This window comes from Telluria sp. AZSoR62, assembly GCF_058111565.1.
Genome location: NZ_JBYTST010000013.1, coordinates 1 through 112,232 on the forward strand (window position 1 = coordinate 1; position 112,232 = coordinate 112,232).

A 112,232-nucleotide genomic window follows, 5' to 3' on the forward strand; every position below is an offset into this window, starting at 1 on the left:
CGCTTGCCGCTCATACCTTCTCCTTGAACCTACAATTATAGGCTCAGGAGTGTCTACTGAACTCGTGGCGATTCAGTTTTGTTCGTACAGGATGCGCATTCATTAGCCTAAGGATAGTTTGTGCAGGGTTCAGTTTCCAAGAAGCCAACCATATCTTTGCAGCACAACATTATTAACAGCACCCCTCATCTCGTCCATTCATCCATTTTTACATCAACTGCGACGTCCGTTTCTGGCAGACGGCGGCCGTTGAGCTCAGCATAGCAGCTCGCCAAGGGCGAAAAATCGAAGACTGTCACGGACGACTGGATCCGACCCAAAGCAGCCATCGACAACCCGTCGATTCCGTAGCTGGGAGGGCCAGGGCGCTCAGTCTGAAGTCCATTCCGCTAACTGTGCAGCACGTTGTTGCGCGTGCTCTCGGCGACATGCCATCGGATACCACGAACGCAAGGTAGCATCGGGACGCAATTCATATTTCGCGTTGCAGTCGAGGTCTCGGAACTTTATCCATACACGCTGCGCGTGGACCAATCCGGCCCGAGCCTTTGAGTCTCTAAGCTCAGCAAGCAATCGCGTGTATGCAGAATTCAAATTCCGCTCAGCGGCATTCAACTTAGCTTCCTCGCACCTGAGCGAGTCGTGAGATGTGCCGTCATTCAGACAAGTAGGTGTTTGAGCAAGCGTGCTAGCCGACAGCACGGTAAATGTGATTCCGAAGAGCCAAACTAAGCGCGGCATACATCCCTTAAAAAATTGTTCACCGACAGCTTTTGGCCGACTGTGACCGCTCAGCATATGACAGCTGTCGACCTATTGCGGACCTTGGACGATGCGTGGTTAGTCGGACGCGAAGGACAGGGTTCGAACAGTTTGATCACTGGACAGTAGTAACTCGATTTGGTTCTCGACCGAAGGCACAAGATCGTATTCTTCTGCTAACCACGATACGGTTGTCGCTGCATCCCACGGGCCCAGAGAAGTTTTGTAGTCATCAAATTCAGCTTGGATTTCTTGCCACGAGGCGTAAGGCTTCTTGGACACCAAGACTTGCTCTTCAGTGAAGATGATGTGCAGTTCTTCCATGAGTCCCTCTCCTAAACGTTAACGTCTGCTTCTGGCCGATAGCGGACAGTCGTTACAAGCAAGTGTATGAGGTCGTATGTGCTTGAGCAAGAACTGGGTTTGTGAACGTGTTTCGCCTACCCCACTACCACAGCCCACTCCTGAACAAAGGCAGGGCCAGCGTCGCCTTGGGGCCGCTCTTCCCCATCAAGCATCTTTTAGAGTCGTTTGCGAAAGCCCCGCTGAGCCAGATCCGGCCGATGCACATCAAGAACTTCCTGGAAGACCATGCAGATAAGCGCACGACGGCAAACCGGTGCAAGCGCGTTTTCTCGACCATGTGGAATCACGCCCGCGGCTGGGGCTATACCGATTTGCCAAACCCCTGTGAAGGCATCCAGGGCTACTCGCTGAAGAAGCGAACCGTGTACATCAGCGACATGGTCTTCAAGGCTGTCTGGGCCGCTGCAAGTGCACCGCTTCGGGACGCTATGGACTTGGCGTACTTGACCGGCCAGCGGCCAGCGGATGCGCTGAAGATGACGGTGCACGACATCGTTGACGGACATCTGATCGTCACCCAGGAGAAGACGAAGCAGCCGCTGCGGATCAAGTTGGTCGGCGAGCTGGCCACGCTGCTCGAGCGCATTGAGGCGAGAAAGGCTGGACACAAGGTTGTGACTGCCGCACTGCTGGTCAACGAGCATGGGAAGCGGCTCACGGCGCCGACGCTGCGATCGCAGTTCGACAAGGCCCGGGCGGCCGCTGCAGCAAAGACTCCGGGGCTGGCGAACGCAATCAAGGAATTCCGCTTCTACGACCTGCGTGCGAAGGCGGCTGACGATACTGCTGATGGACGGGGAGAGGAAGCTGCGCGCGACCTGCTAGGCCATGACAGTGTAAAGACGACACAGCGGCACTATTTACGGCGGGGGAAAATCGTCACGCCGACGAAATAACGAGATCTATTGAGGCTCAGCTCGCGACTCTACTATGCGCGAACCGAATGAATATGCGACACTTACTTATACAACTTCGAGGTTCGCTATGAGTAAAGTAATGCTGATGTTCGGCGCTGGAGCTAGTGCATTTTCAGGGAACTGCTTTCCCAAATGCCCACCGTTGGGAAACATGCTATTCGACGAACTAGTCAAGCGCAACGCAGTCCCCAAAGCTATTTCTAATGATTTTGCGGAGGTATTCGCCACGCAGGGATTTGAAGCTGGAATGGCAGCTGTGGCACATTTGGGAAGTAATGTTGTCTTGCCTATGCAACGCGAAATTGCGTTGCTTCTATCCTCATATATAGTAAAACATGGGAATTATTATCTTGAGCTACTGCAGCAGCTTGGTCCGGATTTGATTAAGAAGGTCACTTTTGCTTCGTTGAATTACGACCTGCTGCTAGAGCAAGCCCTAGGAAGTTTAGGCTATCCAGTAGCGTATGGAACAGAATACACGCTGCCGAACAGGGTTGGCGTCCTAAAGCTACATGGCTCGTCGAATTTTCTGCCAACGCTCCCTCCGGGCATCTTAATGCAGAACAACCAATATTTTGGCAACGATAGATATTTCAACGGCCTCTCATTTAAGGCTGTTAGGAACCATGATGACATCCGAGCGTGGTGTGGCGACCCTGCTAATTCAGACCTCTCGCCAATTCTTTCGGTGTACGGCCCAAGCAAAGTTTCGTCAGTAAATCAAGGCACGATTGAAGGCATACAAGAAATTTGGCGGCAAAAGATTGACGAGGCATCTCTTATTATAATTATCGGCATTGCGTATATTCCGCATGATGAACATATTTGGGGAACCTTGGCTAGTGCGAAGAGCATCATTGGCATAGTTAACCCCTCAATGGAATCGTTTTTGCAATGGTCGGAATCGGATCGAAGCTCAGCAACCTTCCATCTTGCTACCGGATTTTCCGATGTCAAACGAATCGCCGCTGCGATCAGGTCGCAATATTGATTTACATTTCACATGCAGAAGCTGGCCCAGCCGAACATCCTCCGCTGAGCGGCTCGAGAGGTCGCGTGCTGAATCTACCTTCTAGGAGCGAAGGCAAGCCAGCGGTACGGCGGAGGGTGAGGAGAGGAAGCCGCGCGCGACCTGCTAGGTCATAACAGCGTTAAAACGACGCAGCGTCACTATTTAATAGTGACGCTAACCAAGTAGCCTTATGCAGTCTTTTGACCGCCGCTTTCATCGAACAAATTCAATTTTTTTTCTAACTCACGATGTTGCGCGGACTGGTTGACCGCAATGCTTTTTTCGAATGGGTCGTTCAACTCGTAGTCTGCAACCGCCCGAATTTTTTTCATTTCAATCAAAATATACGCGATTGATTTTGCAGGGCGTGACCCTTCAAGCTTGAAACTATCGGTAACCCGTTCGTGACTCGCCATAGCGAAATGCGAATTATCGGGACAGAATTGAGTACTCAATTTCGCACGATGATAGCTCGCGTAATACGATCTGGCCGCCGACATTCGCCAGTCAATTTCCTCATCGGACGACAAAAGCTTTTCAGCAAAACTCGCGAACTCCTGATGAGTAACGCTCATAGCTGCTCCACTGGGATATGGTCCATCGTCGCCAGATCTGACGAAGGGCGGCAGGAGAAGGACACGAGCTCTCCACAAGGGTCTTCAAATTGTTCAACCAATGCATCGGCGATGTCAAAGTTGAGCTCTGCACATATATCCGCACTTGCATTTATATGCATGTACTGCACGAAGGAACCATCGCTAAGAGTCCGTCGTGAGCTACGGAAAACGTCAAACCCTTTCGCCCGAAGGGCTCCAGCAGCGGTATTGACGCGCGCCGCCATATCGTCGTCAGTAAGCCCATACCGATTCATGAGGTTGAGAGCCCGTTCGCAAGAATGCCGACGCAAAGACACCACTTCAGCGTCGTTGATAGAAAGCGCATCCAATCGCTTGAAGAGCTCGCTCACTAAGTTGAACTGCATGAGGTCAGCCCCTTTGATGATCAAGTCTTTCAAGATGTTCTTGTTGTCTAGCTGAGTAGAGGCCAGGGATTTCAGCAGAGGCATGGCTTGGTCTACTTCGACGATTGCAACAAAAATGGTCAACGCGTTGAGTCGGGCGATTGTGTCGCTGGGTGCCAGGCGCACAACGTTGATGGCTGCATCCAACGCATTATTAAGTTGCTGCTTCCCAACCGCAAAAAAGGCCTTCGTTGAATAGTACTCAACAGGGGAAATAGCACTGGCTTCCCACAACCGTTGTACAGCAATCTCCAAACGGCGGAGCTGCAACAGGTCAAAGTCAGGCTTTCGAAGCAGCTGACTTAGCTCCAACATGATCTCGCCGATCTGCCTGGCTGGAGCTGCTGTGGACATGCGTATACCTTTCGCTTTGGACTCGCCCAATTGTACAGGTTGGCGAACCAACAAGTCTGTCGCGTGAGCGCGACAGAAAGAACATTAGGCGTAGTCCATAATTTTTGTGGAGCGGCGCGTATTTTGTGGAGCGGAGAGCTCTCGTTTTTGTGGCGCTTTTCATTGGAGCGGGTGAAGGGAATCGAACCCTCGTCGTAAGCTTGGGAAGCTTCTGCTCTACCATTGAGCTACACCCGCGGTGCCCTCGCATTCTACGCGTGTTCGGGTTTCTTTGACAAATTCCTAATGTAGCCAATGGAAAACAAGACGCCCGGTGAGGTGGGCCGGGCCCTGGCTGGACTACTCCGGCTGCTCGACCTTGTACCCCTTCGCCGCCAGCATGGCCACCACGCCCTTCGGATTGAGCACGTCCTTCATGGCCAGCACGGCGAAGGTCGAGGCGTTCCGGGCCAGTGCGGCTTCCGCATTGGCGACCCACATGGCGCGCAGGCGCGGCTCGGCGTCCTGGAAGGATGGGTTGTCGCGGACGGCGGCGCTGTTCATGATGACGTTGGTGCAGCTTTCCTGCTGGTCCACGAAATTGAGCTTGCGGATGACGTCGATGTCGCCCTTGGCCCAGGCGTTGGCGCGCAGGCGCATCGCTTCGATATCGGTTTCCAGGCGCGTCAGGGTCGCCGAGAAGCAGGCCGCATCGTCGAGCGGCGACTTCTTGAAGTCCTTGATCACGCGGCGGGCGTTTTCCACCGGCAGCGTGAGGACGGTTTTCGTGACCTTGAGCTTGTTGGCGTCGACGATCTTCTCGACCTGCTTGCGCACGTCGGTGCTGGTCGTCAGGCCGGCCTGCTTCAGCGCCGCGCTGAACAACTGGCCGCCCACGAAGATCGGCCGCTCGCGCTCCTTGTTCTTGGGCAGGTATTTTTCCTTGAGCGGCAGCCAGCGCGCATACACGTCGGCCGGGAGCACGTCGCGCAGGGTAGCGCCGTCGGGGTTGTCGTTGATGCCGATGAGCAGGGGCAGCGCCATCAGGCCCTGGAGGTAGCCGATATCGACCTTGCCCATCGGCGGGGCCAGGTATTCCTGCGAGCGCTTGACGACGGCTTCGACCTCGTGCGAGCGCCAGTCCATCTTGATGGGCAGCGGCGAATAGGTGCCGAAGATCCACAGCACGTGGTCGTCCTTCGACACCTTCCACATGCCGGGGCCGGGCTTCTGGCCGACCACCAGGATCTGTTCCGGCGCGGCCTGCGGGTCGACGGCCGGCTCGGCGGATACCGCGGGCGCCGGCGCCGGATCGGCCGACTGGGCACGGACAGGGGCTGCGACGAGGGCCAGGCACAGCGCCGGCAGGAAGGCGAATTTCAGCATGCAGGACATCCTTGTTGTTGGTTGTCCGTCAAGCTTAGCTCTGCAATATGAGCCAATCCTTAAAGCCGGTGGCCTGCCCTCACTTCATGCTGCCTGCATGGCCAGGCGTGCCTGCGCAGGGCGCGCGGCCAGTTGCGGGCGGGCCTCGCTTTCCAGCTTGAACTCGCCGACCAGCGCGACCAGCGTTGCGGCCTGCTGCTGCAGGCTTTCCGCCGCCGCCGCCGCTTCTTCCACCAGCGCCGCGTTCTGCTGGGTCACGCCATCCATCTGCACGATGGCCTGGTTGACCTGGCCGATGCCGGTGCTCTGCTCGGCGCTGGCGGCGCTGATCTCGGCGACGATGTCGCTGACGCGGCGCACGCTGGCCACCACGTCGCCCATGGTCTTGCCGGCTTCGGCCACCAGGTCGGTGCCGACGCTGACCTTCTGCACCGAGTCGCCGATCAGGGTCTTGATTTCCTTGGCGGCGGCGGCGCTGCGCTGCGCCAGGTTGCGCACTTCCGTGGCGACGACCGCGAACCCGCGACCCTGCTCGCCGGCGCGCGCGGCTTCCACCGCCGCGTTCAGCGCCAGGATATTGGTCTGGAAGGCGATGCCGTCGATGACGCCGATGATGTCCACGACTTTTTTGGAGGAGTCGCTGATCGAAGCCATCGTATCCACCACCTGGGACACGACCTCGCCGCCGCGCACGGCGATCGAGCTTGCCGATTCGGCCAGCTGGTTGGCCTGGCGTGCGTTGTCGGCATTCTGCTTGACGGTGCCGTTGAGTTCTTCCATCGAGGCCGCGGTTTCTTCCAGTGCGCCGGCCTGCTGCTCGGTACGCACCGACAGGTCGGCATTGCCCTGGCGGATTTCGCTCGATGCCGTGGCGACCGCCTCCGAGCTGATGCTCACGCGCGCCAGCACGTCCTGGATCTTGGCCACGAAGCCGTTGAAGCCGGCCGCGATCTGCGCCAGTTCATCCTTGCCGCGCGCGTCGAGGCGTGCGCTCAGGTCGGCGTTGCCGCTGGAGAGGTCGGTCATGGTGGCGCTGAGTTTGCGCAGTGGACGCGTCAGGCGGCGCAGCACCGACACCATCACGAAGGCCGCGACGATGGCGCAGACGATCGAGACGATCGCCGCATAGCCGGCCAGTTGGCGCGAAGAAGCCGTCGCCACGCTTTCCGGGAAGGCCAGCGAGATCGACCACGGCGCGATGTCCGCATGCAGGCGCACCGGCTGCAGCATGTGGACCATGCCCCTGGCATCGACGTACTGGTAGGTCGTGCCGTTCTTGACGGCGTCGAGCGCCGCCGCCGGCAGGTCGTCCGCTTTCTTGCCGTTGCGCTCCGCGGTCGGGTGGCTGGCGTACATGCCGCCGTTCGACACCAGCGCCAGCGTGCCGCCTTCCATGACCTTCATGCCGGCCAGGATGGCCGACAGCTTGGTCAGCGGGAAGTCGGCGGTGGTCACGCCGATGACTTTGCCGTCGACCTTGATCGGCGCCGCGAGCGACGCGATCAGGACGTTCTTGCCGTCGATCGGATACTGGTAGGGTTCGGTGAAGTGCATGCGGCCGGTGGCCTTGGGCTCGTCGTACCAGTCGTTGGCCCCTGCCGTGGGCAGGAAGACGATCGGCTCGATCTTCGCATTGCCGTCGGCGCCGCGGGTGAAGTAGGGCATGTGGCGGCCGGTGGCGTCGTAATGCGGGGCCTTGCCGGCATATTCCGCATCCTTGCCATCGAGCGCATCCGGTTCGAACGCGACCGACATGCCGATCATGTCGGCATTGGCGCGCAGTGCATGCCAGACCATGTCGTTGACCTGGTCGCGCTGCAGGGGCAGCGCCGAGCCGCGGCTCGCGGCCATGACACCCGACAGGCTGCCGACCGACGCCAGGTTCAGGCCGATGCGGCCTTCCAGCGCCACGGCCGCTTCGCGCGCCGTAGTGTGGGCCTGCTCGAAGGCGCTCGCCTCCGCGCTGGCGCTGCTTTTGATGCCGATGAAGGTCGAGGTCGCACCGAGGCTGAGCACCACCAGCGCCGTGGCGGTGGCGCAAATCTTGGCGGTCAGGGAAAGGGAAACGCCGGGCGAGCGGCGGGACTGCGTCTGCTTGGTCATGGTGGTCTCTGTTCTTAGAAGGTACGCGCCAGGCTCACGGCAAGCGTGCCCTTGGCAGGATTGGAAATCGCGAGACTGCCGCCGGCGCGCGGCACGCCGGTGGTGTAGCGGTCGTAGGCATCGGTGGCGCCCCAGGCGCGGGTATAGGCGGCGGCCACGCTCCAGCCGCCGTCGAAGGTCTTGGTGGCGCCGACCTTGATGTCGCGCCAGTCCCAGATGTCGTTGCCGCGGCCGGCGACGCGGCCATCGCCCGCGTGCAGGTTCAGGGTATAGCCGCCGCCCAGGTCGTGGTTGGCGCCGATGTCCAGGTAGCCGGTGCCGCGTGCATCGGTGATGCCGAAGAAGCCGCGCGACACGGTGCGGGCATACTTGGCGTAGAAGGCGCCGTAGCTCAGGCCCGGCACCAGTTCGGTGTAGTCGTACTTGACGGCGCCGATGCGGGCGCCCGGATAGCGGTAATGCACGGCCATCAGGCTCACGCCCACCGGTCCCGGCGTGCCGGTATAGCCGCCGTACAGGTCCCACTCGACGCGGCCGCCCTCAATGAAGCGGTCGCTGACGGTCGAGGCCCACGAGCCGGCCGACCAGCCGCTCGCGTGTACCGCATCGACGCCGGCCTGGATGGCCGGGCGGCCCCAGCTCTGGCGGATGCCGCGCGATACGTATTGCGAAGCGAGGGTCACCGTGGACGTCACGGCCAGCGCGGCAGGCGCTGCGGCAGTGACAGCCGTATCGGCCTTGGCGGCCGGCATGGCCAGCAAGAGCAGGGAAACCGGCAGCAGCCGGAAAAGAGTGATCATGGTTGTCTCGTGAAAGTCCGGCGAAGGCAAAGGTAAGCGGCACGGCGCCGTTATCTATCTGCTCAGCAATTAATGCTGTACGGAAATTTTACGAGACAAGTGTGGACATTCACTGAATTGTGACGAGTTCGATAACGAGATTTTTACATCTTGCGTCGTCGGCGCAACAGGCTGCTCCAGTTGCTGGAACAGTTCAGGCCGGATCGGGACCCTCGGTCCGCGCCAGCAGGTCATGCGCCAGTTGCAATCCTCGCACCATGCTCGAAAACGCTTCCTGCTTGGCCGTTTCGTCAGGCACGCGCAGCACATACGAGGGATGGTAGATCGTCACCACCCAGCGCCCCTCGTGCCAGACCGGCTTGCCGAGCGTGTCCTTGAGCGTGACCGTGCCCTTGCCCAGCACCGACTTGAGCGCCGTGGAGCCCATGGCGACGATGACCTTGGGCTTGACCGCGGCCAGCTCCTTCTCGAGCCAGTAATGGCAAGCCTCGACCTCGCGCTGGGCCGGGGTCTTGTGGATGCGGCGCTTGCCCTTGGGCTCCCACTTGAAGTGCTTCACGGCGTTGGTCAGGTAGACCGTCTCGCGGTCGACCTCGGCCTGGGCGAAGACGCGGTCGAGCAGCTTGCCGGCCGGTCCCACGAAAGGCTTGCCGGCCAGGTCTTCCTGGTCGCCCGGCTGCTCGCCCACGATCATGATCGGTGCGCGCTTCGAGCCTTCGCCGGGCACCGCCTGGGTCGCGTACTGCCACAGCTCGCAGCGCCGGCATTCGTCGAGGCTGGAGGGCTGCTCGCGGTCGGGCTGGGCCCGTTCGGCCGAAATCGGAATGGTGGCGCCGCTCTTGCGGCCGACAGTCTCGACCTGGCCGATCTTGCGCGCGCCGAGTTCGGCCTGGCTCACCATCGAGGGCACGATCGCGCCTTCCGGCAGGTTCTTCCAGAAGCGCGATGGGATGTGGCTTTGCATCAGCTGGGCGTTCACGCGCGCCGGGTTGAAGATGCTGCGGTAATAGGTGAGCCACAGCGCTTCGCCGGCGTCATCCAGGTCGGCCGCGCTGCTCATCAATGGGCCGGCATTGTGCAGCGTGGCGCCGTCCCACAACACGCTGGCTTCCGGCGTGGCGATCATCCAGCTGGTCCTGCCCATGCGCGCCACGAAATGCTCGGCCACCTGCGGCAGCACGTCGTGGGCCGGCTCGAACCAGGCCACGAAGCGCGGCGCGCCGGCCTCGATGGGACGCTCGCGGAAGCGGATATACGCATGCATGTCGTGCTCCTCGCGGCGCACTGCCTTGACCATGCCGGCCAGGCGCGACCCGTCCGGGTCGGCCGGCGACTGCACGTCGTGCTCGCCCTGCTGCCAGCGCCACAGCACCCGGTAAAGGAAGGCCCAGCGGTCCGGGGCGCGAAAGCAGGCGGCTTTCTGCAGCATCTCGAGCAATGAGCGCGGCACGACGGCAACGGCCTGTTTCGGCGGCTGCGCCTGTTGTGTTGGAATGGCCGAATGATACGACTCCACCACGACCGCCGGCGCACCCGAGAACAGGTCGCCGCTGCCGGCCGCATCCGGCGTATTCCAGGTGACGGCTTCGGGCGGCACGCCGGCGCGCAGGAGCTCGCGCGCAGTGCTGCGCCACTCGCCGAAGCTGTTCACCTGCAGCGGCTGGCCGCTCGCGGCCATGGCGGCCGGGTCGGTCATGCCGCCTGCAGCTCCGGCCACAGGTTCATCTGCTCGGGCGCATCGGCCAGGTGGCGGCGCAGGATGTGCGAGCTGGCCGCGCCCTGCACCGGCTTGTAGTCGGCCGTGATGATGAAGGGCGCGAGCTTCTTCATGCTGCAGCGCAGGCGCGACAGGTCTTCCCAGCGCACCCGGCGGATGCGGCGCAGGTCGATGATGCGCTTGGCGTTGCGCAGGCCGATGCCGGGCACGCGCGCGATCATGGTCTCGTCGGCGCGGTTCAGGTCCATCGGAAAGTGCTCGCGGTTGGTGAGCGCCCAGGCCAGCTTGGGATCGATATCGAGCGCCAGGTTGCCTGCTTCGGGCATGAGTTCGCCCACCGAGAAGCCGTAGCCGCGCAGCAGGAAGTCGGCCTGGTACAGGCGGTGCTCGCGCAGCAGCGGCGGCGGGGCCAGCGGCACGCTCTTGGGGCTTTGCGGGATCGGGCTGAAGGCCGAGTAGTACACGCGCTTGAGCTTGTAGCTGCCGTAGAGCGTCTCGGCCGTGTTCAGGATGGTCTGGTCGTCGCTGGCGTCGGCGCCGACGATCATCTGCGTGCTCTGGCCGGCCGGGGCAAACGCGGGCGCCTTCGGCTCCTCGGCTTTTTCGTCGAGCTTGCGGCGGATCGAGCCCATGGCCAGCTTGATGGTGTGGACGTTTTTTTCCGGCGCCAGGCGGGTCACGCTGTCGTGGGTCGGCAGCTCGATATTGACCGACAGGCGGTCGGCCCAGCGCCCGGCCTCGGCGATGAGCAGCGGGTCGGCATCGGGAATCGTCTTGAGGTGGATATAGCCGCGGAAGTTGTGCACTTCGCGCAACTGGCGCGCCACGGCAACCAGCTGCTCCATCGTATAGTCGGAGGACTGGATGATGCCCGAACTCAGGAACAGGCCGTCGATGTAGTTGCGGATGTAGAAGTCGTGGGTGAGCTTGACCACCTCGTCGACCGAAAAGCGGGCGCGCGGCACGTTCGAGCTACGGCGGTTGATGCAGTACTGGCAGTCGTAGACGCAGAAATTCGTGAGCAGGATCTTGAGCAGCGAGACGCAGCGGCCGTCGGGCGTATAGCTGTGGCAGATGCCCATGCCGGTGGTGGCGCCCAGGCCATCCTTGCCCTCGGAACCACGTTTCGGCGCGCCACTGCTGGCGCAGGACGCGTCGTATTTCGCGGCGTCCGCCAGGATTTCCAGTTTGTCGTTGAGTTCCATCGTGACCGATCAGACTGTATGGGCATACAGTATACTATCGCCTGCGCGGCATCGGTACGCGACGGGTCAATGGTGCGCCCCTGAACCGGTTCAAATCCGGGACACTAATAAAAAAGCCCGGTCACAGGACCGGGCTTTACGGGACAAGCGCTACTTAACGCACGGGCTTGCCGTCTACATCCACCACCGACACTTCGCCCCAACCCAGCGAGCGCACCCCGGCTTCGATCTTGCGCAGGTCGCCGATCACCATCCACACCACCTCGTCCGGCTTGATGAACCTGGCCGAGGCGCCGCCCAGCTGCGCCGGCGTCAGCGCCCGCACGCCCGGCGCATAGCGGTTCCAGTAATCGTCCCCCAGCCCGAGATTGACGGTGGACAGTCCGGCCGACTCCAGCGCATCGAGCGTGGCAAAGCGTCCCGGCAGGCGCGCCGTCATGTTGCGCATGATGGACTCGTATTCCGTCCCCACCAGCGGCCGCTCGCCGGCTACACCGCGCAACTCCTTCTGCACTTCGCGCATCGCCTCGACCGTCTTGTCGGTCTGCACCGGGGCGACCACGATGAAGGGACGCTGGCCGCGCACTTCCGACAGGCGCGCGCTGGTGCCATAGCTCCAGTGCTTGTCCAGGCGCAGGTTGCGGTTCAGGCGCGAGGTCGCGATGCCGCCGAAGTTCTGCATCACCGGCTCCATCGCCAGGTCTTCCGGTTGGCCGTACGGCAGCGACACGTGGGTGGCGACGATGGTCGATTGCGGCGCGTCCGGCTTGTCCACCAGGATCAGGCGCTTGCCGCGGGTTGCCGGCACGGTGGCCATCTGCTTGGCCGGTGCGCTGCCGCCCTGCCAGCGGCCGAAGCTCGCTTCCAGCGCCGGCAGCAGCTTGGCCATGGTGGTGTCGCCGGCGACGACGATGGTGGCGCTGCCCGGCTTGAACCAGGCGGCATGCCAGGCCGCGAGGTCGTCGCGGCCGAGAGCCTGCACGCTGGCCTCGAAACCGCTGGCAGGCTTGCCGTAGGCATGCTCCTGGCCATACAGCAGGCCAGGGACCAGGCGCAGGGCCAGGCCGCTCGGATTGGCCTTTTCCTGGCCGATGTTCGCCAGGCGACGGCTCTTGGACAGCGCGAACTGGTCTTGCGGGAAGCTCGGCGCCAGCGCGGCGTCGGCCATCAGGCCCAAGGAAGGCGCCAGGTTGGCGCTCGTGCCCTGCAGGCGCACCAGCGACAGGTCTTGCGTGGTGGCGGTCGACAGGCGCGCGCCCAGGTTTTCCAGCGCGTCGTTCAGGGCAAACGCGTCGCGCGTCTTGCTGCCCTTGTCGAGCAGGTCGAGCGCCAGCGAGGCGGCGCCCGCCTTGGCGGTAGTGTCCGATGCGGCGCCGGCGTCGACCGCCAGCGCGACGTTGACGATCGGCGCCGAATGGCGCTCGAGCAGCACGACCTTCAGGCCGTTCTTCAGTTGCGCGCGCTGCAGCGCCGGGAGGCTCACGTCGGGCGCCTCGCCCAGCGCGGGCAGCTGCTTGCGGTCCAGCGTCGACTTGACGGCGGCCAGCTTCGGCGACGGGTTCACCGTCATCGTGTAGTGGTTGGCGCGCAGCCAGCGGTTGCCCGCAGCTTTCACCTCTGCCGGGGTGCTGGTGGCGAACATCTCCAGGCGGTCGAGATAGGCGTCCGGCTTGCCGCCATAGGTCATGCTCTCGGCCAGCACGTCGGAACGTCCGCCGAAGCCGCCCACGCGCTCCAGGCTGCGCGAGAAGTCGGCCAATTCGCGCGTCTTCACGCGCTGCAGTTCTGCGGCAGTTGGCCCCTTGTCCAGCAGCTCGGCCAGCACACGGTCCATCTCGCGTTCCACTTCAAGCGGATCGGCGCCCGGCTTGACGGTGGCGATGAGGTTGAAGGTGCCGCCCAGCTCCGCATCGTTGACGTAGGCCGAAACATTGGTGGCCAGGCCCTTGTCGTACACCAGGCGCTTGTCCAGGCGTGCGCTCTTGGAACCGGCCAGCACGGCCGCCAGCAGGTTCAGGCGCTGGGTGTCGGCGTCGCGCCAGGAAGAGACGTGCCAGCTGCGGTAGATGCGCACCTGCGGCACGTGGTCTTCCATCTCGTCGCGGATGTGGCGGTCCAGCTGCGGGATCCATTTTTCAAGGCGCGGCAGCGGAGGACCGGGCGGGATCGCGCCGAAGTACTTGTTCACCAGTTCATAGGCGCGCTCCGGCGTGATGTCGCCGGCCAGCGAGATCACTGCGTTGTTCGGGCCGTAATAGGTGCGGTACCACTCCTTGATGTCGTCCAGCGAGGCGGCCTGCAGGTCTTCCATGCTGCCGATCGGCGACCACGAGTACGGGTGCGAATACGGATACATCTTGGCCGAGACCTCGAGGCGCACGCGCCCGTAGGGCTGGTTCTCGCCCTGGCGCTTCTCGTTCTGCACCACGCCGCGCTCGCGTTCGAGCATCGCCTGCGAAATGTAGTTGCCGAGGAAGCCCATGCGGTCCGATTCCAGGAACAGGGTGCGTTCCAGCGCCGATACCGGCACGTCCTCGAAGAAGTTGGTGCGGTCGGTATTGGTGGTGCCGTTGCGGTTGTTCGCGCCCAGGTCGTCCATCGCCTCGCGGAAGCCGTGCGGGTAGTTCTCGGAGCCGTTGAAGAAGAAGTGCTCGAATAGGTGGGCGAAGCCGGTCTTGCCGCGTTTTTCGTTGCGCGAACCGACGTGGTACCACATGTTCACGCCGACCACCGGCACGCTCTTGTCGGTATGGACCAGCAGCGTCAGGCCGTTGGGCAGCACGAACTTCTTATGCTCGATGCTGTAGGCCTTGCGGTCGAAGATGAGTGGCTTGGTCGTCGGGGCGGCGGCTTGCGCAGGCAGGGCGGCGCAGGCCGCGAGGCCGAGCATCAGCGGCAGGAGGAGGGTCTTGGTCATGGCTTCCGGTGGTGGTCGTTATATATGTATGCCTTCCGCTTGCGCGCCGATGCACGGCATGCCGGAAGCTTCACCGGCCACCCTACATGAAACCCTGCGCCTGCGCCAGTAGTTGCGGCTCCATGCGCACCGCGATCTTCCTCATGTAGCCGGTGGCCGCGCCCACGCCGGCGCCGCCGGCGCGCTGCAGCCAGCCATAGGCTTCGACCAGGTCGCGCTGCACGCCCTGCCCCGCCGAATACATCACGCCGAGGTTGAACTGGGCGCGGGCATGGCCCTGGCGGGCGGCGCACAGGTACCAGAAATGGGCGGCTTCGTAATCGCGCTCGATGCCCTTGCCGCAGTCATGGCGCAGGCCCAGCTCGAACTGGGCCAGTGCGTGGCCCTGGTCGGCGGCCTTGTGGAACCAGTCGGTGGCTTCCACCGGATTGCCGTGGTCGGAGCGGTCGAGCAGCGCTCCCACCATGTACTGGGCCGGGGCGTAATCCTGGTGCGCGGCGCGGCGGTACCATTCCAGCGCCTGCGCCTCGTCGCGCGCGACGCCGACGCCACCCTCGTAGCGCAGGCCGAGGTCGAATTGCGCGCGCAGGTGGCCCTGCTCGGCAGCCTTGCGGTACCAGGACACTGCCTGTTCCGGATCGTTTGCAACGCCCATGCCGGCATCGAACAGCTGTCCGAGATGGTACTGGGCCGAAGGCATGCCCTGTTCGGCCGCCTGGCGGTACCAGTGCGCGGCTAACGCAGGGTCGCGCTCGACGCCCTGCCCGTGTTCGTAGCGCACGCCCAGGTTGTCCTGGGCGCCGGCGTGGCCCTGTTCGGCCGCGCGGCGGTACCAGCCCAGGGCCAGCGCTTCGTCGCGCGCGACGCCGTGGCCGCTGTCGTAGATCAGGGCCAGGTTGAATTGGGAGCTCGTATGTCCCTGCTCGGCGGCGCGGCCGTACCAGAGCACGGCGCGGCTGCTGTCCTGGTCGACGTCCTGCCCTTTATCGTAGCGCAGGCCGAGGTTGAACTGGGCCGGGGCATAGCCCTGCTCGGCGGCCTTGCGGAACCACTCGACGGCGGCGTCGCCGCTGCTGCGCAGCGCGAGGCTGAACTGCGAGCGTGCATAGCCCTGCTCGGCCGCGCGGCGGTACCACATGGCCGCAAGCTCGAAGTCCTGCGGCACGCCCTTGCCGGTCTCGTACATCATGCCCAGGTTGTGCTGGGCGCCCGGCTCGCCCTGCTCGGCGGCCTGGCTGAACCACTGCAAGGCCTGCTGCACGTCGTTCGGCACGCCCTGGCCTTTTGCGTACAGCCAGCCCAGGTTGTACTGGGCCGGGGCATAGCCTTGCTCGGCGGCGCGGCGGTACCAGTAGGCGGCCTGGCCGTAATCCTGGGCCACGCCCTGGCCCTTCTGGAACATCACGCCGAGGTTGTACTGCGCCAGCTCCAGGCCGGCGCTGGCCGCCATGCGGTACCAGGCCACGGCCAGTTCGAAGTTCTGCGCCACGCCCTGCCCGCTGGCGTACATGAAGCCCAGGCTGTGCTGGGCGGCCGGCAGGCCGCGCTCGGCTTGCCCTTTGACGCGCAAAAATTCGGCTGTGAAGCGGTCGGCCGTGTGACGGCCTTCCTGCTCGCTGGGCTGTCCGGGGATATCGAGCATGGCGGCGGCTTACGCCTGGATGGCGCGCAGGCCGAACAGCGTCGGCTGGGTGCGCAGCGCCTTCATGAACTCGCCCAGCGGGATCGGGCGGTAGTACAGGTAGCCCTGCATCGTCATGCAGCCGTTGGCGCGCAGGTAGCGTGCCTGCTCTTCGGTCTCGACGCCTTCCGCGATCAGGTTCAGCCCCAGGCCGCGCGCGATCGAGATGATCGCCAGGATGACCGGGTAGTGGCCGCCCTCTTCGTGGATCTCTTTCACGAAGGACTGGTCGATCTTGACCGTGTGGATCGGGAAGCGGTGCAGGTAGGACAGCGAGGAGTAACCGGTGCCGAAATCGTCGATCGCCACCGACACGCCGAGCTGGCACAGTTTATGGAGCTGCTCGATCGCATACTGCGGATTGCGGATGCAGATGTTCTCGGTGATCTCGACTTCGATCTGCGACGGCGCGATCGCGTAGCGCACCAGCGCGTTGCGCATCTTCTCGAAAAAGTCGCCGCGGTCGAGATATTGCGGCGACAGGTTCAGCGACAGGCGCACATGGTCGTTGCCCGACGAATTCCATTGCAGCATATCGCGGCACAGGGCGCCGATCATCCAGTCCGAGATCGGCAGCATCAGGCCGTTCTCTTCGGCGAAGGGCAGGAATTCGCCGGCCGAGAGCACGCCGCGGGTCGGGTGGTTCCAGCGCATCAGCGCCTCGGCGCCGACGATGCGGCCGGTGAGCGCATCGATCTGCGGCTGGTAATACATCTCCAGCTCGTCCTGCTCGAGCGCGCGGCGCAGCGCCTGCTCGAGGGCGATCTTCTGGTGCGACACGTCCAGCATCGAGGTGTGATAGAAGCTGTGGCCGTTCTTGCCCAGGGCCTTGACCTGGTACATGGCGATGTCGGCGTGGCGCAGCAGCTCGTCGATCGATTCGCCGTCGGTCGGGTAGATCGCGATGCCGATCGAGGCCGAGATGTGCACTTCGTGGCCATCCAGGTCGAAGGGACGCTGCAGGGTTTCCAGGAACTTGTCGGCCACCATGCGCGCGTCGTCGCGGTCGCGCAGCTCGGGCAGCACGATGGTGAATTCGTCGCCACCCTGGCGCGCCAGCGTGTCGCCCTTGCGCAGGCAATCCTTCAGGCGGGTAGCGGCCTGCTGCAGCAGCTCGTCGCCCTTGACGTGGCCCAGCGTGTCGTTCACCAGCTTGAAGCGGTCCAGGTCGATGAACATCACCGCAAGTTCGGTCTGCTTGCGCTTGGCCTGGATCACGGCCAGCCCGAGGCGGTCCTTGAACAGGATGCGGTTCGGCAGGTCGGTCAGGATGTCGTGGTAGGCCTGGTAGGAGATGACTTCTTCGGCGCGCTTGCGGTCGGTGATGTCGCGCGCCACGCCATAGGTACCGAAGAACTCGAGCTTCTTCACTTCCTGGTCCGGCACGTGCATGCCGATCGCATTGAGCGAAATCGTCATCAGGGTGGTGTTGAAGGTGCGGTCGTTGCTGTTGCCGCCGCGGCACTTCAGGCGCAGCTCGACGTTGCGCGAGGCGCGTTCGTCGACGCGGCGCTCGTTGAACACGTAGCGCGCGCGCTCCAGGTCTTCTTCGTGCACCAGCACCGAATAGTGCTTGCCGAGCAGTTCGTCGCGCGAGTAACCCAGCAGCTGGTAGGCGCGGTCGTTGACGAACGTGAAGCGGCCTTCATGGTTGAGCGTGTAGATGATGTCCGGCGACGAGTCCACCAGGTAGCGGTACATCTTCTCGGAGTTTTCCAGCTGGTTGGCCATGCGCTCGTTCTCGACCGCCAGGCGGCGGCCCTTGAGCGCATTGGCTACCGTGGCCAGCAGTTCTTCGCGCGCATAGGGCTTGCGCAGGTAGTCGTAGGCGCCGCGCTTGAGCGCGCCGATCGCCGCGTCGATGCCGACTTCGCCGCTCATCACGATCACGTCGGCGTCGATGCCCTTCTGGTTGATGAAGTCCATGATCTCGTGGCCGCCGATGTCCGGCAGGCGCAGGTCGAGCAGGACGAGATCGAAACGCAGGCGCGACAGATGGGCCAGCGCTTCGCTGCCCGAGGAGGCGGTGGTCAGCTGGAAGCCGCGGCCCTGCAGCAGTTCGTAGAGCGACGAGAGCAGGCGCGGTTCGTCGTCGACCAGCAGCAGGCGTGGCTGGCTGTCGGTTTCCAGGGTAGCGGAAAACGGAGCGGGTTCGCCGGCGTACATGGCGTTGTGCGCGTTCATCATGATCTTATGCGGAGCCGAGGGCGCGGGCCGGCAGCGCGACCGCGGTGCCGGCGCCGGACCATGCCGGCAGGAGGATTTCAAAAGCGGTGCCGGTGCGGCTGCTGCGGCAGGCGATATGCCCGCCCAGCTTCTTCACCAGGCTGTGCACGATCGACAGGCCCAGGCCATGGTGGGCGCCGTCCTTGGTGCTCTTCACCGGCGAGAACAGGTGGGCCAGCACGTCGCGCGACAGGCCGGGGCCGTTGTCGCTGACGACCAGCTCGAGGTAGAGCTGGCGCTCGCGGTTCACATGGCCGCGGTTGAGGATGTCGATGCGCCCACCGGTGGTGCCGAGCGCCTCGATGGCGTTCTTGACCAGGTTGACGAGGATTTGCTTGAGCACGTCGGCGTCGCCCTCGATGCGGGTGGCCTCGTCGTGCATGGTGACGTCGATCGCGACCGAAGCGGGGACGAAACCGGTGCTGCGGAACAGGCGCTGGACTTCGTCCACCACCTTGGCCACGTCGGTCGGGCGCGGGCCGGTGTCGACCGGCTTGAGGTCGGCCAGGCTCTGGACCAGCTGGCCGACGCGGTCGATCTCTTCGTTCAGGATCGACATCTCGCCGCCCACCGGCTCCTGGCGCGCCAGCTTGCTGTCCAGGACACTCAGGTAGTTCTTGATGATGGCCAGCGGGTTGTTCACCTCGTGCACCACGCGGCGCGAGGCTTCGCGGTATTCCTCGGCGACGTGGGCCAGCTGGCGGCGCGCATGGCCGCGTTCGGACAGCATGGTTTCCAGCGCGGTGGCGGCCTGCACGCCGAAGGATTGCATGAAGCGCTCGCGGCGCTGGCAATGCGGCAGCTGCCAGGCGGCGACGCCGCCGATCAGCACACCGAGGCAGCGCGCGCCGGCCACCAGCGGTACGCAGACCAGGCTGTCGGTACCGAGCATGCGCAGCAGCTGTTCTTCGGCCAGGCCGAGTTCCTCGCCTTCGCGCTGCACGAAGGCCGGACGGCGCTCCAGCGCGCTCTTGGCAATCGCCCCGCCCTTGGCCAGCGGCACGGCGAATTCCGCGATGCGCTGGCTGCCCTGGGTGGGCGCGCCGACCAGGGCGTGGCCGGTCGGGTTCTCCAGCAGCACCACGGCATTGCCGAAGTCGAACAGGATGCGCGCCGAGCGCGTCATCGCTTCCAGCAGGCCGCTTTCGCCCTGCTGGCGCGCGAAGCTCTGGCCGACTTCCGACACCAGCACCAGGTTGCGCACTTCTTCGGACAGGCGCTGCTGCACCGGGTCGAGCGCGGGTGCGGCATAGGCCGGCGGCGCCGGGATGTCGTCGGCGCCGGTCAGGTCGATGCCGAGGTGGGCGGCGGCCTTGTCGATCTGACGCGCGGCGCCGGCCAGCAGCTGGCCTACCTGCTGGGCGTCGACGCCGCACAGGCCGGCGGCGTCGCGCACCGCGACTTCGTCGTCCGGGTGGCTCGACAGCACGTGCGCCAGGCGCACGATGCGGATCAGGGGATGGGCCGACTCCAGGCGGTCGCTCGGCTCGTGGTGGTACAGCACTGCGTCGGCCAGGAAGGAATCGAGCTGCCAGCGTTCGATCAGCCAGGCGCCGGCTTCGGCGTGGGTGATCTGGAGCGTGCGCTGCTCGACGGCGCACAGGTCTTCGTCGTCGCGCGCGTTGAAGTTGAACGCGTATTCCTTCGGCGCGGTGGCCAGCAGGGCCAGGCGGCCGACATTGTGCAGCAGGCCGGCCAGGTAGGCTTCTTCCGCGTGCGGGTACTCGACGATGCGCGCGATGTCGCGCGCGATCACGGCGCCGCTCAAGGAATTCTTCCAGAACGCGCGCAGGTCGGTGCTGCCGGAATGCGGGAAGTTGTTAAAGGTCTGGAACACCGAGTCGCTGATGACCAGGGTCTTGATCATGTCGGTGCCGAGGGCGACCAGCGACTGCTCGAGGTTCACGTTGCGCTGCTGGCGCTGGTAGGCCGAGCTGTTGGCCACGGCCAGCAGCTTGCCGGTCATGCCGGCATCCTTCGAAATCAGGGCCGCCAGTTCCGGCATGCCGAGATCATCGGCCTGCAGGTGTTCGATGAGACGCACGAGGATCTGCGGCATGGCCGGCAGACGGGCAATCAACAGGCGATTGCGGATATCCTGATCCGATTGTTGCATGGTCTCAAACGTGGCCGCTTGTCGAGGGTTGTCAGGGCGTCCCGGACGGGAAGCCACATGGTCTTGCTGGTTCATCTAGCAAACAGAACAATGTTTCGTGGTTTATTCTAGGCACGAAAAACTTGTCTTAGCATATAGACATTTCTGATCGGGAACAATACTTTCTGTAAAAAGTGTTGCCGAGACGCCGCTTCAGGAGTAGGTCAGCAATACACTCTGCCACAAAAGGTGAAATAGTATTTCATATATGCATGCAAGTATGAAATTTTATTTCATACAAGTAAAAAACCCCGCCTCCTCCTGGAAGCGGGGTTGTTTTGTTGCGAATTTGTGCCGGACTACGGAACCTGGCGGCCGTTGCGCACTAAATTACGGCGGTAGCGCCGCGCCGTGGCCCAGAAGGCCAGCGCCACCAACGCAAAGCCGGCCTGGCCCAGCGCCAGCGAGAACACCGAATGCGACAGCGCCGGCGCCACCAGGCCGGCCACGATCGCGCCCATCAGGGTCGTCACGAACGACTGGCAGGAGGCCACGGTGCCGCGGATATGCGGGAACAGGTCGAGCGCCAGCAGCGTTGCGCCGGGTGCGATGATCGAGCTGCCGAAGGTGAAGAAGAACATGTGCACCACGCTCCAGGGCAGCGCCGGCGGCAGGAAGGCGTGGTAGCCCACGTTGAAGGCGATGGCGCCGAGCATGAAGAAGAAGCCCACCCGGATCTGACGCGCAAAGGTGAGCTTGCCCGCCATGCGGTTGGCCGCCAGCGCGCCCAGGAAGATGCCGCTCACGGTCGGCACGAACAGCCAGGCGAACTGCGAGGGCCCCAGGCCGAGGTGCTCGGGCAGCATCACCGGCGCGGCCGCGATGTACAGGAACAGGCCGGCGAAATTCATCGCCACCACGCCAGCCTTCATGTGGAACAGGAAGGAGCCGAAGATCGAGCCGTAGCTCTGCGCCAGGAAGCGCGGGTTGAATGGCTGGCGCTTCTCTAACGGCACGGTCTCGGGCAGGTGGCGCCAGCTGAACCAGCCCAGGATCACCGTGTACACGCACAGCGCCAGGAAGATCGCGCGCCAGTCGAAGAAGGTGACGATCCAGCCGCCCAGCACCGGCGCGATGGCCGGCGCGATCGAGAAGATCATCGTGACCATGGACAGCAGGCGCGCCGCCGCCGCATCGGAATACAAATCGCGGATGATCGCGCGCCCGACCACCACGCCTGCCCCTGCCGAGACGCCCTGCATGATGCGGAACACCCACAGCGAATGCACAGAATGCGCGGACGCGCAGCCGAAGGTGCCGATCGCGAACACGACCAGCGCCACCAGGATCACGTTGCGCCGGCCAAAGGCGTCCGACAGCGCGCCGTGCCAGAGCACCATGCCGGCAAAGGCCAGCATGTAGGCAGTCAAGGTTTGCTGCACCTCGATGGCGGAGGCGCCCAGGTTGGCGCGGATCTGCGGGAAGGCCGGCAGATACGCGTCGATCGAGAACGGCCCGAGCATCGACAGTCCGGCCAGCAAGGTGGCCAGGCCGCCGGCCGACAGCACCGCGACCTTCAGCGGTGGCGGCAGGGGAACCGGGATGACCGGGTCCTTCGGCAAGTCGTCGGGTTCGTTCGGCGGCAGCATGGGCAGGTGTTATTCCGGCTTCGGTTTGGCTTCTTCGCGGCGGTTGAAGCCCGCCACCATGTCGAAGCGGAACAGGCGGCATTCCAGCGCGCCGTTGAAGAACGGGGTCTTGCGCGCTTCCTTCAGGCGCAGCAGCTTGGGCAGGCTCAGGTCGGCGGTAAACAGGAACACGGTCCAGCCGGCGAAGCGCTGCTTGAGCGTGGTGCCCAGGGCCGAATAGAACGACACCGCCATCTCGTCCGGCGCCATCGAGGCGTCGCCACGCACGCCGATCCGCTCGCCGTAGGGCGGGTTGGTCAGCAGGATGCCTGGCGCAGCTAGCGGGGGCGACACATGCTGCGCCTCGATCTGCTTGAGCGGCACCTCGAACAGGATGCCCGCGATTTTCAGGTTGTGGCGCGCCATCTCAACCATGTCGCCCGAGATGTCGGAGCCGAAGATGGTCGGCTCGCTCGGCAACGGGTTCGGCTTGATCTCGGCCTTCATCGCGGCCCAGGCTGCGCGGTCGAAGTCGGCGAACTGCTCGAACGCGAAACGGCGGCGCGCGCCCGGCGGGATGCCCTGCACCATCTGCGCGGCTTCGACCAGGATGGTGCCGGAGCCGCACATCGGATCGAACAGCGGCACGCCCGGCTTCCAGCCCGCCACGCGCAGCATGCCGGCGGCCAGGTTCTCGCGCAGCGGCGCGTCTCCGGTCTCTTCGCGCCAGCCGCGCTTGAACAGCGCTTCGCCCGAGGTATCCAGATAGATGATGAAGTTACGCGCATCTAAAAAGCCGACGATGCGCATGTCCGGCTCGCGGGTATTGACCGAGGGGCGCTTGTTGAACTGGTCGCGGAAGCGGTCGCAGATCGCGTCCTTGATCTTGAGCGTGGTGAATTCGAGGCTGCGCAGCGGCGACTTGACGGCGGTGACGTCGACCCGGATGGTGTGGTCGACGCCGAACCAGTCTTCCCAGGGCTGCTCGAGCACCAGGTCGTAGATGTCGTTTTCGGTGGTGTAGCTGCGCTGGCCCATGCGCATCAGCACGCGCGAGGCAATGCGCGAGTGCAGGTTGACGCGGTAGGCGTCCTGCATCGTGCCCGAGCAGTGCACGCCGCCCGGCACCTGGTTGTGCACCTTCAGCGTAGTGCTTTGCTGGGCGATTTCACCCAGTTCTTCGGCGAGAGCCGCTTCCATGCCGCGCGGGCATGGGCAAAAATATGAGGCCATGAGGGGTACCCTTTGTCCGTTGAAAAAAATAAAAACAGTTGGCGCCGACCCTTGCCGGCGCCCTCACATCAGCAAGCAGTGGCGCCCATCAAAATGGTTTTACCACCACCAGAATCACGATCGCCAGCAACAGCAGCACCGGCACTTCGTTGAAATACCTGAACCACTTGTGCGTGCGCTTGTTCTGCCCTGCCTCGAACTTGCGCAGCAGCGAGCCGCAGGCGTGATGGTAGCCGATCGTCACCAGGACCAGCGCCAGTTTCGCGTGCAGCCAGCCGCCGGTGAAACCGTAGCCCAGCCATAACCAGAGGCCCAGCAGCACCGCCGGCACCGACAGGATGGTGGTGAAGCGGTACAGCCGCCGCGCCATGCCCAGCAGGCGCGCCGATGCCGCCGGCTCGGTTTCCTGCGCCAGGTTCACGAAGATGCGCGGCAGGTAGAACAGTCCCGAGAACCACGAGACGACGAAGAGGATGTGGAAGGCTTTAATCCAGAGCATGAAGTTTTTTTACAGTCCTTGTGAATCAGCTGCGCACTTCGCCGTGCCCGAACACGACGTACTTGAGCGAGGTAAGCCCTTCCAGCCCGACCGGGCCGCGCGCATGCAGCTTGTCGTTCGAGATGCCGATTTCGGCGCCCAGGCCGTATTCGAAGCCGTCGGCAAAGCGCGTCGAGGCGTTCACCATCACCGAGGCCGAATCGACCTCGCGCAGGAAGCGCAGCGCGGCGCTGTAGTCTTCGGTGACGATGGCTTCGGTGTGCTTGGACGACCAGGTGTTGATGTGGTCGATCGCCCCATCGAGCCCATCGACGATGCGGACGGCCAGGATCGGCGCCAGGTATTCGGTGCTCCAGTCCTGCTCCGTCGCATGCGCAAGGTAAGGATAACCGGCCAGGATCGCGTGGGCTTCCATATCGGCGCGCAGCTCGACTCGCTCATCCTTGTAGAGCGCCGCCAGCTGCGGCAGCACGGTCGGTGCAATCGCACGCGACACCAGCAGCGTTTCCATCGTGTTGCAGGTGCCGTAGCGGTGGCACTTGGCGTTGAAGGCCACCGGCAGCGCCTTGGCGAGATCGGCCTTGTCGTCGATGTAGACGTGGCAAATGCCGTCCAGGTGCTTGATCATCGGGACGGTGGCCTCCTCGATCAGGCGCGCGATCAGGCTCTTGCCGCCGCGCGGGACGATCACATCCACGTATTGCGGCATCGTGATCAGGGCGCCGACGGCGGCGCGGTCGGTCGTGTCCACGACCTGCACCGCGTCCAGCGGCAGGCCGGCGCCGTTCAAGCCTTCGCTCACCAGCCTGGCCAGCGCGCGGTTGCAGTGGATCGCTTCCGAACCGCCGCGCAGGATGGCCGCGTTGCCGCTCTTGATGCACAGGCCGGCCGCGTCCACCGTCACGTTCGGGCGCGCTTCGTAGATGATGCCGATCACGCCCAGCGGCACGCGCATCTGGCCAACCTGGATGCCGCTCGGGCGCGATTTCATGTTGGTGATTTCGCCGACCGGGTCGGGCAGGCCGACGATCTGGCGCAGGCCGGCGACCATGGTGGCGATCGCGGCATCGGACAAGGCCAGGCGGTCGAGCAGCGCCGGCTCCAGGCCGCCGGCCCGGGCAGCGTCCATGTCCTGCGCGTTGGCGGCGCGCAGCAGGTCCGCGTCGCGTTCGATGGCGTCGGCGATCAAGAGCAGTGCGCGGTTGCGCGTGGCGCCGTCGGCCCGGGCCATGGCACGCGATGCGGCGCGGGCATTGCGGCCCAGGGAATGCATGTGTTCGGTGATGTCCATCATTCAGCCCGTGTAGCGATTTTCGTAGGGTGGGCAGATTCTGCCCACGTGTTCAAACAGTGTTTGCATAACGCGACGGCTGGTTGAACGCGTGGGCAAGAGACTTGCCCACCCTACGGGTCAGCGAGTACTTGACTACCGCGCCACCCTCAGCGCCAGCTGCAGCATCGCATCCCACGCATCCCCCGCGAACGCCTTGGCCCGCAAGCCCTTGACCATGCGGTCCACCTGCGCCGCCTCCTGCAGGGCCGCTTCCAGCGTGGCGATCGAGACGCGCCGCACGGCCGGCTCCATCATGCGTTCGCGCGGGCCCCAGATGCGGTGTTCCTTGAGCAGCGCGCCCAAGGGGCGGCCCTGCTGCATCCCGGATTTCAATTTTAGCAGCGTGCGGATTTCTTCACTGACGGCCCATAACACCAGCGGCAGCGCCTCGCCCTCGCCCTTCAGTCCGTCGAGCATGCGCGCCAGCCGCGCCGGGTCGCCCAGCAGCATCGCCTCGGACAGCTTGAACACGTCGTAGCGCGCCACGTTCAGCACCGCGTCATGCACCTGCTCGAAACTGAGCTTGCCCGGTTCGTGCAGCAGGCCGAGCTTCTGGATTTCCTGGTGCGCCGCCAGCAAATTGCCTTCCACGCGGTCGGCGATGAAGTCCAGGCTCTGGCGGTCGGCGCTCTGGCCCTGGGCGCTCAAGCGCACGCCGATCCAGTTGGGCAGTGCGGCGCGTTCGACGGTCGGGATCTCGATATACACCGCGGCCTGCTGCAGCGCCGTCACCCAGGCCGCCTTGGCGGTCTGCCAGTCCAGCTTGGGCAGGGTGATCAGGGTGAGGTTGTCGGGACTGAGGTCTTTCGCATAGCTTTGCAGCGCGGCGCTGCCATCCTTTCCGGGCTTGCCGGTCGGGATGCGCAGCTCGATCAGCTTCTTGTCGCCGAACAGCGACATGGCTTGGTTGGCGGCCAGCAGCTCGCCCCATTTGAAGGTGCGCTCGACCGTGAGCACGTCGCGCTCGGTATAGCCCTGGGCGCGCGCGGTGCGGCGGATACGGTCGGCCGCTTCCAGCGCCAGCAGGTGCTCGTCGCTGGTAATCACGTACAAGGGCGCCAGGCCCTTGGCCAGGTGGCCCTCGAGGGCCTCAGGCCGCAGCTGCATGGTTCACCTTCACACCGGCTTGATCGCGGCCAGGCGGCGCAGGATCTGCTGCACCAGGTCGGCCTGCATGTCGCGGTAGAGCAGCGCTTCTTCCGATTCCTTGGCCAGCACCTGCGATTCATCGAAGGCGATGTTGCGGCGCAGGGTGATCTCGGTCGGGGCCAGCAGCACCTTGTTGTTGGCGTCGCGCACGCGGAACACCAGCGTATAGCTCAGCGAGTATTCGCGCACCCGGCCCAGGCTGTTCAGCGACAGGATGGCCTTGCCGCGCGATTCGCCCAGCACGTCGAACAGCGCCTCGGCCTTCGAGGCGTCGCTCTCGATGCGCACGGAATCGCCCGCGCGCAGGTTGCGCTTGAGCTCCGTGCCCAGCGGCGAGGTTTCGGCAAAGGCCAGGTAGATGCTCTGGAAGGGCATGTTGTACTGGCCGTTCGAGCCGCGCAGCTGGAAGCCGCAACCGGCCAGGGTTGCAGCGGCCAGCAGCGCCAGGAGAGTCCGTACCACGATCGTCTTCATCGCTTACACCACGATGTTGACGAGTTTGCCCGGCACGACGATGACCTTCTTCGGCGGACCTTCGAGGAACTTCTGCACCGCTTCTTCCGCCAGCGCAGCCGCTTCGATGCTGGCCTTGTCGGCATCCTTGGCCACCTTGACGGAGCCGCGCAGCTTGCCGTTCACCTGGATCATCATCTCGATTTCCGACTGCTCCAGCGCAGCAGGATCGACTTCCGGCCACTGCACGTTGAGGATATCGCCGTAGACGGCGGCATAGCCCAGCTCCTGCCACAGCGCGTGGGTGATGTGCGGCGCGACCGGGTTCAGCAAACGCAGGAAGATCGAGAAACCTTCGGCAATCACCGCGTCCGACGCCGCGCCCTCGGCCAGCTTGGCGGATTCGAGCGTGTTGAGCATCTTCATGCAAGCCGAGACGACCGTGTTGTACTGGATGCGTTTCAGGTCGTAGTCGGCCTGTTGCAGTACCTTGTGCACTTCGCGGCGCAGGGTCTTCTGGGCGTCGTCGAGCGAGCCTTGCTTCTGGCCGGCCAGGGCTGCGGCGATACGCTCGCGCTGGGCGTAACCGAAGGCCCACACGCGGCGCAGGAAGCGGCTGGCGCCTTCGACGCCGCTGTTCGACCATTCCAGGGTCTGCTCCGGCGGCGAGGCGAACATCGTGAACAGGCGCGCGGTGTCGGCGCCGTACTGCTCGATCTGGGCTTGCGGGTCGATGCCGTTGTTCTTCGACTTCGACATCTTCTCGGTGCCGCCGATGTTCACGGGCTGGCCGTCCGCGCGAAGGACCGCGTTCTGCGGGCGGCCCTTGTCGTCGAAGGTCAGCTCGACGTCGGCCGGATTGAACCAGGTCTTCTTGCCGGCAGCGTCTTCGCGGTAGTAGGTTTCGTTGAGCACCATGCCCTGGGTGAGCAGGTTGACGAACGGCTCGTCGAACTTCACCAGGCCGAAGTCGCGCATGACCTTGGTCCAGAAACGCGCATACAGCAGGTGCATGACGGCGTGCTCGATGCCGCCGATGTACTGGTCCATCGGCATCCAGTAATCGTTGCGCGCGTCGACCATGGCCTCGTTCGAGCCCGGCGAGGTATAGCGCATGTAGTACCAGGACGAATCGATGAAGGTATCCATCGTGTCGGTCTCGCGGCGCGCCGGCTTGCCGCACTTCGGGCAGTCGCACTTGAGGAAGGCTTCATCCTTGTTCAGCGGGTTGCCGGTGCCGTCCGGGACCAGGTGTTCCGGCAGCACGACCGGCAGGTCCTTTTCCGGAACCGGCACCACGCCGCACTCGCCGCAGTGGATCATCGGGATCGGGGTGCCCCAGTAGCGCTGGCGCGAGATGCCCCAGTCGCGCAGGCGGAAGGTGACCTTCTTGTCGCCCAGGTTCTGCCCCGCCAGGTCGCCCGCCACGGCATTGACCGCGGAGATGTAATCGAGGCCGTCGTACTTGCCCGAATTGATGGTGCGGCCGGCTTCCTTGTCGCCATACCACTCCTGCCAACCATCGAGCGAGAATTCCTGGCCTTCGACGGCGACGACCTGCTTGATCGGCAGATTGTATTTTTGCGCGAAACCGAAGTCGCGCTCGTCGTGGGCCGGCACGCCCATCACGGCGCCGTCGCCGTAGGTCATCAGGACGTAGTTGCCGATCCAGACCGGAACCTGTTCGCCCGTGACTGGGTGCGTAACGGACAGGCCGGTCGGCATGCCCTTCTTTTCCATCGTCGCCATGTCGGCTTCGATCACGGAGCCGAGCTTGCACTCGGCGATGAAGGCTTGCAGCTCCGGGTTGTTTTTTGCTGCGTGCTGGGCCAGCGGATGCTCAGCGGCCACGGCGCAGAAAGTCACGCCCATGATGGTGTCGGCGCGGGTGGTGAAGACGTACAGCTTGCCCTCGTTGATGGGCTCACCCGTTTCATCCTTGATCTGGTGCGGGAAGGCGAAGCGCACGCCGGTCGATTTGCCGATCCAGTTGGCCTGCATGGTGCGCACGCGCTCCGGCCAGCCCGGCAGCTTGCTGTCGACGTGCTCCAGCAATTCGTCGGCGTAGTCGGTGATGCGCACGTAGTACATCGGGATCTCGCGCTTTTCGATCGGCGCGCCCGAACGCCAGCCGCGGCCATCGACCACCTGCTCGTTGGCCAGCACGGTCTGGTCGACCGGGTCCCAGTTCACGGTGCCGGTCTTCTGGTAGATGATCCCTTTTTCCAGCATCTTCAGGAACATCCACTGGTTCCACTTGTAGTACTCCGGCTTGCAGGCGGTCATCTCGCGCGACCAGTCGATGGCCAGGCCCATCGATTCCATCTGCCCGCGCATGTGCGCGATGTTCGAATAGGTCCACTCGGCGGGCGGCACGTTGTTGGCCATCGCCGCATTCTCGGCCGGCATGCCGAAGGCGTCCCAGCCCATCGGCATGAGCACGTTGTAGCCGTTCATCCGCAGGTAGCGGTACATCACGTCGTTGATCGTATAGTTGCGCACGTGGCCCATGTGCAGCTTGCCCGATGGGTAAGGCAGCATCGAGCAGGCGTAATACTTGCCTTTTGGGAAACGTGGGTCGTGTTCGACGGCTTTGTAGGCCTCGATCGACTTCCAGTAGGCCTGGGCGGCCTGTTCGACTTCGGCTGGACTATATTTTTCTTGCATGGTGATCTGCGGACGGAAAAAGGGAGTGGAGCAGAACATTATACTGGTTCATTTTGCACTGCGGCGAAAGCTGCAGGCCCGGGGCGCGGCGGGCCCCCAATGAAAAACCGCCACCGCCGCGCGAGCGGGGATGGCGGTTCGGCGGGGCGAGCCGGATCTAGCGCAGCACCAGCTCCAGTGCCGGCTCGTCGCCGTAATCCTCGTAGCGCTCGTTGATGCCGCCGACGCAGAAGGCGATTTCCTCGAACAGGTCGGGCACCGTGGCCTTCATCTTGTCGGCATCGGTGATGACGATTTCCAGCACCTCGTTAGGCCTGAGGGTGAACTTGGTCATGTTCTCGTCGTCGCGCAGGTAGCTCAGGCAGTCGACCCAGGCGTCGATGCTGTCGCCGTAGGATTCGGGAAAGCCGAAGGCGCGGCGCGATTCGCGGTGGAAGGAGGCTTCGTCGACGATCGCCGCGCCGTTCAGTTCTGCGGTCGCCATCTTAAGCTTTCAGGCCGAGCACGTCGTCCATGCCGAACAGGCCGTTCGGTTTGCCGGCCAGGTAACGCGCCGCGCGCAGGGCGCCGTGGGCGTAGGTGACGCGGCTGCTGGACTTGTGGCTGATCTCGATGCGCTCGCCCGTCCCCAGGAACATCACGGTATGGTCGCCCACGACGTCGCCGCCGCGCACGGTGGCAAAGCCGATGGTCGATGGATCGCGTTCGCCGGTCACGCCTTCGCGCCCGTAGACGGCGCAGTCCTTCAGGTCGCGCCCGATGGCGCCGGCGATGACTTCGCCCATCTTAAGTGCGGTGCCGGAAGGCGCATCGACCTTGTGGCGGTGGTGCGCTTCGACGATCTCGATGTCGTAGCCTTCGTTGAAGCTCTTCGCCGCCATCTCGAGCAGCTTGAGGGTGACGTTCACGCCCACGCTCATGTTCGGGGCGAACACCACGCCGACCTTCTCGCCGGCGGTGCGGATCGCGGCCTTGCCGGCATCGTCGAAACCGGTGGTGCCGATCACCATCTGCACATTGTTGGCGGCGCAGTATTCTAGGTGGCGCAGCGTGCCTTCGGGACGGGTGAAGTCGATCAGCACATCGGCATCCTGCAAGGCCGCCGCCAGGTCGGACTGGATCGTCACGCCGGTGACCTGGCCGGCAAAGGCGCCGGCGTCCGTGCCGATCGCGGGCGAACCGGCGACGTCCAGCGCGCCGGCCAGCACTGCATCCGGCGCGGCCCCGATGGCCTCGACCAGCATGCGGCCCATGCGGCCGCTGGCGCCGGCAACGGCGATTCTCAATTGCGTCATGCCGCGGTTTCCTTACTGGATGACCGGGGCGCCGCCGACCTTGACCGGCTCGACCGGACGGCTTTCCGGCTTGGTCTTGGTGCTGACCTTGGCCGGGCCGGCGATGCGGTCGATGTATTCGCGTTCGGTCGGCAGGTTGCCGCCTTCGAAGCGCTCCACCTTGTCGTCCTTGAAGAAGATGGTGACGCGGCTGGTGGTCAGCTCGCCGTTGCCGCGCGCGAGGTAGAACGGGAAGTCCCAGCGGTCGGCATGGAAGATGTCGGTCAGCAGCGGCGAGCCGAGGATGAAGCGCACCTGCTCCTTGGTCTGGCCTTCTTTCAGCTGGGTCAGCATCTCCTGCGAGACGAAGTTACCCTGCTGGATGTCGGGACGGTAAGGCGAGAAGATCCACATGAATTTCTGCAGCTTGCTGGCCTGGACCGTCTGGGCGCCGGCGTTGGCGGCGGCAGCCGATTTCTGCGCGTCGGCGGCTACGGCAGCCGGGTCCGTGCTCACCGGCGGCGCAGGACGCGTCTGGTTGCGCCAGGCGGCGCAGCCCGAGAGCATCAGCGTGCACGCCAGGCCGGCCGCAAGGGCTGCCCGGGCTGGAAATCGACGGAGAACGGCTGGTTTGACGCGCATAGGTAACCTCAAAACGTTTGAGCGGGAGCTCCAAAACGCTATATCATAAAGCACTCCGCCAATATACGAGCAACAAACATGAGTAACAATCCCACCGACCTGAAGGCCAGCGGCCTGAAGGCAACCCTGCCGCGCCTGAAAATCCTGGAAATCTTCCAGAACAGCTCCGTTCGGCACTTGACGGCGGAAGATGTCTACAAGATCCTGCTAGCGGAGAACATGGACGTCGGCCTGGCCACTGTCTACCGCGTGCTGACCCAGTTTGAGCAGGCCGGCCTGCTGAACCGCAACCATTTCGAGACCGGCAAGGCCATCTACGAGCTCAACGCCGGCTCGCACCACGATCACCTGGTGTGCCTGGATTGCGGTCACGTGGAAGAGTTCTACGACGAAGAGATCGAGTCGCGCCAGCACGCGATCGCGGCCGAACGCGGGTACAAGATTGCCGAGCATTCGCTGGCGATTTACGGGAACTGCATCAAGGTGGCTTGCCCGCGCAAGGGGTGAGCGCCTGCCTCGCGGCCGAGCTCACGAATTGCTCAGGGCATTCGACAGCAGCTTGGCCGTGATATCCACGATCGGAATCACGCGCTCGTAGGCCATGCGGGTCGGCCCGATCACGCCCAGGGTGCCGACGATGCGCCCGTTCACTTCGTAGGGCGCCGTCACCACGCTCATTTCATCCATCGGCACGAGTTTCGATTCGCCGCCGATGAAGATCTGCACGCCGCCTGCCTTGCTGGACACGTCGAGCAGCTGCATCAGGCCGGTCTTTTGCTCGAACATGTCGAACATCTGGCGCAGGGAGCTCATGTTCGACGACAGGTCGGATACCGACAGCAGATTGCGCTCGCCGGAGATCACCATGTCGTCGCCCTCGGCCATCGCCGCGCTGCCGGTTTCCACGGCCATCGCCATCAGGCGTCCCATGTCGTCGCGCAGCTCGCGCAGTTCGCCGCTCAGGCGCTGGCGCACCTGGTCGAAACTCAGGCCGGCGAAATTCTGGTTCAGGTAATTGGCCGACTGGATGAGTTGCGTCGGCGTGTAGTCGACGTCGGTGAGCAGCAGCCGGTTCTGCACGTCGCCGCGCGGATCGACGATGACCAGCAGGATGCGCTTTTCGGACAGGCGCAGGAATTCGATCTGCTGGAACACCGATTCGCGCCGCGGGCTTTGCACCACGCCGGCGAACTGCGACAGCGAGGACAGCATCTGGGCCGCATTGGCGATGAGCTTTTGCGGCTGCTGCAGGGGCAGGCGCATCTGGTGCGATTCCATCGCGTGCTCGTCGAGGTGCTGCACCGTGAGCAGGGTGTCGACGAACAGGCGGTAGCCGCGCGGGGTCGGGATGCGGCCGGCCGAGGTGTGGGGGCTGGAGACATAGCCCATTTCTTCAAGGTCGGCCATGATGTTGCGGATCGTGGCGGGCGACACGTCGAGACCGGAAATCTTCGACAGCGCGCGCGATCCGACCGGCTGGCCGTCGGCGATGTAACGCTCGACGAGGGCTTTGAGCAGGGTCTGGGCGCGGGGTTCGAGTTGCATATTCCAGGTAGGCGGGAGGGTCCGTACCTATTATGCACGCTCCGGCGCGCCCCGCGCCAGTTATCCGTGCGCGCGCTTGAGCCAGTCGACCAGGCCGTCCAGGCTGTTGACTTCGCCGTCCGGCGCGATCTCGCCGGCGAAGATGTTTTCCTTGGCGGTGCGGTTCATCCAGACCGCGCGCAGGCCGGCGCGCTGGGCGCCCTGCACGTCCAGGTGCAGGTCGTCGCCGACGTAGACCGCCTCGTGGGGGGCGATGCCCAGCTGGCGGCAGGCTTCCAGGAAGATCGCCGGTTCCGGCTTGGCCACGCCGAAGCTGGGCGCCGCGACCGACACCTCGAAATGGCGCGCCAGGCCGATGGTCTGCAGGTCGGCATTGCCGTTGGTGACCGAAGCGATGCGCACCCTGCCCTTCAGGCGCAGCAGGCCGGGCAGCACGTCGTCGTAGGGAATCACGGCGTTGCGGGCCGCAAAGAATTCGGTCATCGCCAGCTCCACCTTGGCCGCATCTTCGCCGGCCTGCTCGAACGCCGCGATCAGGCCGGCGCGGCGCAGGGCGCCCAGGTCGAGCTGGAATTCCGGCTTGCGTGCAAGTAATTCGAGGCGCGCGTGGCGCAAGGTGTCGATCGTGAACTGCTGCGCGACCAGCGGCGCGTGCTCGCGCAGCCAGGCAAACAACTTCTGCTCGGCCTCGATGATGACGGGCGCGATCGGCCACAGGGTGTCGTCCAGGTCGAACAAGACGGCTTTGGGCCAGGGGCGGCGCTGGGTTGTCATGGTGAGGTCTGCTCTGTCAACGGTCAGGCAAGCATAGCGAGCCCGGGAGCAGAAATCAATGCGGGGCCGTCGGTTACACCCCGATACAAAGGCAAACCGTCCAGCAGCTTGCCAAATGGACTAAAATGTTGGGCGATTATCTATCCGCCGCCACCTTCAGTGCGCGGTTGTGCATTCCACCAGTTGTGATTTTTGGAGAAATTATGAAGAGTTCCTACCTGCGTGCCGGTGCTGCGCTGGCGTGCGCGCTGGCCCTGTCCGCCTGTGGCGGCAGCGATGGCGACCTGGGGCTGGGCGGTTCGTTTTCCGGTGTAACCAAGCCAGGCCTGGTGTTGCAGAACAATGGCGGCTCCGACCTGGCAGTTGCGCCAACGGCCAGCGGTTCCGGCAACTTCTTCTTCAGCCAGCTGCAGGAAACCGATGACGACTATAACGTCACGATCAAGAGCATCCCGAGCAATGCCGAGAAATGCGAAGCCTTCCGCAATGTCGGCCGGGTCGCGTTCACCATCACCACGGTGGGTATCGTCTGCACGGTCAAGAACCATGCGCTGACGGGCACGGTGTCCGGCCTGACGGGCAACAACCTGGTGCTGGTCAACGGCGCCGACCGCGTGCCGGTCGCCGCCGGCGCCACCACCTTCGCCATGGCCCGCGTGAACGAAGACGCGCCGTATGGCGTCGCCGTCCTGACCCAGCCCGACAACCAGACCTGCACGGTTGCCAACGGCAGCGGTGTGATGGGCGCGAACGACGTGAACAACGTCGCCGTCACCTGCGTCAACCGTCCCTAATTCTCCTGGAGCTGACCCAATGAAGTTTTCCCTGATTCGTCCGGCCGGCGCGCTGGCACTGGCACTGAGCCTTGCCTCCTGCGGTGGCGGCGGCGACGACAATGATTTTTCGATCAAGGGCGTGGTCGAAGGCGTGGCCTACCCTGGCCTGGTGCTGACCACGAACGGCCAGGACTTGGCGATCGCACCGCCGGCCAAGGCCGCGGACCCGGTGGAATTCACCTTTTCGAAGCGGCTTGGCTACGGCGACGAGTTCAATATCGCGATCAAGTCCAACCCGGCGCATCAGACCTGCGGCGTCAACCCGCAGTTCCCGCGCAGCGTCTATGGCACGGGCGGCGAGCTGACCCAGATTAATGCGCGCTTCGTCTGCTCGATCAACGCCTACAACATCGGCGGCAAGATTACCGGCCTGACCGCGGCCAATACCGGCCTGCAGCTGACCAACGGCAGCAGCGGCGGCTCGATCGTGCCGACGCCCGATGCCAACGGCGCGCCATTCGAGTACATCATGCCGCTGAAGGTCGAATTCGGCGTGACCTATGGCGTCACCATCGTGACCCAGCCGGTCGGCCGCTTCTGCACCGTGTCGAACGCCACCGGCACCATGGGCGATGCGGCAGTCACCAATATCGACGTCAATTGCGTGCCGCGCTAAGGCATTCACGAAACGCATGTCTCGTATTCGAAAGGAGAATTGGACTAATATGCTGTAACGCAGCATACTAACTCCTGTCTCCTCCAACTCTCCTTAAAAAGAATTGGATTTCAGCCCGCCTCACAGCGGGCTTTTTTTTGCCCGCTCGCCGGGCAGGACAGCTGCCTCAGGCTGCGCGCTTGGCGCTGATCTTCACCACCGCCACCTGCGAGGCGCCGACCGACACCTGGGCGTTGTACGCCTCCGCCGCGCGGGTGGTCGCTGCCGTCGCGTAGCCGCTGACGCCGGCCAGGACCAGAGTGGCGAGGAAAATGGCTTCCATGTGCTTGAGGGTGTTCATTGTCGTGCTCCTTCGGTTGAGTGGCGGGCCGTTTCCGGCTGTCGATGGAAGCACTTTAGCCAATGGGCGACATTGGCTCCAGCGAAGTGCGACGGACTGCAGGAATGCGCGCTTGAAGGGCGAAAATGCGCGATGTTCTGCGATGGTGCGCTGCGGCAGAGCGGTGTAGCAGGACGTAAAAAAACCACGGCGCGTCGTCGTGGCGTGAACGCGTGGCCGGAGAGGCCGGCCACGCTAGGCGTTACAGCAAATTGGCCAGCGCCACATACTGCTCCAGCCCGACGGCTTCCGGACGGGCGCCCGGATCGATGCCGGCCTCGACCAGCTGGGCCTCGGTAAACATGCCCGCCACGCAGTTGCGGATCACCTTGCGGCGCTGCGAGAAGGCCTTGGCCACCACTTTCTCCAGCGTCGCGGCGTCGCAGGGGAGCATCTCGCGTTTCGGGATCATGCGCACGATGGCCGAATCCACGCGCGGCGGCGGATCGAAGGCGGTTGGCGGGACGATGAACATCAGGCTCATGTCGTAGCGCCACTGCAGCATCACCGACAGGCGGCCATAGGCCTTGGTGCCGGGCTCGGCCACCATACGCTCGACCACTTCCTTTTGCAGCATGAAGTGCTGGTCTTCCACCAGCGGCGCGAACTCGGCCAGGTGGAACAGCAGCGGGCTCGAGATGTTGTACGGCAAATTGCCGACGATGCGCAGGCGCTGCCCCTCCGGCACGGGAATCGCGCCGAAATCGAATTTCAGGGCGTCGCCCGAGTGCACGGTGAGTTTTTCGCGCGGGTAAGCCTTTTCCAGGCGCGCCACCAGGTCGCGGTCGAGCTCGACGACATGCATCTGGTCGAGCTGCTTGAGCAGCAGCGCCGTCATGGCGGCCAGGCCCGGGCCGATCTCGACCATGACTTCGCCGCGCTGCGGCGCGATGGTGTCGATGATGTCGCCCAGGACCATTTTGTCGGTCAGGAAGTTCTGGCCGAAGCGCTTGCGTGCTACGTGTTTCATGTGTGCTTTCTTGCTTGTCTATTTATTGTGTGGCCAGGCGGCGCGCGCCGGCCATGGCCATGGCGGCGCGGATCGCCTCGGTCATGCTGCCGCAGTCGGCCAGCCCGAGGCCCTGCGCGGCCAGGTCGAGCGCCGTGCCATGGTCGACCGAGGTGCGCACGATCGGCAGGCCCAGGGTGACGTTGATGCCGCGCCCGAAGGTCGCGTACTTCAGCACCGGCAGGCCCTGGTCGTGGTACATCGCCAGCACGCAGTCCGCGTCCTGCAGGTATTTGGGCTGGAACAGCGTGTCGGCCGGGTAGGGGCCGCGCGCGTCGATGCCGCGCGCGCGCGCTGCTTCCAGCACCGGCCCGATGACCTCGATTTCCTCGCGTCCCAGGTAGCCGTTCTCGCCCGCGTGCGGGTTCAGGCCGGTGACCAGGATGCGCGGCGCGGCGATGCCGAACTTGGTTGTCAGGTCGCGCTCGACGATGTCGATGACCTGCGCCAGGCTCTCGCGCGTCAGCGCGGCGGGGACGTCCTTGAGCGGCAGGTGGGTAGTGGCCAGCGCCACCCGCAAATAAGCCTGGTCGCCGGCCGGCTGCCCGGCCAGCATCATCACGACCTGGGGCGTCTGGGTTTTCTCGGCCAGGTATTCGGTATGGCCCGAGAAGGCCACGCCAGCGTCGTTGATCGTGCTTTTCTGGAGCGGCGCGGTGACGATGCCTTCGAACCAGCCGCACTGGGCGCCTTCGATCGCGAGGTCCAGGGTGGCCAGCACGGCACGCCCGTTTTCCGCGTCCAGGATGCCGGGCACCACGTGGGCGGCCAGCGGCACGTCGATCACGGCCAGGCGCTCCTTGCCGAACTGCGGCAGGCCGCCGTTGCGCAGGGCCTGGATCGACAGCGCGGCCAGGCGGATGCTTGGGTCGATCAGGCTGGCGGTGAGCGCCAGGAAGGCGGCGTCGCCGACCAGCACGCAGTTGGCGACCTCGCGCAGCGCCCAGGCCGCGCGGATCGAGATCTCGGGGCCGATGCCGGCCGGCTCGCCGACCGTGATCGCCAGTGTCGGGCGATGCGTCGGCCGGCTCAGCTCCGGCATGGCCATGGGATTACTGCTCCTCGCGGAACTCGACGTAGGCGCGGTCGCGCACCTGGCGCATCCAGTCTTCCATCGCTTCCTGCATCTTGCGCTCGCGCAGCACCTGGCGCGCCACGTTGCGCTCCTTCTGCAGGCTCACGTCTTCGCTCTTGCGCTCGGCCACGCGGATCAGGTGGTAGCCGAACGGCGATTCGATCACATCCGAGACTTCGCCCGGCTTCAGGCCGCCCAGGGCAACATCGAACTCGGGACCGGCGTCGCCCGGCATCAGCCAGCCCAGGTCGCCGCCCTTCGGCGCGGTTTGGGTGTCCTGGCTGTTCTGGCGCGCCAGCTCTTCGAACGTCGCGCTCTTGTTGACGATCTTTTCCCGGAGCTCGGCCAGCTTGCGCTTGACCTCTGCGACCGTCATGGTCGGCGTCGGCTTGAGCAGGATGTGGCTGGCGCGGGTCTGCTGGACCACTTCTTTTTCGCCGCCGCCGGCGACGCTGCGCTTTTCCGCCATCCGCAGGATGTGGAAGCCGACGTTGGTCTTGATGATCGAGGTGATCTGGCCCGGCTGGAGTTTACGCAGTTCGGTGGCGAAGACCGGCGGCAGGCGGTCCGGGTCGCGCCAGCCGATTTCGCCGCCCTTGAGGGCGTCGGGCGCTTCCGAATAGGTGGCGGCCATCTTGGAGAAATCGGCGCCGGTGCGCAGCTGGCGCGCCACTTCCTCGGCGCGCGCGCGGCGTGCCGCGATCTGCTCGGGCGAGGCGTTTTCGGGCACGGCCACCAGGATCTGCGACAGATTCATCTCGACCTTCTCGGCCGCTGCGGCTTTCGAGGCGGCCAGGTAGGTGTCGATCTCGGCTTCGGAAATCTGGATCTTGGCGTCGACCTCGTGCTCGCGCAGGCGCTGCATCATGATCTCGTTGCGGATGTCGTCGCGGAACTGCGCGTACGGCAGGCCCTCTTTCTCCATCTGGTTGCGCAGTTCCTGCACCGTCATCTTCTGGCCTTCGGCGATACGGCCAATGGTGGCGTCGAGGGTGCGGTCGTCGACGCGCACGCCCATTTCCTTGGCCAGCTGCAGCTGCGCGCGCTCGACGATCATCGCCTCGACCACCTGGCGTTCCAGGGTGGCCTGGTCCGGCAGCTGCACGTTGCGCGCCTTCAGGTTCTGCGCGGTCTGGACGGCGCGGTTACGCACCTCGTTCTTGGTGATCACCTCGTCGTTGACCACGACGTGGATCGAATCGATCACCTTGGTGCTGCTTGACGCCGGCGGCAGGAAGCCGCTGCCCGGCTTGGCGGCGGCAGGCGCCGCGGCAGGGGCGGCCTGGGCCAGGACCTGGCCCGTGGTCAGGGCGCACAGCAGCGCTGCTGCGAGCGTGGAAATGTGCAAACGGGTGGAACGCGTCATCTGGAAAGCACTCATTCAGGTGAATAAATATTCAAGTCATCCGGCAGGCAGTGTAGTACCTGCCGGTTAAGACGTCCTTAAGGACGTCCCACATTGGTGTTCAGCTGCGTATAGCCCGGCACGCTCTTGTTGAACGTTTCGAGCGCATTGCCCAGGCCCAGGCGCGACAGGCCGTTGAGCTCGAGCTGGAAGAACGCCGAGGTCGAGGTGTTCTGGGCCGCGGTCACGAAACGCTGGCCGCCCATCCGGAACACCCAGCAATCGGCCTTGTATTCCAGGCCGACCAGGCTCTCGAGCAGCCTGCCCTTGCCGATCGGCGAGGCGCCGCCCACGCCGTACGAGCGCAGCGCATAGCTGACCCGCCCGACCCCGTACCAGCGCGCCGACAACGGCCACTGCGCCGAAAAGTCGACGTTGCGGAAACCGTCGCGCTGGTAACGGTACTCGGCATTGACGACCTTCATCGCCGCCGGCTGCCATTGCATGCTCAGGTTCGAGCTGTACAAGCTGCTGCCGGCGGCATCATATTGTACGCCGCTATCGAAGCTCCAGGTCTTCGAAATACGGCCCGATGCCGCCAGCAGCACGTCGGAACGGCTCTGGTGCAGCGGTTCGCCGGGCAAGCGCACGCGCGGCTCGTCGAAATAGATGCGCTGGCCGAAAGCCATGCGCAGGCGCTCGGCGCCGTCCGATTCGATGTAGCGCGACACCAGGGCCGCGGTCAGCTGGTTGGCGTCGGACACGCGGTCGGGCCCGACGAAGCGGTTCTCGCTGAACAGCTGCGCGTAGTTGAAGCCGGCGCGGCCGGTGTCGAACAGCGGGAAGGCGTCCTGGTTCTTGTACGGCGTGCGCACGTAGAACAGGCGCGGCTCGAGCGTTTGCGTGACGGCGCGCCCGAACAGCGAGGTGTCGCGCTCGAACACCATGCCGCTGTCGAGCGAGAAGGTGCTGAGGTAGCGCGAGAGCTTGCGCTCGCCCGTGTAGTTGGCGCGGTCCAGGTCGTACTTGCTGGCGTGGGCGATGAATTTCGGGGTGATGAAGTAGCCCGGACGCACCCACGGATAGCTGACCTGGCCCACCACCACGGCGCGGTTGCCGCGCACGAAATCGGGGTGCCAGAAGCTCACCGCCTCGGCATCCACCGCCCAGTCGAAGCCCGCCACGTCGTAGCGGCCGGCATGGAAGTTCACCTGCGGCAGCCGGTCGTAGGGACGCGGCACCGCCAGGCGCGGGTCCTGGGCCGCGGCCGGGTCCTGCAGCACCTGGTAGTTCTGGGCGCGCGCGGTCAGGCTCCAGTACTGGCCGCTGTAGTCGGTGCGCACTTCGCGCAGCAGCTGGCGCTCGGCGCTGACGGCCACCGTGCGCGAGAAGTCGCTCGGGTATTCGTCGTCCGACGCGCCATGCAGGTTCCAGCCGAAGGACCAGCCGGGCGCCAGGCTTTGCGTGTGGATCGAGTCGACGCGCCAGCGGTCTTCGCCGGTCTCGCGGTCCTTGCGCAGCCCCTCGACGTGGGTCTCGCCCTGGTAGCCGCCGCGCTCGGTCACACCGAGGTAGCGGCCGGTGGCGCCGAGCTGCAGGCCGCGGTCGAACATCATGCGCGGATAGACCGTCAGGTCGCGGTTGGGTGCGATGTTGAAATAGTAAGGCACCATGATCTCGGCCTTGCCCTTGGAGCCGAAGCCCACCGTGGGCGCCAGCCAGCCGGAGCGGCGCGCGCCCGACAGCGAGAACGACAGGGCCGGGGTGCCGATGATTGGCACGTCCTTGAAATAGATGACGGTCTTGCCGGCCAGGCCGACGTCGCGCCCGCTGTCCAGGCGCAGGGTGCTCGACTTGAGGTACCAGTCGGGATCCGGGCCTTCGCAGGTGCTGTAGGTGCCGTCGCGCACCAGCGCCACGTTCTCGCCCAGGAAGTCGATGCGCGAGGCATGGCCTTGCGCGTTATTAAACTGCAAACGGTATTCGGGGCGCAGCACATAGCCCTTCCCCGTCTCGAGGTTGAGCTGCAGCTCGTCGCCCTTGTAGCGGTCGCCGAAGCGCCACATGTTGACGTTGCCGCTGGCGGTGACTTCGTCTTCCACGCGCAGGTAGCACGCGGTGTCGGCTGTCAGTCGGGTCTGGCCGCGTGTCAGTTCGACATTGCGTTCGAGGTTCAGCTGGCGGTCGGGCCGCCCGTTGATTTCCTCGGCGCTGATCGTGATGGGCAGGTCCTGTTCGTTGGCGGCCGTAGCGGCGGCCGCCGGCGGGGCGGGCTGTGGTGCGGGCGGTACAGTCTGGGCGTGCACGGGTGCGGAAGCAGCAGCAGCCAGTGCATACAGTGCGAGTACCTGCCTTGGGGGAAATGGGTGGGCCGTAAACCAGCTCATGGAAGATCGTGGTGCGCCATAAAGGGCGGTATTTTTGAGATGAATCCCTTATTATATGGGAATTACCTCAACCAACCGGATTCACCAGGCCGCTTCATGTCTTCTTTGTATCAAAATTCCTCCACTTCCGCCGACAAAGACGCGCGCCTGCAAGGGCTGACCGAATGGCTGGCCTCGACCGGCCTGGTGGAAGTCGGAACCGGCCGCCCGGCGTCTTCGGATGCCAGCTTCCGCCGCTATTTCCGCTACGACGTCGTGCCTGGCATGCAGGACAAGCTGGGCGCGACCCTGGTTGCCATGGATGCACCGCCCGAGCGCGAGAACGTGCCGGCCTTCCTGCACGTGCAGAACCTGTTGATGGAGGCCGGCGTCACGGTGCCGGCCGTCGTCGCCCAGAAGGTCGAGAGCGGCTACCTGCTGCTGTCCGACCTCGGCGTGACCACCTACCTGCAGCGCCTGAACCTCGACAACGCGCCCTTCATGTATTCGGACGCCGTCGACGCGCTGCTGAAATTCCAGCTGGCCAGCCAGCCGGGCAAGCTGCCGGAATTCGACCGCGCCTTCGTGCTGCGCGAAATGAACCTGTTCCCGGAGTGGTACATCGGGCGCCACCTGAACGTGACGCTCGACGACAAGCAGCAGGCGCAGCTCGACAAGGTGTTCGAAGCGATCACCGCCAACGTGCTGGCCCAGCAGCAGGTGTACATGCACCGCGATTTCCATTCGCGTAACCTGATGTGGCTGGAAACGGGCAACCCGGGCGTGCTCGATTTCCAGGACGCCGTGTACGGCCCGGTCACCTACGACCTGGCTTCGCTGCTGCGCGACGCCTACGTCCAGTGGGACGAAGACATGGTGCTGGACTGGGTGGTGCGCTATTGGCAAAGCGCCAAGCAGGTCGGCCTGCCGGTCAATCCGGACATCGACGCCTTCTACCGCGACTTCGAGTTCATGGCCCTGCAGCGCCACCTGAAGATCCTCGGCATCTTCTGCCGCCTGAACTACCGCGACAGCAAGCCGATCTACATGGGCGACCTGCCGACCGTGATGGACTACGTGCGCAAGACCGCCAACCGCTACACCGAACTCAAGCCGCTCATCCGCCTGCTCGACGCGCTCGAGGACAAGGCGCCGCAGGTCGGCTATACCTTCTGACGGAGCGCCCATGAAAGCCATGATTTTCGCCGCCGGCCGCGGCGAGCGCATGCGGCCGCTGACGGACGCGTGCCCCAAGCCCCTGCTGAAAGTACGCGGGCGCCCGATGATCACTTACCACGTGCTGAACCTCGTGCGCGCCGGGATCACCGAGATCGTCATCAACCACTCCCATCTCGGCCACATGATCGAGGAAGAGCTGGGCGACGGCAGCAAGTACGGCGCGCGCATCCAGTATTCGCACGAGCCGACGCCGCTGGAAACCGCGGGCGGCATCGCCAATGCGCTGCACCTGCTGGGCGACGAGCCTTTCCTGGCCGTGTCGGGCGACATCTACGCGCCCTACTTCGACTTCTCGCAGGTACTGGACGTGTTGAAGGACAAGGACATGGTGGGCGTGCCCATCCCGGCCGACCGGCGCGACATCGCCTGGCTGTGGCTGACCCCGAATCCCTGGCACAACCCCCAGGGCGACTTCGCGCTCGACATGTACACCCTGCGCAACGACGGTCCGGAAAAGTGGAATTTCGCCGGCATCGGCGTCTACCGTCCCGAGATGTTCGAGGGGATCACGGCGGGCGACTTCGTCAAGTTCGGCCCCCTGATGCGCAAGTTCATCGACCAGGGCCGCGTCGGCGGCGAGTTGTACAACGGCCTGTGGGTCAATGTCGGCACCGCTGCCCAGCTGGAAGAACTCAATGCGCCGCTGGGGTCGGTGAAAACCGGTTCATGACAGGCAGCGCCCTTCGATACGCGGAGCGTCGCGCGCGGCTACTGGAACGCATGCAGCCGGGCGCGGTCGCGGTGCTGGCCACCGCGCCGGAAGTCGTGCGCAACGGCGACAGCGAGTATCCCTACCGGCACGACAGCTATTTCTATTACCTGACCGGCTTCACCGAACCCGAAAGCGTGCTGGTGCTGGTTGCGGCCAGCGGCGAATTGCCGGCGCGTGCGGTGCTGTTCTGCCGCGAAAAGAACGTGGAGCGCGAGATCTGGGACGGCTACCGCCATGGCCCGGAGGCCGCGCGCACCGAATTCGGTTTCGACGAAGCCTATCCGGTCGACGACCTCGATGCACAGATGGGCAAGCTGCTGGCCAATGCGCCGGCACTCTACTACGCGCTGGGCTACAGCGCCGCGCTCGACGCCCAGGTCAGCAGCTGGCTCAAGGCCGTGCGCGCCCAGGGCCGCACCGGCATCACGGCGCCTGCCACCACCCACTACCTGCTCGGCATGCTCGACGAGATGCGCCTGCTCAAGGACGAAGGCGAAATCGCCCTGATGGCGCGCGCGGCATCGATCGCCGGCGGGGCCCACGCGCGGGCCATGCGCTTTACCCGCGCCGGCCGCTTCGAGTACGAAATCGAGGCCGAGCTGCTGCACGAATTCCGCCGCCATGGGGCGCAGTTCCCGGCCTACACGCCGATCGTCGCCTCCGGCGCGAATGCCTGCGTGCTGCACTACAACCAGAACAATCGCCAGTGCCGCGAGGGCGAACTAATACTGGTCGATGCCGGCTGCGAGTTCGATGGCTATGCCTCGGACATCACCCGCACCTGGCCGGTGGATGGGTGCTTCAGCGCGCCGCAGAAGGCCTTGTACGAGCTGGTGCTGCAGGCGCAGGAAGCGGCGCTCGCGGCCATCGTCCCCGGCCGGCCGTACAGCGACGTGCATGAGGCGGCAGTCAAGGTGCTCACGGCCGGCATGCTGGACCTCGGGCTGCTCGACAAGACCAAGTATGGCTCGGCGGACGATGCGATCGCCGACAAGGCCTACCAGCAGTTCTACATGCACGGCACCGGCCACTGGCTGGGAATGGACGTGCACGACGTCGGCCCCTACCGCGATGTCACGCAGGCGGCGCGGCCGTCGCGCCCCTTGCTGGCAGGGATGGCGCTGACCGTGGAGCCGGGCATCTATGTGCGTCCCGCCGAGGGCGTGCCGGAGCAGTTCTGGCACATCGGCATCCGGATCGAGGACGACGTGGTCGTGACCGAGGGCGGCTGCCGCGTGCTGTCCGGGTCGGCGCCGAAAACGGTGGCCGACATTGAAGCGCTGATGCGGGAGCACGGATGAACGAACGGATCGATGTCGACGTGGCGATTTGCGGCGCCGGTCCGGTGGGCCTGGCGCTGGCCGCTTTCCTGGTGCAGCGCGGCGTGGCGGGCGAACGCATTGCCCTCATCGACGGCAAGGCGCTGGGCCAGGCGATCACGGACCCGCGTTCGATCGCGCTGTCCTGGGGCAGCGTGCAGCTGCTCGACGAGGTGCGCGCCTGGCCGCTGCCGGCCACGCCAATCCACGAGATCCACGTCTCGCGCCGCGGCCAGCTGGGCCGCAGCCTGATGGACCGCGCCGAGCACCAGCTGCCCGCGCTAGGTTATGTGGCGCGCTACGGCGATGTGGTCGATGCGCTGGCGCGCGCCTGCGAGCGCGCGAAGGTGATGACGCTACGCCCGGCGCGGGTGGAGTCGCTCGTTGAAGAAGATAGCGGCGTGCTGCTGCACCTGGACGACGGCCGCTCGGTGGCGGCCCAGGTTGCGGTGCAGGCCGAAGGTGGCGTGTTCGGCCAGCAGGCTGGCCAAGCGCAGCAGCGCGACTACGACCAGACCGCGCTGATCGCGCGCGTGAGCGCGAGCGATCCCATCGCCCACCGCGCCTTCGAGCGCTTCACCGACGAAGGCCCGCTGGCGCTGCTGCCCCAGGACGGCGGCGACGGCCACGGCTACGCGCTGGTATGGTGCATGCGCCCCGAACGCGCGACGGATATCCAGCTGCTCGATGACGCAGGCTTTCTCGCCCAGCTCGGCGAAGCCTTCGGTGGCCGCCTCGGCCGCTTCACCGCGACGTCGCCCCGTGTCGCCTTCCCCCTCGGCCTGAACGCCGACGCCCGCGCCACCGCCCGCACGGTCGCCATCGGCAATGCCGCCCAGACCCTGCATCCGGTAGCCGGCCAGGGCCTGAACCTCGGCCTGCGCGACGCCTCGGTATTGGCTCGCCAGCTCGCCCGCGGCGCCGGACCCGACGCCATCGCCGCCTTCATTGATCAGCGCCACCAGGACCGCCGCCTGACCATCGGCCTGACCGACACCATGGCCCGCGCCTTCACTGCCAGGGGCCCGCTGCAACCCCTGCTCGGCCTCTCCCTCGCCGCTCTCGACACCATCAAACCCGCCCGCCTCCTGCTCGCGGACCTGATGATGTTCGGCCGCCGCTAACCCGCTAATTGGGGTCAGAGTAGAATTATTTGCCAAGATCTTCCGATCATCTGGTCGGTAGCTATTTACCTTAGCTCCTGCCAATTGACTGGAAGACCGAGCTCATTAATTCGACTCTGACCCTCATTATCTTGGCCGACCACGACTGCTCAAACAATGAGGGTCAGAGTCAAATTATTCACCAAGAGCCCATGATCAATTGAGCTGCCGCCCTGTTTATTGGCTGGGCGCTGGATCGATAGATCAATTGGCAAACAATTTGACTCTGACCCTAATTAAAGGGGCAGGCGGATGACGCTTGGGCGGCGGGGACTGGCGTCTTCGTGGAAGAGGTCGGCGAGGTATTCGGCCAGGTCGTCCTCGGCGATGTCGGAGGGAATGACGAAATCGGCCGGGCTGCGCGTGCCGTTTGTTCCAGGGTAAAACGCGTGCCAGGATCCCGGCGTACCGGTGATGGCGACAATTTTGCCAAATACATCGAAACGCAGTTCGCTCATCGTTCAGGCCAGTAATCGGTCGATCAAAATAAATAGGGTCAGAGTCGAATTATTTGCCAAGAATCCTTGATCAGTTGGCTCCGAACCATGTTGAGTGGCTCGGAGACAGATCGAGGAATCAGTTGGTAAATAATTTAACTCTGACCCCAATGAGATGGCAACATCGAGATCGACAACTCGGTCCTCGAGCACGCCCAGCTCGTCTCGGCTTGAACACCCTGCTACTGGCGGTGTGATGCCATCATTGGGCATTTCGCTGTTCGGCTCAAGACGACGCCGCCTTTACACGTACTGTGCGCTATCGGCACTAGGGTCAAATTGTTTCCAGTTATTTGCCCGACGTGAGCGTCATGTAGCTGGTGATCAGATTACGGTAGTCCGGAATATGATTCGAAAACAGTGCTCCCAGACCCTCGACGTCGTTTCGCCAATCCTGGTGCAACTCGCATGCGGCGCCAAACCAGGTCATCAGCTGAGCGCCGGCACTGGAAATCCGCTCCCATGCCGCATTGCGGGTCATGTCATTGAATGTACCCGAAGCATCCGTGATAACGAATACTTCATATCCTTCTGCAAGCGCCGATAGTGCCGGGAATGCGACGCAGACCTCGGTCACAACGCCAGCGATGATGAGTTGCTTCCTCCCCGTCGCCTTGACCGCCTGGACAAATTCCTCGTTGTCCCAAGCATTGATCTGACCGGGGCGCGCGATGTATGGCACGTTGGGAAATTGTGCTTTCAGTTCGGGGACCAGCGGCCCGTTTGGACCGGTTTCGAAACTCGTCGTGAGAATTGTCGGCAGATTGAAGTAATTCGCCATATCGGCAAGTGCCAGGACGTTGTTCTTGAATTTGTCGGGATCGACGTCACGCACTAAAGAAAGTAGCCCGGCCTGGTGATCAACCAGCAATACGGCAGCACGGTTCTTGTCGAGACGCTTGTAGGGGATAGTCATTGCAATTCTCCTTGAGGGTAAGTCGATGCCGTGCTGTAGATACAGTACGAGTAAAAAAGCATCGAACCACCTATCTTTAGCAAGCGCTATGCCAGCCAGAACGGCTGTGCGACAAGCCGACGCATGTCGGGGTTATGCCGCTATACGGCGGGCCTTAGGAGAAGAAGCCTGCGAGAAGCTGCTATGCAATGCCCTGTAACTGCATTCGCTCAAGAATAGCGCTTCACTATTTGATAAAAAATGTCTTCGCTGAGTCTGCGTTCTCACCATATCGTCACGCTTCTTGCCAGTGCCGCGAGCTTCAACACTGGCCGAGGGACTACTAGCCGGGAAGGTAGACGATGAGTTGATGAAAGATGTACAGCCTATAGCATCATGAAATGAGGGTCAGAGTCGAATTTTTTGCCAAGAATCCTTGAACAGTTGGCTCCGCACCATGTTGAGTGGCTCGGAGACAGATCGAGGAATCAGTTGGTAAATAATTTAACTCTGACCCTAATTAATGGTTTCAAAAAAGCCTTACTCGACGGCTTTGACCATGGACTCGATGACCTTCTTGGCGTCGCCGAAGACCATCATCGTGTTGGGCTGGTAGAACAGGTCGTTGTCCAGACCGGCATAGCCGGACGCCATCGAGCGCTTGTTGACGATGATGCTCTTGGCTTTGTAGGCTTCGAGGATCGGCATGCCGGCGATCGGGGATTTCGGGTCCTTGGCGGCCGGGTTCACCACGTCGTTGGCGCCCAGCACCAGCACCACGTCGGTCTGACCGAATTCGCCGTTGATGTCTTCCATCTCGACCACCTGGTCGTAGGGCACCTCGGCTTCGGCCAGCAGCACGTTCATGTGGCCCGGCATGCGGCCGGCCACCGGATGGATCGCGTAGCGCACCTGCACGCCGTGGGCGGTGAGCTTGTCGACCAGTTCCTTGACCGAGTGCTGGGCGCGCGCCACCGCCAGGCCGTAGCCGGGGACGATGATGACCGATTCCGCATTCTGCAGGATGAAGGCGGCGTCGTCGGCCGAGCCGGATTTCACGGGTTTCTGCTCTTTCGCCGCGCCGTCGTCCACCGCCGCCTCGCCGCCGAAGCCGCCCAGGATCACGTTGAAGAAGGAGCGGTTCATCGCCTTGCACATGATGTACGAGAGGATCGCGCCGCTTGAACCCACCAGCGAGCCGGCGATGATCAGCATCGAGTTGTTCAGCGAGAAGCCGATGCCCGCCGCCGCCCAGCCGGAGTAGGAGTTCAGCATCGACACCACCACCGGCATGTCGGCGCCGCCAATCGGGATGATGATCAGCACGCCCAGGATGAAGGCCAGGGCCGCCATGATGATGAACGGGGTCCAGGCCGGCTCGACGCCGTCGGCGAAGCAAAACACCAGGCCCAGCGCGATGAGCGCGATCGCCAGTACCAGGTTGAGGATGTGCTGGCCCGCGAAGCGCACCGGCGCGCCCTGGAACAGGCGGAACTTGTACTTGCCCGACAGTTTGCCGAAGGCGATCACCGAGCCGGAGAAGGTCACCGCGCCGACAAAGGTACCGATGAACAGCTCGAGCCGGTTCCCGAAAGGCAGCGGCGTGGTGCGGGTGGCGATGTTGAAGGCCCAGGGCTCGGACACGGCGGCAATCGCGATGCACACGGCGGCCAGGCCGATCAGCGAGTGCATGGCCGCGACCAGTTCCGGCATCTTGGTCATCTCGACTTTTTTCGCAGCCACCGCGCCGATGGCGCCGCCCACCACCACGCCCAGGATCACCAGCGGGAAGCCCATGCCGTGGCCGGTGGCCAGTTCCGCCTGCAGCTTGAGAATCAGGGCCACCGTGGTGACGACGGCAATGGCCATGCCGGCCATGCCGAAGGTGTTCCCCAGGCGCGCGGTCGATGGCGAGGACAATCCCTTGAGCGCCTGGATGAAGCAGATCGACGCCACCAGGTAGAGCAGCGTCACGACGTTCATGCTGATGAAGTTCATGCCTGCTCTCCCGCGGCAGGCGCCTTGGCTGCCGGATCGCCGGAGCGTTTCGGTTCTTTTTTCTTGAACATCTCGAGCATGCGGCGCGTGACCATGAAGCCGCCGAAGACGTTCACCGCGGCCAGCGCCACGGCCAGGGTGCCGGCCACCTGCCCGGTGAGCCCTTCGGTCAGCCCCGCGGCCAGCATGGCGCCGACGATGATGATCGCGGAGATCGCGTTGGTCACCGCCATCAGCGGCGTGTGCAGCGCGGGGGTGACGTTCCAGACCACGTGGTAGCCGACGTAGATGGCCAGCACGAAGATGATCAGGTTGATGATGGTGTGGCTGATTTCCATGCTTCGCTCCTAGAATCTGTCCTGAACTACGTCCGCAACACCGCGCCGTCGGCGCACACCAGGGTGGCGCGCACGATCTCGTCCTCGCGGTCGATGATGAACCGGTCGTCCTTGTCGATGACCAGCTTGAGGAAGTCCAGCACGTTGCGCGCATACAGGGCCGAAGCGTCGGCCGGCACCAGGCCAGCCAGGTTCGGCTCGCCGATGATGTGCACCCCGTGCTTGACTACCGTGCGGCCCAGTTCCGTGAGCGGGCAGTTGCCGCCCTGCTCGACCGCCATGTCGACGATCACCGAGCCGGGCTTCATGGCCTGCACGGTTTCTTCGGCGATCAGCACCGGCGCCTTGCGGCCCGGGATCAGCGCGGTGGTGATGATGATGTCCGCCAGCTTGGCGCGCTCGTGCACGAGTTCGGCCTGGCGCCGCATCCAGTCCGCCGGCATCGGGCGCGCGTAGCCGCCCGATCCCTTGGCGATCTCGCGTTCTTCGTCGGTCAGGAAGGGCACGTCGATGAATTTGGCGCCGAGCGATTCCACCTGCTCTTTCACGGGCGGGCGCACGTCGGAAGCTTCGATCACGGCGCCCAGGCGCTTGGCGGTGGCGATCGCCTGCAGGCCGGCCACGCCCACGCCCATGATCAGCACGCGTGCGGCTTTCACCGTGCCGGCCGCCGTCATCAGCATCGGCATGAAGCGTCCGTAGGTGTTCGCCGCCAGCATGACGGCCTTGTAGCCGGCGATGTTCGCCTGCGAGGACAGCACGTCCATCGACTGCGCGCGCGAGATGCGCGGCGCGGCTTCCAGCGCGAAAGCGGTCAGTCCGGCGCTGGCCATGGCCGTGAGGTTCTCGGTATCGAAGGGATTGAGCATGCCGACCAGGATGGTCCCTGTCCGCATCTGGGCGCGCTCGGAGGCGTCAGGACTGCGCACCTTGAGCACCATCTCCGCGCCGAGCGCGGTGGCCGCGTCGACGATGGTGGCGCCGGCGGCTTCATAGGCCGCGTCGGGAATCGATGCCTTGATGCCGGCCCCGGCGCCCACCAGGACCTGGTGGCGCCCGGCCAGCTTCTTGACGGTTTCGGGAGTTGCAGCGACGCGGGTCTCGCCCGGCCGACTTTCGGCCGGTATGCCAATTCTCATGAATCCCTCCGTTCAGTGGACCATTCTTTCCTACAATCTAACATGTAATGACAAGAATTGCTTAATAACAAATACCAAAAAGCTAATCCTCAATTGTGTCGAAGAAGATCGCCCGCGGCCAGCCGAAACCGCCGAGTGTTTGCAGAAGATCAAGGCCGTTTAACGACAGGCAAGCGCACTGTAGATTGCATGGATGAGCAGAGGGTGGTTGTGTCAAGGTAAAATGTCGGCTCATTTTTCGAGGACGCGCATGACCGATATCTTCAAACCATCCGTGACCGTCGCTGCCATCATCGAGCGCGATGGCCGTTTTCTCCTGATCGAGGAAGAAACGAGCGAAGGCGTGAAGCTGAACCAGCCGGCGGGCCACCTCGATCCCAACGAGTCGCTCGAGCAGGCAGTCGTGCGCGAATCGCTGGAAGAAACCGCACACGAATTCATCCCGACCGGCCTGGTGGGCATGTACATGTCGCGCTACCATTCCAGGTCGCGCGGCACCGACATCACCTACCTGCGCTTCACCTTCTGCGGAACGGCGGGGCGCCAGTTCGACCAGCCGCTGGACGACGGCATCCTGCGCACCTTGTGGATGACGCGCGACGAAATCGCCGCCACGGTCGAGCAGCACCGCAGCCCGATCGTGCTGCAGTGCGTGGACGACTACCTGGCCGGCCGGCGCATGCCGCTCGACCTGCTATACACCCACCCCTCGGTATTCGAGGGCGGGATCTAATCAAGACGGAAACAAGATGAGCAAGAAAAAAGTCGTCATCGGGATGTCGGGCGGCGTCGACTCCTCGGTCGCGGCGTGGATGCTGAAGGAACAGGGCTACGAAGTCATCGGCCTGTTCATGAAGAACTGGGAAGACGACGACGATTCCGAATACTGCTCGACGCGCCAGGACTGGATCGACGCGGCCAGCGTGGCCGATGTGGTCGGCGTGGACATCGAGGCGGTCAATTTTGCGGCCGAGTACAAGGACCGCGTGTTCGCCGACTTCCTGCGCGAATACCAGGCCGGCCGCACGCCGAACCCGGACGTGCTGTGCAACGCCGAGATCAAGTTCAAGGCTTTCCTCGACCATGCGATGAAGCTGGGCGCCGACCTGATCGCGACCGGCCACTATGCGCGCGTGCGCGAGAACGACGGCCGCTTCGAGCTGCTCAAGGCCTTCGACCACACCAAGGACCAGAGCTACTTCCTGCACCGCCTGAACCAGGCGCAGCTCTCCAAATCCCTGTTCCCGCTGGGCGAAATCCCGAAGACGGAAGTGCGGAAAATCGCCGAACGCCTGCAGCTGCCCAATGCGCAGAAAAAGGATTCGACCGGCATCTGCTTCATCGGCGAGCGCCCGTTCCGCGAATTCCTGAACCGCTACCTGTCGCACAAGCCGGGCCCGATGAAGCTCGACGACGGCACGGTGGTGGGCGAGCATATCGGCCTGTCGTTCTACACGCTGGGCCAGCGCAAGGGCATCGGCATCGGCGGCCTCAAATCCCACAAGAATGCGGACGGCACCGGCGAACCGTGGTTCGTGGCGCGCAAGGACATCGCCACCAATACGCTGTATATCGTGCAGGGGCATGACCATCCCTGGCTGCTCTCCGGCAGGCTGGCGGCCGGCCAGGCCAGCTGGATCGCGGGTGAAGCGCCGCCGCCGCGGGCGCTGTCGGCCAAGACGCGTTATCGGCAGGCGGATGTGGCCTGCACCGTGCAGGCCGACGGACTGGATCGGTTCGCGCTGGATTTCACCGAGCCGCAGTGGGCGGTGACGCCGGGCCAGTCGGCCGTGCTGTACGACGGCGACGTGTGCCTGGGTGGCGGGATCATCGACGCGAACTTCGCCGCGTAATGTGACCGGGGTGGGCGGAAAAGCCGCCTGCCCTATGAAACCTGGCGCTGCTCCAGCCACCGCGTCAACGAGGACGGCGCCATCGGCCGCGCATAGAAATAGCCCTGCGCCTCGTCGCAGCCCGCAGCGCGCAGCAGCTGCGCCACTTCCTCCGTTTCCACCCCTTCCGCCACCACCCGGTGTCCCAGGTCGTGCGACAGCTTGATCATGGTCGTCACCAGCGCGAGCGTGCGCTCGTCGCTTGCCATGCCGCGCACGAAGGACTGGTCGATCTTGACCACGTCGGCCGGCATGTCCTGCAGATACGACAGGCTGCTGTAGCCGGTACCGAAATCGTCGATGGCGATCTTGACGCCGCCCTGGGCCAGCCGCGCCATCGTGTCGTGCGCCGCCTTGGGCTTGCGCATCAGCGCGCTTTCCGTCATTTCCAGCGCCAGGCTTGCCGCCGGCACGCCATGGCGCGCCAGGCCGTCCAGCACGCGCTCGCAGAAATCGGGCTCTTCGAGGTTGACCGCTGAAACGTTCACCGCCACCTGCAGGCGCACGCCGGCCTCGCACCACGCCGCCAGCTGGCGCAGCGCCGCTTCCAGCACCCAGTCGGTGGTCACGCGCGCCAGCGAGGTGCCCTCGATGATCGGCATGAATTCGCCGGGCGCGATCGGGCCGGCCTGCGGATGGTTCCAGCGCAGCAGGGCTTCGACGCCGGCGCAACTGCCGTCCTGCAGCGAAATCTTGGGCTGGAACGCCAGGTGAAGCTCGTCGGGCTGGGCCAGTGCACGCCCGAACTCGCCGATGAGCCAGAAGCGGTGGCGATAGGCTGCATCCTGTTCGGCGGAGTACACGCGCAGCCCGGATTCGGCGTCGCGCGCATCGTGGGCTGCACTGTGCAGGTTGCGCAGCACGTCGAGCGGGGCATCCTCGCCGACGGCAAAGCGCACCACGCCGACCGTGGCGGTAGTCAGGAAGCCCGACTGGGTGCCCAGCACGTGCTCGCCCAGCCAGCTCATGAGGGCGCCGCTGAAACGCACCATGGTCGCGCCCAGCGGCGCGAAGAAAGCGAACTGGGTCGTGCCGACGTGGTAGACCTTGCCCTCGCCGGCCAGGCGGCGCAGGTCCGGCACCGCCAGGCGCACGGTGTCGTCCAGCCATGCGCTGCCCATCACGCTCATGGCGTCGCTCAGCTCCTCGGGACTGGCCAGGCTGACCAGCGCCGCCAGCTGCGGCTCGCCCTGGGCCAGCACGATGTCCAGGTCGCGCAGGTCGCTGGCGAACTGGTTCCGATTGGGCAGGCCGCTGATCGGGTCGATGCGGCCCAGCGCGTGCTGCAGTTCGATCTGCGCCATGACCATCGCCGCCAGGTCGCTCAGGCTGGCACGCTCGGCCTCGGTCACCGCGCGCGGCTCGGTGCCCAGGACGCACATCGCTCCCAGGCAGTGGCCGCTCTTGGTGATGAGCGGCGCGCCGAGGTAGAAGCGGATGCCGCTTTCGGCCAGTACGCTGTCATGGAAGAAGGCGTCGGTGCGCAGGTCCGGCACCGCCAGCATCTGGCCGCTCTCGGCCACGGCAGCGCAAGGGGCCTTCAGGCGCGGAATCTGGCTGTGCTCGACACCGACCCTGGACTTGAACCACTGGCGGTCGACGTCGGTCAGCGATACCGCGGCGATCGGCAGCTGGAACAACTGGGCCGCCATCCGGGTAATGCGATCGAACGCGTCGCTCGGCGCAGTGTCGAGCAGGTCGAGCTGGCGCAGGGCCTCGATACGGCTCGCTTCGCGTAGTGCAGGAGTGTTGAGTGCATGCATGGTCAGGCGAAGCGTGTCGGGAACACGCATATTTGACGGAACTGACGATTATACCGGGTAATGTATGAAAAGGGCATCCTGCTTTTGGCCCGAATTTCCAAGTTAATACGCATTTTCGTCAAATAAGTACAACATTCAGGTAGAATCCATGGCCCGCGCCCAACGTATCCAATGACCAAGCCAAAAGACAACGACCCGATCCTGACCACGCGCGAAGCGGCGCAACTGCTCGGCATTGCCGTGAGCACTGCGCAGCTCTGGATGGAAAGCGGCGCCCTGCCAACCTGGAAGACGCCCGGTGGACACCGCCGCGTGCGCCTGAGCAGTGTGCGCCGCCTGCTCGACCTGCAGAGCAGCGAGGCCGTCGTGCTTGCCGCAGATGCCGACCCGGCGTCGAGCGCCCACACCGGCATTCACACCGGGCCGGTGGAGCTCCCCGGCGAAGCCCGGCGGCTGGCGGCGCTGGCCGAATCGGGATTGATGGACACGCCGGCCGAAGAAGTGTTCGACCGGCTGGTCCGGCTGGCGGCGCAGGTCACGGAGTGCCCGATCGCGCTGGTGAGCTTCCTGGACGAGCGGCGCCAATGGTTCAAGGCGCGGATCGGCATCGACCTGGCCGAAACGCCGCGCGAATGGGCTTTCTGCAGCCATGTGCTGGAGGCCGGCGCGGCCATGATGGTGGCCGACGCCGCCGATGATCCGCGCTTCGTCCACAATCCACTGGTGACGGGCGCACCGCATGCGCGCTTTTATGCCGGCGTGCCGCTGTCGGATGCGCAGGGGCGGCAGCTGGGGACCTTGTGCGTACTCGACCGCGAACCGCGGCGCCTGCGCGAGCGCGAGCTGCGCGCGTTGCACGAACTGGCCGCGATCGCATCCGACGAAATCGCCCGCCGCAACCAGTCCTGAATCTCAGGGCTGGTTGTTGGCGCCCTGCTGTTTCTTGACGACCGCGATGACGGTATTGCGGATGGTCTTGAGCACCGTGTCGGCCTTGAAGGGCTTGACCACGAAGCCATGCACGCCGCGCGCGGCGGCCTGCTGGATGGTAGGCGCATCGAGCGTGCCGGACACCATGAAGATCATCGCCTTGGGCAGGTTGGCCCGCAATTCCTCGACCACCTGGCTTCCGTCTTCGACCTGCTCGCGCGCGATGCAGACGATTTGCGGGCGGTGCTTCATCGCCAGCGTATAGCCCAGCAGTCCGGTGTGCGTCTGCGCCACCACCTCATAACCGCCATCGGTCAGCACGGTGTTGAGCAGCCCGCGCGAAATGGCGCTGCCGTCCACGATCAATGCCTTGAGCATCGGGTCTTTCCTTCCTTGTTTCAGTGTGACTCGTAGGCCAGCATGTTCCAGGTCACGCCCAGGCGCACGTCGCGCTTGAGCTCGACCAGCTGGCGCGAGACCTGGAGTATCTCACGCTCGGCACGCAGCCTTTCGCCCAGCGGCGTCTTGAGGATGCCGGCGCCGGCCACCACGGCTTCCAGGCTGCCGTAGGCATTGAGCAGGCGCGCCGCGGTCTTCATGCCGATCTTGGACACGCCCGGCACGCCGTCGGTCGGGTCGCCCATCAGCGCCAGCAGGTCGTGCAGCAGTTCGGGCGCCACGCCGAAGCGCTGGCGCACCCAGGCGTCGTCATGCCATTCGTTCTTGAAGTGGTCCCACACCAGCGCGCCACGGGCGACCAGCACGTGCAAGTCCTTGTCGGTGGTGGCGACGATGGCTTGGCCGCGTCCTTCCTGCAGCCAGCGCATCACGCCGGTGGCGATCACGTCGTCGGCCTCGACGCCGGGCAGCATCAGGACGTGCAGGCCGGCCTGGCGCAAGCGCTCGTGGAATTCGGGCAGCGCCTCGCGCAGGAAGCCGGGCATCGGCGCGCGGTTCTCGCGGTAGCGCGGGTAGAGCGCATGGCGCCAGGTCTCGCCGCCGTAATCGAAGGCGGCCAGCACGTGGGTCGGCGCGTGCGTCTCGAGCAGGATGCGGAAGGACGAGAAGGCATGGCGCAGCGCGATGCTGGCCTTCAGGTCGGAGTCCGGTTCGGGACTGGCTTCGTAGACGCGGCGGACGATGTTCAGGCCATCGATCGCCAGCAGCTTGCCCTGTGTGCTCATGGTGGAATGGGGACGGTGGATGCGGGGTTATGCGTGCGCCGCCATGATAAACCCCGCGGCCCGCTTGGGAAAGCGGGCCGGCGGCCAGGCTTACTTGACCAGGTCGTATTTGCCGCCGCGTTCGAGCGCCTGGATATAGGCCGGGCGCGCGTGGATCTTCTGCAGGAACGCTTCCAGCTTCGGGTACTGGCTGCCCAGGCCACCGCGCGAGGCGGCCGCCTCCAGCGGGAAACTCATCTGGATGTCGGCGGCGCTGAATTCGCTGCCGGCGAACCACGGCGACTTGCCCAGTTCACTCTCGAGGTAATCGAGCTGGCTGCGGATGTTCGGCATGATGAAGGTGTCCTTGACCTTGCGCGCGATGCCGCGCGCGATCGGCTTGGCAAAGAAGGGCATCGGGCCGCTCTCGATGCGGTCGAACACGAGCTTCATGAGCAGCGGCGACATGGCCGTGCCTTCGGCGAAGTGCAGGAAGTAGGTGTAGCGCAGGCGTTCGGGCGTGCCGACGGCCGGCAGCAGGCGCCCGTTGCCGTAGCGCTCCAGCAGGTATTCGATGATGGCGCCCGATTCCGCCACGGTCGCCTCGCCGTCGGTAATCACGGGCGACTTGCCCAGCGGGTGGACGGCCTTGAGTTCGGCCGGCGCCAGCATGGTCTTGGGGTCGCGCTGGTAGCGCCTGATCTCGTAGTCCAGTCCCAGCTCTTCGAGCAGCCACAGGATGCGCTGCGAGCGCGAATTGTTCAGGTGATGGACGACGATCATGGACGCTTTCGATTAAGGTTCGACAGGCCTGCAGCTTAACATGTTGTGCGCCTGCCAACAGGCGAGCCGGTGTATCGTCGGCGCATGAGCGGATCGGTGTACATCGGCATTTCGGGCTGGCGCTATGTGCCCTGGCGCGGCGTGTTCTATCCATCGGGACTGGCCCAGCACCGCGAGCTCGAATACGCGGCGAGCCAGCTGCCCTCCATCGAGATCAATGGTTCGTTCTATTCGCTGCAGCGGCCCGCAAGCTATGCGCAGTGGTATGCGGCCACGCCGCCCGGCTTCGTGTTCGCGGTCAAGGGCAACCGCTTCCTGACCCACATGCTCAAGCTGAACAACATCGACGACGCCCTGGCCAACGTGCTGGCATCGGGCGGCTTCGAGCTGCGCGAGAAGCTCGGCCCCTTCCTGTGGCAGTTCCCGCCCGTGATGAAATTCGACCCGGAGCGCTTCGAGCATTTCCTGTCCATCCTGCCGCAGGACACCGACGCCGCGCGCGAACGCGCCCTGCTGCACCAGCCGCGCATGGAAGGCAAGGTCTCGCTCGACGCCGGGCCAAAACGCCCGATGCGCCATGCGGTGGAGATCCGCCACGAGAGCTTCATGGATCCCGCCTTCATCGCCCTGCTGCGCAAGTACAAGGTGGCGCTGGTGGTGGCCGATACCGCCGGCAAGTGGCCGCTGTGCGAAGACCTGACTGCGGATTTCGTCTACATCCGCCTGCATGGCGACAAGGAGCTGTATGCGAGCGGCTACGGCGACGCGGCGATCGCGGCCTGGGCCGAACGCATCCACGCCTGGCGCCGGGGCGGGCAGCCGATCGACGCGCGCCTGGTATCGAGCAAGCCGCCGCCACGGCGAAAAACGCGCGACGTCTACTGCTACTTCGATAACGACATCAAGGTGCATGCCCCGTTCGACGCGCGCCGGCTCATCGCGGCGGTCGACGCACTGGACGAGCAGGACTAGAATGGTGGTCCACCCATGCTGTAACCGACCAGGAGGCTATTATGCAATTGCTTCGCGTCAGTACCGCCCTGTCCGCCCTGCTGTTTTCCACTTCCCTGCTTGCCGCCGATGCCCCCGCCGGAGGCCCGCCGCTGAAGGCGTCCAAGGGCGTGCTGGTCAATGCCTCGGGCATGACCGTCTACACCTATGACAAGGACGTTGCCGGCAGCGGCAAGAGCAGTTGCGTCGAGACCTGCGCCAGGAACTGGCCGCCGGTAATGGCCGGCAGCGCCGCCCTGTCCGAACCCTGGTCGACGGTCACGCGCGAGGACGGCAGCAAGCAGCTCGCGCACCGGGGCAAGCCGCTGTACACCTTCATCAAGGACAAGAAAGAGGGCGACAAGACCGGCGACGGGGTCGGCGGCGCCTGGCACGTGGTGGCCGAATCGGCGCGCTAGCGGCGTTCGTGGATCTTGATGACCCGGCCCCTGCCCTGTGCGGCATCGGGGGCCGGTGCTGGCTCGGGCGTGGCGCAGCTGCCGCAGCTGCCGCAGCCGCTGCCGCAGCTGGCCGAGGTGTCGAGCCAGGCCACCAGCTTCGATTCGCGTCCGCCCTTCGACAGGCGGTGCACCAGGGCGCGGCGCCAGGGCTCGGGCAGGTATTTGGCGCCGGCATACAGGGCGGCCAGCGCAACGATGATCCCGACGACGATTTCCTGCCAGGGCATGGCGCTCAGCCTCCCGTGAAATACAGCGTGGTGCGGTAGACGATGAAGGCCGCCACGTAGGCCAGCCCGAACATGTAGCCTGCCATGATCCAGGCGTAGCGGCGGCTGCCGGTTTCGCGCGCCACCGTCGCCAGCGTCGGCAGGCAGTGCGGCGCATACACATACCAGGCCAGCAGCGACAGGCCGGTGGCCAGCGACCACGACTGCGCGATCATCGGCGCCAGCGTGTTGCCCACTTCGTCCCCGCCCGACAGCGCATACACGGTGCCCAGGGCGCCCACCGCGACTTCGCGCGCGGCCATGCCCGGCACCAGGGCGATCGCGATCTCCCAGCCGAAGCCGATCGGGGCCAGCACCACGGCCAGCGCGCGGCCGATCATGCCCGCCACGCTGTAGTAGATGGCCGGATGGGTCGCGCCTTCCGGTGCGCCGGGGAAGCTCGACAGCAGCCAGAGCAGGATCATCATGGTGAGGATCAGGGTGCCGACGCGTTTGAGGAAGATCTTGGCGCGCTCCCACAGGCCCGAGGCCAGCGCGCTCGCCTGCGGCCAGTGGTAGGCCGGCAGTTCGAGCATCAGGGCCTGCTGCTTGTAGCTGCTGCGGCGCTTCATGAACCAGGCCACCGCCATCGCGCTCAGGATGCCGGCCATGTACAGCACGAACAGCACCACGCCCTGCAGGTTGAGCGAGCCGGCCACGGTGCGGTCCGGGATGAAGGCTGCGATCAGCAGCGCATACACCGGCAGGCGCGCCGAGCAGGTCATCAGGGGCGCGATCATGATCGTCACCAGGCGGTCGCGCGGGTTCTGGATGGTGCGCGCGGCCATCACGCCGGGAATCGCGCAGGCGAATGAAGACAGCAGCGGCAGGAAGGCGCGCCCGGACAGGCCCACGCTGCCCATGATGCGATCGAGCAGGAAGGCCGCGCGCGGCAGGTAGCCGACGTCTTCGAGCAGCAGGATGAAGAAGAACAGGATCAGGATCTGCGGCAGGAATACCAGCACGCTGCCGACGCCGGCGATGATGCCGTCCACGATCAGGCTGCGCAGCGGGCCTTCGCCCAGCCAGGAGCCGACCAGTTCGCCCAGGCCGCCGACGCCCGCCTCGATCAGGTCCATCGGCGTGCCGGCCCAGCTGAACACGGCCTGGAAGATCAGGAACATCAGCGCGGCCAGGATCACGGGGCCGAGCAGCGGATGCAGCACCACGTTGTCGATCTTTTCGGTGAGGTTGCCGCGGTCGGCGCTGGTGGAGACGGCCAGGTCGAGGATGCGGCGCACTTCGCGCTGGGTTTCCTCGACCGGCACTTCGTCGATCGCCGACAGCGGCTTGACCTTGGCGGGCGCGCCGAACTCCATGCGGTCGAGTTCAGCCAGCAGGGCCTGCTCGCCGCCGGCATGGATGGCGACGGTTTCCACCACCGGCATGCCCAGCGCCGACGACAGCAGCGCGGTATCGATCCGGATGCCGCGCTTCTTGGCGACATCGACCATGTTCAGGGCCAGCACCATCGGCAGGCCGAGGCGGCGCAGTTCGAGCACCAGGCGCAGGTTCAGGCGCAGGTTGGTGGCGTTGACCACGCACAGGATGGCGTCGAGCGGGGCTTCGCCCGCTCGCAGGCCGGCCACCACATCGCGCGTGATGCCTTCGTCCGGGGTCTGGGCATTGAGGCTGTAGGCGCCCGGCAGGTCGAGCACGCGGAAAGCGCGGCCGGCCGGCGAGGTGAAGCTGCCTTCCTTGCGTTCGATGGTCACGCCGGCGTAGTTCGCGACCTTCTGGCGCGAGCCGGTCAGGCGGTTGAATAGTGCAGTCTTGCCGCAATTCGGATTGCCGAGCAAGGCGACCAGGGGCGTACGCGACGCCACCTGCTGTTCCATGACACCCATGCGTTTATTCCGGCTTGATCGACACGAGGGCGGCTTCGAAACGGCGCAGCGCAAAGGTCGATTCGCCGACCTTGACGGCCAGCGGGCCGCCCATGACGCGCTTGAGCACGCGGATGCGCTCGCCGGGAACGAAACCGAGCTCCATCAGGCGGCGCTGGACGTCGCTGCCGTCCTCCTGCCGGCTGGGCGCCAGGTGGATCACGGTGGCGCTCTGGCCGGGCTGGAGGGCGTCGAGCGTGGTGAGGGAAGAAGCTAGGGTCATGGTCGCGTCCGGGATTGTGAGCCTACATTCGGTCCTGCATGTAGCGCTGATGAGACAACTACCTGCATCATAAACCTAAATGCGAATTATTTCTATTTGCGGTTTGATCACAGCATGCAAATAGCGCGGCAAAGCTGCAAAAATCAGTTGCAAACGCCGCAGAGTTTCGACAAAATAGAACACGAATGAGATTGATTCTCATTTATTTGGCAAATCGCCAAGACCGCAACCCGCCCAGCACCAAGGAACGAAACGATGATCGTCTGTGTCTGCAACAACATCTCCGACCGTGAAATCCGCCAGGCCATCGACCTGGGCATCTCCTCGGTCGCCGAGCTGCACCGTGAACTGGGCGTGGGCACGATGTGCGGCACCTGCGTCAGCTATGCGCGCGAAGTGCTCAACGAACACCTCGGCAGCAAGACCGTCGTCACCGAACTGCGCCGCACCCAGCTGGCCTGAGGCCGGCTTTTCAATTTCCTCCATCCCGGCCACGCCGGGGCCGGCGCTTCCCCCGCGCCGGCTGCGGTTTGCTATGATGTTGACATCCACATCACCGAAAGCATTCCATGAAGGGCGATCCCAACATCATCCGGCTGCTCAATGCGCAGCTGACCAATGAGCTCACCGCGGTCAACCAGTATTTCCTGCATGCGCGCATGTACCGCCACTGGGGCTTCGGCCGCCTGGCGAAAAAGGAATACGAGGAATCGATCGGCGAAATGAAGCATGCCGACAAGCTGATCGACCGCATCCTGATGCTCGACGGCCTGCCGAACCTGCAGGCGCTGCACAAGCTGCTCATCGGTGAATCGACCCAGGAAATGCTCGAATGCGACCTGAAGCTCGAGCGCGCCGCCCAGGTGACGGTCAAGGAAGGCATCGCGGCCTCGGAAGCAGCGGCCGATTACGTCACGCGCGATTTGTTCCTGATGATCCTGGAAGACACCGAAGAGCATATCGAGTGGCTGGAAACGCAGCTCGACCTGATCGTGAAGGTCGGCATCCAGAATTACCTGCAGAGCCAGATCAGCGAATAATCCTGCCCACGCACGGCGGCATCAAAAAAGGGTTCCTCGAGAGGAACCCTTTTTCATGGTGCGCAGAGTGTGCGGATCAGCGCCACTTGCGCATCCAGCCATCGTAAAACCCCAGGTCGCGCGGCACCGCGCCCGGAATTGCGCAGATCGCACCGGCGAACTCGTTGGCCCGCGCCAGCGTCTGGTCGAGCGGCCAGCCGCGCATCCTGCCGAGCAGGAAAATCGCCGAGAACGCATCCCCTGCCCCCACCGTGTCGATGACGAAGGGCGGCGCCGGCGTATCGCGCGTCATGACCGTGCTGCCGTCGGCACCAAAATACACCGAGCCGCGGTGGCCCAGCGTGACGATCAGGGCGTCGAGCGAGAACATCTTGAGCAGCGCGCCGCAGGAGGCATGCACCTCTTCGGCCGACAGCGCCGGCGCGTCCGGCGCCATCTGGAAATACCAGCCGAACAGCGCCTGCAGTTCTTCTTCGTTGACCTTGACGATTTGCGCGGCCTGCAGCGAGCGCGTGACGCTGCGCTCGTCGTACTGGCCGCTGCGCAGGTTCAGGTCGAGGTAGCGCAGCGCGCCGGTGGCCGCGAGCAGTGCATGCAGCGTGTTGCGCGAGCGCTCGCCCCGCTGGGCCAGGGTGCCGAAATAGAAGATGCCCGGCTGCGCCTGGTCCAGCGCCGCCTGCGCCTGCTCGGGGTCGATGAAATCGTAGGCCTGGCAGGGCACGATCGTGAAACGGTGACCGCGCGCGCTGCGCTCGACCATCACGCGGCCGGTTTCCTCGATCGGGTCGACCTGCAGGCCTGCCTCGCTCATCGCGAAGCGTTCGAATTCGGCGCGCACGGCCTGGCCCGGGCCGTCGTTGCCGATGCGGGTGATCATCAGCTGCGGCGCCATGAAGGCGGCGAGATGGCGCGCCACGTTGAAGGGCGCACCGCCGACGACCTGCTCGGTGGTGAAGTCGTCGACCAGGGCTTCGCCGAAGATTGCTGTGACGGCGGGCGCGCTCATGCAACGAAAGGCACGGTGTCGCGGAACGATGCGCGTTCGGACAGCTTATCGAACAGGCGGGCCAGGTTCGGGTAGTCGCCGCGCCAGTCGATCTCGGGGAAGCGGAAGGCCAGCCAGCCCAGCGCGCAGCCGGTGGCGACGTCGGCCAGCGTGTAGTGGGTGCCCATGCAATGGGTGGAGTCGCCCAGCCGGGACGACATCTCGCGCAGGCCGGCATGCACCTTGCCGAGCTGGCGCTCGATCCACCTGGCGCTTTGCTGCTCGGGCGGGCGTTCGCGGCGTTCCAGGAAGACCAGGACGGCGGCATCGAGCACGCCGTCGGCCAGCGCTTCCCACACCTTCACTTCGGTGCGCTCGCGGCCGTTCGGCGGCAGCAGCTTGCACACCGGCGAAACGGTATCGAGGTATTCGGCGATCACGCGCGAATCGTAGAGCGTGCTGCCGTCTTCCATCACCAGGCATGGGATCTTGCCGAGCGGGTTGACCTGCTGGATCGTGGTCTCCGGGACCCAGACGTTTTCCTGTTCGAAGCTGAAATCGAGCTTCTTCTCCGCCAGCACGACGCGGACCTTGCGCACAAAGGGACTGGTGAACGAACCGATGAGTTTCATAAATGCCCGGGGTAGACGAAGAGATGCAAGTATAACATCGGCAGGGGCGCGGCCAGCCGCGCCGGGAAGGCCGCGAACAGGCCGGCGCCGCGGCTTCCAGCAGCCGCCGGTGGTAAAATCCGCGTTTTTGCACGGACCGCCCGCCATGACCTCTACCGTCCCTTCCTTTACCCTGTCGGCCCTGTCCCCGCTGGACGGCCGCTACGCGTCGAAAACCGACAAGCTGCGCCCGATTTTGTCCGAAGCGGGCTTCATGCACCACCGCGTGAAGGTCGAGATCGCATGGCTGCAGGCGCTGTCGCAGGCCGGTTTCGCCGAGATCAAGCCGTTCTCCGTCGATGCGAACGCCCATCTCGAGCGCATGGCCGCGAACTTCGGCGACGCCGAGGCGGCGCGTATCAAGGAGATCGAGGCGGTCACCAACCACGACGTCAAGGCGGTCGAATACTGGCTCAAGGAGCAGGTCAAGGACGTGCCGGAACTGGTGGCGGCGAGCGAATTCATCCACTTCGGCTGCACCTCGGAAGACATCAACAACACCTCGCACGGCATGATGCTCAAAGCCGCGCGCGACGGCGTACTGCTGCCGTCCCTGCAAGCCATCATCGCCAAGCTCACCGAGATCGCGCATACCAACGCCTCGCTGCCGATGCTCTCGCGTACCCATGGCCAGACGGCCAGCCCGACCACGCTCGGCAAGGAATTCGCCAACGTGGTTGCGCGCCTGCAGCGCGCGATCAAGCGTATTGCCGCCGTCGAGATTCTCGGCAAGATGAACGGCGCGGTCGGCAACTACAACGCACACCTGTCGGCCTATCCGGGCTTCGACTGGGCGGCGTTTTCGAAGGAAGTGATCGAGCAGCGCCTGGGCCTGGTGTTCAACCCGTACACCATCCAGATCGAGCCGCACGACTACATGGCCGAGATGTTCGACGCCATCGCGCGCGCCAACACCATCCTGCTCGACCTGAACCGCGACATCTGGACCTATGTTTCGCTGGGCTACTTCAAGCAGAAGCTGCGCGCCGGCGAAATCGGCTCGTCGACCATGCCGCACAAGGTCAACCCGATCGACTTCGAGAACTCCGAAGGCAACCTGGGCCTGGCCAACGCGGTGCTGCGCCACATGGCCGAGAAGCTGCCGGTCTCGCGCATGCAGCGCGACCTGACCGATTCGACCGTGCTGCGCAACATCGGCGTGGGATTCGGCTACACCCTGCTGGCCTACGACAGCTGCCTGCGCGGCCTGAACAAGCTGGAAGTGAACGCGGCGCGACTCGAAGCGGACCTGGACGCGAACTGGGAAGTGCTGGCCGAGCCGGTGCAGACCGTGATGCGCCGCTATGGCATCGAGAACCCGTACGAGCAGCTGAAGGAACTCACGCGCGGCAAGGGTATCACGCGCGACGCGCTGCAGGAGTTCATCGGCAAGCTGGCGATTCCGCAGGAAGCAAAGGACTTGCTGATGCAGATGACGCCGGCGAATTACATCGGCCTGGCTGCGGAACTGGCGAAAGCCATTTAAGGCAGGGCCCGATTAAACGCACACCGTAGGGTGGGCAAGTTTCTTGCCCACGCGTTCAAGCGGCCGGAGAGCAGCCGCGCGGGCAGCATTACCGTGACGTCCACTCTACGGTGCGGCGGCGACTCACCCTATAACGGTTATTGCCGCGTTCAATTTGTCCACACCAGCTTGAGGCCCACCCGGCGCTCGAGCTCGGACCGCGTCGCCACCGGCCCATACTCGCCGTGGCCGCCATTCAGATTCTGCCCCACCAGCGACAGCTCCAGATCAGGGCGCAGGCGCCAGCCGAAGCGCGCGTCGAGCGCCCAGTACCCCGGCACCGCGGGGTTTTCCAGCGCGGCCACCTTGCGCAGCGCTACTTCCAGCTCGCGCCGGTCGTCGAACGCATAGTTCGAGCGCAGCTGCAGCGTATGCTCGGGGTCCTTGCCGGCGGCGCCGGGACCGGCCAGGTCATTGCTGCCCGCTTTCAGGCGCAGCCGCTCGTGCAAGGCGGTATAGCCGCCCGACAGGCGCCAGGCGTCCGTCAACTGGTAGCTGCCCCACATCTCGATCCCGGTTGCCTTGCCTTCCATCAGGCTGCCGAAAGTGATGAAGGTTCCGGTCGGATCGACTTCCTGCGTGCGCAGGTGGTCGTAGCGGTTGTGGAACAGCGTGGCTGAATACGAGAAGCCGGCCAGCGGCTGGCCGCGGTAGCCCACTTCGACCACCTTCGCCACCTCGGATCGCACCTGCGGCCCGCCGCGCAGCAGGTAGGGCGGGCGGCCGGGGACAAAGGCGTCGACGTCGAGCCGGGTCGGCGCGCGCACGGTGCGCGACAGCGCGCTCCAGACCGTGTGGCGCGGCGACATGCGCCAGGCCAGGCGCGCGGTCGGCAGGAATTCGTTGCCGGTGTAGTCGTTGCGCTCGATGCGCGCGCCCAGGGTCAGGCTCAGGTCGGGATGCAGCGCCACCTCGTCTTGCGCATACAGGCTGGCCCAGGTCTGCTGTTTATCGGCCGGCAGGAAGGCGATCACCTCGCTGTTCGTGACGCTGTCCCAGCTGTGGCGCAGGTTTGCGCCCCACATCAGGCTGTGGCGGCCCCAGGCCGGCAAGCTGTGCTCGAGCTGCAGGTCCGCGATCTGGAGCGACTGGGTAAAGGTCGGCGGCACTTCGCGCCGCGTGTAATCGAGATAGGCCTGCGCCGACAGGCGCCCGCCGCCGTCCAGCGCACGTTCCCAGTGCGCGGTGAGGTTGGCGCCTTCGGTATCGACGTCGCCCAGGCGCAGTGCCGTGCCGGTGACGGAAATCTCGCCCGGCTCGGGCTGTCCGTGGCGGCCGCGCACCAGGTTGCCGTTGATGGTGAAGGTATCGCTGCCGCGCGCCCAGTCGGCCCGGAAGCCGAGCAGCGCCTGGCGCCAGTCGTCATCCACGCGCGTGCCTGCGGCGGTCTCGCCGTGGGCGCGCCGCAGCACCTTGCCATAGGCGCGCCAGCTGGCGTTGCCGCTCTGGCCGCCCTGGCGGAAGGCGGCGTCAAGGCCGTCGCTCATGGCGCCCAGCGCGGCCATGCTGCCTTGCGTCGCGCCGGCCCGGCGCGTGATGATATTGATGACGCCGTTCACCGCGTTCACGCCCCACATGGTGCCGCCTGGGCCGCTGATGACTTCGATGCGCTCGACGTCTTCCAGCATCACGTCCTGCATGTCCCAGAACACGCCCGAGAACAGCGGTGCATACACCGAACGGCCGTCGATCATGACCAACAGCTTGTTCGGACCGCTGTTGTTGCTGCCGTTCAGGCCACGCGCGCTGATCGAGGCGCCATAACCCGAGCTCTGCGCCACATGCAGGTTGGGGGCGAGACGCAGCGCCTCGGGAATGCTGCGTGCACCCGAGCGGCGCAGGTCGTCGGCGGTGATCACGAAGACGGAAGCCGGCGCGTCCTGCAGGCGCTCCGGTTTCTTCGAGACCGACGTGACCGCGATATTGGCCAGTTCCTCGATCGACAGGTCGGCCAGGTTATCGCCCTGGGCAGTGACAGCATCCTGTGCAGCAGCGGCCGGCAGCGCCAGCACAGCTGCGGCACTCGCCAGCACGAAGGTATACGCGGCTCGCGGCGGCCACGGCAATGGGTAAATGATCATGAAGCAGCTCCGCGGCGAATTGTTTCTGGCAGCAATATTGATAAACGGCTGTGTTAGGGATTTTACATTCGAGCCCTGCTGCTGTGCGCTCGTTAGAATCCGTGCTAGTGTTTCAAGCAAAAAATAAGCTCCGGCAGCAGCCGCCAGTAAAGACTGGTATAGTTAGTCCTAATGCGTACTGATTTCCACCAAGAAACAATGCACCGCTACACTAACACAGCCATCCTGCTGCACTGGACGATTGCCCTGCTCATCGTCGGCACCTTCACGCTTGGGCTGGTCATGACGGATATCCCCGGTTTGACGCCGACCAAGCTGAAATATTTTTCCTGGCACAAGTGGGCCGGTGTGACCGTGCTCGCCCTGGCCGCCCTGCGCCTGCTGTGGCGTCTGTTCCGCCATCCACCCGCTTATTCCGACGACATGCCGGCCTGGCAGCGCGGCGCCGCCCATGGCCTGCACGGGCTGCTGTACGTGCTGATGTTCGCGCTGCCCCTGTCGGGTTATTTCTACAGCCTGGCGGCGGGCGTGCCGGTCGTGTATTTCGGCGTGGTCGAGCTGCCGGTGCTGATCGCCGCCGATCCCGCGCTCAAGCTGGTGCTGAAAGATGTCCATTACTGGCTCGCCATGCTGCTGGCTGCGCTGGTCGGCGTGCACGTGGCGGCCGCCTTCAAGCACCTGCTGGTCGACCGCGACGGCGTAATGGCGCGCATGCTGCCTTTTTCTACCTCGAAGGAATCCCGATGAAACCATTCACAGGCCTGTTGCTGGCCTCCCTGCTGGCCAGCGCCGTCGCCGGCGCCGCCCCACTGAAAACCGATCCGGCGAAAAGCAGCGTTGCCGCCGTGTTCAAGCAGATGGGCGTGCCGGTTGAAGCGAAGTTCAAGCAATTCACGGCCCAGATCGACTACAACCCGGCCCAGCCGGCGGCGTCGAAGGCCAGCGTCGACATCGCCACGGCCAGCCTTGACCTGGGCGACCCTGAATACAACAAGGAAGTGACCAAGAAGGAATGGTTCAACGCCGCCCAATTCCCGAAGGCGAACTTCGTATCGACCGCGATCGCCCCGGCAGGCGCCGGCAAGTTCAATGTCACCGGCAAGCTGAGCATCAAGGGCCGCAGCGCCAACGTGAGTTTTCCACTGACGATGAAGACCGAAGGCGCGAAACAGGTGTTCGAGGGCCAGTTGCCGATCAAGCGGCTGGCCTTCAACATCGGCGAAGGCGAGTGGAAGGACACGAGCATGGTCGCCGATGAAGTTGTCATCAAGTTCCGCGTCGTCGCGGCGCCGTAATTCAGTTATCTAGCTCATCAATAACCACCCTCATAAGGAAACACGCAACATGAAAATCGCCCACCTGATCGCCGCCGCCGCCGCCCTGAGCGCAGGCGCCGCCTTTGCCGCCGACACCTACAAGATCGACCCGAACCACACCTACCCGAGCTTCGAAGCCGACCACATGGGCATCTCGGTCTGGCGCGGCAAGTTCAACAAGACCGAAGGCACCGTGACCCTGGACCGCGCGGCCAAGACCGGCACCATCGACATCACCGTGGACACCACCAGCATCGACTTCGGCCACGACAAGATGAACGAGCACGCAAAGAAGGAAGACATCTTCAACGTCGCCAAATTCCCGACCTCGACCTTCAAGTCCAAGTCGATCAAGTTCACTGGCGACGTGCCGACCTCGGCCGAAGGCGAGTTCACCCTGAACGGCGTGACCCGTCCGCTGACCATGACCATCAACAAATTCAAGTGCATCGACCACCCGATGCTCAAGCGCGAAGTCTGCGGCGCCGACGTCACGGCCCAGTTCAAGCGCAGCGACTATGGCGTGAACTTCGGCCTGCCGCGCTTCTCGCCGGAAGTGAAGCTGATGATCCAGGTCGAAGCCGTCAAGCAGTAATCACTCTCCAAAGAAAAAGCCCCGCTGCCATCAAGGCAGCGGGGCTTTTTTTCATCGCGTCACCGCCCGAAGGCGGCAGCGGCAATTAACGGCCGTCGCGGTCCAGGTCGCCCGGGATGGCGCGCTCGACCTTGTGCCATGCAGCGCGCGAAGCGTGCTTGGCCTGATCCCAGTTCAGGCGCGAATTGCCCTTGGTGCGCTCCCACTCGCTCGAGAGTTCGTTCTCGTGCGTCTCGTAGCCGCCTGGATAGCGGCCGGCGCCGTTATAACCCAGCGCATAGGCCGGAGCATAATCGTCGTAGGTGTAGCCAGGGGTGTAATACGGCTGGGTCTGATACTGGGTGCGCCAGTGGGCTTCTTCTTCCGCTGGGTTGACCATCTTGGCCACGCCCTTGCCGGCCATGCCGCCGATGGCTGCACCGATACCGGCGCCTGCCACGGCGCCGATCGGGCCGCCGACTGCCGCGCCGATCACGGTGCCGCCCACTGCCGCGCCGCCTGCTGCGCCGACACCGGTGCCCAGGTGATGGTCACGCAGTTCGTCGCCTGGCTTGGCGTTGATGACTTCGCCCGTGCCCTGGCCGGCTGCACCGCCTGCCAGGCCGCCGATGACGGCGCCTGCAGCGGTGCCGATCGGACCGGCCACCGAGCCGACTGCCGCGCCGACTGCCGCGCCGCCGGCGCCGCCGACGCCTTGCGCCAGGTTATGTTCGTTCAGGTCGTCGCCCGCCTTCGGGTTCACGACTTCGCCAGCGCCCTTGCCGGCTGCGCCGCCTGCCAGGCCGCCGACGATCGCACCGGCAGCCATGCCGATCGGGCCGGCTGCAGCGCCAGCCATCGCGCCCACTGCCGCGCCGGTACCGGCGCCGGTGCCCTTGGCCAGGTAGTGTTCCGACAGGTCGTCACCCGATTTCGGGTTCACGACTTCGCCCACGCCCTTGCCGGCCATGCCGCCGGTGACGGCGCCGATGGCGGCGCCGGCGACGGTGCCGATCGGGCCGGCCATCGAGCCGATGCCTGCGCCGACGACGGCGCCGCCGACCGCGCCGATGCCGGCGCCGATCACGTGGCTACCGCCATTGTCGGTGAACGATTGCTCGATATGGCGTGCATCTTCGTCCGAACGGGCATTCACGCCCATCACGATGCCGCCCTTCTTGATGCCTTCTTCGTAGTGGGCAGCGCGGTCTTCAGGAATGCCTGCGCCGATCAGCGCGCCGATCAGGCCGCCGGTCAGGCCGCCGGCGCCGGCGCCGGCCAGGGCTGCGGCCAGCGGGCCGGCCACGACCAGGCCCAGGCCTGGCAGCACGAGGGTGGTGCCGACGGCAGCGATACCGGCCAGCACGGCGCCGATGGTGCCGCCGATACCGGCGCCGATGCCGGCGCCTTCGGCAGCCTTGCTGCCCAGGTCGGTGTCGGTGTCATTGAAATGGGTCTTGCGTGCATCGTCCGACATCATCAGGTTGACGTCGTCCTTGGTGTAGCCGCGGGTCGAGATCGAGCTGTAGGCGCGCTCGGCGCTTGCACGGTCAGGGAACAGGCCGGTAACCATACGGGAATTCTGATTGTTATTCGAATCGTAGTTGCTCATGGCGAATCCTTTCAAAGGTTCAAGTGCGTGGTCGTGCAAACAATGATTGTCTTGCAAGTAGTACAACCATATTCCCCGCACGAGCCCCCTTCTGTTCGCTGACGCACCCTACCCGCTTGTTTTCACATTCCGAAGAACGGCGCCTGCGATTCGCCGTCTAACGTTCGTTGCCGCACCGACCTGAAGGGGACGGGTGCCTAAACTTGTCAACATGGTCACGGCAATTAATGGACCTGGGGGTATGTTTTCTCACTTTGAAGGAGGTAAGCCATGTTATTTATCATTTGGATCGTCGTCGGTGGTATTCTCGGTTGGCTCGCCAGCATGGTCATGAAGACCGATGCAGAGCAGGGCATGATTCTCAATGTCGTGGTTGGTATCGTCGGCGCCTTCCTGGGCGGCTGGCTCCTGTCGCCGCTGTTCGGCTCGGGCACCATCAATTCGGACGACTTCAGCGTGTCGTCGCTGCTGGTCTCGTTCCTGGGTGCCGTCATCCTGCTGGCTATCGTGAACCTGCTGCGTCGTGGCCGCGTTCGTTAATAGAACTAGTGGATAGCCCTTACTAAAAACCAACGCTTCATGCGTTGGTTTTTTTACGTCTCAGATTGCACCATGCGAGCAAAAATCTTCTGGATAGTCCTGATCTCTTGCGCCGCCAGCCTCGTGCTGGGTGTGCTCGCGCTGAATTTCATGCCCGGCGAAAAGCAGATCGAAACCCGCCTCACCCACCAGTACGACACCAACGACGCCCAGTTCCGCCGCTCGCTGGGCGTGCTGCTCGGCCCGCCCATCGTGGAAGGCAACAAGGTCGAGGCGCTGCTCAACGGCGACCAGATCTTCCCGTCCATGCTGGCGGCGATCCGCTCGGCCGAAAAAACCATTACCTTCGAAACCTATATCTACTGGTCGGAATCGATCGGCAAGGAATTCTCCGATGCCCTGGCCGAGCGCGCGCGCGCCGGCGTCAAGGTGCACCTGATGCTCGATTTCATGGGCAGCGTGAAAATGGACCTGGCCCAGATCGATGCGCTCAAGGCCGCCGGCGTCCTGGTGCAGCGCTACCACAAGCCGGTCTGGTGGAAACTGGCCCGCCTGAACAACCGCACCCACCGCAAGCTGCTCATCATCGACGGCAAGATCGGCTTCACGGGCGGCGTCGGCATTGCCGACCAGTGGCGCGGCAATGCCCAGGACGAGAAGCACTGGCGCGACACCCATTTCCGCATCGAAGGCCCGGCTGTCGGCCAGATGCAAGCCGTGTTCAACGACAACTGGCTCAAGGCCACCGGCACCGTGCTCGACGGCGCCGATTATTTCCCTGCCTTGAAGCCGGTCGGGAACATGCCAGCCCAGATGTTCTCCAGCTCGCCCACCGGCGGCAGCGAATCGATGCACCTGATGTACCTGATGTCCATCACGTCCGCGCGCAAGACCATCGACCTGTCGGCCGCCTATTTCGTGCCGGACGACCTGACCATCCGCACCCTGATGGAAGCGGCGAAACGTGGCGTGCGGGTACGCATCATCATGCCGGGCAAGTTCATCGACTCCGACCTGGTCAAGGCGGCGTCGCGCGAGCGCTGGCCCGAACTGCTGGCCGCCGGCGTCAAGCTGGCCGAGTACCAGCCCACCATGTACCACGTCAAAGGACTGATCGTCGATTCGCTGCTGGTGTCGGTCGGCTCGACCAATTTCGACAACCGCTCGTTCAGCATCAACGACGAAGCCAACCTGAACGTGCTGGACGCGGATTTCGCGCGCGAGCAGGAAGCCATTTTCGAGGCCGACTGGCGCCTGGCCAAGCAGGTCACCCAGGAAGCCTTCCGCGAACGCCCCTGGTGGCAGCGCGTGACGACCGGCCTGGCCTCGCTCGTGAAGGCGCAGTTGTAAAGACAAGTGAGGGGTGTTTCCCTCCTGGCGGCAATTGAATTTGCGCGGTCGACATAGTGCTTGACGTTAGGGATATGTATTACGGATACTCTTGGCTGCTCATGGAGTCCCAAGAGTGTTCCCTTCCCTAACAGACTGACGCGAATGAAAAAGACTCTCCTCTCGCTGGCCATCCTGACCAGCTTCGCCGCACAAGCGGACGAAGGCATGTGGATGCCGCAGCAGCTGCCACAAGTAGCCAAGCAACTGAAAGCCGCCGGCCTCAAGCTGGATCCGGCGAACCTGACCAAGCTGACCGAATTCCCGATGGGCGCCATCGTGAGCCTGGGCGGCTGCTCGGCCTCGTTCGTGTCGCCGCAAGGCCTGGTGGTCACCAACCACCACTGCGTCTACAACAGCATCGCGGTCAATTCGACCCCGGAACGCGACCTGCTGGCGAACGGTTTCCTGGCCAAGAGCCTCAACGAGGAGCTGCCGGCCGCCCCGGGCAGCCGCGTCTACGTGACCGAGGAAGTCGCCAACGTCACCACCCAGATCATCACCCCTGAAGTCGCCAAGCTCAGCGGCAAGGCCCGTATCGACGCCATCGAAAAGAACCAGAAGAAACTGGTGGCCGAATGCGAAAAGGATGCAGGCTACCGCTGCACCGTGGCCAGCTACTACGGCGGCCTGGAGTTCTACCGACTCAAGCAGCTCGAGATCCGCGACGTGCGCCTGGTGCACGCGCCACCGGCCGGCGTGGGCAAGTTCGGCGGCGATACCGACAACTGGATGTGGCCGCGCCACACCGGCGACTACGGCTTCTACCGCGCCTACGTGAGCAAGGACGGCAAGGCCGCCGAGTTCTCGAAGGACAACGTTCCCTACCAGCCGAAGCACGTGCTGAAGATCGCCAAGGACGGCGCGAAGGAAGGCGATTTCATCATGGTGCTGGGCTACCCTGGCCGCACCAACCGCCACCGCCTGCCGTCGGAAGTGGCCTCGACCTTCGACTGGAACTATCCGGCATTCGTCGCGGCATCGGGCGAGACCCTGGCCATCATCGAGCGCGAGACCAAGAACGATCCGGCCGCCAAGCTCAAGTACGCCGGCCAGATCGCCAGCGTCAACAACTACTACAAGAACCGCAAGGGCATGCTGACCTCCTACGAGGGTAGCGACTTCCTGCAGCGCAAGACCGCCGAGCACAACGCCCTGAAAGCCTGGGTCAACGGCAACGCAGCACGCAAGGCCCAGTACGGCGCCGACATCGAGCAGGTCGAGCAGCTGATCGCCGAGCGCGACGCCGGCGCGAAGAAGACCTTCTTCCTGGGCTATGCCCAGCCGAAGTTCCTGTCCTCGGCACGTTCGCTGTACCGCCTGGCCAACGAGCGCACCAAGCCGGACACCGAACGCAAGTCGGGCTACCAGGAACGCGACATGCCGCGCTGGAACTCGGTCATTGCCGGCCAGGACCGCACCTACGACGAAAAGGTCGACAAGGCGCTGGTACTGAACTTCCTGACCAAGTACAACGCCCAGCCTGCCGCCGAACACGACGCCGCGTTCGACGCCGCCCTGGGCCTGCGCGCCGGCATGACCGAAGCCGAACTGAAGGCCGCACTGGACCGCATCTATGCCGGTTCCAAGCTGGCCAACAAGGACGAGCGCAGCGCATGGCTGAAGAAGTCGCCGGCCGAATTCCAGGCCTCGAACGACAGCTTCATCAAGGCCGCCGTCGCGATGTACGACGCGGGCATGAAGGAGGAAGCCAAGGAAGAGGAACTGGCAGGCAAGATCCAGCAAGCCTATGGCAACTACATGAAGGCCAAGATCGCCTACATGAACAGCAAGGGCCAGGCCGTCTATCCAGACGCCAACGGCACCCTGCGCGTGACCTTCGGCAAGATCGCCGGCCGCGCACACGGCGCCGACGGCACCGGCGCCTGGACCGCGTTCACCACCACCAAGGGCATCACCGCCAAGCACACCGGCGAAGGCGAATTCAATGCACCGGCGCCACAGCTGGCGGCGATCAAGGCCAAGGACTTCGGCAAGTATGTCGATCCGAAGCTCAAGACCGTGCCGGTCAACTACCTGGCCACGCTGGACATCACCGGCGGCAACTCGGGTTCGGCTGCGCTGAACGCCAAGGGCGAGCTGATCGGCCTGGCCTTCGACGGCACCCTCGATTCGATCATCTCGGACTGGGACTTCAACAACGCCAACACCCGCTCGATCCAGGTCGACAGCCGCTACATGCTGTGGAACATGAAGCACGTGGACAAGGCCGACAACCTGCTCAAGGAAATGAACGCGCAATAAACGTTCGGGTGGCGCCTGCGGGCGCCATGCAAAAAGCCACGCTGCCGCATAGGCCGCGTGGCTTTTTTTTCGCCTCGATGAATTGTCGGGAGGAAGCGCTAGCCCATCATCGCGTCCAGCTCGGCCGCAACCTGCTGCGCCAGCTGGTGGATGTGGAAGCCGTCCACGAAACCGTGGTGAGCCTGCACCGAGAACGGCAGCTCCAGGCGCCCGCCGCCAATGTCGCGGAACTTGCCCCATGCGAAGGAGGGAATGTCCGGATGCGCGAGCGTCATGCTCGGATGCTGGATCGAGGTGAAGGCCAGCCACGGGATGCAGGTGACGAAGACCTGCTCCTTGGCCTCGCGTGGCGACATGCCGCGGTAGGTGGCGTTCAGTTCCGTCATGGCGCCGGCCTCTTCGCGCGCCGCGATGCCGCGGGCGACGAACTCGCGCAGGTCGTCGGTCCAGGCAAACTGGGCGAAGTTCAGGTCGTTATGGTGGTTCACCACCGTGAACGAGGGCCGCAGGCGCTCGATGCAAAACACCTCGCCGTCGAGCAGGCGCCAGCGGAAGTTCTCGATCTTGAGCACCGAGCGCAGCACGGCGCACAGCAGCACGTGGAAGGGGGCCAGGCCCTGCTGCTTGCACCAGGGCCGGAAGTCCGGCAGCTCGAGCGGGAAGCACAGGTTGACCGCCGCGCTGTCCATGCCGTCGAACAGCGCGAAGCGGTCGCGCCTTCGTTCAAAGTTTTCCAGCATCCTGCCCTGCCCTTACTGCGCCTTGTTCAGGCGGCTGTGGCGCACGCTGTACAGGAAGTAGGTGGCCACGGCCACCGCCATCCAGATGAAGAAGATGCGGAAGGTGGTCGCCGACAGATCCTTCATGATGTACAGGCAGGCCAGCACCGACAGGCCCGGGATCAGGTAGGGACCGAAAGGCACGCGGAAGCCGCCCGGTTCGCCGGCGCCCTGCTTGGCGCGGATCACCGGCACCGCGATCGAGACGACGATGAAGGCGGTCAGCGTGCCCATGCTCACCATATCCCACAGGAAGGTCGCGTCGACCAGGCCGGCCACCAGGGCCACCACGACGCAGACGATCACGGTATTGGCGGTCGGGGCCAGGGTGCGCTTGTTCACCTTCTGGAAGGTCTTCGGGATCAGGCCGTCGCGGCTGATCGCGTACAGGATGCGGGTCTGGCCGTAGATCGTCACCAGGGTCACCGAGAACACCGACACCACGGCGCCCGCCGACAGCACCAGCGCCGGCCAGGCCTGGCCGGTCACGTTCTGCAGGATCACCGACAGGCCGGCTTCCTGGCCTTCGAACATGCGGGCCGGCTGGGCGCCCATCGCGGCCAGTGCCACCATCAGGTAGAACACGGTCACGATCACCAGTGCGGCCAGGATGCCGATCGGGACGTTGCGGCGCGGGTTGTTCACTTCTTCGCCGGCGGTGGCGATGGTGTCCAGGCCGATAAAGGAGAAGAACACGGTGCCGGCGGCGGCGGTCACGCCGGCCATGCCTGCATAGCCGTTGGTATCGTCGGTATTGAAGAAAGGCGTGAAGTTGTCGGCGTTGAAGCCGGTGAAGGCGATCACACAGAAGAAGACCAGGATGGCCAGCTTGACCAGCACCATGATGGCGTTGGTGGTGGCCGATTCCTTGGTGCCGCGTACCAGCATGATGCAGCACATGGCGATCAGGAGCACCGGCGGCAGGTTGAAGTTCCCCGGCGTGAAGTGCACGTTATGGTGGTCCGACACGAACATCGGCGAGCGCAGGTGGGCCGGGATCTCCCAGCCGAAGGCATTGGTCAGGAAGTTGTTCAGGTAGTCGGACCAGCCGATCGCCACCGCGCTGCCCGCCAGGCCGTATTCGAGCAGCAGGCAGGCCGCCACGATGAAGGCGGCGAATTCGCCCACGGTGGCATAGGCGAACGAGTAGGACGAGCCGGCCGCCGGCACGCGCCCGGCCAGCTCGGCGTAGCACAAGGCGGTCAGGCCGGCGGTCAGGGCCGCCAGCAAGAAGGAGAGGATCACGGCCGGACCGGCCTTGGGCACCGCCTCGACCATCGTGAAGAAGATGCCGGTGCCGATGGTGGCGCCGACCCCGATCATGGTCAGCGGGAACAGCCCGAGCGACCGCTGCAGGCCGCCGTCGCTCGTGCCGTCGCTGTCGTCATGATGACGGCCAGCGGGTTTCGTGCGGATCAGCTTTTGGCCCAGGGTCAGATTCACGGGTAGTCCTTTGGTGCGGTTGGCAAGGTAGCGGCGCAAGAGCAAGCGCCAATCAAAGCCTGCGATTATAGGGGTTGTTGTGTTATCACCGAAAAATAGTTTGATCAAAGATGTATTGTTCAAACATGTTTTGATAAAATGGCTGGGTTCGCACGAATCCCGCCCTTCGTCCGGACCCTTTTTTTGGCTTTAAACATGCACTTTCAATGCATCTATAAGGAAAATATCATGATCTCGACCGCTTCCCGGCCCTATATCGACGCCTCCGTTCCCGTCTTGCGCGAGCATGGCCTGGCCATCACCACCGAGTTCTACCGCAGCATGTTCGCGGCGCACCCGGAGCTGACCCGCCTGTTCAACATGGGCAACCAGGCAAGGGGCGTGCAGCAGCAGTCGCTGGCCTCGGCGGTATTCGCGTATGCCGCCAACATCGGCAATGCAGGGGCGCTCGGACCGGTCGTGAGCCGCATCGTGCACAAGCACGCCTCGGTCGGCATCCGCGCCGAGCACTACCCGATCGTCGGCCACCACCTGCTCGGCGCGATCAAGTCGATCCTGGGCGATGCCGCCACCGAACCGCTGCTCAAGGCCTGGGAAGAAGCCTATACCTCGCTGGCGACCCTCTTGATCGATGCGGAAGCGAAGATGTATGCCGACGCCGGCGTGCAGCCGGGACAGACGCGCCCGATGCGCGTGCTGGACGTGGTGCGCGAGAGCGACAATGTCGCCTCGATCCGTTTCGCGCCGGTCGACGGCGCCCTGCCGCCCTTCAAGGCCGGCCAGTACGTCAGCGTGGCGGTGGATTTCAAGGATGGCCGCCGCCAGCTGCGCCAGTACAGTTTGTCGGACGCTCCGGGCAAGGACAGCCTGCGCATCTCGGTCAAGCGCGAGGATGGCGCCAGCCCCCTGCCTGCCGGCGAAGTCTCGACCTGGCTGCACGACAACGTCAACATCGGCGATGTCCTGCACCTGACCCATCCCTTTGGCGACTTCCTGCCCGATACCGAATCGGACGAGCCGGTGGTGCTGCTCTCGGCCGGCGTAGGCATCACGCCGATGATCGCTGCGCTGAACCGCATCGCCATGGTCAACCCGCAGCGCCGCGTGATCTTCGCCCATGCCGCGCGCAATGCGGCGCATCATCCGCACCAGGCTGACGTCGCCGCGGCGCAGGCGCGCATGCCGCATTTGCACGTCGTGAGCTTCCATGAAGAGGGCGATGCAGCAGGGGCCTTGAAGGGCAGGATGGACCTGGCGCGCCTGCCGTCCTGGCCGCGCAGCGAGACCAACGTCTATCTATGCGGACCCCTGCCCTTCATGCACGCGCAGTGGAATGCGCTGCTGGCGGCGGGTGCCCCGGCCTCGCGCTTGCACCGCGAGGTGTTCGGGCCGGACTTGCTGGACCACCTGCTGTGATGTAGACGCTAGCTCAGCGCTGCCCCAGCCGCGTCGTCCCGAACAGATTCTTGTGCTCGCGCGGCTGCGAGCGCCAATACTGCGGCGGCGCGAACACCTGCTCCCCCAGTTCCGCCGCCGCATGCCAGGCCCAGCGCGGGTCGTACAGCATCGCGCGCGCCAACCCGATCACATCGGCCTGGCCCTGCTGCAGGATGTTTTCCGCCTGCTGCGCTTCGGTGATCAAGCCCACGCCGATGGTCGGCAAGCCCGTCTCGCGCTTGATCCGCTCGGCAAACGCCACCTGGTAGCCCGGCCCGAGCGGAATCTCCTGCCGCGGCGATACCCCGCCGCTGGACACGTGGATGAAGTCGCAGCCGCGCGCCTGCAGTTCGCTGGCAAAGCGCAGGCTCTGCTCGATCTCCCAGCCGCCGTCGACCCAGTCCGTGGCCGAGATGCGCATGCCCACCGCCATCTCCCTCGGCACCGCCGCGCGCACGGCCTCGAAGACCTCGAGCGGGAAGCGCATGCGGTTCTCCAGCGCGCCACCGTAGGCATCCGTGCGCCGGTTGGCCAGCGGCGACAGGAACTGGTGCAGCAGGTAGCCGTGGGCGCCGTGCAGCTCGATCGCATCGAGGTCCAGCGCATGGGCGCGGTGCGCGGCGGCCACGAAGCCTTCCTTGATGCGCGCCAGCCCCGCTTCATCCAGCGCCAGCGGTACCGTTTCGCCGTCGGCATGCGGCAGGCTTGAGGGCGCGACCGTCTGCCAGCCGCGCGCTTCGGATGGCGGGATATTCGCGCCGCCTTCCCACGGCACTTCGCTCGAAGCCTTGCGCCCGGCGTGGCCCAGCTGGATGGCGATCTTGATCGGCGAATGGCTGCGCATGGCGCGGATCACCGGCGCCAGGGCTTCGGCGTGGGCGTCGGACCACAGGCCCAGGTCGTCGGGGGAGATGCGGCCCTCGGGCGTGACGGCGGTGGCTTCGATGATCAGGAGGGCCGCGCCGGACAGCGCCAGTCCGCCGAGGTGGATCATGTGCCAGTCGGTGGCCAGACCCTTGCTTGCCGAGTATTGGCACATCGGGGCGATGGCGATGCGGTTCGGGAGTTGCAGGGGTCCCAGGGAAACTGGGGAGAAGAGCATGCTCATGAGGCCTCCGCGGTGTGCAAAGGGTTGAGTCTAGCGGTATGGAAGGATTTTTGCTGCGTGGCCTGCGGGACGAGCCTGGATCCCGGCCTTCGCCGGGATGACGTGCTTGATGCGTTGGGCTTGGAAACCGTCGCCCCGGCGCAGGCCGGGGCCCAAGTTGGCTAGATCAGCCGATCCGCGTCACCATGAGGCCAGCGCGCAAACCAACCCGCACATCCGGATTCGGAAACACCACCAGCTCCTCGTCATGCTCCACGGTGTAAACCGTGTCGCCATCGGTGGCGATGACCTCGCCCTTCTTCATCGGGGTGAAATTCCAGGTCTCGCGTCCCACCGACATCGTGAACGCGTCGGACAGCTTGATCACCTGCCGCGCCGTGGCATACACGTGCGGTGCAGCCTTGGCTGGCTCGCCCGCCTGCCCGCGCAGCAGCCGGTCCAGCGCCTGCGACGCATCGGCAAACTGCGACAAATCGTTCTGCCCCAGCGTCCCGACCCGCCCCAGTTCCACGGTGGTCCCCGCGGCGCCATGGTGTTCGCTCGTGTAATAGCTGTAGGTGCCGACCGACTTCGGGTTCATGATGACGGCGCCGATCGCCGCCTGTCCCAGCCAGTCGATCAAGGCCTTGCGTGGTGCATCGGCAATCAGCTCCGGCACGATCGCGAACATCGGGTAGTGCGAAGGACGGATCGCCGTGTGCAGGTCCAGGTGCCAGCGCGCCGGCCCGGCTCCCGCAAAAAACGCTTGCGTGGCCGCGATGATGGTATCGGCGCGCGCCGCCTCGAAGCTGCCTGCCAGCGCGCCGCGTTCGCTGCGGAACATGCGGTTCAGGTCCGCATCGATGAAACGCTTGCCCGCCTTGATCGCGTCGATGCTGCCGACACAGAGCATCAGGTCCACCGCCAGCGCCTGCGGGGTATGCGACAGGGCTTCGATCAGCCAGGCGACCATTTCGATCGGCCCGGTCTCGTCGCCATGCACACCCACCGACACCAGCACGGCAGGGCGCGCCGCATCGGATGCGGCGCCTTTTACCGTGAGGATGCCGGCGGCCGGCAGGCTCACCGCAAAACCAGCCTCGGTGAAGCGCTGCGCCACCGTGCCGAAGTCGCCTCCGGCAAGCAGGCGCACCGCTTCGGGCAGCGCAGAAGATTCCGCTGCGCTCATCGATCAGGCAGCCAGGCGGTCCGGGCTCGAGCCTTCCGACAGCGCCCAGACGTCCAGCATGGCTTGCTCGAGCTCGACCGGCTGGGCAAAGCCCGTCAGGCCGCGCGCCTTAGTGACGTCGCCCACCGCCGCCAGCGCATCGCCGCCCTGGCCGGCACGCTCGATCACCTGCAGCAGCAGGCGCTGCTGGGTGCGGCGCAATGCCTGCATCGCGTAGTTGCGCAGCTGTTCCTGGGCCTTACCCTGGGCCGGCAGCTTGAGGCCGCGTTCCAGGGTGTCGATGCCGGCCTGCTGGCGCAGCGCCATGCCGACCTGCAGGAACTGGGCCAGGCTCATGCCGCTTGGACGCTGCACCGACACGGCCGCGAACAGGAAGGTCGCCAGCGACTCGATGGTCTCGACGGCTTTCCAGGCTGCGGTGAACGATGCCGGCAGGCCGCTGTGGCCATCGGCTTCCGAACGGGCCGGGGTCAGGCTGCGCAGCTGGTCGGCCTGGCCGAACAGCGAGGACAGTTCGGCCATGCCGTCGGTGCCTTCCGGCAGCGAGAGCACGCCTTCGATCACGGCGCGCAGCAGCGCACGGGTGCGGGCGTCGACCGCCATCGACACGTCGCGCGGCACGGTCAATGCGTCGGCGTCGAGCGCATCGAACACCGGCGCCAGGTGCAGGGCCGCCCAGGCACGCGCCCAGGCCTTGACCACTTCGGTTTCATCGACGCGGTGCTCGGCTGCCAGGTCGCGCAGCATCAGCGGGCCGCAGCGGTTGACCGCTTCGTTGGCCAGCACGGTGGCCAGGATGGTATTGGCCAGCGGGTGGTTCAGCGGATCGCGGGTCGCCACCAGCTGCGCCGGGAAGTAAGGGCGCAGCAGCGAATCGGCCCAGGATTCGCCGGTGAGATCCAGCGCCGACAGGGTGCGCTTGAAGCGGTTCTTGACGTTGGCCACGACGACCGCCAGTTCCGGGGCGGAGAGGCCCAGGCCCAGTGCCTTGCGGCGCTGCAGCTCGGCGTCGCTCGGCAGCTGCTCCAGTTCGCGCGAGACCGAACCGTCGGACTCCAGGTTGGTGATCAGGGCGGCATAGCCGTCCACGGTGGAGCCGGTGGCCTGCGCCTGCGCTTCGCGGGTCAGCAGATGGGTCTGCTGGGTGTTGTCGCGCAGGACCAGGCGCTCGACGTCGCCGGTCATCTCGTTCAGGATGCGGTTACGGTCGCCTTCCGGCAGTTCGCCGGCATTGACTTCGGTATCCAGCCAGATCTTGATGTTCACTTCGTGGTCGGAGCAATCCACGCCGGCCGAGTTGTCGATCGCATCGGTGAAGATGCGGCCGCCGGCCAGTGCGAATTCGATACGGCCGGCCTGGGTCGCGCCCAGGTTGCCGCCTTCGGAGACGACCTTGCAGCGCAGTTCGCTGCCATTGACGCGGATGCGGTCGTTGGCGCGGTCTTTTACTTGCGCATGGGTTTCGTTCGAGGCCTTGATATAGGTGCCGATGCCGCCGTTGTAGAACAGGTCGACCGGGGCCAGCAGGATGCGGTGCATCAGTTCTTCAGGCGCCAGCGCCGTTTCCTGGATGTCCAGCGCAGCGCGCACTTCCGGGCTCAGGTCGATCGAACGGGCCGAGCGCGGATACACGCCGCCGCCCTGCGAGATCAGGCTCTTGTCGTAGTCTTCCCACGACGAACGCGGCAGCGCGAACATGCGCTGGCGCTCGTTGAACGAGGCTTCGACTTCCGGATTCGGATCGAGGAAGATGTGGCGGTGGTCGAAGGCGGCCAGCACCTTCAGCTGGCGCGACAGCAGCACGCCGTTGCCGAACACGTCGCCGGACATGTCGCCCACGCCGACCATGGTGATCGGGGTGGTCTTCATGTCGTGGCCCAGTTCATAGAAGTGGCGCTTGACCGCTTCGAACGCGCCCTTGGCGGTGATGCCCATCTTCTTGTGGTCGTAGCCGTTCGAGCCGCCCGAGGCAAAGGCGTCGCCCAGCCAGAAGCCGCGCTGGACGGCGATGCTGTTGGCGATGTCCGAGAAGGTCGCAGTGCCCTTGTCGGCAGCCACCACCAGGTACGGGTCGTCCTGGTCGTAGCGCACGGTGTTTTCCGGCGGGACGATGGCGCCGCGCACGCGGTTGTCGGTCACTTCCAGCAGGCTGGCGATGAACAGGCGGTAGACCGATTCGCCTTCCGCTGCCACCACTTCACGGGCGGCGCCGGTCGGCATCTGCTTGCACACGAAACCGCCCTTCGAGCCGGCCGGCACGATGACGGCGTTCTTCACCATCTGCGCCTTCACCAGGCCCAGCACTTCGGTGCGGTAGTCTTCCATGCGGTCCGACCAGCGCAGGCCGCCGCGGGCGACCGGGCCGCCGCGCAGGTGCACGCCTTCGAAGCGGCGCGAGAACACGTAGATCTCGCGGTAAGGACGCGGCTCGGGGGCCAGCACCAGGTTGCTGGTGTCGATCTTGAAGATCAGCTTCTCGCCGTCGTTCTGGAAGTAGTTGGTGCGCACCGTGGCCAGGGCCAGGTCGACCAGGGCAGCCATGATTTCTTCGGTGTCGGCGTGGTTCACGCTCGACAGGCCGGCCTTGAGCGCGGCCAGCTTGGCGGTGCCGGCGGCATGCTCGGACTCGCCCAGTTTCGGATCGAAGCGCAGCAGGAAGGCGGTGACGAATTCCTTGACCAGGGCCGGCTGGGTGCGCAGGGTCTCGGCCATGTAGCGCACCGAGAACTTCGAGCCGAGCTGGCGCCAGTAGCTGATGTAGGCACGCACCAGCTGCACTTCGCGCATGGCCAGGCCGCCTTCGATGGTCAGGCCGTTCATGCGGCCGTCTTCGGCTTCGCCGTTGAACAGCGCGGTGAACAGCTCTTCGGCCACCGGAATGACGCCTTGCTTGACCAGCTTGGCGCCGCTCTCGTCGTCCACCGCCAGGGCGGTGACGTGGTGGCGCGAGCCATCGGCGGTGGTGAACGACCAGGTCTGCTCGCGATCGACGGCGATGCCGGCGTTCTGCAGGGCCGGCAGGATGCGCGACAGCGAAGGCACGACTTCGCCCGAGTACAGGCGGATCGAGGCATCGATGCCATTGGCGTCGTCGCCCGGTTCGACACGCGCGGTGACGCGGTTCTGCTGGCCGTTCTTGATCAAGGCCTGCAGGTCGCGGAAGGCGGTTTCCGGCGCGGTGTTGGTGACAAAGGAGACCGGCAGGTTGGCGCCGAGCTTGCGCAGGCTGCTGCGCAGGCCGGCGTCTTCGATGGTGTTGGTCACCGCGGCAAAGCGGTCATGCCAGCCGTCCAGCACCGACAGCAGCGGCTGCTGGATGTCGGTTTCCAGGTCGAGCGGGTTGCGCGCGGCATGGGCGATCAGGTAGACGCGGGCCAGCGGGCCGTCGGCCACCAGGGTCTGCACGCGCACGTCGCTGGCGCCCGAGCTTTGCTTGAGGGCCGCGGCCAGGCCGGACGCCACTTGCGCGCTGTAGCGCTCGCGCGGCAGGTAGACCAGCACGTTCAGGTGGCGCGCATAGACGTCGCGGCGGGCGAAGACTTTCGGGCGCGGCTGCTTGTACAGCGACACCACCGAGCTGCAGACCTGGGCCAGCCATTCCGGTTCGGCTTCGAGCGCCTCGGTGCGCGGCAGCGACTCGAGGATCTCGACAAATTTCTCGGCGCGGAAGCCTTCCTGGCGCACGCCGGCGATCGACAGCACCTTGGCGACGCGGCCGCGCGCGAACGGCAGGCGCGCCAGCGGGGTCGAGGTGGCGGCGCGGGTGAACAGGCCCACGAAGCAGTGCTCGCCCAGGATCTTGCCTTGGGCGTCGGTGTTGCGCACGCCGATGAAGTCCAGCGGCTGGTCGCGGTGCAGGGTGCCTTCGACGTCGGCTTTCACGATCGACAGGGTGTCGGCGCGGCGCGACAGGGTTTCGAAGTCGCCCGGGATGTTGGCCAGGCAGGTGCCGTAGACCGGGTGCGCGGTGTCCTGCAGGACGCCGATGCGGCTCGGGACGTCGCGCTCGAGCTCGCGCACGCCTTCCTTGACCATGTAGTAGGCGTAGCCGAAGGGCTCGAAGCCCTCGTTCTTGGCCCATTCGAGGAAGGCTGCGACTTCCTGGCCTTCGGCGGTGCCTGCCTGGGCGGCGGCGGCGGCGACGGCGGTCATGCGGTCGGCCATCTTGACGGCGTCGCGGTGCACCACGGCGGCGTCGCTGGCCACCATGCGGATGCGCGCGGTCAGCGCGTCGAGTTCGGCGAATTCGAGTTCGTCGTTGAGCAGCACCAGCACGATCGATTCGAGCGGGGCGCCGGCTTCACCGACGGAGACGGCGGCGCCGCTGGCGTCGCGCCGCACGGCCAGCACGGCGTTCATCACCCCGGTGGCGATCTGGCGTTCCTTGCGCAGGGCCATCACGAAGGAGTCGACCAGGTAAGGCATGTCGGCGTTCAGGATCAGCAATGCGGTGGCCATGCCGCCACGCCCGTCGGAATACTGCATCTGCGCGATCTGGCAGCCAGGGCCGGTGCGCTGGGCCAGCTGCGAGAAACCTTCCCACAGCACCGGCGCCAGGCTCTCGGGCGCGGTGCCGGCCAGGTCTTCGTCGTCGAGCGATCCGAGCCACGCGCTGATCAGCGCGCCCACTTGCTGCGGAGCGCCGGCGCCGGCGTGGTTTGCATTCACCAGCGCGAGCGTCTGGTTCCGCAGGTCTTGTGGCATGTCTTTCATTTGCTTCTCCAAAGTTTGTGTGCCCGGCGCGCTTGTCAGCTTGTGGCTTTGCGCTGCCCTGGCTCTATATTGGACGGGGGTGTCCCATCCGAATTCCGTATGCGCCGCAGCATTCCCGGTGCGGCAATCCGTTATTAGAACATGCCATGCGCACCGGGTCACGCCCGTTCCGCTTGGCCGCGTGGGGGTTCAGGACAGGTCGTAAAGACCCGGCAGGCCAAGGATGCGTTCCAGTTCCTCGAGGGCGGCCAGGCATTCGATCGCCAGCTGCGGGTCGGCCAGGTCTTTCGGCTCGACGTGGTCACGGTAATGGCGCTCGACCCAGGTCACCAGTTGTGCATACAGCGTCTCGGTCATGATCACCCCCTGGTGCATGGCGCGCGCCTCGTCGTCGGTGAGCGCCACGCGCAGCCGCAGGCAGGCCGGCCCGCCGCCGTTGCGCATGCTCTGGCGCAGGTCGAATTCGAGCAGCTCGTCGATCGGGCCGCCGCCGGCGACCATGCCGTCCAGGTAGCGCGCCACCGCCTCATTCTCGCGGCATTCGTGCGGCACCAGCAGCGCCATGGCGCCATCGGGCTTGGTGAGCAGCTGGCTGTTGAACAGGTAGCTGGCCACCGCATCGGCCACCGGCACCTGCGCGCTGGCCACCCGCACCGGCACCAGGCCGGTATCGACGCTCTCCAGCGTGCGGCGCAGCGCGTCGAGCGTACCGGTTTCGTCGAGGAAGGCCTGCTCGTGATAGAACAGCACGTTGCCGTTGCCGACCGCGATCACGTCGTTGTGGAACACGCCCTGGTCGATCACCTCCGGGTTCTGCGAGGCGAACACGGTGCGCGCCGGGTCCAGCCCGTGCAGGCGCGCCACCGCCTGCGAGGCTTCCAGGGTCTGACGCGCCGGGTATTTCTTCGGGCTTGGGGCGGACGGGTCGAACTCGACGCGGCCGTAGACAAAAAACTCGACGCCGGCAGCGCCGTGCGCACTGGCAAAGCGCGTGTGGTTAGCCGCGCCTTCGTCGCCGAAGGCCGGCACCGGCGGCAGCGCGTCGTGCACCATGAAGTGGTCGGTGTTGCCGAAGATGGCGCGCAGCGTGCGCGTGGCCTGCACGTACTCTTCCGAACGGTGCAGCTTGTTGTTCAGGTTCGCGGCGGTGAAGTGCACGCGCCCGTCGCGGGTGTCGCTCGACGGGCTGACGGTGGCGGCATTCGCGGTCCACATCGGCGCGGCCGAATAAGCACAGGCCAGGATCACCGGCGCCTCGCGCATGGCCTGGGCCAGCACGTCGGCGTCGCTGCCCGAGAAGCCGATGCGGCGCAGCAGCCGGAAATTCGGGCGCGCCTGCGGCGGCATCACGGCCTGGGCGAAGCCGCGCGCCGCCAGCGCGCGCATCTTGGCCAGGCCCTGCAGCGCGGCCTGGCGCGGGTTCGAGGCACTGCGCACATTGCTGAACGAAGCGACGTTGCCGAACGAGAGGCCGGCGTAGTTGTGGGATGGCCCGACCAGGCCATCGAAGTTGAATTCGCGGGCAGTACGCATAATTAGAAGCTCAGTCCCGGCGACAGCTTGGCCGGCAGTTCAAGTTCGGCCGTCTCGATCGAGGCGACCGGGTAGGCGCAGTAATCGGCCGCGTAATAGGCGCTCGGGCGGTGGTTGCCCGACTTGCCGACGCCCCCGAAAGGCGCCGAGCTGGCCGCTCCCGTGGTCGGGCGGTTCCAGTTGACGATGCCGGCGCGGGCGCGCACGGCGAAGCGCTGCCACAGTTCTTCCGACGGCGACAGCAGGGCCGCGGCCAGGCCGAATTCGGTGGCGTTCGCCGCACGCATGGCCGCGTCGAAGTCCTTCACGCGGATCACCTGCAGCAGCGGGCCGAACCACTCTTCGTCCGGGATGCCCTGGGCGTCGGTGGTGTCGACAATGCCGGCGGTGACGAAGCCGGCGTTCGGATCGAGCTGCTTCATCTGCAGCAGCACCTTGCCGCCCTTGGCAGCCATGTCGGCTTGCGCCTGCACCAGGCGCGCCGCGACGGCGCTCGAGACCACCGGGCCCATGAAGGGCTGCGGCTCGGCGTTCGAGGCGCCGACCTGCAGGGTCGAGGCGACCTGCACCAGGCGCTCGAGGAAGGCCTGGCCCGCCGGGCCTTCCTGGATGACCAGGCGGCGCGCGCAGGTGCAGCGCTGGCCGGCCGAGATAAAGGCCGACATCACGGCGTGGTGCACGGCCGCGTCGATGTCCTTGGCGTCGTTCTTGATGTCCCACACGACCAGCGGGTTGTTGCCGCCCATTTCCAGCGCCAGCATCTTGCCCGGCTGGCCGCCGAACTGCTTGTGCAGGGCGGCACCGGTCTGGCTGCTGCCGGTGAACAGGACGCCGTCGATGTCCTCGGCCTGGCCCAGCGCTACGCCCGTGTCGCGCCCGCCGTTGACCAGGTTCAGCACGCCCTTGGGCAGGCCAGCCTGCTCCCACAGCTGCACGGTCTTCACCGCGGTGCGCGGCGCGTATTCGCTCGGCTTGAACACCACGGTGTTGCCGGCGATCAGGGCCGGCACGATGTGGCCGTTGGGCAGATGGCCCGGGAAGTTGTAGGGGCCGAACACGGCGAACACGCCGTGCGGGCGGTGGCGCAGCACGGCATTGCCGTCGGCGACCTTGGCCTGCGTCTCGCCGGTACGTGCGCCATAGGACTGCACCGAGATGTCGATCTTGTTGGCCATGGTGGCCACTTCCGTGCGCGCTTCCCACAGCGGCTTGCCGACTTCCTCGGCGATGATGCCGGCCAGTTCCTCGGCATGCTCCTTGAGCAGGTCGCGGAAACGGGTGGCGATGGCGATACGCGCCTCCAGCGGGCTCAGGGCCCAGGCTTCGAACTGCGCGCGTGCTGCGGCCACTGCCTGCTGCACGTCTTGCGCGGTCGACTGCCGGCTGGTCCAGGTCTGGCGGCCGGTCGACGGATCGATGGTGGCGAGCTCCTCGCCGCTGCCGGCGAGCCACTCGCCGTTGATGTAGTTCGACAGATTAGCCATGGGCATTCTTCCTTGCGTTGAGGGTCAGCGTGCGCACTTCGTCGCCGGCCTGCACATGCAGCTGCGAGAGTTCCTGGGCGCTCAAGGCGACGCGGTTGGCGCCGGGAACGGCGCGGGTGAGGATCATGCGGAAATCGGCCAGCTTGGTGTTCGAGACCAGCACGTGCTCGGTCTCGCCCTCGGCAACGCCCTCCTCGGCGGTTGCCAGCACGCTGTCGCGCACCGCGCGCAGCTCGGACACGCGGCCCTGCAGCACCGGGCCGGCGTCGAAGATGTCGACATAGCCTTCGTAATGCATGCCTTCGTTTTCCAGGAGCTTGCGCGCCGGGAGGGTCGAGGTGTGCACCTGGCCGATGACTTCGCGCGCCGATTCCGGCAGGTAGTCGACGTACAGCGGCTGGCGCGGCATCAGTTCGGCGATGAAGGACTTCTTGCCGATCGCGGTCAGGCCATCCACATGGTTGAAGTCCATCTTGAAGAAATGCCGGCCCAGGCCTTCGTAGAAAGGCGAGACGCCCTGGTCGTCCTGGTAGCCGCGCATCTCGGCGATGAGCTTTTCGGTGAACATGTGCTGGAACTGGGCGATGAACAGGAAACGGCTTTTCGAGAGCCACTTGCCGTTGAAGCCGGCGCGGTATTGCGGCAGCAGGAACAGCGAGCACAATTCGGTCGAGCCGGTCAGGTCGTTCGACAGGTACAGGGTTTCCATGCGCGTGAACACGTTCAGTTCGCGGCTGCAGTGCACCAGGGTGCCGATGCGGTAGTTGTAGAAGGGCTCGGTCAGGCCGACCGCGCCCTTGATGGCGCACACGCCCGCGATGCCGGCAGGCTCGCCGGACTGCGCGGTGTGCTCGAGCACGAACATGTAGTCGCGCTCGTCCGGCGGGATGGTCTCGTTGAACGAGGCCACCGCGGTGGCGATGCGGTCGCCCAGCATCTTGGTGTCGGGCTTGAGGGTGGTCATGCCGCTGCCGGCCTGGCGCGCCATCTCCATCAGGGCGTCCAGGTCGGTCGTTTTGATTGCACGGATTACAAGCATGGAGTCCTCTTTCAGATGCGCACGCAGGTGACGCTGTCGCCTGGCGAGACGCCCAGCGCCTGCTGGGCTTCGCGCGGCAGGCAGATGGCCTGGGCGGTGTCGACCGGCGGGCAGGCGGTGATCACGGCGCGGAAGGCCTGTTCGGTGCTGGCCACGGCGTACGTGACCAGCGAATCGGCCGGCGCGTCGATCCGTGCGTTCTCGACCTGGCGATGGTAGGAGCCGGAGAACGAACGCAGCGAATTGCGGTGCGCCTGCAAAATCGGGCCGCCGTCAAAAATGTCGATGTATTCGTCGGCTTCGAAGCCTTCTTGCGTGAGCAGGTCGAAGGCGAGTTGGCCGCTCGGGTGGATCTGGCCGAGGGCCGCCTGGGCGTCGCCCGGCAGCAGCGGCACATAGACCGGGTAGTGCGGCATCAGCTCGACGATCAGGGTGCGGTTGCGGGCGCCGTCGATGACACGCTCGGCTTCCAGGAAATCCATCTTGAAGAACTTGCGGCCCAGCGCATTCCAGAAGGCCGACTGGCCCTCAGGATCGGTGACGCCGGCCAGCGGCACGAAGAAGCGGTCGCCGAAGCGGTGCGGCGCCAGCACGGCGTACAGCAGGCGCGCGCGCGACAGCAGCGCGGCCTCGGGCCCGGCGCTGTCGCGGTGGCGGATGTAGAAGCCCGACAGGTGCGAATAGGCCGTCAGCTCCGAGCACAGGGTCAGCGCGTGCACGCTGTGGCTGATGTTCAGGTCGCGCGAGACCTGCTGGATCACGTCGTTGCGGAACGCAAAATAGGTGCCGTTCGAGCCGGCCGACGCATGGATCGACGAGGTGCCGACCACTTCATGCGTGCGCAGGTCTTCCAGCACGAACTGGTAGGACTCCTCGCTCGGGATATCCACGTGCGCGGCGAACGAGGCGATAGAGCGCTCGACCGAGGCGACGATGGCTTCGCGCGTGCGCGGCAGCGTGTGCACGCCGGGAATCGAGACCGCCCCCAGTGCTTCGAGGGCGCCGATATCACCGCGCTCTACCGGACGAACTACATACATGCGAACTCCTGAAAGAGATCAATCGATCTGTCAAACGGCGCGGCCGGCCGCGCTGTCGAACAGCGGGCCGGCCGAGGCGTGGCTCGGATCAGCCGGCGACGAAGGCCTCGACGGCCTGGCGCATCAGGCGGTCGGCTTCCGCAATCTGCTCGTCCGACACCACCAGCGCCGGCGCCAGGCGCACCACGTCGGGACCGGCGATCAGGAGCATCAGGCCGAGCTTCTCCGCCAGCTTGGTGTAGTCCTTGGAACGGCCCTTGTAGGCTTCCGCCATCGGCAGGCCGATGAGCAGGCCCATGCCGCGCGGCTTGCCGAACACCGAAGGGTAGTCGGCGGCCAGCTTGTTCAGGTTGGCGAAGACCTTGTCGCTGGCGTCAACCACGCGCGCCAGGAAAGCGGGCTGGCTGATGGTCACGACGACCTTCAGGCCGACGGTCGCCGCCAGCGGGTTGCCGCCGTAGGTGGTGCCGTGCGAGCCGACGCCGAAGTGCTGCGCGATGTCGTCGGTGGTGAGCATGGCGCCGATCGGGTAGCCGTTGCCCAGCGCCTTGGCCGAGGTCAGGATGTCCGGGGTGACGTCCATCTGCTGGTAGGCATAGAAGCTGCCGGTGCGTCCCACGCCCGACTGCACTTCGTCGAAGATCAGCAGCGCGCCGGTGGCGTCGCAGAACTCGCGCAAGGCTTTCAGGTAGTCCTTGTTGCCCGGGATGACGCCACCCTCGCCCTGGATCGGCTCGACGATCACGGCCGCGACATCCTCAAGGATCGCGGCGCGCGCGGCTTCGATGTCGTTGTACGGGATGTGGCTCAGTTCCTGCGGCAGCGGCTCGAAGCCTTCGGTGTACTTCGGCTGGCCGCCGACCGACACGGTGAACAGGGTGCGGCCGTGGAAGGACGACAGGCAGGACACGATGCGCGACTTGTGCGGGCCGAACTTGGTATGCGCGTACTTGCGCGCCAGCTTCAGGGCCGCTTCGTTGGCTTCGGCGCCCGAGTTGCAGAAGAAGGCGCGGTCCGCGAAGGTGGCCTCGACCAGGGCGCTGCCAAGGCGCAGCACCGGCTCGTTGGTATAGCCGTTACCGAGGTGCCAGAGGGTGTTGACCTGCTTGGTCACTGCCTCGACCAGGGCCGGGTTGCAATGGCCCAGGCTCGAGACGGCGATGCCGGAGGTGAAGTCGAGGTAACGCTTGCCTTCCTGGTCCCACACTTCCAGGCCCGCCGCGCGCACCGGCACCATGGCGGCCGGGGCATAGGTCGGGACGAGGACTTCGTCGAAGGTCTGCCGGGTGACAGGCCGCGTGGTGACACCGGAGTCGAGCTTTGCGTTCATGGCTTCTTCCTCATCTTCAAGAAGGTTGTGCGCGGGCCGAGCGCCGCGCAGGTTGAAGCCATTATAGAAAGCCACCCTCACAAGTTCTTGCAGAACTGCGACAGGGATTTTCGTTTTTAGTCGAAGAAAGATTGCGGGAATGACAAGGTACGACTGTCCCTACTGTCCCTACTGTCCCAGCTTGCGCTGTCTTTCCTCGCGCGGCGTCTTGCCGAACAGCGCCCCGAAGGCCGTGGAAAAATGCGAGCCCGAGGAAAACCCGCACATCAGCCCCACCTGCACGATCGAATGGTTGGTTTCGAGGAGCAGCTTGCGGGCCCGCTGCAGGCGCAGTTCGAGGTAGTAGCGCGAAGGCAGGCTGCCCAGGTATTGCTTGAACAGGCGCTCGAGCTGGCGACGCGACACGCCCGACAGCCCCGCGATCTCGTCGGTCGACAGCGGCTCTTCGATGTTCGCCTCCATCAGCGCCACCGCCTCGGTGAGCTTGGGCTGCAGGGCGCCGAAGCGTGCCTGCAGCGCCACCCGCTGGCGCTCGTCCTTGCCGCGCACGCGGTCGATGCACAGGATTTCCTTGACCTGGGCCTGGACCGCGCCGCCGAACAGCTGCTCGACCAGGGTCAGCGCGAAATCGATGCTGGCCGCGCCGCCGCAGCAGGTCAGGCGGTTGCCGTCGACCTCGAACAAATTCGGCGTGAACAGGGCCTGCTCGGCCAGGGCATTGGTGTCGGGGTACAGGGCCCAGGGCAGCGCGGTGCGGATGCCGTGCAGGGCGCCGGCATCGGCCAGCCACAGCACGCCGGCGCCCACGCCGCCCCAGAAGGGCGCGGCGCGGCAGCGCTCGACCAGGGCGCGGCAGTTGGCGGGCCGCAGCGCGGCTTCGGCTTCGTCGGCCACCAGCAGCACCAGGTGCCAGTAGCGCCCGGCGTCGGCCATGAATTTGTCGGGGCTGCGCACGTCCACGTGCAGGATGTCGGGTCCCAGCAGCTTGGCGGCCAGGCGCAGCGGCTGGACCAGGCCGGACCAGGTCAGCATGTCCGGCTCGCCCGCGTTCACCAGCAGCACGCGCAGCGGCCTTTCCTGTGCCAGCAGGGACAGGTCAGCAGGCTGCATCGGAACGGTTCGGCGCTGTCATACGGGAGAAGGGGCATGGCGCCCGGTGGTACGCATGGCCCGCTATCATACAGAACAATGGGCGGGACAATGGCAGGGCGTCCCAGGCGGCAATCGGATAAAGCCCTGCGGGCGGCTATAATCCTGCCCCATGGGGGAACGATATTTAAAGAGTGTCCGGCTGCTGGCCGAGTGCATGCAAGGCTTCGAGCGTTTTTCCGGCGAGTCGGTGCGCCAGCACGGGCTGACGCATGCGCAGTTCGATATCATTGCCACGCTCGGCAACACGCCCGGGATGAGCTACAAGGAACTGGGCGAGCGCACCCTGATCACCAAGGGCACGCTGACCGGGGTGATCGAGCGACTGGAACAGAAAGCCCTGGTCGTGCGCGAACGCAGCTGCGACGACAAGCGCTCGTTCTTCGTGCGCCTCACGCCCGCCGGCGAAGCGGTATTCTGCGACGTCTTCCCCAAGGTCGTGGCGCATGGCAAGCAGCTGTTCGCCAGTTATGGCGCGACCGAATTCGATGCCCTCGACGCCGCCCTGCGCAAGCTGCGCGACCAGATCGCCGCCGGCGGCGCCTCTCCACCTTCTGACACATAAAGGAATTGCCTTGAAAACCTCCCTGATCGACGGCAAGAAGCCTGCCCATTTCGACAAGCACATCATCGGCAACATCCTGCTGGACGTGGCCCCGCTCGAAGAAGTCAAGCAGGAAAGCATGCTCATCGGCGTGCGCAACGATTCCGGCGAGATCTACCGCCTGATCGGCGCCACCAAGCTCAACAGCTTCATGAACGCCGTCGAGGAATTGATCGACCTGGGCCTGAGCGACGAACTGCAGGATACCGAAGAACAGAAGGAAGGCTGCGACGCCATCTTCAGCGAGCCGTGATCCGGCTCACCGCCGTGCAGTGCCGGCAACGAGTTAATGCCACAAGGCAATAATTCCTGGCCCGGCAGTACAATGGGGGTATAATTTTTCGATGGACCGACTCTCCGCCCTCAAGAGTATCGCCGCCCAGGCCAGCCGCGGCGACCTGAGCTTCCCCACGAACGTCGATGCAACGCTCAAGCTGCAGCGCGCCCTGAGCGAGCCCGACTGCCATACCGACATGGCGGCGCGGCTGGTGCAGGCCGAGCCGCTGCTGGCGGCGCGCACCGTCGCGATCGCCAATTCCGTGGCCTACAACCGCGCCGGGCACGACGTGACGAATGTCCGTGCGGCCGTGCAGCGCGTCGGCTTCCGCACGCTGGGGGCGCTGGCCGCCTCCGTCATCGTGCGCCAGCTGGCCAGCGAAATCAGCGACCCCGGCCTGCGCGCCAAGGCGGACGGCCTGTGGATCCATTCGGCCCACGTGGCCGCCCTGGCCCAGGTGATCGCGCGCCGCGTATCGTTTGTCGACCCCGAAACGGCCATGTTTGCCGGCATCGTGCATGAAGTGGGCGGCTTCTACCTGCTCTCGCGCGCCGAGGAATTCCCCGGCCTGCTCGACGGCGGCCCCGAAGACTGGCTCGAGCATGGCGAAGTGGCGATCGGCCGCGGCGTGCTGCTCAAGCTGGGCGTGCCGGTAGCCGTAATGGGCGCCATCGAGGCGCTCTGGAACGGCATGCGCGCCTTGCCGCCGGAAACCCTGGGCGACACCCTGCTGCTGGCCAAGGACCTGGCGCCCTTCCCTTCCCCGCTGCACCAGCGCCCCGGCGCCACCACCCAGGAGAGCGCCGCGACCATCGATTTCACCACCGGCGAAGGCACGCTGGCGCAAGTGCTGGCCGAATCGGCCGAAGAAGTGAAGAGCCTGACCGCTGCCCTGCTCTAGCGGACAAAAAAAATGCCCGCTCATGAAAGCGGGCAAAGTCCAAAACTAGGGATGTCCTGAAAGAGACGGTTCCACTATATTCCGCGCCCCAGGCCGCTTCCGTGCGCTGATTCACACAGCGGCGCGTTTGTGGCGAAAACCGCGCGGGCAAAAAAAACCCGCTCCGGTTGGGGAACGGGTGAAGTCCAAAACTAGGGATGTCCTGAAAGAGACAGTTCCACTATAGGGACCTGCTGTAGGGCACTCGGTGCGCTGATTCACATAGGCGAGATATTTCATATTCGTTGTTCCCGCAGCGATGTAGAAAAAACACACTTTCTATGGATGAGCCCGCTACTATCCGACAATCGTCTGTTTCTACCACGCCCGGCGGCGACATCGATGGGCCGCGCCGCCGCTTCCTGGTGCAGGCAATGGCCGGCGCCGGGCTCCTATCGCTGCCTTCTCTACCCATCCTGGCTGCCCCCGGCATTGCCATCCACAACGTCACCAGGCTGTACCCGGTTCAGGTGGCGCGGGTGGCGGCGCCCATGTCGAGCGAAGAAGTCGCCGCGGCGGTGCGCAGCTGCCCAGGCAAGATCGCGGTCGGGGGTGGACGCTACAGCATGGGCGGCCAGGCCGCGATTACCGGCGGCCTGCACCTGGACATGCGCGGCATGAAGCATCTGGTGGCGCTCGACGCCAGGGCGAAAGTGGCGCGGGTGCAGGCCGGGATGCGCTGGCGCGACCTGCAGGACCTGCTCGACCCGCTCGGGCTGGCGGTGCACACGATGCAGAGCTTTTCCAATTTTACGGTGGGCGGCGCGGTCTCCGTGAATGCCCATGGCCGCTATGTCGGCAATGGTCCGGTGGTCAATTCGGTCCGGGCCCTGCAGCTGGTGCTGGCCGCCGCGCGGCGACCTGCTGCGCACCCACCTGGTTCATCCGCTGCTGCTGGCCAAGCCGGCCGTGAAGTGGCGCAACCACGAGGCCAGCCTCGATGTGGCGGAGCTGGAACCGCGCACCCGGGCCATGTCGACCTATGTGCTGCAGGAATACTTCATCCCGGTGCGCCACTTTGCCGGCTTCGCCCGGGCGATGGCCTCGACCATCCGCCAGCATGGCGCCCGGGTCGTCAACGTCTCGGTGCGGCATTCGCCGGCCGACCCGGTCGCCCTGCTGCCCTGGGCGCGGGAAGACGTGTTTTCCTTCGTCGTCTATTACAAGCAGCGCACCGGCGAGGCGTCCCGGCGCCGCACCGGCGAGTGGACACGGGCGATGATCGAGACGGCGCTGGGCTTCGAGGGGCGTTACTACCTGCCCTACCAGCTGCATGCGACCCGCGAACAGTTCGAGCGCGCCTATCCGGAAGCGGCTCGGTTGCGCCAGCTCAAACGGCAGGTCGACCCGGCCGGCAGGTTTTCCAACGAGCTGTGGGCTAAATACCTGTAAGCCAGCCGTTTCGGGCAAAAAAAACCCGCTCCGGTTGAGGGAGCGGGTGAAGTCCAAAACTAGGGATGTCCTGAAAGAGACAGTTCCACTATAGGCAACGGCTGTGGCCGGCTCTGTGCGTCAACACACATAAAATTCGAGCTTGTCACATTCCTTGATCCAAATGTAAAAAATGCCGCACCGGGTGACCGGGCGGCATTTTTTCGATAGAGACGAGGCTTACACCACTGCGCCGTCGGTCTCGTCTTTTTCTTTCACCGGCTTGATCAGGTCTTCGCGCTTGACGCCCAGCCACATGGCCAGCGCGGCGGCGACGAACACCGACGAATAGATGCCGAAGCAGATGCCAATGGTCAGCGCGATCGCGAAGTAGTGCAGTGCGTGGCCGCCGAAGAACAGCATCGACAGCACCATCAGCTGGGTCGAGCCGTGGGTGATGATGGTGCGCGAGATGGTGCTGGTGATCGCGTGGTCGATCACTTCCGGCACGCTCATCTTGCGCTGCTTGCGGAACATCTCGCGGATCCGGTCGAAGATGACGACCGATTCGTTGACCGAATAGCCCAGCACCGCCAGGATCGCCGCCAGCACCGTGAGCGAGAACTCCCACTGGAAGAAGGCGAAGAAGCCCAGGATGATGACCACGTCGTGCAGGTTGGCGATGATGGCCGAGACGGCGAACTTCCACTCGAAGCGGATCGCCAGGTAGGCGACCACGCCGACGATCACCATCAGCAGCGCGTTCAGGCCGTTCTGGGCCAGCTCTTCGCCGACCGCGGGGCCGACGTATTCGACGCGCTGCAGGCTCACCTGTTCCTGGCCGGCCGCGGTCACGCAGCTGGTGCGGTTGACCTGCTCGCCCTTTTCGGTGGTCACCTGGGTGACCTTCGGGGTGCCCTGCTCGGACGCACAGATGGCATTGAACACGGTGGCCGAGGTGCCCGCCTGCGGGGCGCCTTCCACGATCGGCAGGCGCAGCAGGACAGCCTGCGCGGTGCCGAAGCTGGTCACTTCAGGCGCTTCGTAGCCGATGCCGCGCAGCGTGGCGCGGATCTTTTCCTGGTCCGCGGCATGCGGGTAGCGCAGCTCCATTACGGTGCCGCCGGTGAATTCCACCGAATAATGCAAACCCTTGGTCACCAGGAAGAACACGGCTGCCAGGAAGGTCAGCGCCGAAATCACGTTGAGGATCAACGCGTGGCGCATGAACGGGATGTCCCGTTTGATCTTGAAAAATTCCATCTTTATTCCTGAGTAGCGTTTTGCTTGTTAGGCGTGAAACCGTCTTTCCAGACCGTACCGATCGAGATGTGGGTCAGTTTCTTCTTGCGGCCGTACCAGAGGTTCAGGAAGCCACGGGCCACGAACACGGCCGAGAACATCGAGGTCAGGATGCCCAGGCAGTGCACCACGGCGAAGCCGCGGATCGCGCCCGAACCGAAGACCAGCAGCGCCAGGCCGACGATCAGGGTGGTGACGTTGGAGTCGAAAATGGTGTCCCAGGCATGCTTGAAACCGGCCGAGATCGCCGCTTGCGGCGCCGCGCCCCCACGCAATTCCTCGCGGATGCGCTCGTTGATCAGCACGTTCGCATCGATGGCCATGCCCAGCGCCAGCGCGATTGCCGCGATACCCGGCAGGGTCAAGGTGATCTGCATCATCGACAGGATCGCCAGCAGGAACAGCACGTTGGCCGCCAGCGCCAGCGCGCTGAAGAAGCCGACCAGGTGGTAGTACAGGATCATGAAGATCGCGATCGCCACGAAGCCCCAGACGGTCGAATACAGGCCGCGCTCGATGTTCTCGGCGCCCAGCTGCGGACCGATCACGCGTTCTTCGATGAATTCCATCGGCGCCGACAGCGCGCCCGAGCGCAGCAGCAGCGCCAGTTCGTTCGCGTCTTCGATGCTGCCGATGCCGGTGATCTGGAAGGTCGAGCCCAGCTCCTGGTTGATGGTCGGCGCGGTCGGCACGGTGTACTTGTTTTTTTCCTTGAGCAGGACCGCCAGGCGCTTGCCGACGTTTTCACGGGTGGCCATGCGCATGCGGCGGCCGCCGTCGCCATTCAGGTCGATCGAGACGGCCGGCTGCTGGTTCGAATCGAAACTCGCGACGGCGCTCGAAATATAGTCGCCGGTCAGGATGACGTCTTTCGACACCACGACCGGGGCGCCGCGGCCTTCCATGAACAGTTCGGAATTCAGCGGGATGGCGGCAGTCTGCTCGGTGCCCGGGGTCACGGTCGAATCGACCATGCGCAGCTCCAGGGTCGCGGTGCGGCCGATGATGTCCTTGGCGCGCGCCACGTCCTGCACGCCCGGCAGCTGGACGATGATGCGGTCGGCGCCCTGCTGCTGGATCAGCGGCTCGGTGGTGCCGAGCTCGTTGATGCGCTTGGACAGGGTCGCGATGTTCTGCTTGACGCCTTCTTCCACGGTGCGGCGCAGCGCCTCGGGCTTGAGGGTGACGACCAGCTTGAGCTCGGTGCCATCGGCAGTGTCCTGGAAGGCCAGGTCCGGCGACTGCTTGGCCAGCGCGCTGCGGGCCGCGTTGCGGGTGGCGGCCTCGCGGAAGCGCACTTCCACGGCGTTGCCGACACGTTCGATACCGGCATGACGGATATTCTGGTCGCGCAACTGGCTGCGCACGCTGGCCTGCAGGCCCTTGACCTTGGTCTCGAGCACGGCCTTGCCATCGACCTGCAGCAGGAAGTGCACGCCGCCGCGCAAGTCCAGGCCCAGGTTCATGGGACGGGCGCCGATGGCTTCCATCCAGGCCGGGGTGTTCTTGACCAGGTTGACGGTGACGATGTAGTCGGGATCGGCCGGATCGCGGTTCAGGTCGCGTTCCAGGGCGAGCTTGGCCTTGAACTGGGCATCGGTCGTGGCAAAGCGGGCCCGCACCGAAGTGCTGTTGCCAGTGCCTTCCAGGCTGACCCCGGTGGCGGGAACGCCGGCGCGCTTGAGTGCATCCGCGACCAGGCTAGTCGTGGCGCTGGTGATATTGACCGTCGATTTGCCGGTCGTGACCTGCAGGGCCGGCGATTCGCCGAAGTAGTTCGGCGCCGTGTACAGCGCGCCGAGCAGGAGCGCGACTGCAATCAGTAGATATTTCCAGACGGGATAGCGATTCATAGTGTTCCAGCGTTCGGTGTTGAGCACGGAACGGCCCCGCAGGGCCGCAGGATGTGCTTACAGGGCCTTCAGGGTGCCTTTTGGCAGCAGGGTCGTCACTGCGTTTTTCTGGACCACGATTTCGGTGCCGGTCGAGACTTCAATCGTCACATAGGTGTCCGCCACCTTGGTCACGCGGCCGAGGATGCCGCCTGCAGTCGCCACTTCGTCGCCCTTGGCCAGCGCATCCATCATCGCCTTCGCTTCACGCTGGCGCTTCTGCTGCGGGCGGATCATGAGGAAGTACATGACCACGAACATCAGGATCAGCGGCAGGAAGGTGGTGAGGCTACCCATGATGCCTGGATCGGCTGCGGCCGTGGTTTGCGCGTACGCGTTGGAAATGAACACAAGAACTCCGATTGTGAGATTAAAAAAAATAGCGGTGTATTCTAGCACCGGCGATGCTACGTGGACCAATCTGGAGCCAGGTAGGTTCGCAATTCTTAATTGCAAGATGTTGCTGGAAAAATAAGTCAGGACGAGGGCGTGAGGTGGGCAGGTCTGCCGCCCACCTTGGCCTAGACCCCGCGCGATCGGTCGGCCGCGAACTGGATGCGGAACGCGTTGAACCCATCCGCATCGATCGCGTCGCGCATCTCCTGCATCAGCTTCAGGTAGTAATGCAGGTTGTGGATCGTATTGAGCCGCGCGCCCAGGATCTCGTTCGAGCGGTGCAGGTGGTGCAGGTAGGCGCGGGTGAAGTTCTTGCAGCAGTAGCAGTCGCAGGATTCGTCCAGCGGCGCCGTGTCTTCCTTGTAGCGCGCGTTCTTGATCTTGACGTCGCCGAAGCGGGTAAACAGCCAGCCGTTGCGCGCATTCCGGGTTGGCATGACGCAGTCGAACATGTCGACGCCGTTGGCCACGCCGTCGACCAGGTCTTCCGGCGTGCCCACGCCCATCAGGTAGTGCGGCTTGTTCTCGGGCAGGCGCGGGCCGACGTGGGCCAGGATGCGCTTCATGTCTTCCTTCGGCTCGCCTACCGACAGGCCGCCGATGGCCAGGCCCGGGAAGTCGATGTCTTCCAGCCCGGCGAGCGACTCGTCGCGCAGGTGCTCGTACATCCCGCCCTGGACGATGCCGAACAGCGCGTTCGGGTTCTCGCCGCCGGTGAATTCGTTCATCGAGCGCTGGGCCCAGCGCAGCGACATGCGCATCGACTTGGCCGCTTCCTCGCTCGTGGCTGGGCGGCCGTCGATCTCGTAGGGGGTGCATTCGTCGAACTGCATCACGATGTCCGAGTTCAGCGAGCGCTGGATCTGCATCGAGATTTCCGGCGACAGGAACAGCTTGGAGCCGTCGATCGGCGAAGCGAATTTCACGCCCTCTTCCGTGATCTTGCGCATCGCGCCCAGCGAAAACACCTGGAAGCCGCCCGAGTCGGTCAGGATCGGGCCATCCCAGCCCATGAACTTGTGCAGGCCGCCGAACTTGTCCAGCACGCCCGTGCCCGGGCGCAGCCACAGGTGGAAGGTGTTGCCCAGGATGATTTGCGAGCCCACGTCCTTGAGCTCCATCGGGTCCATCGCCTTGACCGAGCCATAGGTCCCGACCGGCATGAAGATCGGGGTTTCGATGGTGCCGTGGTTGAGCTTCAGGCGGCCGCGGCGTGCATGCGACAGGCCGCTGGTGTCTTTTTTAAGCAGGGTAAATTCGAGCATCGGTATTCTTAATTACTTTGAGGTGGTCGTCAGCAGCATGGCGTCGCCATAGCTGAAGAAGCGGTATTCGTTGGCGATCGCGTGCTGGTAAGCCTTGCGGATGGCCTCATAGCCGGCAAAGGCCGACACCAGCATCAGCAGGGTCGACTTGGGCAGGTGGAAGTTGGTCACCAGGCGGGTGACGGTCTTGAACGTGTAGCCCGGGGTGATGAAGAGCGCGGTGTCGGCGCTGCCGGCTACCAATTCGCCCGTCTGCGAGCCCGATTCCAGCGCCCGCAGGCTGGTGGTGCCTACGGCCACCACGTCGCGGCCCGCAGCCTTGGCGGCGCGCACCGCGTCCACCGTCTCTTGCGGGATCGTGTACCACTCGGTATGCATCTGGTGCGCGGACAGGTCTTCCACGCGCACCGGCTGGAAGGTGCCGGCGCCCACGTGCAGGGTCACGTAGGCGAACCGGATGCCTTTCGCGGCCAGCCGGTCCAGCAGCGGCTGGTCGAAATGCAGGCCGGCGGTCGGGGCGGCCACGGCGCCCGGCTCCTTCGAGTACACGGTCTGGTAGCGCTGCTCGTCGAACTCGTCGGCAGTGTGCTCGATATAGGGCGGCAGCGGCAGGCGGCCGTGCGCTTCGATCAGGTCGAACACGTCGCCCTCGAAGTGGAGGGTGAAGAACTCGCCGGCGCGCTCGCCGGTCGTCACGTCGAAAGCGTCGGCCAGGCGGATGCGGTTGCCCGGCTTGGGCGACTTCGAAGCGCGCACCTGGGCCAGCACCGTGCGGTTGTCCAGCACGCGCTCGACCAGCACTTCGACCTGGCCGCCGGTCTCTTTCACACCGAAGAAGCGCGCCTTGAGCACGCGCGTATTGTTCATCACCAGGAGGTCGCCCGGCTGGAGCTGGTCGAGGATGTCGGCGAAATGGCGGTCCGTAATCTGGTCGCCATCGAGCTGCAAGAGGCGCGAGGCGCTCCGGTCCGGCAGCGGCAATTGCGCAATCCGCTCAGGCGGCAGGTCGAAATCGAAATCGGAAAGCGAGTACATTGTTGTCAATTCTGGGAAAATGGGTGCTGACAGCCTTACAATAGAGGCTGCACTGCGTGCGGCGAACCCTCTATTTTACGCCAGCAAAGCTAAAATGCCGCGATATGCCCGCCCCAAAGACCCCTTCCGCTCCAAAAACACTTGAATCGAAGCTCGCCCGGCTGGGCCTGCGCACCGACATGGACCTGGTGCTGCACCTGCCGATGCGCTACGAGGACGAGACCCAGGTGGTGTCGATCCGCGATGCGACGATGCGCGGCCTGCAGACCTGGCAGGTGGAAGGCGTGGTCGTCAAGAACGAGATCACGTATAAACCGCGGCGACAGCTGCTGGTGCAGATCGCCGACGAAACCGGCGAGCTGCAGCTGCGCTTCATGAATTTCTACGGCAGCCAGCTCAAGCAGATGGCCGAAGGCGTGCGCATCCGCGCGCGGGGCGAGCTCAAGCACGGCTTCTTCGGGGCCGAGATGGTGCACCCGGCCTATAAAGTCATCAACGAGGGTGCGCCGCTGCCCACTTCGCTAACCCCGGTCTACCCGTCCGGCGAAGGGCTGTCGCAAACCATCCTGCGCCGTGCGGTGGCCGACGCCATGAAGCGGGTGGACTGGCGCGACACCCTGCCCAATGCTTTCCTGTCCCGCCTGCAGCTGTGGGACTTCGAGCCCTCGGTGCGCCTGCTGCACTACCCGCCGGCGGACGTGGACGAATACGCGCTCACCGAGCGCAGCCACCCGGCCTGGACCCGCATGAAGTTCGACGAACTGCTGGCCCAGCAGCTGTCCATGAAACGGGCCCAGCGCGCCCGCCGCGAAAAGGGTGCGCCGACCTTGCGCGCGGTCGGCCGCTTGTCCGAATCGTTTCTGGCGGCCCTGCCCTTCCAGCTCACCGGCGCCCAGCAGCGCGTGGTCAAGGAGATCCGCGCCGACCTGGTCGAGAGCTTCCCGATGCAGCGCCTGCTGCAGGGCGACGTCGGCAGCGGCAAGACCGTGGTGTCGGCGCTGGCCGCCGCGCAGGCGATCGACAGCGGCTACCAGGCCGCGTTGATGGCGCCCACCGAGATCCTGGCAGAGCAGCACTTCCGCAAGATCGCCGCCTGGATGGAACCGCTCGGCGTGAAGGTGGCCTGGCTCACGGGCAGCCTCAAGAAAAAGGACAAGGACGCGGCCAAGGAACTGATCGAGTCCGGCCAGGCCAACCTGGTGATCGGCACCCATGCGCTGATCCAGGACACCGTCAATTTCGCCAGGCTCGGCCTGGTGATCGTCGACGAGCAGCACCGCTTCGGCGTCGGCCAGCGCCTCACCCTGCGCAACAAGGGCAGCGACGGCCTGGTGCCGCACCAGTTGATGATGTCGGCCACGCCGATCCCGCGCACCCTGGCCATGACCTATTACGCCGACCTCGAGGTGTCGGTGATCGACGAGCTGCCACCGGGCCGCAGCCCGATCGTCACGCGCGCGATCGACCAGAACCGGCGCGACGAAGTCATCGAACGCGTCCACGCTGCTGCGCAGGAAGGCCGTCAGGTCTACTGGGTCTGCCCGCTGATCGAGGAATCCGAAGTACTGCAGCTGCAGACCGCCACCGAAACCTACGAGACCCTGGCCGAAGCCCTGCCGGATCTGCAGGTGGGGCTGGTGCACGGCCGCATGAAGCCGGCCGAGAAACAGGCGGTAATGGACGCGTTCACGGCGGGCGAGGTGCACGTGCTGGTGGCCACCACCGTCATCGAAGTGGGCGTGGACGTGCCGAACGCCTCGCTGATGGTGATCGAGCATGCCGAGCGCTTCGGCCTGTCGCAGCTGCACCAGTTGCGCGGCCGCGTGGGGCGCGGCTCGGCGGCGAGCGTGTGCCTGCTGCTGTACCAGAGCCCTTTGGGGCAGGTGGCCAAGCAGCGCCTCCTGACCATGCGCGAAACCACCGACGGCTTCGAGATCGCGCGGCGCGACCTGGAGATCCGCGGTCCCGGCGAATTTTTAGGGGCGCGCCAGTCGGGCGAAGCCATGCTGCGCTTTGCCGACCTGGAAGCGGACCAGTGGATCGTGGAACAGGCGCGCGACGTGGCGCAATACCTGCTCGACAGCGAGCGGCCGGAATACCAGGCGATCGTGGATGCGCACTTGTCGCGCTGGTTGGGGGGGCGCGAGGAATTCCTCAAGGTGTGACGGATATTGACGCCGCTTCGGCCTAGGCGCTGGCCCCACTGGTAAACGTCAGCCGGTTCCCGAACGGGTCTTTCACCGACATTTCGCGCGAGCCCCACGGGGTATCGTCGACGCTGGGACGGGCATAGCCGTACTGCTTCGCGATCAGTTCGCGCTGGTAGGCATCGATATCGCCCACCTCGATGCGCAGCGCCGCGCCGGGGCAGCAGTCGCCGTGGTGTTCGCTCAGGTGCAGCACGCAGCCGTCGCGCGAGACCTGCAGGTACAGGGGCAGCGCCGGTTCGTAGCGATGCTCCCAGTCGACCTTGAAGCCGAGGAAGTCGACATAGAATTCGCGCGCTTTTGCTTCATCGAAGATGCGGAGGATCGGCGTAACGGTGCGCAGGGTCATCTCATTCATCCCGTCCGGTTGAGCAAACGACGCCCAGTATTCGCACACCCGGCCGCAAAGTCAACATGCAGATGCGGGGCTATGCGCAGCGCTTGGGCGCGTCGCCTAGGCGCCGCGGTCGGCGCTGTAGGCCAGCCCGATCTGGCGCCGGATCTCGTCCATCACGCCCATCAGCGCCAGCGTTTCTTCCAGCCGCATGGCCGGGCTCTCGGTCAGGCCCGCGAGGAAGCAGCGCTGCGCTTCCATCACTTCGTGCACGTAGCCGTTGCCGATATACGGCGTGTCGACCGTGCGTGTGCCGCCATCTTCCAGCGTGACGGTCACGCTGCGCGCGCGGTGGAACATCGTGTTCATGCGCACGTGGCCGCGCGTGCCCGATACCGTCAGCTCGCAGGGCGTACGGGCCTGGAACGAGCAGCTGCACACCGAGATGCCGCCGCCTTCGTGCCGGAGCGTGAACGCGGTCTGCACGTCCACGCCGGTCGCGCCCATCTCGGCCTGCGCCTTGATCCCGGCCACGGGCCCGAGCAGCGCAGTGGCGATCGACAGCGGGTAGATGCCGAGGTCAAGCAGCGCGCCGCCCCCGAGTTCCGGATTGAAGACGCGGTGTTCGGGGCCGACGCTGGCGGTGAAGCCGAAATCGGCCACGACCTGGCTGACTTCGCCGATCTCGCCCGATGCGATGATGCGCTGCACTTCCTCGAAGGCCGGCAGGTAGCGCGTCCACATCGCCTCCATCAGGAACAGGCGGCGCGTGCGCGCGAGCGTGACCACCCGCTCGGCTTCGCGCAGATTCATCGTGAACGGTTTTTCGACCAGCACGCCCTTGCCGGCGCGCAGGGCCATCAGGGCATTCTCGGCATGCTGCGGGTGCGGCGTGGCCACATAGACCAGGTCGACGCCGCAGGCGTCGAGCAGCTCCTGGTAGGAGCCATAGGCCGCGGCGGCGCCGAAGTCCTGGGCGAACGCCTGCGCCTTGTCGAGGCTGCGCGAAGCCACGGCGGCCAGCACGGCGCCCGGCACGTCCTTGAGCGCATCGGCAAAGGCGCGCGCGATCTTGCCGGTGCCGAGGATCCCCCAGCGTACTGCGTTGGCCATTGCTTGTTCCTTTCAGCTTGCCCGCTTGGGGCGAAAGACGGTGGTATCGAGGTAAAAGTCCTGGTCCTGCCCGGGCCACCAGAGCGGCACGCCGAGCACCGGCAGCGGCGTGAAGCCGGCGGTGCTCAAGCCCTCGCCGGCCAGCTGCGCGGCCACGTGGGCGTCGAGCCAGGCGCGCTGCGCATCGGGCGCGAGCGAGAAGTAATCGTCTTCGACGAAGATGACGCGGGTATGCGCGGTGATCGCCTTGCGCGGCGCAACCAGCTTTTCCATCAGCGCGTGGCCGAACAGCCAGACCTGGGCATCCGGTCCGAACATGGCGCGCTTCTCGAACAGGGCGGCCAGCCAGCAATGCGCGCGCAGCTCGTCCACCAAGGCGCGTCCCCTGCTATCGGCGCGTACGACCAGCAGCGCGGCGTTCTCGTCGAAGATCGTGGCGGCGTCGCGCGCGGACCCGCGCGACTTGCCGACGCCGGCCTGGGCGATCTGGGCCGCCTGCAGGGCGTTGAGCTGGCGCTTGATGAGGGGGAAGGTCTGCCACACCAGCCCGTTGAAGAAATCGTGCAGGTTGTCCCGCGTCGGGACCTTGCCGGTGGCGCCGATGAATTCCTCGTAGGCCGTGCCTTCCGGGAGCGCGCTCTGCGGCACGAAACGCAGCGGCAGGCCGCCGTGGTTGCGCAGGCAAAGCGCCGCCGCATTGCGATTGAAGGCGTCGATGAATGCCTCGCCGTCCAGCGCCAGCCGCGCATATGCCGGCCGCACCGAGTCGTACCAGGGGTGCGACCAGTCGATCTGCGCCAGCATGGGCGTCTTACGCCATCTTCCAGTTGATGGTTTCTCCAGCGTTGAGCGGCACCAGCTGGTGCTCGCCGAACGGCAGGGTCTCGGGCAGGGTCCAGGCTTCGCGCCTGAGCGTGATGCTGCCTTCGTTGACCGGCAGGCCGTAGAAGCCCGGGCCGTTCAGGCTGGCGAAGGCCTCCAATTTATCGAGCGCGCCGGCCTGGGCAAAGGCTTCCGTGTACATCTCCATCGCGTGCAGCGCGGTGTAGCAGCCGGCGCAGCCGCAGGCGGCGTACTTGGTGTGCACCGCGTGCGGCGCCGAGTCGGTGCCGAGGAAGAAGCGCTCGTCGCCGCTGGTGGCGGCCGTGACCAGGGCCAGGCGGTGTTCCTCGCGCTTGAGCACCGGCAGGCAGTAGTAGTGCGGACGGATGCCGCCCTTGAAGATCTCGTTGCGGTTGTACAGAAGGTGGTGGGCGGTGATGGTTGCCGCGATCGGGCCTTCGGCCTCGGCCACGTACTGCGCCGCTTCCTTGGTGGTGATGTGCTCGAACACGACTTTGAGCACCGGCATGTCGCGGCGCAGCGGGCGCATCACGCGCTCGATGAACACGGCTTCGCGGTCGAACAGGTCGATGTCGTGGTCGGTCACCTCGCCATGCACCAGCAGCGGCATGCCGACTTCCTGCATGACTTCCAGCACCTTGTAGCAGTTGCGCAGGTCGGTCACGCCGGCATCGGAATTGGTGGTGGCGCCGGCCGGGTACAGCTTGACCGCATGGATGAAGCCACTGTCCTGCGCGCGGCGGATCTCGTCCGGATCGGTGTTGTTGGTCAGGTAGAGCGTCATCAGCGGCTCGAAATGCATCCCCTGCGGGAGCGTTGCCAGGATGCGCTCGCGGTAGGCGGCGGCCTGCGAGGTCGTGGTCACCGGGGGTTTCAGGTTCGGCATCACGATCGCGCGCGCAAACTGGCGCGCGGTGTGCGGCAGGACGTCGGCCAGCGCCGCGCCGTCGCGCAGGTGCAGGTGCCAGTCGTCTGGGCGGGTGATGGTGATGCTATCTGGGGTCTCGATGGGGGACATGGCAGCTCTCGGATTTCGGATGCCGACATTTTACCCGCAGCGCCGCCCGCGCAGCGCGCCGGCCACCCGATCTCGCAGGGAGCTTGTCTAATGAATAATACGGGCCAGGAATTCGCGCGCGCGCTCCGAACGGGTGGCGGTGAAGAACTCGTCCTTGGGGCTGTCCTCGACGATGCTGCCGTGGTCCATGAAGACGATGCGGTCGGCCACCTTGCGCGCAAAGCCCATCTCGTGGGTGACGACCATCATCGTCATGCCCTCTTGCGCCAGCCCGACCATCACGTCCAGCACTTCGCCGATCATCTCGGGGTCGAGCGCGGAGGTCGGCTCGTCGAACAGCATCGCCACCGGGTCCATCGCCAGCGCGCGCGCGATCGCCACCCGCTGCTGCTGGCCACCCGAGAGCTGGCTCGGGAACTTGTCCTTGTGCGCCAGCAGGCCCACGCGGTCGAGGTATTTGAGGCCGCGCTCGAGCGCCTCGTCCTTGCTGCGCCCGAGCACCTTGACCTGGGCCAGCGTCAGGTTTTCGCGTACCGACAGGTGCGGGAACAGCTCGAAGTTCTGGAACACCATGCCGATGCGCGCGCGCAGCTGCGGCAGCTTGGTCGCGGGGTCGCCCACCGAGATGCCGTCCACCCGCACGCTGCCTTCCTGGAAGGGTTCGAGCCCGTTGACGGTCTTGATCAGGGTCGATTTTCCCGAGCCGGAAGGCCCGCACACGACCACGACATCGCCGCGCGCGACCCGCGTGCTACATTCGCGCAGCACCTGGAAGCTGCCGTACCACTTGCTGACGTTCTCGATTTCGATCATCCGGTGCCTGTATGTGCGCCTTTTCGAAAGGCTTTCCGAGCGCTGTTGCGTGCGCGCTTGCTGGTAATGTAAGCATGCTTGACAGCATTTCCACTGCCAAGGATACTTCGGAACTTGCCATATTCTACAGAACGATCTGGCTGTTTTCCTCCCTGAAGCCAGCGTATTGCCCCAATCAATCCACCAGCGACAGCGCCATCTCGTTGCCGCCGGTTTTGCACAGGTCCACAGGAAGCAGTTATGAACAATCGAAATCGCCTGACCGTCTACATCCTGATCGGCCTCGCACTCGGGATCGTCGTTGGTTACTTCGCCAATACCAATCTCGCCAACCCGGCCGGCTTCGCCGATGCGATGTCGCTGGTGACGACGCTGTTCCTCCGCCTGATCAAGATGATCATCGCGCCCCTGGTCTTTGCGACCCTGGTGGTCGGCATCGCCAAGATGGGCGACGCCAAGGAAGTCGGCCGCATCGGCGTCAAGGCGCTGGGCTGGTTCGTGATCGCCTCGGTCATCTCGCTGTCGCTGGGCCTGATCCTGGTGAACCTGTTCCGTCCGGGCGACGCGATGGCCCTGTCGGGCGCCCTGCCGCCGGTCGGCACTTCGTCGGGCATCGCCACCAGCAGCCTGACACTCAAGGAATTCATCACCCACCTGGTGCCGTCGTCGATCGTCGACGGCATGGCCAAGAACGAGATCCTGCAGATCGTCGTGTTCTCGCTCTTCTTCGGTACCGCCGCCGCAGCGGTGGGCGCACGCGCCACGCCGCTGATCGACGCGGTCGACGGCGTCGCCCACATCATGCTGAAGGTGACCGGCTATGTGATGAACTTCGCGCCGATCGCCGTGTTCGCGGCAGTCGCCGGCATCATCGCCAAGAGCGGCCTGGGCGTGCTGTCGACCTACGGCATCTTCATGGCCGAGTTCTACCTCGGCATCGTGCTGCTGTGGGTGGTCTTGATCGCCATCGGCATGGTCTTCCTCGGCCCGCGCGTGCTGCGCCTGATCGCCGAACTGCGCGAGCCGACCCTGCTGGCCTTCTCGACCGCCTCGTCGGAAGCGGCCTTCCCGAAAACCCTGGAAGGCCTGGAGCGCTTCGGCGTCAAGAACCGCCTGGCCGCCTTCGTGCTGCCGATCGGTTACTCGTTCAACCTCGACGGCTCGATGATGTACTGCACCTTCGCGGCGGTGTTCATCGCCCAGGCCTACGGCATCGAGCTGGACCTGGCGACCCAAATGACCATGATGCTGGTGCTGATGCTGACCTCGAAAGGCATGGCCGGCGTGCCGCGCGCGTCGCTGGTGGTGATTGCCGCCACCCTGGCCCAGTTCAACATCCCGGAAGCCGGCCTGCTGCTCCTGCTGGGCATCGACCACTTCCTGGACATGGCCCGTTCGGCCACCAACGTGATCGGCAACGGCATCGCCACTGCGGTCGTCGCCAAGTGGGAAGGCGAGCTGGGAGAGCCGGTCAAGGACGTCACCGTGGCGCCGCTGCGCTGAGGCGGGCAAGCACGATACCGAAGGCCTTCCAGTACGGGAGGCCTTTTTTACAAGTAGCTAAAACGATAATGAGGAGCGAGACATGAAACAGCTGTATGCGGCAGCACTGATGCTGACGATGACCGGCGCGCACGGCGCCACCCAGACCGTCGACTGCGGCCGCCTGCTCGACGTGAAGAGCGGCGCCTGGCGCGAGCGCGTCAGCATCGTGGTGGAGAACGGCACCATCAAGTCGGTCGGCCCGATGACGCAGGCGGCGGGCAACATCGACCTGTCGCGCCAGTCCTGCCTGCCGGGACTGATCGACATGCACGTGCACCTGACCAGCGAAACGGCGCCGGCGATCGATGCCTACCGCGACCGCCTCACCGCCGACCCGGCCGACATGGCCTACCGCTCGGTAAAGTATGCCGAACGCACCCTGATGGCCGGCTTCACCACGGTGCGCGACCTCGGCGCGTCGGATGGCCTGAACGTGTCGCTCAAGCGCGCCATCGCGGCCGGCTCGATCGCCGGACCGCGCATGTTCACGGCCGGGAAGTCCATCGCCACCACCGGCGGGCATGCCGACCCGACCAACAACCTCTCGCATTTCCTGGGCGAGAAGATCGGCACCCCGGGTCCGCAGGAGGGCGTGATCGACAGTCCCGAGCAGGGCCGCCAGGCCGTGCGCGCTCGCTACAAGGAAGGTGCGGACCTGATCAAGATCACCGCCACGGGCGGGGTGCTGAGCCAGGCGGCCAACGGCCAGAACTCCCAGTACACCGACGATGAACTCAAGGCCGTCGTCAGCACCGCCAAGGACTACGGCTTCCGGGTCGCGGCCCACGCCCACGGCGCCGAAGGCATGAAGCGCGCGCTGCGCGCCGGCGTCGACTCGATCGAGCACGGCACGCTGATGGACGACGAAACCATTGCCCTGTTCAAGAAGACCGGCCACTGGTACGTGCCGACCATCTCGGCCGGCCGCTATGTGGCCGACAAGGCCAGGATCGACGGCTACTACTCGGCGCTGGTGCGCCCGAAGGCGGCCGCCATCGGCCCGCAGCTGCAGGCGACGTTCGCGCGCGCCCACAAGGCCGGCGTGAAGATCGCCTTCGGCACCGACGCCGGCGTGTTCCCACATGGCGAGAACGCCAAGGAGTTCGGCTACATGGTGGAAGCGGGCATGTCGCCGATCGACGCGATCCGCGCCGCGACGCTGCACGCCGCGGCCCTGCTCGACCAGCCGAGCCGCCTGGGCGCGATCGCGCCGGGCTTCGCGGCCGACATCATCGCCGTCGACGGCGACCCGCTGCGCGACGTGAAGCTGCTCGAGCAGGTGAAGTTTGTCATGAAGGACGGCGTCGTCTACAAGAAGCCGTAATATCGGTTGTCACGGGCGCCCGCGTGCTGCGCGGGCGCCCTTTGTTTTTTTGAAGGAGAAATTCATGTTGTTCCAACCATCGCGCCGCAGCATCGCGGCCCTGTTTGCCTTCCTCTTGCTGGCTGCAGGTGCAGTGCAGGCACAAGCCCCGTCGCCAGCGACCAGGCTGCCGAACGTGGCCATCCTCGCCACCGGCGGCACCATCGCCGGCACCGGGGCGACCAGCACCACGACGGTGGGCTATACCGCCGCCACCGTGGGCGTGCAGGCCTTGATCCAGGCCGTGCCCGAGATCGCCAAGGTCGCCAATGTCAGCGGCGAGCAGGTATTCCAGATCGCCAGCGAGAACATGAGCGACGCGCACTGGCTGCTGCTGGCCAAGCGTGTCAACGTGCTGCTGGCCCAGCCCAACGTGGACGGCATCGTTATCACCCACGGCACCGACACGCTGGAAGAGACGGCCTACTTCCTGAACCTGGTCGTAAAGAGCAAGAAGCCGGTGGTGCTGGTGGGCTCGATGCGCCCGTCCACTGCCCTGTCGGCGGACGGCCCGATCAACCTGTACAACGCGGTGCAGCTGGCCGGCTCGCAAGAGGCTGCCGGCCGCGGCGTGCTGGTGGCGATGAACGACCAGATCAACGGCGCACGCGACGTCACCAAATCGAACACCACCACCACCGACACCTTCAAGGCCTCGGAACTGGGCATGCT

At 65.0% G+C, this 112,232-nt stretch carries 99 protein-coding genes, 1 tRNA gene and 1 pseudogene (1 of these 101 running past the window's edge); 33 read left to right on the forward strand and 68 right to left on the reverse strand.

The features are described 5' to 3' along the window. Positions 1-369 precede the first annotated feature (369 nt). Positions 370-798, reverse strand: a complete 429-nt coding sequence (locus AC3XQU_RS18705; RefSeq protein WP_489875666.1) for a lysozyme inhibitor LprI family protein — start codon at positions 796-798, stop codon at positions 370-372. Positions 799-840: 42 nt separating this feature from the next. After that, on the reverse strand, positions 841-1,086 hold the full coding sequence (locus AC3XQU_RS18710; RefSeq protein ID WP_489875667.1) for a hypothetical protein: 246 nt from the start codon (positions 1,084-1,086) through the stop codon (positions 841-843). A 239-nt stretch (positions 1,087-1,325) separates the two neighbouring features. Here AC3XQU_RS18710 and AC3XQU_RS18715 point away from each other — a divergent pair, with 239 nt between their 5' ends. Together AC3XQU_RS18715 and AC3XQU_RS18720 are read left to right on the forward strand one after the other, a co-directional pair. Continuing rightward, the gene (locus tag AC3XQU_RS18715) at positions 1,326-2,024 is read left to right on the forward strand and encodes a tyrosine-type recombinase/integrase (RefSeq protein ID WP_489875668.1); all 699 of its coding nucleotides are present in this window, start codon (positions 1,326-1,328) and stop codon (positions 2,022-2,024) included. Positions 2,025-2,112: 88 nt separating this feature from the next. Then, positions 2,113-3,036 carry a hypothetical protein gene (locus AC3XQU_RS18720; protein ID WP_489875669.1) on the forward strand — a complete coding sequence of 308 codons (924 nt, stop codon included), beginning with the start codon at positions 2,113-2,115 and terminating at the stop codon, positions 3,034-3,036. Between the two features lie 209 nt (positions 3,037-3,245). Here AC3XQU_RS18720 and AC3XQU_RS18725 read toward each other — a convergent pair whose 3' ends face one another. The 22 genes from AC3XQU_RS18725 to AC3XQU_RS18830 all read right to left on the reverse strand — a co-directional run bounded on the left by AC3XQU_RS18725 (position 3,246) and on the right by AC3XQU_RS18830 (position 31,344). After that, positions 3,246-3,632: a hypothetical protein gene (locus AC3XQU_RS18725; protein ID WP_489875670.1), complete on the reverse strand. Its 387-nt coding sequence runs from the start codon at positions 3,630-3,632 to the stop codon at positions 3,246-3,248. After that, a complete protein-coding gene (locus AC3XQU_RS18730; RefSeq protein WP_489875671.1) occupies positions 3,629-4,432 on the reverse strand; it encodes a hypothetical protein in 804 nt (267 codons plus the stop codon). The genes AC3XQU_RS18725 and AC3XQU_RS18730 overlap by 4 nt, the downstream gene beginning before the upstream one ends. A gap of 163 nt (positions 4,433-4,595) precedes the next feature. Next, positions 4,596-4,669: transfer RNA gene (locus AC3XQU_RS18735), tRNA-Gly, on the reverse strand. Between the two features lie 102 nt (positions 4,670-4,771). Continuing rightward, entirely contained in the window at positions 4,772-5,797 is a 1,026-nt protein-coding gene (locus AC3XQU_RS18740) for a TraB/GumN family protein (protein WP_489875672.1), read from the reverse strand. An 84-nt stretch (positions 5,798-5,881) separates the two neighbouring features. Then, complete coding sequence (locus AC3XQU_RS18745) at positions 5,882-7,900, reverse strand: methyl-accepting chemotaxis protein (protein WP_489875673.1); 2,019 nt, start codon at positions 7,898-7,900, stop codon at positions 5,882-5,884. A gap of 14 nt (positions 7,901-7,914) precedes the next feature. Beyond that, the gene (locus AC3XQU_RS18750) at positions 7,915-8,700 is read right to left on the reverse strand and encodes a TorF family putative porin (protein WP_489875674.1); all 786 of its coding nucleotides are present in this window, start codon (positions 8,698-8,700) and stop codon (positions 7,915-7,917) included. Between the two features lie 193 nt (positions 8,701-8,893). Further along, on the reverse strand, positions 8,894-10,378 hold the full coding sequence (locus tag AC3XQU_RS18755; protein WP_489875774.1) for a UdgX family uracil-DNA binding protein: 1,485 nt from the start codon (positions 10,376-10,378) through the stop codon (positions 8,894-8,896). Between the two features lie 14 nt (positions 10,379-10,392). Then, a complete protein-coding gene (locus AC3XQU_RS18760; protein ID WP_489875675.1) occupies positions 10,393-11,622 on the reverse strand; it encodes a putative DNA modification/repair radical SAM protein in 1,230 nt (409 codons plus the stop codon). A gap of 154 nt (positions 11,623-11,776) precedes the next feature. Then, positions 11,777-14,539: a M16 family metallopeptidase gene (locus AC3XQU_RS18765; protein ID WP_489875676.1), complete on the reverse strand. Its 2,763-nt coding sequence runs from the start codon at positions 14,537-14,539 to the stop codon at positions 11,777-11,779. A gap of 82 nt (positions 14,540-14,621) precedes the next feature. After that, positions 14,622-16,181: a tetratricopeptide repeat protein gene (locus tag AC3XQU_RS18770; RefSeq protein WP_489875677.1), complete on the reverse strand. Its 1,560-nt coding sequence runs from the start codon at positions 16,179-16,181 to the stop codon at positions 14,622-14,624. 9 nt (positions 16,182-16,190) lie between these two features. After that, entirely contained in the window at positions 16,191-18,386 is a 2,196-nt protein-coding gene (locus tag AC3XQU_RS18775; protein WP_489875775.1) for a putative bifunctional diguanylate cyclase/phosphodiesterase, read from the reverse strand. Positions 18,387-18,411: 25 nt separating this feature from the next. Continuing rightward, complete coding sequence (locus tag AC3XQU_RS18780; protein ID WP_489875678.1) at positions 18,412-20,562, reverse strand: HDOD domain-containing protein; 2,151 nt, start codon at positions 20,560-20,562, stop codon at positions 18,412-18,414. Positions 20,563-20,900: 338 nt separating this feature from the next. Continuing rightward, a complete protein-coding gene (locus tag AC3XQU_RS18785; RefSeq protein ID WP_489875679.1) occupies positions 20,901-22,190 on the reverse strand; it encodes a multidrug effflux MFS transporter in 1,290 nt (429 codons plus the stop codon). Between the two features lie 9 nt (positions 22,191-22,199). After that, a complete protein-coding gene (locus tag AC3XQU_RS18790; protein WP_489875680.1) occupies positions 22,200-23,402 on the reverse strand; it encodes a THUMP domain-containing class I SAM-dependent RNA methyltransferase in 1,203 nt (400 codons plus the stop codon). Between the two features lie 88 nt (positions 23,403-23,490). Next, a complete protein-coding gene (locus AC3XQU_RS18795) occupies positions 23,491-23,901 on the reverse strand; it encodes a CopD family protein (protein WP_489875681.1) in 411 nt (136 codons plus the stop codon). 25 nt (positions 23,902-23,926) lie between these two features. Further along, positions 23,927-25,192, reverse strand: coding sequence for a glutamate-5-semialdehyde dehydrogenase (locus AC3XQU_RS18800; RefSeq protein WP_489875776.1), 1,266 nt, complete (start codon positions 25,190-25,192; stop codon positions 23,927-23,929). A 135-nt stretch (positions 25,193-25,327) separates the two neighbouring features. Continuing rightward, entirely contained in the window at positions 25,328-26,341 is a 1,014-nt protein-coding gene (gene holA, locus AC3XQU_RS18805; RefSeq protein WP_489875682.1) for a DNA polymerase III subunit delta, read from the reverse strand. Positions 26,342-26,350: 9 nt separating this feature from the next. Then, a complete protein-coding gene (locus AC3XQU_RS18810; RefSeq protein ID WP_489875683.1) occupies positions 26,351-26,857 on the reverse strand; it encodes an LPS-assembly lipoprotein LptE in 507 nt (168 codons plus the stop codon). Positions 26,858-26,860: 3 nt separating this feature from the next. Continuing rightward, the gene (leuS, locus tag AC3XQU_RS18815) at positions 26,861-29,503 is read right to left on the reverse strand and encodes a leucine--tRNA ligase (protein WP_489875684.1); all 2,643 of its coding nucleotides are present in this window, start codon (positions 29,501-29,503) and stop codon (positions 26,861-26,863) included. A 157-nt stretch (positions 29,504-29,660) separates the two neighbouring features. Further along, complete coding sequence (locus tag AC3XQU_RS18820; protein WP_489875685.1) at positions 29,661-29,987, reverse strand: barstar family protein; 327 nt, start codon at positions 29,985-29,987, stop codon at positions 29,661-29,663. A gap of 1 nt (position 29,988) precedes the next feature. Beyond that, positions 29,989-30,798, reverse strand: coding sequence for a 4-hydroxy-tetrahydrodipicolinate reductase (dapB, locus tag AC3XQU_RS18825; protein WP_489875686.1), 810 nt, complete (start codon positions 30,796-30,798; stop codon positions 29,989-29,991). 12 nt (positions 30,799-30,810) lie between these two features. Then, positions 30,811-31,344: an outer membrane protein assembly factor BamE gene (locus AC3XQU_RS18830; protein ID WP_489875687.1), complete on the reverse strand. Its 534-nt coding sequence runs from the start codon at positions 31,342-31,344 to the stop codon at positions 30,811-30,813. Between the two features lie 153 nt (positions 31,345-31,497). Here AC3XQU_RS18830 and fur point away from each other — a divergent pair, with 153 nt between their 5' ends. Further along, the gene (gene fur, locus AC3XQU_RS18835) at positions 31,498-31,926 is read left to right on the forward strand and encodes a ferric iron uptake transcriptional regulator (protein WP_489875688.1); all 429 of its coding nucleotides are present in this window, start codon (positions 31,498-31,500) and stop codon (positions 31,924-31,926) included. 21 nt (positions 31,927-31,947) lie between these two features. Here the strand turns inward: fur and hrcA are convergent, their stop codons facing one another. Both hrcA and AC3XQU_RS18845 read right to left on the reverse strand, forming a co-directional pair. Then, positions 31,948-32,964: a heat-inducible transcriptional repressor HrcA gene (gene hrcA, locus AC3XQU_RS18840; protein ID WP_489875689.1), complete on the reverse strand. Its 1,017-nt coding sequence runs from the start codon at positions 32,962-32,964 to the stop codon at positions 31,948-31,950. A gap of 60 nt (positions 32,965-33,024) precedes the next feature. Next, on the reverse strand, positions 33,025-33,738 hold the full coding sequence (locus tag AC3XQU_RS18845) for an HAD family hydrolase (protein ID WP_489875690.1): 714 nt from the start codon (positions 33,736-33,738) through the stop codon (positions 33,025-33,027). A 203-nt stretch (positions 33,739-33,941) separates the two neighbouring features. On the opposite strand from AC3XQU_RS18845, the gene AC3XQU_RS18850 reads away from it, so the two are divergent. Beyond that, positions 33,942-34,532 carry a hypothetical protein gene (locus AC3XQU_RS18850; RefSeq protein ID WP_489875691.1) on the forward strand — a complete coding sequence of 197 codons (591 nt, stop codon included), beginning with the start codon at positions 33,942-33,944 and terminating at the stop codon, positions 34,530-34,532. A 19-nt stretch (positions 34,533-34,551) separates the two neighbouring features. Then, entirely contained in the window at positions 34,552-35,190 is a 639-nt protein-coding gene (locus AC3XQU_RS18855) for a hypothetical protein (protein ID WP_489875692.1), read from the forward strand. Between the two features lie 166 nt (positions 35,191-35,356). Here the strand turns inward: AC3XQU_RS18855 and AC3XQU_RS18860 are convergent, their stop codons facing one another. From AC3XQU_RS18860 to AC3XQU_RS18880, 5 genes are all read right to left on the reverse strand, one after another. Continuing rightward, positions 35,357-35,530 carry a hypothetical protein gene (locus AC3XQU_RS18860; protein ID WP_489875693.1) on the reverse strand — a complete coding sequence of 58 codons (174 nt, stop codon included), beginning with the start codon at positions 35,528-35,530 and terminating at the stop codon, positions 35,357-35,359. A 241-nt stretch (positions 35,531-35,771) separates the two neighbouring features. Further along, positions 35,772-36,539 carry a 16S rRNA (adenine(1518)-N(6)/adenine(1519)-N(6))-dimethyltransferase RsmA gene (rsmA, locus tag AC3XQU_RS18865; RefSeq protein ID WP_489875694.1) on the reverse strand — a complete coding sequence of 256 codons (768 nt, stop codon included), beginning with the start codon at positions 36,537-36,539 and terminating at the stop codon, positions 35,772-35,774. Between the two features lie 22 nt (positions 36,540-36,561). Continuing rightward, positions 36,562-37,626, reverse strand: a complete 1,065-nt coding sequence (pdxA, locus tag AC3XQU_RS18870) for a 4-hydroxythreonine-4-phosphate dehydrogenase PdxA (RefSeq protein ID WP_489875695.1) — start codon at positions 37,624-37,626, stop codon at positions 36,562-36,564. A 4-nt stretch (positions 37,627-37,630) separates the two neighbouring features. After that, entirely contained in the window at positions 37,631-39,019 is a 1,389-nt protein-coding gene (locus tag AC3XQU_RS18875) for a peptidylprolyl isomerase (RefSeq protein ID WP_489875696.1), read from the reverse strand. A gap of 77 nt (positions 39,020-39,096) precedes the next feature. Then, the gene (locus AC3XQU_RS18880) at positions 39,097-41,385 is read right to left on the reverse strand and encodes an LPS-assembly protein LptD (RefSeq protein ID WP_489875697.1); all 2,289 of its coding nucleotides are present in this window, start codon (positions 41,383-41,385) and stop codon (positions 39,097-39,099) included. A gap of 96 nt (positions 41,386-41,481) precedes the next feature. On the opposite strand from AC3XQU_RS18880, the gene AC3XQU_RS18885 reads away from it, so the two are divergent. The 4 genes from AC3XQU_RS18885 to AC3XQU_RS18900 are packed head-to-tail and all read left to right on the forward strand — an operon-like array spanning position 41,482 to position 45,758. After that, a complete protein-coding gene (locus tag AC3XQU_RS18885; protein ID WP_489875698.1) occupies positions 41,482-42,540 on the forward strand; it encodes an aminoglycoside phosphotransferase family protein in 1,059 nt (352 codons plus the stop codon). A gap of 10 nt (positions 42,541-42,550) precedes the next feature. After that, entirely contained in the window at positions 42,551-43,273 is a 723-nt protein-coding gene (murU, locus tag AC3XQU_RS18890) for an N-acetylmuramate alpha-1-phosphate uridylyltransferase MurU (protein ID WP_489875699.1), read from the forward strand. After that, positions 43,270-44,616 carry a Xaa-Pro aminopeptidase gene (gene pepP / locus AC3XQU_RS18895; protein ID WP_489875700.1) on the forward strand — a complete coding sequence of 449 codons (1,347 nt, stop codon included), beginning with the start codon at positions 43,270-43,272 and terminating at the stop codon, positions 44,614-44,616. The genes murU and pepP overlap by 4 nt, the downstream gene beginning before the upstream one ends. Beyond that, positions 44,613-45,758, forward strand: coding sequence for an FAD-dependent monooxygenase (locus AC3XQU_RS18900; RefSeq protein WP_489875701.1), 1,146 nt, complete (start codon positions 44,613-44,615; stop codon positions 45,756-45,758). The genes pepP and AC3XQU_RS18900 overlap by 4 nt, the downstream gene beginning before the upstream one ends. A 275-nt stretch (positions 45,759-46,033) precedes the next feature. Here the strand turns inward: AC3XQU_RS18900 and AC3XQU_RS18905 are convergent, their stop codons facing one another. From AC3XQU_RS18905 to AC3XQU_RS18925, 5 genes are all read right to left on the reverse strand, one after another. Next, entirely contained in the window at positions 46,034-46,255 is a 222-nt protein-coding gene (locus AC3XQU_RS18905; protein WP_489875702.1) for a DUF7661 family protein, read from the reverse strand. Between the two features lie 328 nt (positions 46,256-46,583). After that, positions 46,584-47,210: an isochorismate family cysteine hydrolase YcaC gene (gene ycaC / locus AC3XQU_RS18910; protein ID WP_489875703.1), complete on the reverse strand. Its 627-nt coding sequence runs from the start codon at positions 47,208-47,210 to the stop codon at positions 46,584-46,586. 519 nt (positions 47,211-47,729) lie between these two features. Further along, positions 47,730-49,187 (reverse strand): NAD(P)(+) transhydrogenase (Re/Si-specific) subunit beta, encoded by a 1,458-nt coding sequence (locus AC3XQU_RS18915; RefSeq protein WP_489875704.1) that lies wholly within the window; start codon positions 49,185-49,187, stop codon positions 47,730-47,732. Then, the gene (locus tag AC3XQU_RS18920; RefSeq protein ID WP_489875705.1) at positions 49,184-49,525 is read right to left on the reverse strand and encodes an NAD(P) transhydrogenase subunit alpha part 2; all 342 of its coding nucleotides are present in this window, start codon (positions 49,523-49,525) and stop codon (positions 49,184-49,186) included. The genes AC3XQU_RS18915 and AC3XQU_RS18920 overlap by 4 nt, the downstream gene beginning before the upstream one ends. 26 nt (positions 49,526-49,551) lie before the next feature. After that, positions 49,552-50,664, reverse strand: coding sequence for a Re/Si-specific NAD(P)(+) transhydrogenase subunit alpha (locus tag AC3XQU_RS18925; RefSeq protein WP_489875706.1), 1,113 nt, complete (start codon positions 50,662-50,664; stop codon positions 49,552-49,554). A 250-nt stretch (positions 50,665-50,914) separates the two neighbouring features. On the opposite strand from AC3XQU_RS18925, the gene AC3XQU_RS18930 reads away from it, so the two are divergent. Next, positions 50,915-51,397, forward strand: a complete 483-nt coding sequence (locus AC3XQU_RS18930) for an NUDIX hydrolase (protein ID WP_489875707.1) — start codon at positions 50,915-50,917, stop codon at positions 51,395-51,397. A gap of 16 nt (positions 51,398-51,413) precedes the next feature. Next, positions 51,414-52,517 carry a tRNA 2-thiouridine(34) synthase MnmA gene (mnmA, locus tag AC3XQU_RS18935; protein ID WP_489875708.1) on the forward strand — a complete coding sequence of 368 codons (1,104 nt, stop codon included), beginning with the start codon at positions 51,414-51,416 and terminating at the stop codon, positions 52,515-52,517. A gap of 32 nt (positions 52,518-52,549) precedes the next feature. Here the strand turns inward: mnmA and AC3XQU_RS18940 are convergent, their stop codons facing one another. Continuing rightward, entirely contained in the window at positions 52,550-54,319 is a 1,770-nt protein-coding gene (locus AC3XQU_RS18940) for a putative bifunctional diguanylate cyclase/phosphodiesterase (protein ID WP_489875709.1), read from the reverse strand. Between the two features lie 171 nt (positions 54,320-54,490). Here AC3XQU_RS18940 and AC3XQU_RS18945 point away from each other — a divergent pair, with 171 nt between their 5' ends. Further along, positions 54,491-55,228, forward strand: coding sequence for a GAF domain-containing protein (locus AC3XQU_RS18945; protein ID WP_489875710.1), 738 nt, complete (start codon positions 54,491-54,493; stop codon positions 55,226-55,228). Positions 55,229-55,231: 3 nt separating this feature from the next. Here AC3XQU_RS18945 and AC3XQU_RS18950 read toward each other — a convergent pair whose 3' ends face one another. From AC3XQU_RS18950 to AC3XQU_RS18960, 3 genes are all read right to left on the reverse strand, one after another. Continuing rightward, positions 55,232-55,627 (reverse strand): ANTAR domain-containing response regulator, encoded by a 396-nt coding sequence (locus tag AC3XQU_RS18950; RefSeq protein WP_489875711.1) that lies wholly within the window; start codon positions 55,625-55,627, stop codon positions 55,232-55,234. 20 nt (positions 55,628-55,647) lie between these two features. Continuing rightward, on the reverse strand, positions 55,648-56,433 hold the full coding sequence (locus tag AC3XQU_RS18955; RefSeq protein ID WP_489875712.1) for a 5'-3' exonuclease: 786 nt from the start codon (positions 56,431-56,433) through the stop codon (positions 55,648-55,650). 90 nt (positions 56,434-56,523) lie between these two features. Further along, positions 56,524-57,195 carry a glutathione S-transferase family protein gene (locus AC3XQU_RS18960; protein WP_489875713.1) on the reverse strand — a complete coding sequence of 224 codons (672 nt, stop codon included), beginning with the start codon at positions 57,193-57,195 and terminating at the stop codon, positions 56,524-56,526. A gap of 84 nt (positions 57,196-57,279) precedes the next feature. Here AC3XQU_RS18960 and AC3XQU_RS18965 point away from each other — a divergent pair, with 84 nt between their 5' ends. After that, a complete protein-coding gene (locus AC3XQU_RS18965) occupies positions 57,280-58,167 on the forward strand; it encodes a DUF72 domain-containing protein (protein WP_489875714.1) in 888 nt (295 codons plus the stop codon). 41 nt (positions 58,168-58,208) lie between these two features. After that, a complete protein-coding gene (locus AC3XQU_RS18970; RefSeq protein ID WP_489875715.1) occupies positions 58,209-58,604 on the forward strand; it encodes a COG4315 family predicted lipoprotein in 396 nt (131 codons plus the stop codon). On the opposite strand, the gene AC3XQU_RS18975 is transcribed toward AC3XQU_RS18970, so the two are convergent. Genes AC3XQU_RS18975 through AC3XQU_RS18985 form a run of 3 tightly spaced genes read right to left on the reverse strand, consistent with a single transcriptional unit; the run spans position 58,601 to position 61,021 of the window. After that, positions 58,601-58,873: a DUF6587 family protein gene (locus tag AC3XQU_RS18975; protein WP_489875716.1), complete on the reverse strand. Its 273-nt coding sequence runs from the start codon at positions 58,871-58,873 to the stop codon at positions 58,601-58,603. The genes AC3XQU_RS18970 and AC3XQU_RS18975 overlap by 4 nt on opposite strands. Positions 58,874-58,878: 5 nt before the next feature. Beyond that, positions 58,879-60,759 carry a ferrous iron transporter B gene (gene feoB / locus AC3XQU_RS18980; RefSeq protein WP_489875717.1) on the reverse strand — a complete coding sequence of 627 codons (1,881 nt, stop codon included), beginning with the start codon at positions 60,757-60,759 and terminating at the stop codon, positions 58,879-58,881. Between the two features lie 4 nt (positions 60,760-60,763). Beyond that, complete coding sequence (locus AC3XQU_RS18985; RefSeq protein WP_489875718.1) at positions 60,764-61,021, reverse strand: FeoA family protein; 258 nt, start codon at positions 61,019-61,021, stop codon at positions 60,764-60,766. A gap of 255 nt (positions 61,022-61,276) precedes the next feature. Here AC3XQU_RS18985 and AC3XQU_RS18990 point away from each other — a divergent pair, with 255 nt between their 5' ends. Both AC3XQU_RS18990 and bfr read left to right on the forward strand, forming a co-directional pair. Continuing rightward, on the forward strand, positions 61,277-61,483 hold the full coding sequence (locus tag AC3XQU_RS18990; RefSeq protein ID WP_489875719.1) for a (2Fe-2S)-binding protein: 207 nt from the start codon (positions 61,277-61,279) through the stop codon (positions 61,481-61,483). Between the two features lie 107 nt (positions 61,484-61,590). Further along, positions 61,591-62,061 (forward strand): bacterioferritin, encoded by a 471-nt coding sequence (gene bfr, locus AC3XQU_RS18995; protein ID WP_489875720.1) that lies wholly within the window; start codon positions 61,591-61,593, stop codon positions 62,059-62,061. Positions 62,062-62,137: 76 nt separating this feature from the next. Here bfr and AC3XQU_RS19000 read toward each other — a convergent pair whose 3' ends face one another. Then, on the reverse strand, positions 62,138-63,067 hold the full coding sequence (locus AC3XQU_RS19000; protein ID WP_489875721.1) for a PfkB family carbohydrate kinase: 930 nt from the start codon (positions 63,065-63,067) through the stop codon (positions 62,138-62,140). After that, the gene (locus AC3XQU_RS19005; RefSeq protein ID WP_489875722.1) at positions 63,064-63,678 is read right to left on the reverse strand and encodes a glutathione S-transferase C-terminal domain-containing protein; all 615 of its coding nucleotides are present in this window, start codon (positions 63,676-63,678) and stop codon (positions 63,064-63,066) included. Before AC3XQU_RS19005 ends, AC3XQU_RS19000 begins: the two co-directional genes overlap by 4 nt. A 145-nt stretch (positions 63,679-63,823) precedes the next feature. Here AC3XQU_RS19005 and purB point away from each other — a divergent pair, with 145 nt between their 5' ends. Then, the gene (purB, locus tag AC3XQU_RS19010; protein ID WP_489875723.1) at positions 63,824-65,203 is read left to right on the forward strand and encodes an adenylosuccinate lyase; all 1,380 of its coding nucleotides are present in this window, start codon (positions 63,824-63,826) and stop codon (positions 65,201-65,203) included. A gap of 149 nt (positions 65,204-65,352) precedes the next feature. Here the strand turns inward: purB and AC3XQU_RS19015 are convergent, their stop codons facing one another. Beyond that, on the reverse strand, positions 65,353-67,323 hold the full coding sequence (locus tag AC3XQU_RS19015; RefSeq protein ID WP_489875724.1) for a TOL_0244 family TonB-dependent receptor: 1,971 nt from the start codon (positions 67,321-67,323) through the stop codon (positions 65,353-65,355). Positions 67,324-67,521: 198 nt separating this feature from the next. Between AC3XQU_RS19015 and AC3XQU_RS19020 the strand changes: the two genes are divergently transcribed. Genes AC3XQU_RS19020 through AC3XQU_RS19030 form a run of 3 tightly spaced genes read left to right on the forward strand, consistent with a single transcriptional unit; the run spans position 67,522 to position 69,234 of the window. Next, positions 67,522-68,070: a cytochrome b gene (locus AC3XQU_RS19020; RefSeq protein WP_489875725.1), complete on the forward strand. Its 549-nt coding sequence runs from the start codon at positions 67,522-67,524 to the stop codon at positions 68,068-68,070. Continuing rightward, positions 68,067-68,618 carry a YceI family protein gene (locus AC3XQU_RS19025; protein WP_489875726.1) on the forward strand — a complete coding sequence of 184 codons (552 nt, stop codon included), beginning with the start codon at positions 68,067-68,069 and terminating at the stop codon, positions 68,616-68,618. Before AC3XQU_RS19020 ends, AC3XQU_RS19025 begins: the two co-directional genes overlap by 4 nt. A gap of 49 nt (positions 68,619-68,667) precedes the next feature. Continuing rightward, positions 68,668-69,234: a YceI family protein gene (locus AC3XQU_RS19030; protein ID WP_489875727.1), complete on the forward strand. Its 567-nt coding sequence runs from the start codon at positions 68,668-68,670 to the stop codon at positions 69,232-69,234. A gap of 85 nt (positions 69,235-69,319) precedes the next feature. Here the strand turns inward: AC3XQU_RS19030 and AC3XQU_RS19035 are convergent, their stop codons facing one another. Then, the gene (locus AC3XQU_RS19035) at positions 69,320-70,825 is read right to left on the reverse strand and encodes a hypothetical protein (protein WP_489875728.1); all 1,506 of its coding nucleotides are present in this window, start codon (positions 70,823-70,825) and stop codon (positions 69,320-69,322) included. 270 nt (positions 70,826-71,095) lie between these two features. Between AC3XQU_RS19035 and AC3XQU_RS19040 the strand changes: the two genes are divergently transcribed. The 3 genes from AC3XQU_RS19040 (at position 71,096) to AC3XQU_RS19050 (ending at position 75,019) form a co-directional block, all read left to right on the forward strand. Then, a complete protein-coding gene (locus AC3XQU_RS19040; protein ID WP_020656446.1) occupies positions 71,096-71,365 on the forward strand; it encodes a GlsB/YeaQ/YmgE family stress response membrane protein in 270 nt (89 codons plus the stop codon). 72 nt (positions 71,366-71,437) lie between these two features. After that, positions 71,438-72,715: a cardiolipin synthase gene (cls, locus tag AC3XQU_RS19045; protein ID WP_489875729.1), complete on the forward strand. Its 1,278-nt coding sequence runs from the start codon at positions 71,438-71,440 to the stop codon at positions 72,713-72,715. Positions 72,716-72,859: 144 nt separating this feature from the next. After that, on the forward strand, positions 72,860-75,019 hold the full coding sequence (locus tag AC3XQU_RS19050) for a S46 family peptidase (protein ID WP_489875730.1): 2,160 nt from the start codon (positions 72,860-72,862) through the stop codon (positions 75,017-75,019). A 98-nt stretch (positions 75,020-75,117) separates the two neighbouring features. Here AC3XQU_RS19050 and AC3XQU_RS19055 read toward each other — a convergent pair whose 3' ends face one another. Both AC3XQU_RS19055 and AC3XQU_RS19060 read right to left on the reverse strand, forming a co-directional pair. After that, entirely contained in the window at positions 75,118-75,759 is a 642-nt protein-coding gene (locus AC3XQU_RS19055) for a CatA-like O-acetyltransferase (RefSeq protein ID WP_489875731.1), read from the reverse strand. A gap of 12 nt (positions 75,760-75,771) precedes the next feature. Continuing rightward, a complete protein-coding gene (locus AC3XQU_RS19060; protein ID WP_489875732.1) occupies positions 75,772-77,241 on the reverse strand; it encodes an APC family permease in 1,470 nt (489 codons plus the stop codon). Between the two features lie 228 nt (positions 77,242-77,469). Here AC3XQU_RS19060 and AC3XQU_RS19065 point away from each other — a divergent pair, with 228 nt between their 5' ends. Further along, positions 77,470-78,657 (forward strand): globin domain-containing protein, encoded by a 1,188-nt coding sequence (locus AC3XQU_RS19065; RefSeq protein ID WP_489875733.1) that lies wholly within the window; start codon positions 77,470-77,472, stop codon positions 78,655-78,657. Positions 78,658-78,670: 13 nt separating this feature from the next. Here the strand turns inward: AC3XQU_RS19065 and AC3XQU_RS19070 are convergent, their stop codons facing one another. From AC3XQU_RS19070 to AC3XQU_RS19110, 9 genes are all read right to left on the reverse strand, one after another. After that, the gene (locus AC3XQU_RS19070; protein WP_489875734.1) at positions 78,671-79,786 is read right to left on the reverse strand and encodes an NADH:flavin oxidoreductase/NADH oxidase; all 1,116 of its coding nucleotides are present in this window, start codon (positions 79,784-79,786) and stop codon (positions 78,671-78,673) included. A 166-nt stretch (positions 79,787-79,952) separates the two neighbouring features. Next, on the reverse strand, positions 79,953-80,954 hold the full coding sequence (locus tag AC3XQU_RS19075) for a succinylglutamate desuccinylase (protein WP_489875735.1): 1,002 nt from the start codon (positions 80,952-80,954) through the stop codon (positions 79,953-79,955). A 3-nt stretch (positions 80,955-80,957) separates the two neighbouring features. Further along, a complete protein-coding gene (locus AC3XQU_RS19080; RefSeq protein ID WP_489875736.1) occupies positions 80,958-85,667 on the reverse strand; it encodes an NAD-glutamate dehydrogenase domain-containing protein in 4,710 nt (1,569 codons plus the stop codon). 189 nt (positions 85,668-85,856) lie between these two features. Further along, a complete protein-coding gene (astB, locus tag AC3XQU_RS19085; protein WP_489875737.1) occupies positions 85,857-87,200 on the reverse strand; it encodes an N-succinylarginine dihydrolase in 1,344 nt (447 codons plus the stop codon). A 2-nt stretch (positions 87,201-87,202) separates the two neighbouring features. Next, a complete protein-coding gene (gene astD, locus AC3XQU_RS19090) occupies positions 87,203-88,684 on the reverse strand; it encodes a succinylglutamate-semialdehyde dehydrogenase (protein WP_489875738.1) in 1,482 nt (493 codons plus the stop codon). Next, entirely contained in the window at positions 88,677-89,723 is a 1,047-nt protein-coding gene (gene astA / locus AC3XQU_RS19095) for an arginine N-succinyltransferase (protein ID WP_489875739.1), read from the reverse strand. Before astA ends, astD begins: the two co-directional genes overlap by 8 nt. An 11-nt stretch (positions 89,724-89,734) precedes the next feature. Further along, complete coding sequence (locus tag AC3XQU_RS19100; protein WP_489875740.1) at positions 89,735-90,763, reverse strand: arginine N-succinyltransferase; 1,029 nt, start codon at positions 90,761-90,763, stop codon at positions 89,735-89,737. A gap of 88 nt (positions 90,764-90,851) precedes the next feature. After that, positions 90,852-92,093, reverse strand: coding sequence for an acetylornithine/succinyldiaminopimelate transaminase (locus AC3XQU_RS19105; RefSeq protein WP_489875741.1), 1,242 nt, complete (start codon positions 92,091-92,093; stop codon positions 90,852-90,854). Positions 92,094-92,261: 168 nt separating this feature from the next. Then, positions 92,262-93,203 carry a GlxA family transcriptional regulator gene (locus tag AC3XQU_RS19110; RefSeq protein WP_489875742.1) on the reverse strand — a complete coding sequence of 314 codons (942 nt, stop codon included), beginning with the start codon at positions 93,201-93,203 and terminating at the stop codon, positions 92,262-92,264. Positions 93,204-93,399: 196 nt separating this feature from the next. On the opposite strand from AC3XQU_RS19110, the gene AC3XQU_RS19115 reads away from it, so the two are divergent. The 5 genes and pseudogenes from AC3XQU_RS19115 (at position 93,400) to AC3XQU_RS19135 (ending at position 96,455) form a co-directional block, all read left to right on the forward strand. Further along, positions 93,400-93,807 (forward strand): MarR family winged helix-turn-helix transcriptional regulator, encoded by a 408-nt coding sequence (locus tag AC3XQU_RS19115; protein ID WP_489875743.1) that lies wholly within the window; start codon positions 93,400-93,402, stop codon positions 93,805-93,807. A gap of 10 nt (positions 93,808-93,817) precedes the next feature. Beyond that, on the forward strand, positions 93,818-94,099 hold the full coding sequence (locus AC3XQU_RS19120; protein WP_489875744.1) for a hypothetical protein: 282 nt from the start codon (positions 93,818-93,820) through the stop codon (positions 94,097-94,099). A 91-nt stretch (positions 94,100-94,190) separates the two neighbouring features. Continuing rightward, on the forward strand, positions 94,191-95,024 hold the full coding sequence (locus tag AC3XQU_RS19125) for an HDOD domain-containing protein (RefSeq protein WP_489875745.1): 834 nt from the start codon (positions 94,191-94,193) through the stop codon (positions 95,022-95,024). A 530-nt stretch (positions 95,025-95,554) separates the two neighbouring features. After that, positions 95,555-95,851 (forward strand): annotated as a pseudogene (locus tag AC3XQU_RS19130) (FAD-binding oxidoreductase); the annotation flags it as partial. 4 nt (positions 95,852-95,855) lie between these two features. After that, a complete protein-coding gene (locus AC3XQU_RS19135; protein ID WP_489875777.1) occupies positions 95,856-96,455 on the forward strand; it encodes a D-arabinono-1,4-lactone oxidase in 600 nt (199 codons plus the stop codon). A gap of 219 nt (positions 96,456-96,674) precedes the next feature. Here the strand turns inward: AC3XQU_RS19135 and secF are convergent, their stop codons facing one another. The 5 genes from secF to queA form a co-directional block, all read right to left on the reverse strand. Further along, positions 96,675-97,697 (reverse strand): protein translocase subunit SecF, encoded by a 1,023-nt coding sequence (secF, locus tag AC3XQU_RS19140; RefSeq protein ID WP_489875746.1) that lies wholly within the window; start codon positions 97,695-97,697, stop codon positions 96,675-96,677. 2 nt (positions 97,698-97,699) lie between these two features. Next, complete coding sequence (gene secD, locus AC3XQU_RS19145; protein ID WP_489875747.1) at positions 97,700-99,589, reverse strand: protein translocase subunit SecD; 1,890 nt, start codon at positions 99,587-99,589, stop codon at positions 97,700-97,702. Positions 99,590-99,646: 57 nt separating this feature from the next. Then, positions 99,647-99,979 carry a preprotein translocase subunit YajC gene (gene yajC / locus AC3XQU_RS19150; protein WP_489875748.1) on the reverse strand — a complete coding sequence of 111 codons (333 nt, stop codon included), beginning with the start codon at positions 99,977-99,979 and terminating at the stop codon, positions 99,647-99,649. Between the two features lie 170 nt (positions 99,980-100,149). Next, entirely contained in the window at positions 100,150-101,289 is a 1,140-nt protein-coding gene (gene tgt, locus AC3XQU_RS19155) for a tRNA guanosine(34) transglycosylase Tgt (RefSeq protein ID WP_489875749.1), read from the reverse strand. A gap of 12 nt (positions 101,290-101,301) precedes the next feature. Then, positions 101,302-102,324, reverse strand: a complete 1,023-nt coding sequence (queA, locus tag AC3XQU_RS19160) for a tRNA preQ1(34) S-adenosylmethionine ribosyltransferase-isomerase QueA (protein WP_489875750.1) — start codon at positions 102,322-102,324, stop codon at positions 101,302-101,304. A 104-nt stretch (positions 102,325-102,428) separates the two neighbouring features. Here queA and recG point away from each other — a divergent pair, with 104 nt between their 5' ends. Next, entirely contained in the window at positions 102,429-104,489 is a 2,061-nt protein-coding gene (gene recG / locus AC3XQU_RS19165; RefSeq protein WP_489875751.1) for an ATP-dependent DNA helicase RecG, read from the forward strand. A gap of 22 nt (positions 104,490-104,511) precedes the next feature. Here recG and AC3XQU_RS19170 read toward each other — a convergent pair whose 3' ends face one another. From AC3XQU_RS19170 to AC3XQU_RS19190, 5 genes are all read right to left on the reverse strand, one after another. Next, the gene (locus AC3XQU_RS19170) at positions 104,512-104,889 is read right to left on the reverse strand and encodes a glyoxalase superfamily protein (protein WP_489875752.1); all 378 of its coding nucleotides are present in this window, start codon (positions 104,887-104,889) and stop codon (positions 104,512-104,514) included. A gap of 96 nt (positions 104,890-104,985) precedes the next feature. Continuing rightward, positions 104,986-105,978, reverse strand: a complete 993-nt coding sequence (locus tag AC3XQU_RS19175) for a Gfo/Idh/MocA family protein (RefSeq protein ID WP_489875753.1) — start codon at positions 105,976-105,978, stop codon at positions 104,986-104,988. Positions 105,979-105,990: 12 nt separating this feature from the next. Next, a complete protein-coding gene (locus AC3XQU_RS19180; RefSeq protein WP_489875754.1) occupies positions 105,991-106,782 on the reverse strand; it encodes a DUF3025 domain-containing protein in 792 nt (263 codons plus the stop codon). 7 nt (positions 106,783-106,789) lie between these two features. Further along, entirely contained in the window at positions 106,790-107,839 is a 1,050-nt protein-coding gene (gene pyrC, locus AC3XQU_RS19185) for a dihydroorotase (RefSeq protein WP_489875755.1), read from the reverse strand. Between the two features lie 87 nt (positions 107,840-107,926). Then, positions 107,927-108,652 carry an amino acid ABC transporter ATP-binding protein gene (locus AC3XQU_RS19190; protein WP_489875756.1) on the reverse strand — a complete coding sequence of 242 codons (726 nt, stop codon included), beginning with the start codon at positions 108,650-108,652 and terminating at the stop codon, positions 107,927-107,929. A gap of 240 nt (positions 108,653-108,892) precedes the next feature. Here AC3XQU_RS19190 and AC3XQU_RS19195 point away from each other — a divergent pair, with 240 nt between their 5' ends. From AC3XQU_RS19195 to AC3XQU_RS19205, 3 genes are all read left to right on the forward strand, one after another. Next, positions 108,893-110,155, forward strand: coding sequence for a dicarboxylate/amino acid:cation symporter (locus AC3XQU_RS19195; protein WP_489875757.1), 1,263 nt, complete (start codon positions 108,893-108,895; stop codon positions 110,153-110,155). An 82-nt stretch (positions 110,156-110,237) separates the two neighbouring features. After that, a complete protein-coding gene (locus AC3XQU_RS19200; RefSeq protein WP_489875758.1) occupies positions 110,238-111,521 on the forward strand; it encodes a metal-dependent hydrolase family protein in 1,284 nt (427 codons plus the stop codon). A 64-nt stretch (positions 111,522-111,585) separates the two neighbouring features. Further along, on the forward strand, positions 111,586-112,232 hold the 5' portion of the coding sequence (locus tag AC3XQU_RS19205) for a type II asparaginase (protein WP_489875759.1). Its footprint extends 445 nt past the window's final position; only the first 647 of its 1,092 coding nucleotides appear in the window; the start codon lies at positions 111,586-111,588; its stop codon lies beyond the right edge, outside the window.

Coding starts and splice junctions, on each gene's coding strand:
- AC3XQU_RS18705 (WP_489875666.1), bottom strand. CDS start 798: ATGCTGAGCGGTCACAGTCGGCCAAAAGCTGTCGGTGAACAATTTTTT.
- AC3XQU_RS18710 (WP_489875667.1), bottom strand. CDS start 1,086: ATGGAAGAACTGCACATCATCTTCACTGAAGAGCAAGTCTTGGTGTCC.
- AC3XQU_RS18715 (WP_489875668.1), top strand. CDS start 1,326: ATGCACATCAAGAACTTCCTGGAAGACCATGCAGATAAGCGCACGACG.
- AC3XQU_RS18720 (WP_489875669.1), top strand. CDS start 2,113: ATGAGTAAAGTAATGCTGATGTTCGGCGCTGGAGCTAGTGCATTTTCA.
- AC3XQU_RS18725 (WP_489875670.1), bottom strand. CDS start 3,632: ATGAGCGTTACTCATCAGGAGTTCGCGAGTTTTGCTGAAAAGCTTTTG.
- AC3XQU_RS18730 (WP_489875671.1), bottom strand. CDS start 4,432: ATGTCCACAGCAGCTCCAGCCAGGCAGATCGGCGAGATCATGTTGGAG.
- AC3XQU_RS18740 (WP_489875672.1), bottom strand. CDS start 5,797: ATGCTGAAATTCGCCTTCCTGCCGGCGCTGTGCCTGGCCCTCGTCGCA.
- AC3XQU_RS18745 (WP_489875673.1), bottom strand. CDS start 7,900: ATGACCAAGCAGACGCAGTCCCGCCGCTCGCCCGGCGTTTCCCTTTCC.
- AC3XQU_RS18750 (WP_489875674.1), bottom strand. CDS start 8,700: ATGATCACTCTTTTCCGGCTGCTGCCGGTTTCCCTGCTCTTGCTGGCC.
- AC3XQU_RS18755 (WP_489875774.1), bottom strand. CDS start 10,378: ATGGCCGCGAGCGGCCAGCCGCTGCAGGTGAACAGCTTCGGCGAGTGG.
- AC3XQU_RS18760 (WP_489875675.1), bottom strand. CDS start 11,622: ATGGAACTCAACGACAAACTGGAAATCCTGGCGGACGCCGCGAAATAC.
- AC3XQU_RS18765 (WP_489875676.1), bottom strand. CDS start 14,539: ATGACCAAGACCCTCCTCCTGCCGCTGATGCTCGGCCTCGCGGCCTGC.
- AC3XQU_RS18770 (WP_489875677.1), bottom strand. CDS start 16,181: ATGCTCGATATCCCCGGACAGCCCAGCGAGCAGGAAGGCCGTCACACG.
- AC3XQU_RS18775 (WP_489875775.1), bottom strand. CDS start 18,386: ATGTACGCCGGCGAACCCGCTCCGTTTTCCGCTACCCTGGAAACCGAC.
- AC3XQU_RS18780 (WP_489875678.1), bottom strand. CDS start 20,562: ATGCAACAATCGGATCAGGATATCCGCAATCGCCTGTTGATTGCCCGT.
- AC3XQU_RS18785 (WP_489875679.1), bottom strand. CDS start 22,190: ATGCTGCCGCCGAACGAACCCGACGACTTGCCGAAGGACCCGGTCATC.
- AC3XQU_RS18790 (WP_489875680.1), bottom strand. CDS start 23,402: ATGGCCTCATATTTTTGCCCATGCCCGCGCGGCATGGAAGCGGCTCTC.
- AC3XQU_RS18795 (WP_489875681.1), bottom strand. CDS start 23,901: ATGCTCTGGATTAAAGCCTTCCACATCCTCTTCGTCGTCTCGTGGTTC.
- AC3XQU_RS18800 (WP_489875776.1), bottom strand. CDS start 25,192: ATGGACATCACCGAACACATGCATTCCCTGGGCCGCAATGCCCGCGCC.
- holA (WP_489875682.1), bottom strand. CDS start 26,341: ATGCAGCTGCGGCCTGAGGCCCTCGAGGGCCACCTGGCCAAGGGCCTG.
- AC3XQU_RS18810 (WP_489875683.1), bottom strand. CDS start 26,857: ATGAAGACGATCGTGGTACGGACTCTCCTGGCGCTGCTGGCCGCTGCA.
- leuS (WP_489875684.1), bottom strand. CDS start 29,503: ATGCAAGAAAAATATAGTCCAGCCGAAGTCGAACAGGCCGCCCAGGCC.
- AC3XQU_RS18820 (WP_489875685.1), bottom strand. CDS start 29,987: ATGGCGACCGCAGAACTGAACGGCGCGGCGATCGTCGACGAAGCCTCC.
- dapB (WP_489875686.1), bottom strand. CDS start 30,798: ATGACGCAATTGAGAATCGCCGTTGCCGGCGCCAGCGGCCGCATGGGC.
- AC3XQU_RS18830 (WP_489875687.1), bottom strand. CDS start 31,344: ATGCTCTCGGGCTGCGCCGCCTGGCGCAACCAGACGCGTCCTGCGCCG.
- fur (WP_489875688.1), top strand. CDS start 31,498: ATGAGTAACAATCCCACCGACCTGAAGGCCAGCGGCCTGAAGGCAACC.
- hrcA (WP_489875689.1), bottom strand. CDS start 32,964: ATGCAACTCGAACCCCGCGCCCAGACCCTGCTCAAAGCCCTCGTCGAG.
- AC3XQU_RS18845 (WP_489875690.1), bottom strand. CDS start 33,738: ATGACAACCCAGCGCCGCCCCTGGCCCAAAGCCGTCTTGTTCGACCTG.
- AC3XQU_RS18850 (WP_489875691.1), top strand. CDS start 33,942: ATGAAGAGTTCCTACCTGCGTGCCGGTGCTGCGCTGGCGTGCGCGCTG.
- AC3XQU_RS18855 (WP_489875692.1), top strand. CDS start 34,552: ATGAAGTTTTCCCTGATTCGTCCGGCCGGCGCGCTGGCACTGGCACTG.
- AC3XQU_RS18860 (WP_489875693.1), bottom strand. CDS start 35,530: ATGAACACCCTCAAGCACATGGAAGCCATTTTCCTCGCCACTCTGGTC.
- rsmA (WP_489875694.1), bottom strand. CDS start 36,539: ATGAAACACGTAGCACGCAAGCGCTTCGGCCAGAACTTCCTGACCGAC.
- pdxA (WP_489875695.1), bottom strand. CDS start 37,626: ATGGCCATGCCGGAGCTGAGCCGGCCGACGCATCGCCCGACACTGGCG.
- AC3XQU_RS18875 (WP_489875696.1), bottom strand. CDS start 39,019: ATGACGCGTTCCACCCGTTTGCACATTTCCACGCTCGCAGCAGCGCTG.
- AC3XQU_RS18880 (WP_489875697.1), bottom strand. CDS start 41,385: ATGAGCTGGTTTACGGCCCACCCATTTCCCCCAAGGCAGGTACTCGCA.
- AC3XQU_RS18885 (WP_489875698.1), top strand. CDS start 41,482: ATGTCTTCTTTGTATCAAAATTCCTCCACTTCCGCCGACAAAGACGCG.
- murU (WP_489875699.1), top strand. CDS start 42,551: ATGAAAGCCATGATTTTCGCCGCCGGCCGCGGCGAGCGCATGCGGCCG.
- pepP (WP_489875700.1), top strand. CDS start 43,270: ATGACAGGCAGCGCCCTTCGATACGCGGAGCGTCGCGCGCGGCTACTG.
- AC3XQU_RS18900 (WP_489875701.1), top strand. CDS start 44,613: ATGAACGAACGGATCGATGTCGACGTGGCGATTTGCGGCGCCGGTCCG.
- AC3XQU_RS18905 (WP_489875702.1), bottom strand. CDS start 46,255: ATGAGCGAACTGCGTTTCGATGTATTTGGCAAAATTGTCGCCATCACC.
- ycaC (WP_489875703.1), bottom strand. CDS start 47,210: ATGACTATCCCCTACAAGCGTCTCGACAAGAACCGTGCTGCCGTATTG.
- AC3XQU_RS18915 (WP_489875704.1), bottom strand. CDS start 49,187: ATGAACTTCATCAGCATGAACGTCGTGACGCTGCTCTACCTGGTGGCG.
- AC3XQU_RS18920 (WP_489875705.1), bottom strand. CDS start 49,525: ATGGAAATCAGCCACACCATCATCAACCTGATCATCTTCGTGCTGGCC.
- AC3XQU_RS18925 (WP_489875706.1), bottom strand. CDS start 50,664: ATGAGAATTGGCATACCGGCCGAAAGTCGGCCGGGCGAGACCCGCGTC.
- AC3XQU_RS18930 (WP_489875707.1), top strand. CDS start 50,915: ATGACCGATATCTTCAAACCATCCGTGACCGTCGCTGCCATCATCGAG.
- mnmA (WP_489875708.1), top strand. CDS start 51,414: ATGAGCAAGAAAAAAGTCGTCATCGGGATGTCGGGCGGCGTCGACTCC.
- AC3XQU_RS18940 (WP_489875709.1), bottom strand. CDS start 54,319: ATGCATGCACTCAACACTCCTGCACTACGCGAAGCGAGCCGTATCGAG.
- AC3XQU_RS18945 (WP_489875710.1), top strand. CDS start 54,491: ATGACCAAGCCAAAAGACAACGACCCGATCCTGACCACGCGCGAAGCG.
- AC3XQU_RS18950 (WP_489875711.1), bottom strand. CDS start 55,627: ATGCTCAAGGCATTGATCGTGGACGGCAGCGCCATTTCGCGCGGGCTG.
- AC3XQU_RS18955 (WP_489875712.1), bottom strand. CDS start 56,433: ATGAGCACACAGGGCAAGCTGCTGGCGATCGATGGCCTGAACATCGTC.
- AC3XQU_RS18960 (WP_489875713.1), bottom strand. CDS start 57,195: ATGATCGTCGTCCATCACCTGAACAATTCGCGCTCGCAGCGCATCCTG.
- AC3XQU_RS18965 (WP_489875714.1), top strand. CDS start 57,280: ATGAGCGGATCGGTGTACATCGGCATTTCGGGCTGGCGCTATGTGCCC.
- AC3XQU_RS18970 (WP_489875715.1), top strand. CDS start 58,209: ATGCAATTGCTTCGCGTCAGTACCGCCCTGTCCGCCCTGCTGTTTTCC.
- AC3XQU_RS18975 (WP_489875716.1), bottom strand. CDS start 58,873: ATGCCCTGGCAGGAAATCGTCGTCGGGATCATCGTTGCGCTGGCCGCC.
- feoB (WP_489875717.1), bottom strand. CDS start 60,759: ATGGGTGTCATGGAACAGCAGGTGGCGTCGCGTACGCCCCTGGTCGCC.
- AC3XQU_RS18985 (WP_489875718.1), bottom strand. CDS start 61,021: ATGACCCTAGCTTCTTCCCTCACCACGCTCGACGCCCTCCAGCCCGGC.
- AC3XQU_RS18990 (WP_489875719.1), top strand. CDS start 61,277: ATGATCGTCTGTGTCTGCAACAACATCTCCGACCGTGAAATCCGCCAG.
- bfr (WP_489875720.1), top strand. CDS start 61,591: ATGAAGGGCGATCCCAACATCATCCGGCTGCTCAATGCGCAGCTGACC.
- AC3XQU_RS19000 (WP_489875721.1), bottom strand. CDS start 63,067: ATGAGCGCGCCCGCCGTCACAGCAATCTTCGGCGAAGCCCTGGTCGAC.
- AC3XQU_RS19005 (WP_489875722.1), bottom strand. CDS start 63,678: ATGAAACTCATCGGTTCGTTCACCAGTCCCTTTGTGCGCAAGGTCCGC.
- purB (WP_489875723.1), top strand. CDS start 63,824: ATGACCTCTACCGTCCCTTCCTTTACCCTGTCGGCCCTGTCCCCGCTG.
- AC3XQU_RS19015 (WP_489875724.1), bottom strand. CDS start 67,323: ATGATCATTTACCCATTGCCGTGGCCGCCGCGAGCCGCGTATACCTTC.
- AC3XQU_RS19020 (WP_489875725.1), top strand. CDS start 67,522: ATGCACCGCTACACTAACACAGCCATCCTGCTGCACTGGACGATTGCC.
- AC3XQU_RS19025 (WP_489875726.1), top strand. CDS start 68,067: ATGAAACCATTCACAGGCCTGTTGCTGGCCTCCCTGCTGGCCAGCGCC.
- AC3XQU_RS19030 (WP_489875727.1), top strand. CDS start 68,668: ATGAAAATCGCCCACCTGATCGCCGCCGCCGCCGCCCTGAGCGCAGGC.
- AC3XQU_RS19035 (WP_489875728.1), bottom strand. CDS start 70,825: ATGAGCAACTACGATTCGAATAACAATCAGAATTCCCGTATGGTTACC.
- AC3XQU_RS19040 (WP_020656446.1), top strand. CDS start 71,096: ATGTTATTTATCATTTGGATCGTCGTCGGTGGTATTCTCGGTTGGCTC.
- cls (WP_489875729.1), top strand. CDS start 71,438: ATGCGAGCAAAAATCTTCTGGATAGTCCTGATCTCTTGCGCCGCCAGC.
- AC3XQU_RS19050 (WP_489875730.1), top strand. CDS start 72,860: ATGAAAAAGACTCTCCTCTCGCTGGCCATCCTGACCAGCTTCGCCGCA.
- AC3XQU_RS19055 (WP_489875731.1), bottom strand. CDS start 75,759: ATGCTGGAAAACTTTGAACGAAGGCGCGACCGCTTCGCGCTGTTCGAC.
- AC3XQU_RS19065 (WP_489875733.1), top strand. CDS start 77,470: ATGATCTCGACCGCTTCCCGGCCCTATATCGACGCCTCCGTTCCCGTC.
- AC3XQU_RS19070 (WP_489875734.1), bottom strand. CDS start 79,786: ATGAGCATGCTCTTCTCCCCAGTTTCCCTGGGACCCCTGCAACTCCCG.
- AC3XQU_RS19075 (WP_489875735.1), bottom strand. CDS start 80,954: ATGAGCGCAGCGGAATCTTCTGCGCTGCCCGAAGCGGTGCGCCTGCTT.
- AC3XQU_RS19080 (WP_489875736.1), bottom strand. CDS start 85,667: ATGAAAGACATGCCACAAGACCTGCGGAACCAGACGCTCGCGCTGGTG.
- astB (WP_489875737.1), bottom strand. CDS start 87,200: ATGCGTACTGCCCGCGAATTCAACTTCGATGGCCTGGTCGGGCCATCC.
- astD (WP_489875738.1), bottom strand. CDS start 88,684: ATGGCTAATCTGTCGAACTACATCAACGGCGAGTGGCTCGCCGGCAGC.
- astA (WP_489875739.1), bottom strand. CDS start 89,723: ATGCTTGTAATCCGTGCAATCAAAACGACCGACCTGGACGCCCTGATG.
- AC3XQU_RS19100 (WP_489875740.1), bottom strand. CDS start 90,763: ATGTATGTAGTTCGTCCGGTAGAGCGCGGTGATATCGGCGCCCTCGAA.
- AC3XQU_RS19105 (WP_489875741.1), bottom strand. CDS start 92,093: ATGAACGCAAAGCTCGACTCCGGTGTCACCACGCGGCCTGTCACCCGG.
- AC3XQU_RS19110 (WP_489875742.1), bottom strand. CDS start 93,203: ATGCAGCCTGCTGACCTGTCCCTGCTGGCACAGGAAAGGCCGCTGCGC.
- AC3XQU_RS19115 (WP_489875743.1), top strand. CDS start 93,400: ATGCAAGGCTTCGAGCGTTTTTCCGGCGAGTCGGTGCGCCAGCACGGG.
- AC3XQU_RS19125 (WP_489875745.1), top strand. CDS start 94,191: ATGGACCGACTCTCCGCCCTCAAGAGTATCGCCGCCCAGGCCAGCCGC.
- AC3XQU_RS19135 (WP_489875777.1), top strand. CDS start 95,856: ATGTCGGCAATGGTCCGGTGGTCAATTCGGTCCGGGCCCTGCAGCTGG.
- secF (WP_489875746.1), bottom strand. CDS start 97,697: ATGGAATTTTTCAAGATCAAACGGGACATCCCGTTCATGCGCCACGCG.
- secD (WP_489875747.1), bottom strand. CDS start 99,589: ATGAATCGCTATCCCGTCTGGAAATATCTACTGATTGCAGTCGCGCTC.
- tgt (WP_489875749.1), bottom strand. CDS start 101,289: ATGCTCGAATTTACCCTGCTTAAAAAAGACACCAGCGGCCTGTCGCAT.
- queA (WP_489875750.1), bottom strand. CDS start 102,324: ATGTACTCGCTTTCCGATTTCGATTTCGACCTGCCGCCTGAGCGGATT.
- recG (WP_489875751.1), top strand. CDS start 102,429: ATGCCCGCCCCAAAGACCCCTTCCGCTCCAAAAACACTTGAATCGAAG.
- AC3XQU_RS19170 (WP_489875752.1), bottom strand. CDS start 104,889: ATGAATGAGATGACCCTGCGCACCGTTACGCCGATCCTCCGCATCTTC.
- AC3XQU_RS19175 (WP_489875753.1), bottom strand. CDS start 105,978: ATGGCCAACGCAGTACGCTGGGGGATCCTCGGCACCGGCAAGATCGCG.
- AC3XQU_RS19180 (WP_489875754.1), bottom strand. CDS start 106,782: ATGCTGGCGCAGATCGACTGGTCGCACCCCTGGTACGACTCGGTGCGG.
- pyrC (WP_489875755.1), bottom strand. CDS start 107,839: ATGTCCCCCATCGAGACCCCAGATAGCATCACCATCACCCGCCCAGAC.
- AC3XQU_RS19190 (WP_489875756.1), bottom strand. CDS start 108,652: ATGATCGAAATCGAGAACGTCAGCAAGTGGTACGGCAGCTTCCAGGTG.
- AC3XQU_RS19195 (WP_489875757.1), top strand. CDS start 108,893: ATGAACAATCGAAATCGCCTGACCGTCTACATCCTGATCGGCCTCGCA.
- AC3XQU_RS19200 (WP_489875758.1), top strand. CDS start 110,238: ATGAAACAGCTGTATGCGGCAGCACTGATGCTGACGATGACCGGCGCG.